This window comes from Aquibacillus sediminis (assembly GCF_005870085.1).
In the GTDB taxonomy this organism is placed as follows: Bacteria; Bacillota; Bacilli; order Bacillales; family Amphibacillaceae; genus Aquibacillus_E; species Aquibacillus_E sediminis.
The window spans coordinates 1-115343 of the sequence record NZ_SZNM01000002.1; the positions used below are offsets into that span (position 1 = coordinate 1).

Sequence of the window (115343 nt, forward strand, 5' to 3'; positions counted from 1 at the left end):
TTGGTTTCCAACGTTATGATCGTCTAAAGTCACGTGTATTATTACATCATCAATTTAAATCACTAGAAATTCAAGTAGGTTAAGGAGTAGGAGCAAGTACTCCTACCCCAACATTTGACGTAGAACCCTTTTTTTATGTATTAATTGCCTTTTTTTAACAATTGTATTATTTTTGTGTTAATGAAGTGCATTAAGTAAACCACAACGATGCAATAAAAAGGAAGGTGTAACATGAATCTATTAAAAAGGACGGTACCTTATGATCTAGAGTTTTATCGTTGTCTATCCAAAAGATTGGAATTAACAGAACAGGATGAGCTATACTATACAAATCTTGAACAAGGATTTCAAGGGGAGTGTTTATTTGATCAATGGCTAGAAAGGCTAAATGGACAATGCATTGTTTTAAATGATTTACTTCTAGAGCAAAATAATACCTTGTTTCAAATTGATTCATTATTAATTACGCAACATAAAATTTACACATTTGAGATCAAAAATTATCAAGGTGATTTTTACATTGAAGGGGAACGATGGTACAGGATGTTTGGTAAAGAAATTAAGTCCCCGTTAATCCAATTGAAACGAAGTGAATCACTTCTCCGTCAGTACCTACAACAATATGACAGCAACGTTCCAATTGAATCCTACTTATGTTTTATTAATCCTCATTTTTTTCTTTATCATGCTAAACCAGAACAACCGATTATTTATTATCCGCAGTTTAAAAATTTTTTTAATAAACTTGAAAAGTCTTTAATGAAACTAGATTCTAAACAAAGAAATTTAGCTAAATTATTGATGGCTCATCGTATAGAAAGGTCACCATTTTCTCGACTACCAGCGATTGATTATGATCAAGTTAAGAAAGGGATATTGTGTAACGAGTGTGGATATCCTTTGTTGAACTATTCAAAAAGTTACCTAGCTTGTGAAAATTGCGGTTATCAAGAAAAAGTAGACGAAGGGGTACTGTGTAGTTTGAAAGAATATAAGGTTTTGTTCCCAAATAAAAAGTTAACTTCAAATGTTCTATATCAATGGTGTAACATAGTCGCAAGAAAAACTATTAGACGCGTATTACTAGATTATTATGACCCCGTAGGAACGGGGAAAGCCACATACTATGTAGAAAAAAGTTGAGAGTGACCCGTAACTCAGATTTACTGTCCCGAAAAAGAGTGAGAGAAGAGAATACGGTACAATAAACGAATTTACTGTCCCGAAAAAGAGTGAGAGAAGGAAATACGGTACAATAAACAGATTTACTGTCCCGAAAAAGAGCGAGAGAAGGAAATACGGTACAATAAACGAATTTACTGTCCCGAAAAAGAGTGAGAGAAGAGAATACGGTACAATAAACGAATTTACTGTCCCGAAAAAGAGCGAGAGAAGGAAATACGGTATAATAAACAAATATACTGACCCATAAAAGAATCAGGAAGAAGAATAACTGTCTAAATAGAACGCAAAACAAGAATATACCAAAAACAAAAACACCAAAGCCACATAGCTTTGGTGTTTTAATATTAACACTAACTTATTAACGAGAGTAGAATTCAACGATAAGCGCTTCGTTGATTTCTGCTGGTAATTCAGAACGCTCTGGGAAGCGGCTGTAAGTACCTTCTAGTTTATCTTCATCAAAAGTAAGGTATTCAGGAACAAAGTTATTTGCTTCAACAGCTTCTTTGATGATGTCTAGGTTTTGTGATTTTTCACGTACACCAATAACTTGACCTGGTTTTACACGGTAAGATGCGATATCTACACGACCACCATCAACAGTGATGTGTCCGTGACCTACTAATTGACGAGCTTGTCTACGAGTACGAGCAAGACCTAAACGGTAAACAAGGTTATCAAGACGAGATTCAAGAAGAATCATGAAGTTCTCACCATGAACACCTTTCATTTTACCAGCTTGTTCGAACATGTTACGGAATTGACGTTCGTTAATTCCATACATAAAACGAAGCTTTTGCTTCTCTTGTAGTTGTAAACCATATTCTGAAAGCTTTTTACGTTGGTTTGGACCATGTTGTCCAGGTGCGTAAGGGCGCTTGTCTAACTCCTTACCAGTACCAGTTAATGAAATTCCAAGACGACGAGACTTTTTCCATACAGGACCTGTATAGCGAGACATTGTACATCTTCTCCTTTTATATATAAGATTTGCATAATAAAAGACAGTGTGTTCCCTAATCGCTGCACATTTTGTTTTCATGTACCATCGCTCCAGCAGCAGAGAGTTACACGATACACCTCACAGTGGAGGAACAAAATGCCACAGTCGGAGGTTCACATAGGCTACCTTTTTTACACAAAGATCATTATAGTTTTTTTAGACACCATTGTCAACATGCAAAAGAATAGTTCGTCACAAAGGGGATGATTTTATCGAAAAAAACATAGGAATTTTAGACTAGATCCTTTATACTTAAAAAGTAATGCTAATTTTAGTGATAGGGTGATAGATGTATGGATCGTCAAAGATTAATTCAGTCAGAGTTACGGAATGTTTTTATCGATCGATTTACTGATCACAACTCAGAAATTACAGAAAGTTTTCTTCATATTTTATCAAATGATATTAAAACGATTATACAAGCTGAACTAGTTGCTTTTTATCTATATAATAACCATGATGATTATGAATTAGTTACTAGCGTGTCACCGTACCAAGTGAAGCGCAGTTTAATACAAGAGAATGTCCTCGTACTAGATGATACAAATCCATTAACAATAATGGCATTAAACTCCAATGATATTTTTTTACAGGCTAATAATATGTCGTCCTACTTACTCTCCTTGGAAACGAAAGAAGCAACAGTTAGACAAGGGTATATGTTAATAGCTTTCCGAGATCAAATAAGGAGAGCAGATTACCAACCAATATTTCATACCATAATGAAAGAGATATCCTTCCTTTTCCAATATTTTGGAAACTATGATAAAACAAAACAAAAAGCACAAAAATATGAATTGTTATTTCATTTAAGTAAGCGAATTTATGCTTCGATAGACATACGAGATGTTTTAACGCAAACAATCCACACACTTACGGAGATTTTCCCACATTATGATTATCAATTGTTACTATCCATTGACTATCAAGAGCAATGGCCATTGCCAATAAAACCGTTAAATTATAGTAAACATTATAGAAACGAACCTAGTACGCAAGCCTATTTAACAGGGAATGTCCAAACAGAAGAACAGACAAGCAGAACGAAACTAAATGTGCCGTTAAAGGGAAAACAGGGAGTATATGGTGTATTACAAATAAATGCAATGGTACCGAATTGTTTGTTGGAACGCGATGTGAAGTTTATTACTTCATTAGTCGATATAACGGGAAAAGCACTAGAAAATGCTAAATTGTTCCAACAATCAAGACAATTAATAACAGATTTACAACTGATTAATGAAACAGCACATGCGTTAAATTCAAATTTAAGATTATCTGAGATGGTAAGCTTAATGAAGCAACAAATTAAAGATTCTTTTGCTGCTGAAGAAGTTGGATTTTTGTTATTTGATCAAGAACCGTATCATGTACTTGATGGTAGCACAGATTATTTTCTATCGAAACATGCAGTAGATTTTATAAACTTCACTATTGATAAGTTAAATGAAGAAAGAGATTCCTTGTTTATTAGTGATTATGCAGCAACCATAACAGATGTTAACATCCCCTACCAATCTGTGATGGCATTTCCAATTATGCAAGTAGATCAAGTGAATGGGGCAATTATTGTCCTCCATCATCAAAGCAATTATTTTACATTTGAGTCATTTAAGTTGATTCAATCTATGGTTCACCATTCTAGCTTGGCAATTGCGAATTCACTTTTAAGAGAACAACTTGAGCAATTAGTTATAACTGATTATTTAACTAAATTATATTCAAGGGAATATCTAGATCATAGACTTCAAAATCATTTTCAAACCGATCAACAAGGTGTATTCATACTTATTGACATTGATGATTTCAAATATGTTAATGATAGGTATGGGCACGATGTAGGAGATCAGTTACTTATTCAAGTTGCAACGATTATAACAAACCATGTGCAAACAAGTGGTTTTGCTGCGCGTTGGGGTGGAGAAGAGCTAGCGATTTATTTACCGCAAGCAACAGTTGAACAGGGGAAAGCATTGGCAAGACAGCTTGTACATCAAGTTGCAACTGCTACCAATCCGCATGTGACCATTTCAGTTGGTATAGCGTATTGGAATGATTGTCAGAAGGTGAATTCTAATCAATTATTTAATCGAGCAGATCAAGCTTTATATAAAGCCAAACGTCTTGGAAAAAACTGTGTCATGGAAGCGGAGTAAAAAAGCTCCTCCATCAGGTTGACCGCAATCTGATGGAGGAGCTTTTATGCTATATTAAACAAACATTGTGCACTGGTGCTTTGAGCTCTTCTAAAATTATATATACTTTTGCAATGTCTGTGCAAATTGTTCTAGGTAGTGTTGGTCTGCTTCATCAAAACGACTTTTGATTGGGCTATCAATATCCAACACACCAAATAGTTCACCATCTTCCTTATACATTGGGATAACAATTTCTGATTGACTTGCTGCATCACAGGCAATATGGCCAGGGAATTGATGAACATCTGCCACTCGTTGTGTTTTCTTTTCTTGAATCGCAGTGCCGCAAACTCCTTTTCCATATTGAATTCTTACACAAGCAGGTAAACCTTGAAATGGACCTAACACAAGTTGATCTTGTTTCCATATATAGAAGCCAATCCAATTAATGTCTGTTAAAAATTGATTTAATAGTGCAGAAGCATTTGCTAAATTTGCTAGTTGGTCTGTTTCATCTTCTAACAGCGCTTCTAATTGCTTTATTACTAATTGATAGTCTTTTGATTTTTCACCTTGATAATTTTCTACTTGAAACAATATGATTCCTCCTTTAAATACATATAATGACATGTAACTGCTGATTCGACAACTAAAAACGCGATATTTGACGATAGAAAATTGCAGGACTAAGGACATTTTATGTCGTAAAAGGTATGTGAAGGGGTGAAATCCGTGAAAAAAAATAAAACGAAACAGAAAGTGATGGATGCTGCCTGTCGTTTGTTTTATGCAAAAGGATATAATGGTACTTCTGTTAGAGATATTGCCAAAAAGGCTTCCGTAAACGGCTCCTTAATTAGTTATTATTTTTCTAGTAAACAAGGACTGTTAGAAGGTGTTGTAATCGATTATTATGAAGCCTATTTAGACCAATTAGAAATCATGATAAGTGAAACAGAAGACATGCCTCCAATTGATCGTTTAAAAGAATTAGTGAAAATCATTATACAATATAAATACAAACACCACGAATTTAGCTGTTTTATTCAACGAGAGTTATCGATGGATTCAGTCTTTGTAAGAGAAATGATGGTTACTTATTTAGCTAAAGAAGACCATATCATTAGTAAAATATTTGATCGTGCCCTAAGTGATACTTCTCACCAAATAATTGATCGGAATTTTTTGTTATTACAGTTAAAAGGATTGCTAGGGACTCCATTTACCGTATCCAATGAATGGAAAAGTAAACTAGTAACATGGGATGAAGATTTATTTGTGAGAAAATACGTGAAATCCATTCATCAGTGGATCGATTATGTAACACAAAAAGAAGTGAATTCAACAAATCGTCATCCAATTGCTTGATAAGATGATAGCCATAACATTTAATGTAAGTGAACTAATAAAATTCCTCAAAAATTGCTACTGTACCAATGTCGAATTTAAATAATGATAAAAAATATGTCATAATACGATTAAATTTGAAAAACTTTAGCAAAAAATGGCTTAGGCATGATATCATAAATATATTCATTGAATTAGTAAATAATAGATCACTTAAAATAGATGGGGAATGATTAGGGGGATTGTTATGGCATATGTCATTGGTAGTATTCTCGTGGTTATCGTATTAATCATAATGGGTTTAATCCTAAGGAAAAGAATATATGATGAAGTGGATCGGCTTGAGAGTTGGAAGATGGACATAATGAATCGAAATGTGACAACGGAACTCTCCAAAGTTAAAAGTTTGAACTTATCTGGTGAAACACAGGAAAACTTCGAAGGTTGGAAGGAACAATGGGACTATATTTTAACTACGGAGTTGCCAGACATTGAGGAGTATTTGTTAGACGCTGAAGAGGCCGCTGATCGCTTTCGGATATCGACCGCTAAAAAAAATCTTCAAACAGTAGAAAAAACGTTACAATCGATTGAAAAGTCTATTGATCAAATGTTTACAGAATTAGATAATCTATTGGACTCAGAACAAAATAGTAGGCAACAAATGGAAGAATTACAACCGCAAATAAAGGAACTACGTAAGAACCTGCTGCAAAACCGTCATCAATTTGGCAAAGCAGAGATACGCTTTGAGGTAGAATTAGATGAATTGGAGAAACAGTTAGGGACTTATTTTGAATTAACAGATGAAGGTAATTATTTTGAAGCGCAACGATTAGTTGAAAAGTTAAAAGATGAATTAGCGTTAGTAGAAGAACAAATAAATGATTTCCCTGTAACTTATAAAAAATGTAGACAAGACCTACCAATGCAGATTGATGATTTGATAAAAGGGATCAAAACCATGAAAGAAGATGGGTATCGTGTAGAACATCTCGGTTTTGAAAAAGAACTACAACAATTTCATGAAAAAGTAGTACATAGTGTAACATTGTTAGAAGAAGCAAAATTAACTGAAGTACATGAAATCATTCAACCAATTGAGGATAGAATAGCTGAAATGTATCAGCTATTGGAGAGAGAAGCATTTGCTAAATCTTACAATGAAAAACAATTACCAGCTTATCGAAAATTATTACATGATGTTGCAATTGATTTTCGCGATACGAAAGATGAAGTGGAACAACTTCAGGAGACGTATTATCTAGATAATAGTGATGTGGAAACACAAGCAGATTTAGAAAAGAAAATTATTGAGCTAAATCAGCGACTAGAACAGATGGAAACTGATCTAGAACAAGAACAAGTGACGAATATAACGATTAGTGAAAATTTAGAATCTTGCAATCAATCCCTAATAGAATTGCAAGAAGCACATCAAAACTTCAAACAACGACTTCAAACAATAAGGAAAGATGAGATTGATGCGAAGGAAAAAGTTCATGAAATTCGAAAACGGTTGTTTGATACTAATCGTAGGTTGCAAAAAAGCAATATTCCAGGTGTGCCTTCTTATATATGGGACATGTTGCAACAAGCATCTGCTAAAATTAGGTTAGTTGTAGAGCAATTGGAAACACATCCATTAGATATGAATGAAGTACAAAAATCTTTAAAAACTGCAGACGAAGCAGTTGAAAACATGATTGAACAAACAGAGCTAGTACTCGAGAATGCTCGGTTAGTGGAATTAGTCATTCAATATGCGAACAGATATCGAAGTCAAGATGCTATACTTGCAGCAAGGTTAGCAGAAGCCGAGAATTTGTTTAGAAATTTTGAATATGAACAAGCATTAGAGGAAGCGGCACAAGCGTTAGAAAGCGTTGAACCAGGAGCGTTAAAGCGGCTAGAGGATTTAAATTTAGTACCGAGTTAGGGAGATAGTTTAGTGAAAAAATGGATTATAATAGCATTAGGTGTATGTAATCTTCTAATTTGGTTGACTGTGATGTGGTTTTACATAGCACAACAAAACAATACTATTCATTATGTGCACAACCACCAGTTATCGGAGAGAAGTATGATTGAAAAAGATTCCCTTTCTGAGAGAAAACTATATACACAAAAAACACAACAAGACAAAGATGATCAAAAAGAACTAAAGAAACAAGATTCGATATCGATCGATACACTGTTATCAGAATTGAACATTGCGTATTAGCAAAAATGGAATGATTCTGAGACTGATACCTTATTGATAAAAATCCGAACTAGGCTTCAAATTTCTAGGATTAGAATTTGAATAGTTCGGATTTTTCTTTTAGGGTGGTTTTGAAAAGAAAATGTACTGACTGACAAAATATAGAAATCAGCGCACTTCTTGTGGGAGCCATGTAAAGCAAAGTGTTATACCGAAATGGTTGTACAGCACTTATTCAAGTAGTGGGGCGGTTACTGCGAGTACAAGGACTATCTCAGCCAAGCTGTTACTTTATTTTCACTTAGATATATGGTACTATGTTTCAATGCAAATGTTTGGGAGTGTTTCCAATGATTTATTTAGATAATAGTGCGACAACGAAACCTTATACAGAAGTACTAACTAGTTTTGAACAAGTTTCACAAAAGTTTTACGGGAACCCATCTTCTATTCATGATCTAGGAATAGAAGCAGAAAAGTTATTCCTCAAAGCAAGAAAGCAGGCAGCACAACTTCTAGGGATAACTTCTAATGAGATTGTGTTCAACTCAGGTGGAACAGAAGGGAATAATACAGCAATTAAAGGAATTGCCCTGGCCCATCAAAATAGAGGTAACCATATTATTACCTCACAAATTGAACACCCGTCCGTGTTAGAGGCGTGTCGATCATTAGAATCATTAGGATTTGATATTACGTATTTACCAGTGAATAAGAATGGGGTTGTTTCCGTAAGTGATGTCGAAAAGGCAATAACGGACAAAACCATTTTACTATCTATCATGCATGTCAACAATGAACTTGGTACGATTCAACCTATAGAAGAAATTGGGAAGGTAGCGAAGCGCTATCCAAAACTATTCTTTCATGTCGATCATGTTCAAGGATTCGGAAAAGTCGATCTTCAACTAAAGGATAGTGGAATTGACCTTTGCACAATTTCAGGACATAAAATCCATGGATTAAAAGGAACAGGGTTGTTATATATTAAGAGAGGAACGAAAATCTTTCCATTGCTTCATGGTGGAGACCAAGAAATGGGCTATCGGTCAGGGACAGAGAACCTTGCGGGTGTTGTTTCATTGGTCAAAGCACTTAGATTAACAATTGAGAGACAGCAAGCGGACCTCAAGAGATTAGAAGTACGGATGGAAAAATTACGTCAACAACTTACTACAATCGATGGTGTCGTGATCAACACTCCGCCACAACATGCACCACATATTTTAAATATTTCAGTTCCAGGATTTAAACCAGAAGTTATCATCCATGCATTAGGAGAGAAAAATATTTTTATTTCTACCAAATCAGCATGTTCATCGAAGACACCTGATGAAAGTGCTGTGTTAAACGCATGCGCAATAAAACCAGAATTGAGTAAATCAGCACTACGAATTAGCCTGTCTTATGACACCACTGAACATGATATCGCGGTGTTTTGCCAGGCACTTAAAGAAGTAAAAGACCAATTGAGTAAAGTAATGGGGTAGATAAAATGCAGTATGATCATATCATTATTCGATATGGCGAAATCGCCTTAAAGGGTAAAAATCGAAAAGAATTCACAAACAAATTACATGAAAATGTGGCTCGGAAATTAAAGCCTTTTTCGCAAATTAAAATTAAAAAGACAAGGGATCGGATGTATGTCCATCTTAATGGGGAAGACCCTTCTATAATTATGGAGCAATGTACAGATATTTTTGGTATTCAAAGTATGAGTGCAGCAATTAAAGTACCAAATGAAGAAGATATAATTAAAGAGGCTGCATTATATGCGTTAAATAAAACTGAGAACGCACAGACGTTTAAAGTAACAGTAAAGCGTGTTAATAAAGAGTTTCCAATTGGTTCGCAACAATTTAATCAAGTTTTAGGTGGTCATCTATTGGCAAATACCGACGGATATACAGTAGATGTTCATCAACCAGATATCGAAATTCATGTAGAAATCCGCCAAGATGCCACATTTATAACATCGAAAAAAGTAATGGGAGCAGGTGGACTTCCAGTTGGAACTGCAGGCAAAACACTACTACTTTTATCAGGTGGCATTGATAGTCCTGTCGCCGGATACCTAACAATGAAACGTGGTGTTCAAGTGGAAGCAATCCACTTCCATTCCCCACCATATACGAGTGAGCGAGCGAAACAAAAGGTGATTGATCTAGCGCAACAATTAACAGCTTTTGGTAACAAAGTGAAAATTCATGTTGTGCCATTTACAAAGCTACAACAAACGATTCACCGTGAAATACCGAATGGGTACTCGATGACTGTCATGCGTCGTATGATGATGCGAATTAGTGAACGAGTTGCTGAAAAGGAAAATATCTTGTCATTAACTACTGGTGAAAATCTTGGACAAGTAGCGAGTCAGACAATGGAAAGTATGAACGCAATTAATCAAGTAACCAATTATCCAATTCTTCGTCCGTTATTAACAATGGATAAAGATGAAATCATCGATATTTCTAAAAAAATAAATACGTATGATATTTCGATTCGCCCTTTTGAAGATTGTTGTACCGTATTTGTACCAACCGCACCTAAAACAAAGCCAAAAAGAGATAAAGTGGCGTACTATGAAAGCCTAGTCGATTTTTCGGCTGAATTAGAAGAAACGATCGAAGGAATTGAGACGATTGAGGTAACACAAAAAAGTAGCAATGATGAATTAGATGATTTGCTATAATTTGGTTCCAGTTGCAACAACTACCAGCTTGAATGATGAATGAATGCACCTCCTCCTACACATTCTAGAAATGTAACAAAGAGGAGGTGAAAAAACATGGCAAACAACAACAGTAACAACAGTAACCAACTACTAGTACCTGGCGTTGATCAAGCACTAAACCAAATGAAAGTGGAAATTGCACAAGAATTTGGTGTGAATCTTGGTGCTGATACAACTTCTCGCGCTAACGGTTCTGTTGGTGGAGAAATTACGAAGCGCCTTGTACAAACTGCTCAACAACAAATGAGCGGCCAAACTGGTCAACAATAATATATTTGATGGCATAAATGAGGGTAGTGTTCAGACACTACCCTTTTCTTTTTGGATAGGATTTGATATCGTATTGTAATATGACTAGACATGCAGGAGGGAACGAGAAATGGGTACACTATGGCATGGTGGTAAAATTTATACAATGGTTAAAGAACATCATTCAGTGGAAGCGATTTATACAGAAAATGGCCTGATTGTTGATTGTGGCAATGCAAATGATATGAGAGCCGCCTATCAAAAAAGTATAGAAATAGAGCATGACTTACAAGGAAATGTGATGTACCCAGGCTTTGTTGATAGTCACTTACATATAATTGGACATGGTGAAAAACTGTTACACCTAGACTTATCTAAAATGACTTCACCAGAACAAGTAATCGAATCCTTACAAAAACACGCAAATCATTTAAAGCATGGGGAATGGTTGGTTGGTGAAGGATGGAATGAGAACCAATGGGAAGATCCTAGAATTATACATAAATCTGAACTCGACCACATTTGCCCCAATAACCCAATGATCTTAACAAGAGTATGTCGTCATGCTGTATTAGCTAATTCAGAAGCAATGAATATGGCAAATATAACAGAGAATACGTGTGACCCACAAGGAGGAAAAATTGTCAGAGATGACAAAGGGGAAACAACTGGTTATTTTCTAGATAATGCACAAGATTTAATAAAACAAGCTGTTCCAGATATTTCAGAAGAGCAGTTAACAAAGATGGTTGAAACCTCGATCGATGACCTATTGAGCCATGGCTTAGTTGGAGGCCATACAGAAGATCTAAACTATTATGGTGGATTTCATAAAACATTAAACGCTTTTAAAAATGGGATTGACGGAAAAACGCGACGATTCCGGGCGCATCTATTAGTCCATCATGAAGTAGTAGATGACATGACAGAATCTGGACTAAGCTATGGGGATGGTACAGAGTATATTGATTTAGGTGCTGTGAAAATATTTTCTGATGGTGCCCTTGGCGGGAGAACTGCCTGGTTAACAAAGCCATATCAAGATGATAAAACGAATACTGGTCTACCCATTCATAGTGTAGAAGGATTGGAAAACCTTGTGAAAAAGGCAAGGGAGAATGGGATGCCAGTTGCTGTCCATGCTATCGGTGATCAAGCAGTTTGGACGGTAGCGAGTATTTTACAAAATTATCCATTAACAAACGGTAGACGTGATCGAATTATCCATGCTCAAATAGTAAATAAAGATTTGCTTCAGTTGTTAAAGCAATTAGATGTTGTGCTTGATATACAACCGACTTTTGTGGCATCTGACTTTCCATGGGTAATCGATCGGCTTGGCCAAGAAAGACTGGAATTATCTTATCCGTGGAAGACGTTTTTAGAACATGGGATTAATTGTGCTGGTGGCTCGGATGCACCGATTGAAGAGGTTAATCCATTACTTGGTATCGAAGCATCAGTATTGAGACAGTCATCGATTGATCAGAAAAGCTATGGTGAAAAAGAACGTTTATCTGTATATGAGGCAATTAGTCTTTATACAAAGGGAAGTGCTTATGTAATTGGACACGAAAATGACCGAGGACAAATCGCACCTGGATATGTAGCTGATTTTACCGTGCTTGATCAAGATTTATTTGGTATTGCACCTGATGAGATTTCTAATTCAAAGGTACAAATGACTGTTGTTGATGAACAAATTGTCTATCAAAAATAAATCATAAGGTTGGCTTTTACTTTCGAAGTCGATAGAAACTCCGACGTAACTTTGGAGTGTTCTTTCTAATTGTCCGCTTAGTGAAGGGAAGCGGACAATTATTCCGTTAAATAGTCAAAAAAGGGAGACAATGCACATAGAGCGGACATGTGTTCCGTTAATATGTTGGAATAAGATAAAAATAGCTAAAAATGAACAACCCTACACATTTCAATAGTTATGGATTCTCCCTTCCTCTATCTCACTAAAAATACAATTTGAGGTAGAAAGTGATTACGCATACCACTATCTCCTTTTACAAATTAAGTCGGAGTCTATAGTTTTTGTGCTAAAAATAATTTATATTAGAACATAACCAAAAAACATCCTAAGCACTAATAAGCTGCTTAGGATGTTTTTCGGTGTTTATAGGAATGTTCTTTTTACGCGATCCCAGTAGGAATTATTTTTCAACTTAACCGTTTTTACTACTTTATCACTTAATGTAATCGTTAAATCTTTTATATTTCTAATTGAATATGCTTCATTATCAAGCCCAACAATCGGGTAGTCGTTTCCATCTTGAACCACTTCTAATCGAAGTGTTCTCTCTTTATCTAAAATAAATGAGGAACCTAATGATCGATACAAGTTATTGTTTAAAGAAGCTAATTCAGAAACTTGAAAGCAAGGTGTTAATGGATCAACCACTGCGCCATGGGTTGATTTGTTATATCCAGTACTGCCAGTTGGAGTAGCTACAATTAATCCGTCACCTCTAAAACGCTCAAATTGATTATCATCAATGAAAACATCAATCACAATTGTTTTAATGATAGATGACCGAATACTAGCCTCGTTTAAACATTGAAATTTAGACTCGCCATTTATTAGTACATCAATGACAGGAAAACGACGAACCTCTAACTCTTCATTCATAATTGAATGAACCATTTCATCATAATGATCTAAATTGAAGTCACAATAAAGTCCTGCTTCATTTTCACGGGCAATGCCAGTATATAAACAATCTTGTCTAAAACCGGTATTGCGTACGGTTTGAAGGAATGCTCCATCCCCGCCAACACTTACAATAATATTAGCATCTTTAGGTTCTTCGACGATGGTGAATCCGTTCTCATTTGCAAGTTTAAATAGTGGCTGTAATTTGTTCTCTAATTCTTCGTCATTTGGATAGAAAAAATAAATATTACGGCGATTATCCATATGTTACGGGACCTCCTATTAAAATTAAATTCCATTCTATCGTATCACTAATCTGTTTTGTTTCCCAATCTTTAGGGTTAATTACTGCCTATTAAGAAAATACTAAGAGTATTGGAGGTTGGCATAATGTTGTGGTTATCCATTAGTTTAGTAATTCTGTTCTTGTTTATACTAAGTTTATTCGCCCGAATCTATACAAAAATCTTCTTTGTATATAATTCAGACCATAGTTTTATAAGACTGGAGATTCGGCTCTTCGCCATAAAAATTGTACGAAAAGACATTCCAATTGTCCTTACAGAAGGTGATGATACTAGCTCTCCATTAGAGCAAACGGTGGATCAAACACCAAATGGAATACAGGATTACATAGATGGGGTCAAAAATTTTAAAAAAGGACTAGGAAAGCTACTTAATGCAAAACCTGTTTTATATAAGGTACTTGCTAAAGTTCATGTTCATGAATTTTACTGGCTTACAAGGTATGGGACAGGAGATGCAAGCACTACGGGGATGCTAGGAGGTGTCCTTTGGAGTGTGAAAGGTTTCTTTTCTGGTTTTGTAAAAAATCATATGAATCTAATAAACCCACCACGGATTCAAGTTGTTCCACTCTTTCAACAACAAGCTGCATTTGTAGAGTTACAATGTATGTTTTCTATGCGTGTGGGACAAACTATTTACGCAATCATTCAAATACTTAAAGTGGTTAGAGGTAACTAGCTGAATTATAAGGAGGTTCTTTTGTGAGCGAACAGCATCCAATTGAAGGATTAATGACGACGGCAATGGAGAATTTAAAAGATATGGTTGATGTAAACACAATCATCGGGGATCCTGTTGAATCACCAGATGGTAGTGTCATTATAACTGTATCAAAAGTAGGATTTGGATTTGCTGCTGGTGGTAGTGAATTTTATGGTGGTGGACAGGACAGTAGCGGGAGTAGTCAGGATAGCAATCAAGATAGTCAATCAGAAACGCTACCGTTTGGTGGAGGTAGTGGTGGTGGTGTCTCTATTACACCGATTGCATTTCTAATTGTAAATAATAAAGATGTTCAAATGATCCATCTTAATGATCAAACACATTTATATGAAAAGCTGATTGATCTAGCACCACAAGCTGTTGAAAAAATACAAGAGATTATTAAAAGCAGCGGACAACAACTGAGTCAAGATCAGCAAAAAAAACAACCAGAAGATGAAGAGGAAAAATAAAGTGAAACTTCTGTCCATGGAAGTCCCACCTTCCCTACTGATGGATAGCTTAAACGAATGGCAATGGCGCATGAAAGGAAGTTGCCCTTTTTCGCTTGGTCTTTAAACTTCAAGGTGAGGGGCAGACTGTCCGATAAGTAAACAGTACATTAGACATTATGAAATGCTGCCTTCATAATATGAAATGTAAGGTAGTTTTTTCTGTACAATCTTTAGGAATGGAGTGGATATAGTGGCAGATGTAACATTTAAAGGGAACCCAATCACATTAGTTGGCGATGAAGTGAAAGTAGGGGATCAAGCGCCTAACTTTAAAGTATTAGATCAAGACTTAAATGAGGTTACCTTGGATAAATTTAAAGGGCAGGTAAAAATTATAAGTGTTGTACCATCCGTCGATACAGGTGTATGTGCTGCACAAACAAAACGTTTTAATGATGAAGCAGAAAAAATCCAAAATGTTAGCGTGTTAACAATAAGTATGGATTTACCTTTTGCTCAAAAACGTTGGAGTACTGAAAACGGTATTGAACATGTAGATATATATTCTGATCACCGCGATGCAAGCTTTGGAGAAAATTATGGTGTGCTAATGAAAGAACTACGTCTCCTAGCTCGTTCGGTTTTCATTATTGATGAACATGACAAAGTAACATATACAGAGTATGTAAGTGAAGGAACAAATCATCCCGATTATGATTCAGCAATTGAAGCAGTTAAAAAATTACAATAGATAATCATAAATCAAAATGAGACTGTCCTCAAGTGACAAAGGTTTCCCAAATTATCAACCCAGTTTTGACTGGAAAACATTACCTAAGTAGTGTAGTATGATGAGGGATTTATTAAACCTACTAGGACAGTCTCTTTTTGTGTTTATCCCACATATACTGTCTGTAGGACATCCACTTACTTTATATTTACATAATGCAGAAAAAAGTAATACGTAACAAAGGTGAATGGAGGAAGAAACTTGGAACAAACTAATATTGAAAGCTTATTTCAAAAAATTGATGATAGCACTGAAATGATTCAAAATAAATTGAATATCCCTTATCTAGAAGGCTTAGTACAATGCTTGGAGTATGTGTTTACCAAAGAACAAACCGAAGAAATGGATGATTTATTAAAACAACAATTAGATAATCATCTCCAGGACATTGATGTGGAAAAGTTAGAAAAAGAAGAAATAAGAAAAGCCATTCAATTAGCCATTCTTAAGGGAATGAAAAGTGCTACCCAACAGCAACACTTAATTACGCCTGATACTGTTGCTTTGTTTACTGGGTATATGGCACAGAAATTTGTTGGTGATCAAGAAACGATTCGCATATTTGATCCAGCGTGTGGAACAGCTAACTTATTGACCGCAGTAAAAAATCAGTTGAAACAAACCGTACATGCATACGGAAGTGATGTAGATCCAACGCTTATTCAACTTGCATTGATGAATGCAAATTTACAGCAAGCAGAGGTAGAATTCTTTCATCAAGATAGCCTTCGCTCATTTTTACTCGAGCCTGTAGATATGGTTGTATCAGATTTACCTGTTGGTTATTATCCTGATGATGTACAAGCAAGCAACTACGAATTAAAAGCTGACGAAGGTCATTCGTATTCCCATCACTTGTTTATCGAGCAGAGCTTGAATTATACGAAAAAGGCTGGATACTTGATGTTTGTTATACCAAACTTCTTATTTGAAAGTGATCAAGCTCAAAGGTTAAATGCATTTCTTCATAATCATGCACATATCGTTGGTTTGCTTCAATTACCAATGACCATGTTTAAGTCTGAAAATAATGCGAAAAGTATTCTAATCTTACAAAAAAAGGGCGAAAACACAAAAGCACCAAAACAAGCATTAATGGCACAACTTCCATCATTTAAAAATGCTCAAGCAATGAATGATATGTTAGGAAAAATTAATCAATGGTTTAAAAACGAAGGATTCAAAATTGAATGAAAATAACAAATTATTGACGAAAACGGTACCATTTATTGCTAACCATTGCAAACCTTGTCGAATGATGGTTAAAATAACAGTAGTGTCCTAATATCTAACCTATTTTGGAAAGGGTTGAATTGTTTTGAGTAATGTTTTAGCAATTAATGCTGGTAGTTCATCTTTGAAATTTCAACTAATTGAAATGCCAGAGGAAATAGTAAAAGCAAAAGGTTTAATTGAAAGAATTGGTATAAATGATTCTGTTTTCACCTTTGAAGTAGAGGATAAGGATAAAACAGTTACAGACATACCAGATCATGAAGTAGCAGTAAAACTATTGTTAGACAAACTTACGTCATCAGGTGTTATTAAATCGTTAGATGAAATTGATGGTATTGGTCACCGTGTCGTTCATGGTGGAGAACGTTTTAGTGATTCTGTACGTATTACAGATGAAGTTATACAGGAAATCGAGGAAGTATCTGAATTAGCACCATTGCATAATCCAGCCAATTTAACTGGTATCCGTGCATTCCGTGATATTTTACCAAATGTTCCTGCTGTAGCCGTGTTTGATACAGCATTCCACCAATCCATGCCAGAGGAGTCTTATCTATATAGTTTGCCATATGAATACTATGAAAAATATGGCATAAGAAAATACGGATTCCACGGTACTTCACACAAATATGTATCAGAACGTGCATCTGAATTAATGGGAATCCCGTTAAACCAATTACGCATACTTTCCTGTCACCTTGGTAATGGTGCAAGTATTGCAGCGATTGAAGGCGGGAAGTCGATTGATACTTCTATGGGCTTTACGCCATTAGCGGGTGTAACAATGGGAACACGTTCAGGTAACATTGATCCTGCATTGATTCCATATATTATGGAAAAAACGGGAAAAACTGCTGATGAAGTAATGACAGTGCTTAATAAAGAGAGTGGAATGTTAGCTCTTTCTGGTTTCTCCAGTGACTTAAGAGATATTCAGGAAAAAGCTGAACAAGGTGACCATCGTGCTGAACTTGCTCTAGAAGTGTTTGCAGAAAGAATTCATAAATATATTGGTTCTTATGCAGCGCGTATGCATGGTGTAGATGCAATTGTTTTCACTGCTGGTGTTGGTGAAAATAGTGCGATTGTACGTGAACGCGTTCTAAAAGGTCTAGAATTTATGGGTGTCTATTGGGACCCAGCATTAAATAATTCTAGAGGTGAGGCATTCATCAATTATCCTCACTCTCCAGTTAAAGTTATTGTGATCCCAACCAATGAAGAAGTAATGATTGCTCGCGATGCTGTTCGATTAACACAGATGGAAATGAGCAAATAATTACGATAAAAAGATACGCCTAGCTATTTAATAGCTAGGCGTTTTTTTGGGTGTTTTAGGCCACGACTTTGTTTGCATGTCCATGCGTGTTTTAGTCTAATAAGTCAATAAGTCTACATCGATTCACTCCATACAATTTTTTTAATGTCCTATACATAAATCAGTTCTTGCTAGAAAAGAAAATTTGCTTTAATTAGTTCAAAGCAAAGAAAAAATACGCATCTTTGTAAGTGCTAACAAATTGATTATACAAACTTCTTAAGGGAGGTTATTATAAAACTGTAAAATAAATACAGGCCAATGAATGTTGTGAGAGAGTGCATGGAATTTTGCCGCCGAAGGAGCAAGTTTCAAAAAGAACCCTTGGAACTAAACTCTCAGGTTGAGGAATCACATCAGGGCGCAACTCTGGAGAGATCGTTTACATTAGTGCGCTCCCAAAGGGGAATACTCTAAGAATAATAGAGGTAATCTCTCAGATAATAAGGACAGAGAAGGGTATAGATACTACTGCTATCCTTTTCTGACCTTATTTTTGTGCAAATAAGCATTGAGTCCTACTGTAAATAGTTTTCAATGAAAAGTAGTTCACTAACTGGAAATTTTGACATTGATAAGAAGACAGGATCCTGAACTACAGTTCTAAGAGGAAAAAGTACTTGCTTCACCTTTTGTGTATTCTTCCTCATCAACACGAGTTAACGACTCTTCAGATTTAATTGGATAATTTTTAAATATAAATGAATTAATAAATCCAATTATGATTCCAGTGGCTGCAACTATTATGCCGACAAGAATAACTTGCATAGGTGGGTTCCAAGCAAATGTCGATGCAATTCCTGGAACAACCGCCGCTGTACCTGGTGAGTTGTTTACCAATCCTGATAAAGCTACTAGAATACCAGCTATTCCACCATAAATAAAATTGGTACTGTATATTGGGATTGGATTGGCAGAAATAACATGTGCTTTTGTTAAAGCCTCAATCCCTACTGAAATTGTTTCTTTCGGTGTCGTTAATCCCATTCTACGGAAGAAGGTGTAATTTAAAAATCCGGAACCAAAGATGGCCATTGCCGCAATCGCCATTGGTTGACCAGTAAGCCCCATAATAGCAGTTAGAGCCATTGAGCTAAGCGGTGCTGTAGAAATAACAGTTAGTACTCCACCTAAGATAATCCCCATTACAATAGGTGATTGAGCCTGGGCACTTTCTAAAATACTACCTACACTCAATAGCAATCCATCAACTGATGGAGTAATCAGAGCTGCAATAAAATATGTTAATGGTGTTGCAATAAAAATAGTAGCTAGTAAATTAATTCCATTAGGGATTTTTTCTTGAAACCATTTGACAAGGAATGAAACAAGGTATCCAGCAATAAAACCTGGTAGAATTCCCATATTTGCTAGTGGAAGTGCGATCATGATCGCATAACTTGGTTGAACTTTTAATGCTATAGCAACCAGCGCGCCTGCTGCGATACCTGATAAACTTCCTGCCAAATCACCAATTTCTTGAAAAACAGCGATGCCTAACATATCTCCTAAAACAGAACCGATTAAAGCTTCAATTAAGAAACTAGCTACCGCAGCACTTGCCATAGCAGTCATAGCTTTAAATCCATACGGGGCTTTATATGTAAATAAAGAGAATAATGCTAGAATCACGAAAAGAGCGATAATACCTACTAATACATCCATAACCAATTTCCCCCTATAAATAACTTTTTGATGACTTTAAAAAGGAAGTATGAAATAACGAAAGGGCAGCAAAGGCATTATGCCTTTGCTGTCCTTTACCTTGAGAGTTTAGCACAATGGAGCTCTTCCCTTCTGATGATATATTGTACCCTCTCTCCAGAGACCTGTCCAATTGTAGTTTCAAAGAAGTGATTCATATAATTGGATAGAAGCTTCCCTTAAATAAACACACATTGACGAATGTTTAGTTGTCTATAGTAAAAGTATACAGTTGTTGGCAGTGCTTTCTCAGTGGTGTTCACGAAACGTTCACAGAAAATATTTATTAGATTAACAATTTATTTAAAAGACTTTGAGGGGATAATTCGGAATATTAAGTAAATGAAATTCGGCAGATTGTAATCGTAAGAAGGTATTGAATGAGCAAAAACGTGACAGCGTTTTTATATATGGTGTTAGGAACCATAAAAAGGAAGATTTAGCTCATTTATAAGGAATAAACACGGATCTCTTTTTGAGTTTCATGTGTTTCATTTTATGTTAAGATGGGATATGACGACTGTTGCCTTAGAAAGGGAGTGGAGAGTATATGAGTGAGAAACTTATTCGTAAGGAGATCAATGCTTGGGAAAAAGATATATCTTATTACCAACCAAATGACTTCGAAATGGTGTATGATGGTTGGGTCAACCAAACTTTTCAACGCCTCGATCCAGAAATTCAATCTAAATTTTTTAGTAAATTAGATGACTTTTTATTTCATACCCATGCATATTTACAAGGCTCCCCCCTGCAAATGGATACAAGAGCAGCAATCATAAATAACGGTAGAGTATTCAAGTCTTCGCTAGAAGAAATTCAAGACTTAAAAGCCTGTTCCATAGATGAATTAACATATTTAGCGCAACAACATATTTCAAAAGGGAAATTATATTCTTTCTTACAGGGCGGATTCACTGGTGCAGGGGGTCCGTTACTGCTCGGTTTTGATTTTCCTTTAATGGTCATTATGAATCTTCGAGTTGTCCAACAAATTGGATTAGCTTTTGGCCATGAAATGAATCATCCATATGAAATGATGTTGTCCTTAAAAGTCTTCCATGCTGCTACATTACCAAAACGGTTTCAATATCAAGCATGGACCCAGTTGATGCACGAAATAAAATCTGACAATGTTTATTTATATGAAGGAAATGATAACGTAACAGATCCATCTTGGATGGATCAACCATTGAAACAAACCTTTAAAGCATTATTGATATTAATGTGGAAAAGAAAATTGGTTCAAGGCATACCAGTTTTGAGCATTGGTGTCGGGGCTTATTTTAATTATCACTTAACACGTCAAGTTTCCCAATATGCGCTAAGGTTCTATCAAAAACGTTACTTGATCGACAAACAAAAGGAGGAGTAACATTGTCTGTTACCTTACATAAAAAAGAAAATAACAAAGTGCACTGCAAAGTAATTACCATCAGTGATACAAGAACAGAAGAAACGGATAAGAGTGGGCAATTAATGATGGATAAATTAGCAAAAGATGGACATGAAGTTGTGTCCTATCAACTAGTTGCGGATGATCAAGAACAAATAACAGAGGCGATTCTAGCAGGGTGTTCAGATCCACAAGTTCAAGCAATTCTTCTTAATGGTGGTACTGGAATATCGAAACGTGACATAACGATTGAAACAATAAAACCGATGTTAGACAAAGAGTTAGTCGGTTTTGGGGAAATATTTCGTTCCCTAAGTTATTATGAAGATATCGGTTCAGCAGCTATTCTTTCTAGAGCTATAGCAGGAGTGATGAAAGGTAGGGCTGTTTTTGCTACTCCGGGGTCCAGTGGTGCAGTAAAACTTGCTCTTGAGAGGTTAATTCTACCAGAACTATCTCATGTTATAACAGAGGTTAATAAATAGCTGATTTAACCTGGTGTAACCGTCTATAAGCCTCCCAACTCAAAACATCAAATGAGACGGAGATGTTTAAGTGGGAGTTAAGCTTTCGCTTTCTCCTCGAATGGTTCAAGGGACTGCGGGTCTCACTTAAGATACTAACACTTAGTGGGGATCAAAGCCCTCCACTGGTTGAATATTCCTAGAGTCAAAATTTGGTTCAGTTCAGTATATCGAACAAAAAAGGATGCTAATCGCTCTGCGATTAGCATCTTTTTTATTTTTATTCAATACAACCGTTCGTAAGACTCCCACTTCAAAATATGAAATGAAACGGTGTGTAATCGGGAGTATAGTTTTGCTTTTTATAATTAAATCAATGATTTCGAACTACTAGTACATCACATGAGGCATACCGAGTAATGCTTTCCGACACACTTCCAATAATAAAACGTTCAACAGCATTAATACCAGTTGCGCCACAAATAATTAAATCAGCATTAAATTCTTTTGCAATATCTCTAGGAATTTTAACTTTAGGAGAGCCGAATTCGATATGGATTTCGATATTCGTGAGGCCAGCATTGTTTGCTTCTTGTTTATACGCATCCATAAATTGATTGGCATTCATTTCTGAACGATCAGCCAATGTACGATCATAAGCTTCAACGGAAGCAAAAGTCCTTGTATCGATCACATGGGCAAGAATTAAACGAGCATCATTTCTCTTTGCAATTTCAATTGCTTTATCAAACGCTCGCTTTGAAGCATCAGAACCATCAACGGCAACAACAATATTGTTATACGCTAGTACCATGCAAATCTCTCCCTTCTATGGTTACTTCCATTATATCATGAAAAAATAGCGCCTCTACATATATTGGAAGATATTTTTATGACAATTTTAAGGTTTAAATGCACACACTAATCGTGGAGGTGGACTAAGTTGGAACATAATCGTTACTCAAACCAAGATGTTAAAACAGGGGAACAGGTAATCAATGAACAAATTATGGAGAGTTATCATAGTGGTGTCATCGATCAAGACGTTAAAAACAGTCAAGCAAAAAGAAAGTAAGTTTTGAAGGGTTAGGATAAGAAGATCCTAACCCTTTTTTTAAAAATTAGAAAGCACAAATTTTACTATATATGTTTGCTACAGTGCAAAAAATGTAGCAAAAACTGTTGATAAATGTAATAATAAAATCGAGAAATTCTAGTTGAAATTGTGTTATCCTTCATATAGAGAATTGTAATGATACATAACAGCGTTATTGAAAGGAGGACTACCTTTGGGACATGCGCTAATTACTGCGGGGACGAAAGGACTTGGGTTAAAAGTGATGGAGGCATTTCTAGCTGATGGCTATCAAGTAACCGTAACCTATCATAAAGATCGTAATCGTGCGAAGGAGTTGCAAGAAAAGTATTCTAATTTGCATGTTGTGCAGGCTGATGTACTTCGCAAAGGAGATCTAACGGAACTAGTGGAACAAGCTTTAAATCGATTTGGACCTATAGACTATTTAATTAATAATGCTGGACCATTTGTATTCGAACGGAAAAAATTAATGGATTATTCTCATGAGGAATGGGATGCCATGATCAGGGGAAATCTAGACGCCGTTTTTCATTTATTAAAACTTGTTGTTCCACATATGAGAAAACAAAAGTTTGGCAGAATTGTTAATTATGGTTTTCAAGGTGCGAATAGTTCTTCGGGATGGATTTATAGATCTGCTTTTGCAGCCGCTAAGGTAGGTTTAACATCATTAACGAAAACAATTGCTTTTGAGGAAGCTGAGAATGGTATCACTTCCAATATGGTCTGTCCAGGTAATATTGTTGGAGACATGAAAGAGGGTAGTATTGAACAAAGTCGAAAAATAAAAGATATCCATACACCAGTTGGGCGACCAGGAACAGGGGAAGATATTGCACGTATGGTTTTATTTCTTTGTGACCATCATTCAGATATGATTACAGGTGGTGTTTTTGATGTAACTGGTGGGATTGATGTCATTCATAGATACCGATAAGAAGAAGTTTGCATACAGGAGGATCTTAAGTGAGAATTGGTGTACCTAGAGAGATTAAAAATAATGAAAATCGAGTGGCCATGACACCAGCAGGCGTGATGAGTTTAACTAACACAGGGCATGAGGTTTTTGTGGAAACCCATGCTGGATTGGGGTCAGGCTTTACAGATCAGCAATTTGAACAAGCTGGTGCGACTATTGTTCCAAAGGCCGAGCAAGCATGGCAACAAGATATGGTCATGAAGGTAAAGGAACCACTAAAAGAGGAATATAACTATTTTTATGAAGGACTAATCTTATTTACATATTTACATTTAGCAGCAGAACCAGAACTAACGAAAAAGTTAATTGAGAAAAAAGTAGTTAGTATCGCTTATGAAACGGTACAGCATACAAATGGATCATTACCGTTATTAACTCCAATGAGTGAAGTTGCGGGAAGAATGGCATCGCAAATAGGGGCACAGTTCTTGGAAAAGACAAAAGGTGGTCGTGGTATTCTGCTATCAGGAATTCCTGGTGTAACAAGAGGGAAAGTCACGATTATTGGTGGAGGTGTAGTAGGCACTAATGCTGCAAAACTAGCAATTGGACTTGGGGCAGACGTGACGATTATTGATTTGGACCCAAATCGTTTGCGTCAACTTGATGATCTGTTCGGTTCAGATATAAACACGTTAATGTCAAACCCACTAAACATTACCCAAGCGTTAGCAGAGACTGATTTAGTAATTGGTGCTGTATTAATTCCTGGAGCGAAAGCACCAAAGTTGGTAACAAAAGAAATGGTAGAGCAAATGCCTGAAGGTTCTGTTATTGTCGATGTTGCAATCGATCAAGGCGGGATTTTTGAAACAACAGACCGAATCACCACGCATGATCAACCTACATATACAAAACATGGGGTTGTTCACTATGCTGTTGCCAATATGCCTGGGGCGGTTCCGAGAACATCAACGATCGGGTTAACCAATGTCACGGTTCCTTATGCATTGCAATTAGCTAACAAAGGCTATAAACAAGCATGCCTAGATAATCGCGCGCTATTAAAGGGAATCAACACTCTGAATGGATTTGTAACTTATCAAGCAGTTGCCAATGCACATCGATTGGACTACGCCCCAATCGAGTCACTATTAGATTTGGAAAAAAATTAGAAAAAGTGAAACCTTTCTATTTTTCAAAACGTATGCAAATTATAGCATTAAAAAAGAGGTGCCATAAATGGGGTTATTTTCTAAGCTATTTTCTAAAAAGGAATCCCGTCCAACTGTAAAAGAACGCTCCCCACTATCGATCGAGGTGGGAGATATTGTTGTCTACGATTTAGTGGATTATGAAGTCGTTGGAAAAATTACGTACAGACAGGATTCCTATGAATGGTTTGGCTATCAATTGTTAGAAGGAAATAATACGATTTGGTTGGCTGCAGAAATGGATGATCAATTAGAATTAGGTATATACAAGAAAATTAACCTCTCTGTATCCCAACCATTTCCGAATCACCTAACATATGATGGCCGTAAGTATACATTGGAAGAGGAAGGTGAAGCACGAGTAGTAGGAGAGGGAAGAAGTAAAAATATAAACGGTAGAATTGCCCCGTTTGCGGATTATAGTGATGAAAATGAAGAGCACTTTTTAAGTGTAGAGGGTTGGGGAAGTGAGTTTGAAGTGAGTGTCGGCTACCCAATCGAAGCATATGAATTAAAAATTATTGCAGGAACTTATTAAAGGAGGATATATGTATGTTTAAAATGTTTAAGCGTGTAAAAACTGTCGTGAGTTCAGAATTAAATTCGATGCTTGATAAAGCGGAGGATCCAGTGAAAATGCTTGATCAGTTCATGAGAGATATGGAGTCTGACATAAGAGAAGTTGAAAGTTCAGTAGCAAAACAAATTGCAAATGAAAAAATGTTAAAACGTAAATATGATGATGCACAGGCACTTGTTGACAAGCGCCAATCACAAGCAGAACAAGCGATTGAAGCAGGAAATGAAGATTTAGCTCGCCGTGCTCTTCAAGATAAAAAAGATCAAGAAACGCAAGCAAACACACTAAAAGAATCATGGGAAAGAGCAAAGAGCGATTCAGATACATTAAGAACAAAATTGGATGAAATGAAAAAAGAATATCAAGACATGAAATTGAAGAAAGACTCCTTAAAGGCTAGAGCAGAGTCAGCTAAAACTCGTACAAAAATGAATCGGACGATGTCATCGATTGGCAATGATGAATCGAAGCGTGGTTTTGAACGTATGGAAGAAAAAGTATTGCGTTATGAAGCAGAAGCTGATACAAGTGAAGATTTATCAGCGGAGAGCAAGTCCTTAGATGATGAATTTGCTGATTTGGAAAAGGATGACGTCGATGATGAATTAGCTGCACTAAAAAAGAAAATGGGTAAAGAATAAATTTCAATCATTGTTTGGCTTTTTCAACGTATGGATAGACAAGAGGGTAAAGTATGATGTGAAATCCTTGTGACTGCATAAGTTGCAAGGGTTTCGTTCATCTTGAAACAGTATATCGAATCTTTTGCTAAGGCAAATATCTATGCGCGTGTTTTTTTGTCGTAAGGAATTCTACGTAGTAGTTAAGGTGAAGATGGAATAAAGGCCCAGTCCAACCTCAAATGGGGGTATTATGCTAAATAACGGATAGAGGTTTCGCATCGTAGAATGAACCGGTTCGTAATTCCGCTATTAGGCTCAAAAGTGGTGAAAATCGTTAAGGAAACGGCATATAGCGGAATAAGAAATCGTTTCCCATCCCAAAATGTGGGTGTTTAACGAAATAGCAAAATGAGGATCCGCTTCCATCCTAATCGAGAAGTGTTAAGTTGGAATTTCTATCGACTGCGACGTTTTATGTATATTAAACTTACAAAATAAACGGTTTGGAAAGGAGGGATCGTGATGTGGAAAAAGTATCTCTTCGCATTTACTATTTTACTTATATTACTTCTATTGTCTGCTTGTGGTACAGAGCAACCTAGTGTATCTGTAGATGATATTCCTGATGAACCGTCTAAACAAGAACTAATGGAGCAAATTGAACAAACGAACGCAACAAGTATAAAATCAATTATAGCAGATAACTTTTTCTTATTAGATACTGTAGAGGGTTCAAATAATGATAAGGCGGATGTTTATGCAACAAGAGCCTTTTCTGTTTCTGAACTAGTAGATTTGGTTGCAAATAAACGTACACCAGAAGAAAAAAGTGATTTAAAAGATAATCAACAGATTTTAATCTATCCAAATCACTTCGTTACGTTTAAACAAAGTGAGGAAGATGCAACTGTCACTTTAATAGAAGTTGCAAGCAATTCTTTTGTCCGCAATAATTATTCGCCTAACTTTTTAAGTACTTATTTTGCGATTCGATTATTAGACAACGTGCTTGGTGTTAATAATTGGGCAAATAAGCGCAGGAATAGTTGTCAGAGTGGCGACTGTTATGGTGGTTATACAGTGCCAAAAAGTAATAATAGTGGGTCTAGCTTAAAACGTGGACTATCAACATTTCGTGGTGGTGGCCCAAGTGTTGGAAAATAATAAAGGAGGTTAAGGAATAAAATGGAAGCATTTATCGCTACGTTTATTTATTTTCTTATTGCAATTATTGTTGTATTAATAGGGTTAGTAATTTTCGAATATATAACTAAGTATAAAGATTGGGATGAAATTGAAAACGGAAATCAAGCAGTTGCTCTATCTATTGCAGGAAAAATAATTGGAATTTGTATTATTCTATCTTTTGCAATCTACCATAGTATTTCTGTATGGGAAACAGTCATATGGGGTGGTTATGGTGTTATTTTACAGGTGATTGCCTATTTATTATTTGAAGGTTTGACAAGAAAGTTTTCTGTTGAGCAGAAGTTAAAAGAGAATAATATTGCAGTTGGTATTATAACATTGGCTGTTTCCATTGGTTTAGCATTTGTTATCGGTGCATCCATTACATAAACATATTGTAAATTTATTAGGTCTGGTCCTATTGCAAGGACCAGGCCTTACCTTTTACAAACACCAGTTTTTACTCAAGAATATTGTCTACAACGTATTTGCTGTATTATACGACATAACTAGGCTCTATTTACTTTCTTACATTCTGATTGAAATAAGTGCGAATATACCGTTCCGGTAGAATACTACGCTTTCCATGGGCACGGCCTCAGCTAACTTGGTAAAGATAACCCCTTTACCAAGTGGATCTTCGACTCGTGCTGTTCCCAAAGGACAAGGAACGCTTCAGCAGCGATACATCGCACGAAGAAAATTGGTTTGTATTTTCGAGGAGTCTTCGTATTCTGCCTCCACTTGGACTAGTTTTCTGATTGAGATAAGTGATTGCACCATATAAAGACATTCATTTGATACACTATTCTTAATCCAACAGTTTCTAATATATAAAATTTTTTAGGCCAATTTCTACAAAAATTCAGAGCCGCGAATTAGCGGAGGCAATACACGGAGACTCCTGTGGGACTAGTGGCATCGGTGAGACCCCGCAGTGAGGCACGAACGAGGAGGCTCACCAGCCCCCCACGGAAAGCGTAGTGTATTGCCGTAGCGAATTTTTAGCACTCATCTTTTAGAGGAAGTGGCGAGTTATGTCGTATAATACAGCTTATGTGTAGCATCAATAATAAATTAGAAAAGAATTTTCATAAGGTAGAACTTTAGATATAGATTATACGGAGTGATCGTGTTGAATGAAAAAGCAGTGAAACAAAGCCATTTTATTTATTGGGCATCAGGAATTGTATCTATTTGTGGTATTATATTTGAAGTATTATTTGGTGCGCTAGGATCCTATATTTTAGGTGATGGCGTGAAGCAATATACGCTAACGATTTCATTATTTTTAACAGGGATGGGAATTGGAGCAAGCCTTAGTGAAAAGGTATTAAAACATTTAGTAATTGCATTTGTTTATATCGAATTTATGGTTGCTTTAATTGGTGGATTTTCAAGCTTTATCATGTTTGGGATCACCGCTTTTTCACCGGCAGGATCAGATGCCTTGGTATTATATTTGATTACACTTATTGTTGGTGCGTTAACAGGCGTGGAATTACCTATTTTAATACGCAAAGCAAATGAAATTGGTGTTTCCCTTAATAGAAGTACGGCACGTGTCTTATTTTCTGATTATGCTGGTGGATTAATCGGGGGATTGCTATTTGCGTTTTTATTACGCCCGCAATTGGGGATGGTAAAAACAGCCTTTTTAGTTGGTTTAATTAATCTAACTGTGGCAATGATTGTTTTGTGGTTATTTAGAAAGGAAATTGCGAAAGTGACGGTCCATTTTGTGGTTGGGGGAGTTATTGCCGTATTACTTCTGTTAGGGTTACTGTTTGGACAAGCAATGGCATTGACATTTGAACAAAAGTTATATCAAGATCCGATTATACATATGGAAGATAGTAACTATCAAAAAATTGTTGTGACCAAAGATAAGCAAGATGTGCGCCTTTATTTAAATGGAGGTTTACAATTTAGTTCAATCGATGAATACCGCTATCATGAAGTGTTGGTTCATCCAACGATGGCTCAAGCGGAGAAACATAATCAAGTTTTGGTGCTTGGTGGTGGTGATGGTGTAGCAGTAAAAGAATTACTGAAATATGATGATATCCAACAAATAACAGTAGTTGATTTAGATCCGGCGGTAGTCGAGTTAGCTAATAATAATTCACATTTATTAGAACTGAATAATGGAGCATTGCAACATGACAAGGTAAAAGTTATGAATCAAGATGCTTTTAATTTTTTAGAGGAAGCAGATACTTGGTATGATGTCATCATCGTAGATTTACCAGATCCTAATGATGAAAGTTTAAATAAATTATATACAAAGGAATTTTATTCGTTAGCTCGAAATCACTTAGTACCTGGTGGTGCAATGATGGTACAAGCAACGAGCCCTGTATTTGCAACCGAAGTGTATTGGACAATTTCGGAAACGATCGCCTCTACTGGATTTCATACTGAAAACCTACATGTTGATGTGCCAAGTTTTGGTAATTGGGGGTTTGTATTAGCTAGCCGTGATCCAGTTGAGCTATCCGATTTAGAATTTTCCGTTTCAACTAGATTTTTAACAACTGAGGTTTTACAAGGGCTAACATTGTTTGGCAAAGATGAAGATAAACACATTGAGAAGGATAATGGTCGAATAAAAGAAATCAAACCAAATACATTAATCGATCCACGATTAATTCAAATCTATGAAAAGGAATGGGAGTACTATTAAAAGTTTATCCCCACATGTAATTGGTAGTAAGACATCATTTCAATCTATGAGTTAAAACAAAGAAGATAAGGAAAAAGTTTTTTTTAGCTAATAATTAGACAGGAGCCACCTTTACGTTTTATCCTTAACATAGGTGATTTATGGGTATAGGTGTTAAAGGGTTATACTATACTTAATTAGTAAAATGAAGAAAGGGAGAGATCTACTAATGAAAGTTTCGTTTCACGGTCAATCAGTTGTTCAAGTTCAAACGGAAACACATCAAATCATTATCGACCCGTTTATTTCTGGAAATGGAACATGTGATTTAGATGCAAATGAAGTACAACCAGATGTCATTTTACTTACACATGGTCATAATGATCATGTTGGAGACACCATAGATATAGCCAAGAGAACAAATGCATTAGTTGTAGCACCTAATGAATTGGCAAACTATTTAGGGGAAAGAGGATTAAATACTCATCCTATGCATATTGGCGGGGCACATCAATTTGATTTTGGAAAGGTTAAACTGACACAGGCATTCCATGGTTCGGCATTTGTCGATGAAAACGGAAAGAGTATCTATACGGGAATGCCTGCAGGGATTCTACTAACAGTCGAAGGGAAAACAATTTATCATGCAGGTGACACCGCGTTATTCTCTGACTTGAAATTAATAGGTGAGTTGAATGACATTGAACTAGCATTCTTACCAATAGGTGATAACTTTACGATGGGACCTGAGGATGCTTTAATTGCAGCGGAGTGGGTGAATGCCAAACAAGTAGTCCCGATCCATTACAATACATTTCCGTTAATTGAGCAAGATGGAGATGCTTTTGCAAGCAAGGTTAAACCTGGTAAAGGTGTTGCACTAAAACCTGGTGAAGGAATGGAACTATAATGAAACAAGGTAAAAAAGCACTCAGATGCAAAATGCATCTGAGTGCTTTTTTGTGAAACTAAATCTGCTATGTCAAGTTGTAAATGTGTATAGATGGTGGATAGTACCTAAACAATTGCAACAATAATTCAAGTCATGAAACTGTACAAGTATTCATATTCATCAACCATAGGTGACTTTTAATTTAAATACAACAGGAGGTGAGGTTAGAAGTGAAACAGTATGCTTTATTACGCATTTTGTTAGCCTGTTTATGTTTATACATTGCATGGCCCAATATACATGGTGAACCGTCACAGTTAGCATCGATGTTTTGGGCAGGTTGGCTAGCATTTTTCCTGTTGGTTGTAGGGGCAAACTTTGCTACATTGCTAAAAATGACTCGACCACCTGTCATGGAACAAGAATCAAAAAAGCAATATCAAACTGGAAAAAATTGATACAATCTCTTTTCATCTGTATAATAACAAGTAAGTACAATCAAGTAGTACAGATGGAAAGAATGGTGAAACAGGTTGGCAACCAAACATGAACAGATTCTCTTATTTATTGAATCACTTAAAGTAGGAAATAAAATATCAGTTAGACAAATCGCAAAAGAACTGAATGTTAGTGAAGGTACAGCATATCGAGCAATCAAAGAAGCTGAAAACCAAGGGTTAGTAAGTACGATCGAACGAGTTGGTACAATCCGAATTGAACGAAAGAAAAAAGAAAACTTTGAGAACCTAACTTTTGCAGAAATTATTAGTATTGTTGATGGTCAAGTGTTGGGTGGACGTGAAGGCTTATATAAGACATTAAATAAATTTGTCATTGGTGCAATGAAACTAGAAGCGATGATGCGTTATACAGAAAGAGATTCATTGCTTATTGTAGGGAATAGAGTTGAGGCACATGAGCTTGCATTAGAAGAAGGTGCCGCTGTTTTAATTACTGGTGGATTTGATACCGACGATCATGTTAAAACATTGGCAGATCAAAAGAAACTTCCAATTATTTCTACTAGTTATGATACGTTTACAGTTGCTGCAATGATCAATCGCGCTATTTATGATCAGTTAATTAAAAAGGAAATTGTCTTAATTGGAGATATATACACTCCTTTTTCAGAAACAAATTATTTAACCAATCACGACCGAATTGAACAATGGTTTGAGTTAAATGAAGCGACAACACATAGTAGGTATCCAGTTGTAGATGAAAACCTTCGTGTTACAGGTATGGTAACGTCAAAAGATGTGATTGGTCGTGATAAGGCGCTTTCGATTACGAAAGTGATGACAAAAAATCCAATGACAGTGATAAAAGAAACGTCATTAGCATATGCGGCACATATGATGGTTTGGGAAGGAATTGAAATTATGCCTGTCGTTGATTCTAATCATAAATTAGAAGGCTTAATTTCTAGACAAGATGTATTAAAAGCGTTACAACATATTCAGCGCCAACCACACGTTGGAGATACGATTGATGATCTCGTAACTCGTGAATTAAAAGATATTTCAGCAGATACAAATCAAGCTGTTTATCAGTCACTCGTAACCCCACAAATGACAAACCAGTTAGGTACATTATCGTACGGTGTGTTTATTTCAATTGTAACGGAAGCGGGAAGTCGTTTGCTACGTCAACTAAAAAAAGGTGACTTAGTTGTTGAAAATCTTTCTGTCTATTTTATCAAGCCTGTGCAATTAGAAAGCATCTTAGAAATAAAACCTCGGATCCTTGAAATGGGGAGAAAGACGGCAAAAGTTGATGTGGAAGTATTTACAGATAAAGAGTTAGTTGGTAAAACAATGTTAATGGCCCAATTAATTGACAGATAAATGTGAAGTTTTACTTTTATGTTTTTCCTCAACAAAAAAAGAACCCTTGTGACTAATCAAGGGTTCTATTAAGAGCTGGCTATAGATTTGCGATTATTTAATTGCTGGCGGTAGTGGCTTGCGCGTTTGATTCCACTATATATTTGGATAATACCGAGTAGCAAAAAGATCAGTGTGACATAGAGAGCAATATTTGTTTGGTAATACATATATTGATTAATACCAAAGAACGCGATAAAAATACCTAAGAAAATACGGGCTTTAGAGTTCGTGTAAACTTGCGTAAGTTGATCCTTACTTCTTAGAATAGTTACTTTATAATAAATATAAAGCATTAAAGATACTATAATAACAATAGGGAAAATGATCATAAATCCTATCTACTCCTTCCAACATTTGAACTTTTACCATTGTAGCTTGTTTTAAGAAATATTGCTAGAAAATTGAATAAATAAAGGAGCCATGTAAATGAATGAACAACTACATATTATTAATAAAATTAAAGAGTATCAAACGATTATAATTCATCGACATGTTCGACCAGATCCAGATGCTTATGGGGCACAAGGAGCATTAGCTGAGCTTATTCGTTATTCTTTTCCAACCAAACAAGTATATATTGTTGGGGATGAAGATCCATCATTAGCGTTTTTGTTAACGATGGATGAGATACCAGATGATACTTATCAAGATGCCCTTGTTATTGTTTGTGACACAGCTAATCAAGCGCGAATCGCTGACCAAAGATATGCGATGGGGAAAGAGTTAATAAAAATTGATCACCATCCGATTGTTGATGATTATGGAGACTGTTCATGGGTAGATACCAATTCAAGTTCGACAAGTGAAATGATTTATGAATTATTGGTTATTGGGCAGGAACAAGGATTGAAGTGTAACCAAAGAGCTGCAGAACTTATGTATAGTGGTATTGTAGGAGATACTGGTCGTTTCTTATTTCCAAGTACAACAGATAGGACATTTCGAGTTGCATCAGAACTAGTGTCATATGGGTTTGATCGTACGAAACTGTATGATCAACTGTATAATACGAAATTACATATTGCTCGGTTTAAAGGATATATTTTACAAAATATAGAGATTTCTGAATCAGGTGTTAGCACGATTACCATTACAAAAGATACATTGAGTGAATTTGGAATGACACCACTGGAAACAAGTCAGTTGGTGGGAGTTTTAGGAGATATTGAAGGTGTACGTGTTTGGGCATTCTTCGTTGAAGAAGAGGATATGATTAGGGTTCGCATGCGTTCAAATGGACCAGTGATTAATAAGGTTGCGGAAAAATATAATGGCGGAGGGCACCCAATGGCTTCAGGTGCAACAATTTATCGCTGGGAAGAAAAACAATCGGTGATTGACGACTTGGAAGCTGTCTGTCGTTGATAATTAAAAAAGGGGACTACCCACGGTATTTATTACGGGGAAGTCCTCTTTTATTACTGATTCTGTTCAGGAAAAAACCAACAGCCGTTGTCTGTTACTTCACAAATAACAGGCATTTGTTGATCCTCTATTTCACGATTGAGGCGTTGAACGAGATCATCAGATTCTGCAAAGGCATTATAACCATTGTTTAGTCTATCTATTTTTTCTTTAACCATAAGGCGACGGCTTAAAACAAACATTACAAACCACTCCCTTACGTTTTTTAATTTTTCCTATTTATAGTATATACAAATTCGAGTGTGTTTTGCATGTCTGTTGTAAAAATTCAAAAAATATTCATATCTAGCGATTAGTTTGCTAACGTTAATTCTACTTTAACATTTAAGCTTTCTGATATTAATAATAGTTGTCTCACGGAGGCATTATAAGTAAAGTCGTCAACTTTATAAGTTTTATTTTGAATAGTGGATAGTACTAATTCGGAGTTTTGGGCAATTGTTTCAATATCCTCTCCGATAATACTTTTAATTTGTTCTTTAATCATTTCTTCTAGTTGGTGCACAATCAAACTGTCCAACTTTAGATCTTTTTCGTTGTTAATAGATACTTCAATTTCATTAATGGTAATTTTCTGTTGGGATTGTTGGTCTAATTTTTTTTTATCTTCTTCTAAAATTTCATAGTTATTTCGTAATGTATTTAGTTCAGAACGTAAGGTTAAGTTTTCTTCCACCCATCTTTCATAAAAATGTCCATACATATAAACAAAAATAATAAAAGCTAAAATTGCGCCGATAAAAGTACCTGCAAAGAACCGCTGCCAGCTTTCTTTTTTGTAGTAGGGAGGAATGTGCATTATTCAATATCCTCCTGTGTAAACCATTCAATAAGGAGAAGTGCGGTCTGAACACCACCCATTGCGATTACAATCAACAATACTTGTTTAACAATATCAATGGTTGATCCTTCAAAGATACCTTTCTCAAAATTTGAGATTGCATCAAATGTACCACCAATAGCAGCGACTACTGCCCATATTCTTAAGCTTTTAGCGATTCTTCCCATCAGTGTTAAGGGAGGTTCACCAGTTGCAAAGGCACCAATACTACCAATAATGGAACCACCCATAATCACACCTAATGCAATAAAATAACATTGAATCATTGAGGAAATGAAACGTTCTTCCATGATGCCCGCTCCCTTTGGTCTCTATATCATATAGCGTTATGCTTCTGTTTAATACTATGATGATCATAGACAAGTTATGTTTAATGATTTCATAGAAGCGGGTGATTCAGCTATAATAAAAGAAAGAAGGTGGGGAGAACAATGGGCTTTACACATTTACAAGTGCGAAGTGGATATAGCTTAATGACCAGTACAATTAAAATTAATAAATTAGTAAGTAAAGCCAAGGAAAGTGGCTTTACTTCTTTAGCATTGACTGATGAAGGTGTCATGTATGGGGCTGTTTCGTTTTATCAAGCATGTCAACAAGCGGGAATTAAGCCTATCATTGGCATGACAGTACCAGTGAATGATGAGGACATGGAAGAAAGTGCGAATTGTATTATTTTGGCTAAAAATAAACAAGGCTATCAAAACCTCCTGAAGCTTAGTTCTCATCTCCAATTGCAAGATAAAAAAGGTATTACTAAGACGGATATAGCCAATTATCTTGAAGAAGTATTTGTCATATTACCTGTATTTCAATCACCAATTGCTCGATTATTGCATCAACAAAATGAAGAAGGTGTTAGTTCTTATTTAAAAGAGTGGAAAACTTGTGTTAACAGTGAGGATTTATATCTAGGTATTTCTCCAGTATCAGAATCACAACAAAAACAAGTTGTCCAATCCATTAAACACTTACATAAACAGTGGGATATACCTGTAACAGCTGTTGGTGATGTCCGCTACTTATCCTATACAGACGAAGCAGCATATCGATGTTTACTAGCGATGAAACATGGGCAGTCATGGTCTTATGATCAAAACGAACCACTAACCAATAGCCGCCATTTAAGAACAAATGAAGAAATACAACAAGAATTTGAACACCTTTGGCCTGAGATAGTATCTGAGACGGAATTGATCGCTGATAAATGCAACGTAGTTCTCAGTTTTGATCAACGAATGATACCTTCGTATCCAGTTCCGCAAGGGGAATCGGCGGAGAATTATTTAGAACAGCTATGTACCAAACAATTTGCAGTTAAATATGGTTCGGCGAACGAAAAAGTGAAACGACGTTTACAATACGAATTGCAAATTATTCAATCAATGCAGTTTAGTGATTATTTTTTAATCGTGTGGGATTTTATCCGTTTTGCTAAAAAGGAAGGAATCATGGTTGGACCTGGTAGAGGGTCTGCTGCTGGATCACTTGTTGCGTACCTGTTGGGGATAACAGATATTGATCCAATCAAATACGATTTGTTATTTGAACGATTTCTTAACCCAGAACGAGTGACAATGCCCGATATTGATGTGGATTTTTCAGATCATCGTAGGGATGAAGTGATTCGTTATGTGCGTGATAAGTATGGTGCAGAACACGTTGCGCAGATTGTTACATTCGGTACGTTTGCAGCACGTTCTTTATTACGTGAATTAATTAAAACAATGGAGATTGCAGAGCAAGATGCAACCTTTATCTTAAAGGAAGTACCTGCTCAAGGTTCAAAATCAATCGTCGAAAGTGTTCAAGCATCAAAAGCATTGATTGATTATGTGAAACAATCTAAAACGTTACAAGTTCTTTTTAAGATCGCGTCAAAGTTAGAAGGGTTACCAAGGCATATTTCTACTCATGCTGCAGGTGTTGTAATTAGTAAAGAACCGTTAACTGAACACGTACCAGTAACTGCATCACAGGGAGAGATGATGCTTACCCAATATGCAATGAAAGAGCTAGAAGCAATTGGATTATTGAAAATGGACTTTCTTGGGTTGCGCAATTTAACAATAATGGAAAAAATTGTTACTTCAATACGCAAACATACAGGAAAGGTTGTTAAGTTAAATGAAATTCCTTTAGATGATCAAAAAACATATGCTTTGCTACAACAAGGAAAAACGAATGGGATTTTCCAATTGGAATCACAAGGGATGCAACAAGTCTTAACCACTATGAAACCAACTCGGTTTGAAGATGTGGTTGCTGTTAATGCGCTCTATCGACCGGGGCCAATGGAGTTTATTCCAACATATATTAAGCGGAAGAAGCAACAAGAAAAAGTTAGATACCCACATCAAGATCTAGAACCAATTTTAAACTATACATTTGGTGTTCTAATTTACCAAGAACAGATCATGCAAATAGCAAACAAAATGGCAGGTTTCTCACTAGGACAAGCAGATTTATTGAGGAGGGCAGTTAGTAAGAAACAAAAAGACGTGCTGATCGAACAACAACAGCTATTTGTGCAAGGGTGTCTTAAAAATGGTTATAGTACCAAGGTTGCTGAAGAAGTGTATCAGTGGATTGTTCGGTTTGCCAACTATGGGTTTAACCGAAGTCATGCTGTTGCATACAGTGCAATTTCATACCAGTTAGCTTATTTAAAAGCGCATTACGCCCCATTCTTTTTATCTGAATTAATTAGTTCTATCACTGGTAATCATGATAAAATTCGCCTATATTTACGTGAGATGAAGGAACATCATATTTCGTTGTTACCTCCTTCCATCAATAAAAGCTTTGGCAAATTTACAGTTGAGAATGGTCAAATTAGAATGGGATTGGCTTCCATTAAAGGTATCGGCCACCAAGTAATAAGAGAAATTATTACTATTCGAAAAGATCGTCCATTCAAGCATTTGTACGACTTTTGTTTACGGATTCCACTACATATTGTAAATCGTCAAGCAATTGAGTCTTTGATATTAGCGGGGGCTTTTGATGAAACACATGCCAATCGTGCCAGTTTGTTAGCCTCGCTTGACCAAGCAATGGAACAAGGGGAATTGTTTAAGGAGTTTGAAGACCAACCTTCTTTCTTTCAATCGGATATTGAATTGGATGCAACTTATATAGATATGGAACCTTTTTCACAAATGAAAAAATTAGCTTTTGAAAAGGAACTCATGGGTGTTTATGTTTCAAGTCATCCGTTACTTCAATATCGAAAAGACTTACGCGCAAATGGATATTTAAGTATCGCTGAATTAAAGACGTTTACAGCAAAAAATAATATGAAATTGAGTGCTGTGATTCAATCAATCAAGTCCATTCGGACAAAACGTGGTGATCCAATGGCATTTTTGACATTAGGTGATGAAACAGAGGAGATTGATGCTGTTCTGTTTCCAGATCTCTATCGCAATATCAATCGCTGGCTTCAGGAAGAAATGATCATTGTGGCAAAAGGAAAAATAGAAGAAAGAAATAATCGAATTCAATTTGTAGTTGCCGAAATGGAGCCCTTTTCAGACGAGTCTCTAATTAACAAACAAGAGAACAAAAAGTTGTTTATTAAAGTCGAAGAGGAACACGAACAAGAGACACTTGACAAGCTAAGAAGTATTGCTAACCGTTATCCAGGAGAGTCACCAGTACTTATCTATCACCAGCAAACAAGGAAAACCTATCAACTTGGTGTTGACTATAACTTAAATTTAAATGGAGCATGTGTTAGGGATCTGTATCAATACTTTACTAAGGAACAAATCGCTATTACACAGCCTAAATAGGAACAGTCACGCTATTGATAAATGTTTTTGTATGATCGAACAATCGTCGTGATTTGTAATTGCTGTTGCGCAGTAACTGTAAAAATTTAATTCTGATTGCAGCGAGTGTTTATACCATCGCTAAGGCAGAATACTATGCTTTCCATGGGCACGGCCTCGGGCCAACAGGATGTTGGTCACGCAGGCGTTGTCACAGGACGTGACGATCTTAGCCTAGGTTCCTTTACCAAGTGGATCTTCGGCTCGCGCTGTTCCCATAGGACAAGGAAGGCTTCGGCAGCGATACTTCGCACGAAGAAAATTGTACTTTATTTTCGAGGAGTCTCCGTATTCTGCCTTCGCTGGTATAAGTTTTCTGATTTATAAGATTGTAGATCGGTAAAGGCAATATTGTATACAACGTTATGCTCTAAGCGCATCATTAGCATTAAAGCAATTAAGCCACTTTCTATAAAAATTCATAGCTCACCAACAGCGGAGGCAATACACGGAGACTCCCGAGGCCCGACGAGGGTCATGCAGGCGTTGTCCGACAAGGACGGTTTTAGCCTGTGGTCCTTAATTCATCATAGGTGAGACCCCGCAGCGAGGGACGAGCGAGGAGCTCATCAGCCGCCCGTGGAAAGCGTAGTGTATTGCCGCAGCGCCGTTCAGCACTAATCTTATTAAGAATGGACGGAAGTCATGTGGAGAAATGTCGTATAATACAGCTTATGTTTCACCAAAACGCTTCTTTTGAACAGTTTTTTATCCCGGTGCAACCGTCCGTAATACTCCCTCTTCATAAACATGAAAGTAAACTGAAAATGTTTAAAAGGGAGTAAACGGACGCTAACACCCCGATTCGTTCAACTAACAATCAGTGGGGGAAGGGCAAAAACCCCCACTGATTGAAGCTTCACTTTATGAGATACAGATAGGTGTATGTATCGATTACGAAAGTGCACACCGTCCATGTGAACAAAATCTCAAACAATAGGAGATGTTGCCGAAAATTGGTAGATTTATTTACGCTACTTTACATGGAATGAGCATCTGATATAATGTAATAGCTAGGTGGTCTGACCAATTAGGAAGATTATTGATTGGTTAACGAGCGTTAAGAATATCTTTATTTATTTTGATTATAATGGAAGCTAAACATTGCTAATTCATTAAAGAAACAACTCCGCATGAAGGGTGATCGTTACATAAATGTCCACAAAAGTGAAGGTTTATGAAGAGGTCTTAAAACAAATACAAACTTTAATTTATAATAAAAAACTATCACCTGGTGATCGCTTACCATCAGAGCGGGAACTTGCAGAACAACTAAATGCAGGTAGATCTTCTGTTCGTGAAGCTTTACGTGCGATTGAATTATTAGGGTTAATTGAAACACGTAGAGGAGAAGGAACTTTTTTACGGACTTACCGCACTTATCATTTAGTTGAATTGTTAGCATCATTTATTTTGCAGGAGCCGAAATCAAAACAGGAGATATTGCTATCAAAACGAATACTTGAAAAAGAGGCTGTTAAATTAGCAATTCAAAGTATGGATCAGAAAAACATAGAGGGATTACAAACTGTGTTGCATCAAGAACAAAATCAACAACAAAAGCACTACGCATTCTTTTCGATTATTTTTAGTCTAGCAGATAACTATTTATTACAAAAGATTTGGGAAGTAATGGAACAGTTCTCCCATACCATTAATGAGTATGACTATAATGATGAATTTTATCATAAGTTGCTCATCATCTATAAAAACCAACAGTTGGAGAACATAGAAGATTTATTTAATAACCTTAGTCTAAATTGATTTAAGAATAGAGGTTTGCGTAAAAGGAGGACTATCTCTTGTTGAAAGATTTCTTTAAGAAAAAAAGGTATGCATCAATCCCAAGAGAGGAAGCTAAACAAGACGTTCCTGAAGGGTTAATGAAAAAATGTCATGGTTGCAAAAAAATATATTACAGAAAAGAAATGAAGAAAAACTTAAATGTATGTCCTAATTGTGGGTACCATCATCAGCTGACAGCATTTGAGCGTATTGATAGTTTGATTGATGAAGGGACTTTCCAACAATGGGATCAAGAATTACTATCCAAAAACCCGCTTCAATTTCCAGATTATGAACAAAAGTTGGAAAAGGATAGAAAGAAAACGAGCTTAAATGAAGCTGTTGTGACAGGAAAAGGCAAAATTGATGGTTATGAAACAGCGATTGCGGTCATGGATAAACGGTTTAGAATGGGGAGCATGGGTTCGGTTGTTGGTGAAAAAATAGCACGAGCTATCGAAAATGCTCGAGAACAATCCCTTCCATTTATTATTTTCACAGCATCGGGCGGAGCTAGAATGCAGGAAGGTGTACTTAGTTTGATGCAAATGGGAAAAACGTCTGTTGCAGTACAAAGGTTTAGCCGGTCAGGTGGATTAATGATTTCTGTTATGACAAATCCAACTACTGGTGGTGTATCTGCAAGTTTTGCCTCCTTAGGTGACTATAATTTTGCTGAACCAGGAGCATTAATTGGATTTGCAGGTCGACGTATTATTGAACAAACTATTAGAGAAAAGTTACCAGATGATTTTCAAACGGCTGAATTTCAGTTGAAACATGGACAAGTGGATAAAGTAGTACCGAGAGATGAAATGAAAGATTTATTTACGACATTACTTGACCTTCATCAGCCACAGGGGGGTAAATCGTGAAACAAGTGTTAGAATTTGAGAAGCCTGTACTAGAATTACGTGACAAAATACAAGATTTAAAAGAGATGACAAAAGCTAGTGACATCGATTTATCCAAAGAGATTACGACATTAGAAAGTCGTTTAGAGAAGCTTGAAGAGGATATATATGGTAATTTGAGTCCGTGGAACAGGGTGCAAATCGCCAGACATTCTGATCGTCCCACAACACTTGATTATGTTGACTATCTCTTTACAGATTTTATTGAATTCCATGGGGATCGCTTATTTGGTGATGATGAAGCGATTGTTACAGGAATTGGGAAATATAAAGGAGAGCCTGTTACCATTATAGGTCATCAGCGTGGAAAAGATACGAAAGAGAACCTTAATCGAAACTTTGGTATGCCACATCCTGAAGGGTATCGGAAGGCATTGCGCCATATGCACCAAGCTGATAAATTTAACCGACCAATTGTGACTTTTATTGATACGAAAGGTGCGTATCCTGGTAAAGCAGCCGAAGAGCGTGGTCAAAGTGAAGCAATTGCCCGGAATCTGATGGAAATGTCTGGTTTACATGTACCCATCATTTGTATTGTTATTGGTGAAGGTGGAAGTGGTGGAGCACTAGGCCTAGGTATTGGTGATCATGTTCACATGCTTGAAAACTCTACTTATTCTGTCATTTCACCAGAAGGCGCGGCGACGATTTTATGGAAGGATGCTGCTCTTGCGCAACGTGCAGCAGAGTCATTAAAAATCACATCCTATGATTTACAAGAACTTGGCGTGATTGATGAAGTGATTGCTGAACCTAGAGGTGGAGCACATCGAAGTGTGCAACAACAATCAGAATTAATCGATGCTGTCTTACAAGATTCTTTAGCAAAATTAAAAAACTTAAATACGGAAGAATTACTTGAGCATAGATGGGAAAAATATAAACAAATAGGTGAGCTAAGTAACTAATTTATCCGCATGTGATCGGCATTAGGACCCACACTTTAAGCTTACGAGGTAAAACCAATGAGGTAATGTGGGATAACTGCGAGTAAATGTCTGAATCTGTTCAAGGGGCCTGCGGATCTCTCCTTGTGTTGTAATCAATCAGTGGGGACGACAGTCTTTCTCACTGATCGAGTTTCAGTATAGAGTCCATTTCAAGTAATTTGTATATGACTTACCCTTGTCAAAGCTTTGACAAGGGTAAATTGTGTAAAGAAGAAAAGTTTGAACTAAAATTGTAAGATTTTAGGATGTGTTTTTTTAGGCATTGATGTATAATCTAATTTGGTGGTAAAATTTGTTTGAATTTGTCAATTTATGGGGAGAAAGATAATAGGGGTAATCTTTAAAATAGAGGTGAAAACATATATGAAGAAGATTGGTATCTTAACTAGTGGTGGCGATGCTCCAGGCATGAATGCAGCGATACGTGCTGTTGTGCGAAAAGCTCTTTTCCATGAAATCGAGGTATATGGAATCTATAATGGGTTTCAAGGATTAATGGAAGGTAATATAAAAAAGATGGAGCTAGGATCTGTTGGTGATATTATCCAACGTGGTGGTACGATGCTATATACTGCTCGTTCGGAAAAATTCAAAACAGAAGAGGGTCAACAAATTGCGATTGAGCAATTGAATGAAGTTGGTATTGAAGGACTTATTGTTATTGGTGGAGATGGTTCTTTTCAAGGAGCAAAGAAATTAACAGAAAAAGGGTATCCGTGTATAGGTGTTCCAGGAACAATCGATAATGATATCCCAGGAACTGATTTTACAATCGGTTTTGATACGGCATTAAATACAGTTATTGAAGCAATTGACAAAATTCGTGATACAGCAACGTCACATGAACGTACATATGTAGTGGAAGTAATGGGACGAGATGCTGGTGATCTAGCACTATGGGCAGGTTTAGCGGATGGTGCAGAAAGTATATTGATTCCAGAACAAGTGGAAGATTTAGAAAATGTTGTCCAAAAATTAAAAAGAGGTCAAGAGCGAGGGAAGAAACATAGTATTATTCTCTTAGCTGAAGGTGTTGGCAGTGGTGTTGAGTATGGAAAGGCGATTGAAGAAGCGACGAACATGGATACAAGAGTTACCATTTTAGGGCATATTCAACGTGGTGGATCACCAACTGGTTTTGATCGTGTGTTAGGAAGTCGCTTAGGTGCTAGTGCAGTAGATTTATTGCTTGCTGGGAAGGCAGGGAGAGTGGTTGGCATTCAAAAAAATGAGCTAGTCGATCATGATATAACCGAAGCATTGTCACAAAAGCACACCCTTAACTTAGATATGTATAAGCTTGCTAATGAATTATCAATATAGTTAAGTTACACAAGTGGATGTAGAGAAATAAGGAGGAAATTTTTAATGAGACGAACTAAGATTGTATGTACAATAGGACCAGCATCAGAATCAGTAGACAAATTGGTTCAATTAATTGATGCGGGAATGAATGTTGCAAGACTAAACTTTTCCCATGGTGATTTTGATGAACATGGTGAACGTATTAAAAATATACGTCAAGCAGCACAACAAACAGGTAAAACTGTTGCGATTCTTTTAGATACAAAAGGTCCAGAGATTAGAACAGGAACGTTAAAAGATGGGGAAGCATATTTAAATAAAGGCGACACGGTATATGTTTCTATGGAAGATATCGAGGGAACAGCAGAACGTATCTCTGTAACATATCCGCAGTTGATTGAGGATGTACATGAAGGTTCAAAACTTTTATTAGATGATGGTTTAATTGAGCTAGAAGTTCAAGAGATTTTGAAAGATAAAAATGAACTAAAAACGGTCGCATTAAACTCTGGACTGTTGAAAAATAAAAAAGGTGTTAACGTACCAAATGTAAGTGTGAACCTACCGGGTATCACAGAGAAGGACGCCGCTGATATTAAGTTTGGTATTGAGCAAGATGTTGACTTTATAGCTGCATCATTTGTACGTCGTTCATCTGACGTATTAGAAATTAGAGAATTACTTGAGGAAAATAATGCGACATCAATTAATATTATTCCTAAGATTGAAAACCAAGAGGGTGTCGACAATATTGAGTCCATCTTACAAGTAAGTGACGGGCTAATGGTTGCTCGAGGTGACCTAGGGGTAGAAATCCCACCTGAGGATGTACCACTAGTGCAAAAAGACTTAATTGAGCAATGTAACATTGCAGGTAAGCCAGTTATTACTGCAACACAAATGTTAGATTCAATGCAACGAAATCCAAGACCAACAAGAGCAGAAGCATCTGACGTAGCAAATGCTATATTCGATGGAACGGATGCCATTATGCTTTCAGGGGAAACAGCAGCAGGGGATTATCCTGTTGAAGCGGTTCAAACGATGAGCAATATTGCAACAAAAGCTGAAACTGGTATTGATCATAAAGCAATTCTTGACATTCGCTCCAAAACGAGTGATATGACCATTACAGATGCGATTAGCCAATCTGTTAATCATTCAGCAATGAACCTTGATGTGAATGCGTTATTAACACCAACTGTAAGTGGTCATACAGCGCGTATGATTTCAAAATATCGTCCTAAAGCACCAATTATTGCAGTTACGTATGATGAACGAGTAAGTCGTCGCCTGTCATTAGTATGGGGCGTGCAAACGATTCTGGGGCAATTAGCACATTCTACTGATGATGTGTTAGATGTAGCCATTGACCGTGGTCTTTCAACAGGATACTTCAAGCGAGGCGATCGTGTGATTATTACTGCAGGTGTTCCTGTTGGAGAAAGTGGTACAACCAACTTAATGAAAGTTCATATCATTGGTGATGTACTTGCAAAAGGACAAGGTGTTGGTAAAGGTAGTAGCTATGGCAAAGCTGTAGTTGTAAAAAATGCAGAAGAAGCTAAAACAAAAGTACAAGAAGATGACATTATTGTAACCTATGGTACGGACAAAGATATGATGCCTGCCATTGAAAAAGCAAGTGGAATTGTTACGGAAGCTGGTGGACTAACATCTCACGCAGCTGTAGTTGGGTTAAGTCTTGGTATCCCAGTAATCGTAGGGGTTGAAAAAGCAGTCGATACGATTAAAGATGGAACAGATATAACGATTGATGCAAGCAAAGGTGATATCTATAATGGACATGCAGGTGTGCTATAATTAATGTGATTCGAAAAAAAGAAGGGGAGACAACCCCTTCTTTTTTCGTTTCCGGTTGTATACAATATAGATAGGCTATATAGAGTAGAAAGGGGGAGTACTAGTATTATGTTTCGCTGGATTTTACTTCTCGTATTAATTGTTCCTGCCTTAGAAATTGGCGTTTTGGTCTGGGCTGGTGGGAAAATAGGACCATGGTGGGTAGTGTTGCTCATTATTTCAACCGGTGTATTAGGTGCATGGCTTGCTAAATATCAAGGACTTGAAACAATTCGAAGAGCTCAAGATTCTGTTGCCTATGGCCAATTGCCACATGAAGAAATATTCGATGGTATTTGTATCTTAATTGGTGCAGCAGTACTGTTAACACCAGGGTTTATAACCGATGCACTTGGTTTTGCTTTGCTATTACCGACTACAAGAAGACCAATTAAAAGTTGGTTACAAGCAATCCTTAGACAAATGATGGATCGTGGTACGATTACGATATATAAAAGGTAACCTTAAATGGAAACAAAAACTGATATTATACATATCAGTTTTTTTTATTGCAGTATCGCACATAAGCTGTATTATGCGACATAACCTTCGTAATTGTGCTCTCTACTATTCTGATAGAAATAAGTGATATACCATCGCTGCGGCAGAATACTACGCTTTCCATGGGCACGGCCTCGGGCCAACAGGATGTTGGCCACGCAGGCGTTGCCACAGGACGTGGCGAACTTAGCCTACGTTCCTTAATCCAAGTGGATCTTCGGCTCGCGCTGTTCGCATAGGACAAGGAAGGCTTCGACAGTGATACATCGCACGAAGAAAATTGGACTTTATTTTCGAGGAGTCTACGTATTCTGCCTTCGCTGGTATAAGTTTTATGATTAGTGATAGATGTAATACTTTATAGATCCAAAAATAAAGAATTTGGTGCAAGGTTATATTACAACATGCTAATAAACATAAAAAGAAATAGCATATGATTTTATTAAGCAAAGCACTATAAAACTTCAGAGTACTGAAAAAAGCGGAGTGTATTTCCGCAGCGCCGTTTTAGCACTAACTTGAGTAAGAATGGGCGAAAGTCATGTGCAGTTATGTCGCATAATACAGCAAATATGCATTAATGAGTTGCAAATATTTTGCTAAGAATGCTTTATTCTTCCCCTTTTATATAGCCCCATAACTGTGCAAACACACCTGTTTGATAAAAAGTGTTGATAACCACAACGAGGACCGGTCCAATGATTAGTCCAGCTAAACCCCAAAGTTGAAACCCGGCAAATAATGCAATTAAAGTAGCTAAAGGATTTAAACCAATATTAGTAGATAACACTTTTGGTTCCATTAACTGACGTTGAACAACGATGGTAATGTACAAAATGGATAGACCTATCGTTAAGTAAAAGTTACCAGAAAAAAACATATACAATATCCATGGAATAAATACAAGACCAGTTCCCAAATAAGGGAGTAGGTCGATGAATCCAGCAATGATCGCGATCGTTATCGCATAATCAACCCGTAAGATTATTAGTCCAATCCACACAATGACTGCAGTAATCGTAATTAGGGTTATTTGTGCTTTCACAAATCCGAATAGTGCTTTTTTGAGGCCGTTTAATACATCCTTACTTGAATTCGTCACGGGAGCTGGCGCTAATCTAGTGAATAAATTTGTAAACTTGTACCAATCTTTGCTAATAAAAAATGTTCCTAATAATGAAAAAACTAGCACCGTTACATAACTAGGTAAATTCCCTAATAGGCTATGGATCGTTTGTAAAGTATTACGTATTACAATGGCCCCGGTTGAAGCAATTTCCTCACCAATATTTTGGATATTCGTTAATATGGCATCTTGTTGGGATGGTTCAAGTGTGTTTAATAGGGTTGCTAGATTTTGATAGATTGGGATCACATGCTGGGTAATAAAATCTTGAAAAAAAATGATTAGTAATTTGAAATGTGCTGGAATATGTTCTGCTAAATACGTGGTACCATTAATCAACTCCACGATTAGAATTGTAATCGTACTTATGATGAGTGCTAATACTAAACAAATAGCTATTAATACGGCAAACGCTCTGTTTAAATGAAGCTTACGTTCAATAAAGTTAACTATTGGATTAATCATAAAAGCAAGGATAAGCGCGATCATAAATGGATAGGTATATTGCGTAATATAAAACAATGTAAAGCAAGTGAAAATTATCACGGTTAATACAATCATTAAACGTAACAATCGATATAATGTCGTTTGGGTCATCATATTCATCCTCTCATAACTAATATATTTTTCATTAGCTACTTTTATGTGGTACTATTAATTGAAGAGACATCAAAGAAAGGCGCTTATGTATGGAGGAACAAGTATGTTTAATCAATCTACGATATTTTTACTTATTTTATTCCTACTAGGATATATAGGAAAAAACCAATCAATTATGATTGCTGTTTATGTGTTAATAGGCTTACAATTATTTAAATTAGATGATAAAGTTTTTCCATATTTTCAAGAAAAAGGTATAGGATGGGGAGTAACCATCATAACCATTGCTGTGCTTGTGCCAATTGCAACAGGAGAAATCGGTTTTAAACAATTAATGGATAGTGTGAAATCATATTATGCTTGGATTGCGTTAGGCGCAGGCATGTTTGTCGCATTAATAGCTAAAAATGGATTAACCTTACTAGCTGATGACCCACATCTAACAACTGCATTAGTATTAGGGACCATATTAGCGGTTGTATTTTTTCAAGGAGTTGCGGTTGGGCCATTAATTGGGGCGGGGATTGCCTATATGTGTATGAGAATGGTTGATTTTTTTGTCGGTTAAATCAGTCTTTTCAACTTCCTCAAAAATTTCTCTACTATATTTAACAAGTTTTGAATAGTAATAGTTAGTAGTGACATCGACACCATTGCTACAACCTTTATGTAACAATCTGTGGTACTATGTAGTTGAGAGAAGAGCGAAGGGGGATCAAGTGCCCCCTGATGCCACAACCATCCTTTTAGAAATCATGTCTTATTGAATTGTGATTCCGCCGATTCTACATAAGTAAATAAAGTTTTTTAGTGGATAAAGCATAATCTATCGAAGTTTATCTAAAGTCAGAAATGAATCTCGAATGACAACTATTTTAAATCGTTTTCAATAATTTAATCGGTTTCATTTCACAAACAATTCGAAATAATTTATAATTGGTAATGGGGATGATCAAAAGTAAATAGAAATGATTGAGTTACTTTTGACCTAAATAAATAATGCCGATTTCTTTATGTTAATTTTCACTTTCTTAATTAGCGTATAGGAAAAGGTAAGAAGAAAAGGAGAGGGATATGATGGCGATTACCAAAGGTCTAGAAGGGGTTATTGCAACGCAATCATCAATTAGTTCCATTATTGACGACCAATTAACGTATGTCGGTTACAACATTGATGACCTTGCTGAGAATTCTAGTTTTGAGGAAGTTATTTTTCTATTATGGAACAAGAGACTTCCAAATAAAGAGGAATTGGCAAAACTTAAAGAAGAACTGATGTCTGCAATGGAACTTCCAAAAGAAGTTATTGAACATCTTAAATCATATGATCTCACGACCGTTCATCCGATGGCAGCATTGAGGACAGCTGTCTCTTTATTAGGGTTGTTTGACCCTGAAGCAGATGAAATGGATCAAGACGCAAATTACCGCAAAGCAATTCGACTACAAGCAAAGATTTCCACAATTGTTGCAGCATTTGCACGTATACGAGATAATAAGGAACCTGTATCTCCAAAAAGTGATTTAAGCTATGCAGCCAACTTTTTATACATGCTAAATGGTAGACTGCCTAAAGATGTAGAAGAGGAAGCGATTAACAAAGCGTTGATTCTTCATGCTGACCATGAATTAAATGCCTCTACCTTTACATCGCGTGTATGTGTTGCTACTCTTTCAGATGTTTATTCTGGAATTACGGCTGCAATTGGAGCGCTTAAAGGACCGCTTCACGGAGGCGCAAATGAACGTGTTATGAAAATGCTAACAGAAATCGGTGAGGTGGAAAACGCAATTCCATATATCCGAGAAAAAATGGCCAATAAAGAAAAAATCATGGGAATGGGGCATCGTGTTTATCGAACAGGTGATCCACGTGCGAAACATTTAAAAAAGATGTCAAAAGAATTGACAGAATTAACAGGACAACCAAAATGGTATAACATGTCTGTTGAAATTGAAGAATATATAAAAGCTGAAAAGGGCTTGCCTGCAAATGTAGACTTTTATTCTGCATCCGTATACCACAGCTTAGGTATAGATCACGACTTATTCACACCTATATTTGCGATTAGTCGTTTTTCAGGGTGGTTAGCGCATATTTTAGAACAATATGATAATAATCGTTTAATTCGTCCACGCGCAGAATATGTTGGACCACAAAAACAGCAATATATTTCAATTGAAAATCGATAAAATGATAAACTAATAATGGTATTCATGATTTTATTATGAATAAATTTATATACTACTAGATTATTAAGTAAAAATTAGGAGGATTTTAAATGACACAAGGGGAAAAAATTACTGTAAACAATGGAGAAATTAATGTACCAGATGTTCCTGTTATTCCATTCATTGAAGGGGACGGAACAGGACCAGATATTTGGGCAGCAGCAAAACGTGTAATTGAAGCTGCAGTAGAAAAAGCATACAAAGGTACGAAAGCAATTGAATGGAAAGAGGTCTATGCAGGTCAAAAAGCGTATGATCGTACAGGTGAATGGTTACCATCCGAAACATTAGATACGATTCGCGATTATAAGATTGCAATTAAGGGGCCATTGACAACTCCAATTGGTGGTGGAATCCGTTCTTTAAACGTTGCACTACGTCAAGAACTTGACCTATTTACTTGTCTACGTCCAGTTCGTTATTTTGATGGTGTCCCTTCACCAGTTAAACGTCCAGAAGATACGGATATGGTTATTTTCCGTGAAAATACGGAAGATATTTATGCTGGGATTGAATGGCAACAAGGCTCACCTGAAGTGAAGAAAGTAATTGATTTCTTACAAAATGAGATGGGTGTAACTAATATCCGTTTCCCAGAGACATCTGGTATTGGTGTGAAACCTGTATCAGAAGAAGGTACAACCCGCCTTGTACGAGCCGCGATTGATTATGCGATTAATGAGGGACGTAAAAGCGTTACGCTTGTACATAAAGGGAATATTATGAAATTTACAGAAGGCTCATTTAAAAACTGGGGCTATGAAGTGGCTGAAAAAGAGTATGGCGATAAGGTGTTTACTTGGGCTGAATGGGAGCGTATTGTAGAAAAAGATGGAAAAGATGCTGCAAATAAAGCACAAGATGAGGCGGAAAAAGCAGGAAAAATCATTGTAAAAGATTCGATTGCTGATATTTTCCTTCAACAAATCCTTACCCGTCCGCGTGAATTTGATGTAGTTGCTACAATGAATTTAAATGGGGACTATGTTTCAGATGCACTAGCTGCACAAGTTGGTGGTATAGGAATTGCACCAGGTGCAAACATTAACTATGAAACAGGTCACGCAATTTTTGAAGCGACACATGGTACAGCACCTAAATATGCAGGGTTAGATAAAGTAAACCCATCTTCTGTTATTCTATCCGGTGTGCTTATGCTTGAACACCTAGGATGGAGAGAAGCTGGAGAACTTATCCTAAAATCAATGGACAAAACAATAGGTTCAAAAGTTGTAACTTATGATTTTGCTCGTATGATGGAAGGTGCTACAGAGGTTAAAACTTCTGGATTTGGTGATGAATTAATTAAGAACATGGACTAAGGGGATGAAATCAGAACTTATGCCTGTTAAAAGAAAGAAAGTTTCCGTAATTGGTGCAGGATTTACTGGTGCAACGACGGCGCTAATGGTTGCGCAACAAGAATTAGCGGATATCGTTTTAGTTGATGTTCCAAATATGGAAGATCCAACGATAGGAAAAGCACTTGATATGTTAGAAGCAAGTCCCGTCCAAGGATTTGATGCTAACATTATAGGTACGTCAAATTACGAAGACACGAAAGGTTCTGATCTTGTCATTATTACGGCTGGAATCGCTCGTAAACCAGGAATGAGTCGTGATGATTTAGTAAATACCAATGCTAAAATTATGAAGGCAATTACTAAGGATATTGTTAAGTATTCTCCAGATACAACCATTATTGTGTTAACGAATCCAGTCGACGCTATGACTTATGCGGTCTTTAAAGAATCTGGTTTTCCGAAACATAGAGTAATTGGACAATCTGGAATACTAGATACGGCTAGATTCCGCACATTCGTTGCCCAAGAGTTAAATCTATCAGTAAAAGATATTACTGGATTTGTTTTAGGTGGGCATGGTGATGATATGGTTCCATTAATCCGTTATTCCTATGCAGGCGGAATACCTCTAGAAAAATTGATCTCAAAAGAAAGGCTAAATGCTATTATAGAACGAACGAGAAAAGGTGGAGGAGAAATCGTAGGATTATTAGGTAATGGTAGTGCCTACTATGCTCCTGCCGCCTCATTAACTGTAATGGCTGAAGCAATTTTAAAAGATCAAAGACGTGTTCTACCTAGTATCGCTTATTTAGAAGGCGAGTATGGGTACTCTGATATTTATTTAGGAGTTCCTACCATCATTGGTGGAAATGGTTTAGAGGAAATTATCGAGTTAGACTTAACAACCGAAGAAAAAGTAGCGTTAGATAAATCTGCTGAATCCGTGAAAGATGTTATAAAGATCTTAAAATAATAAAAAACCCTTGTCACTAATAGGTGACAAGGGTTTTTTATTGTTTATTAGTAAATTTGATTGAGTATAATCTTCACAAGTTTCGTTGGTTGTAGTGACTCTAATCTTTACTTTTGTTCTGAATGAATCAAGTGTTATAACCTCGCTTCGGTAGAATACTCCGCTTTCCATGGGCACGGCCTCGGGCCAACAGGATGTTGGTCACGCAGGCGTTGCCACACGACGTGGCGATCTTAGCCTGTGTTCCTTAACCACTTTACCAAGTGGATCTTCGGCTCGCGCTGTTCCCATAGGACAAGGAAGGCTTCGGCAGCAATACACCGCACGAAGAAAATTGGTCTTTATTTTCGAGGAGCCTTCGTATTCTGCCTTCGCTGGGATAAGTTCTCTGATTAGTGAAAGATGTAATACTCTATAAATTAAAAAATAATGAATTTACTGCAAGGTTATGTTACAACATGCTAACTAACATAAAAAAGATATAGTATATGATTTCATTAAGCAAGCACTAAAAACTTCAGAGTACTAGAATAAGCGGAGGCAATACACGGAGACTCCCGAGGCCTGACGAGGGTCATGCAGGCGTTGTCCGACAAGGACGGTTTTTGCCTGTGGTCCTTAACTTGGTATCGGTGAGACCCCGCAGTGAGGTACGAACGAGGCTCACCAGCCCCCCACAGGAAAGCGTAGTGTATTTCCGCAGCGCCATTCAGCGCTAACCCTATTAAGAATGGACAAAAGTCATGTGCAGTTATGTCGCATAATATAGCAAATGCGAAATAAATAATTATGCTTGCAAAAAAGGCATTGTTTTAAGGTAATCTTAAATGTAAAGAAAAATTTACATAAATTCTGATTCATTTATATTCAATCCTTGTTTTATTCATTGTAAGATGAGAAGAGAATACTAAATGGGGTGAAATAGATGAGTAACAAAGTATTAATTGTTGATGATGAAGAATCGATTGCAACTTTATTAAAGTATAATGTTGAACAAGCTGGATTTGAAACAGAGGTCGCATATGATGGACGAGTAGCTTTAGAAAAAGCAACAAATGAATCGTATCAATTAATACTATTAGATATCATGCTGCCGGGAATTGAAGGGTATGAAGTCTGTAAACAACTACGTCAAAGAAAAATAGATACACCAATACTAATGATTACTGCTAAGGATGATGAATTTGATAAAGTTTTAGGGTTGGAACTAGGTGCAGACGATTATATAACAAAGCCTTTTAGCCCAAAAGAAGTCGTTGCTAGAATTAAAGCCATATTAAGAAGATCTAATCAACATGTTGTTGAGGCAGACACATCTTCGGTTACAATAGCTGATCTTACACTTTATCCAGAACAATATGAAGCAACGATAAATGATAAGCAGTTATTTTTTACTCGAAAAGAATTCGAACTGCTATATTATTTTGCTAAACATAAAGGCAAAGTTCTTTCGCGAGATCACTTGTTAAGTGCGGTTTGGAACTTTGATTTTGTAGGAGATACTAGAATTGTTGATGTCCATGTTAGTCATTTGCGAGAAAAAATTGAACCTAATACTAAGAAACCAAGCTATATAAAAACTGTTCGCGGGCTTGGTTATAAATTGGAGGAACCTCATGAATGAGTGAAACTAATTCCAAATTATTTTATGTTTATATTTTTATCGTAACTATCGCAATGGTTTGTATGGGGGCGATCATTCTTCCCTTAACAACTGGAAATGAAACGATAATTGCTGGTCTTGCCTTACTTGGAGGCTTAATTGTATTTTTTATTTTAATTTATACCATTTTCCAAAGATACATTAAGCCAATCCGACCTGCAGCAGAAGTCGCGGATCAGTTAGCAAAGGGAAACTATCACGCTAGAACATATGTGAGTGAACATGGCGAAATTGGAAGGCTCAGTCATTCTGTTAATCAATTAGCAAGAAGTCTTCAAGAAATGATGATACAGGATAAAATTCATAGCAGCCAATTGAAAACGGTAATTGATAATATGGAAAGTGGATTAATGCTAGTTGACGAAAAAGGTTATGTCCATCTTGTTAACCGTAAATTTTTATCGATATTTGGAAAAGATCAACAACACTATATTGGTTACTTGTATTATGAAGTATTAAAGGAAGAGCAAGTTCATCAATCTGTTCAACAAGCCTTTTTGTATGAAGAAACTGTAAAAGATTCGTTTACAGTGACGATGAAGGTGGAAACAAAAGTGATTGAAGTGGTAGGGGCTCCTATTATTAATGATAAACAAGACTTAGAAGGGGTTGTGCTTGTATTTCATGACATAACAGAGTTAAAACGCCTTGAACAAACAAGAAAGGATTTTGTCGCAAATGTTTCTCACGAGTTAAAAACCCCGATTACTTCAATCAAAGGGTTTGCTGAGACACTTCTTGATGGGGCAATGCATGATCAAGCATTACGCTCTCAGTTTTTAACGATCATTTTAACGGAAAGTGATCGATTACAATCGTTAGTCCATGATCTATTGGAATTATCTAAACTTGAAAAAGAGAATCTGCGCATTCAACATAGGATGGTATCATTTATTCATTTAGTAGATGAACTACTACCTATTTTGTCTCAACAAGCAGAACAAAAGCATATCCAACTTACGACAGATATTGATCCTTCCGTTTCGATCGAAGGTGATCCAGATTTATTAAAACAACTCCTCATTAACTTGTTAAATAATGCGATCAATTACACACCATCAGAAGGAAAAGTTAAGTTATTGATTGAAGCGAATGAGGAAATGGCAATTATAACCATTAGTGACACGGGAATTGGAATCCCTAAAACAGAGCAAACAAGAATATTTGAGCGCTTTTATCGAATTGATAAAGCGAGAAGTCGAAACACTGGTGGTACTGGACTAGGCTTAGCAATCGTTAAACATATTGTTGAAGTACATGATGGAACTATTCAAGTGGAAAGTGAAATAGACCGAGGAACCACATTTGAAATACAATTACCCTTAAGACAATAGGTCATTCTTTTATGGATGGCTTTTTCTTTTTAGTTAAGGCTCTTTTCTAAAAGTTTTCTGTCAGCTGTAGAGTAGCTATATAATGCGCCATAACTTTATAGGAGGTACTAAAAAATCCCTTTTGAAATACATTACGCGCGTCCTAAGGTGGCCAACGAGCTTCCTTGAAAAATAAAGAGCCATTTTCTGCGTGCGATGAATCGCTGTCGAATCTTTCCTTATCCTCATTCTCACTGTAGGTATCATCTAAGATTTTCCACCCTTTCTTTAAATTTACCAATTACAAAAATATCAAACTATGAAACCATTTTAATGTTACAATCGTATTAAGAGTATGTTACAAAGAGGAGGAGAAAACAAAAACATGACATTAAAACAAATTTACGTCGGGATTGCTTCGGTGGTCGGGATTGCCATACTTGCCCTTGTCGGATTTACAAGTTGGTATACTGTAGATGAGTCCGAACAAGCAGTCATACTAACATTTGGTAATGCTGAAGAAGGGATTACCGAACCAGGATTACACTTTAAAATGCCGTGGCCAGTGCAAGAAGTTGAGACATTATCAAAAGAGACATTTAGTTTAGATTTTGGTTTTGATCGAGAAGATGAACAAGCTGCTAACCAAATCCGAATGATTACCGGTGATGAAAACATTGTGCAAGCAGATTTAGTTGTTCAATGGAAAATTACAGAACCGTCAAAATACTTATATAATGCCGAAGACCCTGAACAAGTATTATACAATGCAACCTTCTGCCTCACTAAGAGGTATCATCGGCTCATCTAAGATCGATGATGCCTTAACATCAGGGAAAGCGGAAATAGAGAATTCTGTTTTTGAACTATTAGTTACTATGATGGAAGATTATGATATTGGTATTTCTATATCTGATGTGAAACTGCAAGAGGTAGATTTACCGAATGAGGATGTTCGTCAAGCATTTATGAAAGTTACAGATGCTAGAGAAACCATGAATACAAAAATGAATGAGGCCCGTAAATACGAAAATCAGCAAGTTGAAGAAGCTTTAGGGGAAAAAGATGCGATTATTACTAGAGCTGAAGGGGATAAAATCGAGCGAATTGAAAAAGCTCGCGGAGATGTTGCTGGTTTTAACGCCCTTTATGAGGCATACCAAGAAAACGCATCAGTAACGAGACAACGACTTATAATGGAAACGTTAGAGCAAGTACTACCTGAAGCGAACATTTATGTGATGAATGATGATGGGAACACATTGAAATATTTACCTTTAACACAAAATAATAATGAGTCAAACAGACCAGTTCCAGCGCCTGATAGCAATAATGATAATTCGGCAGAGGAGGAACAAAATAATGACAGATGATAATGTATATGAAATGAATCAAAGATCACCAAAAGAAGTGAAAAAATATATCAAAATTGGTGTGTCCATATTAGGTTTACTTGCCATTATTGTGTTAGCACTAAGTAGTATGTTTGTAGTGAAAGAAGGCGAATATAAAGTAGTCCGTCAGTTTGGTGAAGTTATTCGCTATGAAAGTGACCCAGGTTTGAAATTTAGGGTGCCGATCTTACATTCTGTCACCACACTACCAAATAAAAAACTGGTATATGACGTTACAGAAAAAGAGATTAATACATTAGACAAAAAAAGAATGATAATTGACAACTTTTCGGTTTGGAGAATAACAAACCCCGCACTAATGATTTCAAATGCAAGAACCCAAATGAATGCTGAATCACGTATGGGAGAGTTTATAATTTCTGTGATTCGTTCCGAGCTTGGAACGATGAACTATGATGAAATTATTAATGATGAAGGGTCAACAAGAGGAAGTTTAAATGACCGAGTCACCGATAGAGTAAACCAATTACTTGCTAGGGATGAATATGGAATAGAAGTGATTGATGTCCAAATTAAACGAACAGATTTGCCTGACGAAAATGAGCAATCTGTTTATAATCGTATGATTTCAGAACGTGAATCAAAAGCACAAGAATATCTATCCCAAGGGGAAGCGGAAAAGAATCGTATACAGGCGCAAACGGACCGTGATGTTCAAGAAATGTTATCGGTAGCGGATGCACAAGCTGCAGAAATTCGAGCAGAAGGAGAACGAGAAGCTGCTTCGATGTATAATGAAACATTCCAACAAGATGAGGAATTTTATCAACTATATCGTACGTTAGAGTCATATAAAACAACGATTGATGGAGAGACAACGATTATTTTACCAAGTAATTCACCATATGCGGAATTACTTACAGGGTATGTTGAATAATAAATAGACAAAAAGCTGACACCATATAGTGTATCCATGGGTCAGCTTTTTTTGTTCTCACAGATAATCATGGTAAAATAAAGAGAAAATGTCCATAGTGGGAATTCCCGCCTGTTAAGGTGGATGAACAAAGTTCATGTGAAAGATAGAAGGAGTGCAATTATGACGAATAAATTAGTGTTAATCGATGGAAATAGTATCGCATACCGAGCGTTTTTTGCGTTACCTTTACTAAATAATGATAAAGGTGTCTACACCAATGCTGTCTATGGTTTTACAACGATGCTTTTAAAAATTTTAGAAGAGCAAAAACCAACCCATATGCTTGTTGCATTTGACGCTGGAAAAACAACATTTCGCCATAAAACCTATCAAGAATATAAAGGTGGAAGACAAAAAACACCTCCAGAATTGTCAGAACAGTTCCCGTTGTTAAGGGAACTACTGGATGCATTCGGCATAAAGCATTATCAGCTAGAACAATTTGAAGCCGATGATATTATTGGAACTTTAGCGACCCAAGGAAAAGAGGAAGATTGGGATGTTAATGTAATATCCGGCGATAAAGATTTATTACAGCTAGTTTCAGACCAAGTTAAGGTAAGTCTTACTAGAAAAGGAATCACAGATGTCGATACATACACACCTTCTTTCATGGAAGAAAAGATGGAAATTAGACCTGATCAAGTCATTGATATGAAGGCATTAATGGGGGATAGCTCCGATAATATTCCAGGTGTTCCTGGCGTTGGGCAAAAAACGGCAGTGAAGTTATTAAAACAATTTGATACGTTAGAAAATATGTATGAAAATATTGATGATGTCAGTGGGAAGAAATTAAAAGAAAAGCTAATTACTCATAAAGACGAAGCATTTATGAGTAAACAGTTGGTGACGATTCAGCTAAATTCTCCTATAGAAATCAAACTTGATGATATTTCGTATCCTGGTTATAACACAACGTCAGTAAGTACCATTTTTAAAGATCTCGGTTTTCAATCTCTATTAACTCGGATTGATGGTGCTGAAGTTGAAGAGGAGGAACAAGAGGCGTTAGACGCTATTGAGGTACAAGTAGTGGATGAGGTAACAAGTGATATGTTTATTGGCAAGGAAGCTTTAGAAGTGGAGATGTTAGAGGAGAATTATCACCTAGGCACGATTGTAGGCTTTGGATTAGTAAATGAACATAGACATTATTTTATTCCTGTTGACGTAGCGATTAAATCAGACGCCTTTAAACAGTGGGCAGAAGATCCAGCTTATAAAAAGGCTGTATTTGATGCTAAAAAAGTAATTGTAGCCTTGCTAAGAAAAGGTATTCATATAAAAGGGATTGAGTTTGACTTACTGCTGGCATCTTATTTGATTGATCCATCGGAAAACCATCATGACATTCCAGCAATCAGTCATCGAATGGGACAGAAACAAGTGCTGTTTGATGAGGAAGTGTACGGAAAAGGCGCGAAAATGAAGCTGCCTGAACAAGAACAATTACAAGAACATATTACACGAAAAGCGATGATGCTTTACAACCTCAAAGATGACGTTATTCAAAAATTAGAGGAAAATGAACAGCTTGAACTACTACAACAATTAGAATTGCCACTGGCATTAATTCTCGGGGAAATGGAACATACAGGTGTAAAGATTGATAAAAGCCGCCTAATGGAAATGGGGGAAGAACTCCAACAGCGTTTAAAAACGATCGAAGCGGATGTATATGAATTGGCTGGTGAAACGTTTAATTTAAATTCACCAAAACAATTAGGGCCGATATTGTTTGAGAAACTAGAACTTCCCGTCATCAAGAAGACGAAAACGGGTTATTCCACCTCTGCTGATGTGTTAGAGCAATTAAAAGACAAACATGAAATTATACCAAAGTTATTATTATATCGTCAGTTAGGTAAATTACAATCCACCTATATCGAGGGATTATTAAAGGTTGTCCACGATGAGGACAAAATCCACACACGATTTAATCAGGCTTTAACGCAAACAGGACGGTTAAGTTCGATCGAACCGAATTTGCAAAATATCCCGATCCGTTTAGAGGAAGGAAAAAAGATTAGGGAGGCATTCATCCCATCTGAAGAAGGTTGGGTCATCTTTGCTGCGGATTATTCTCAAATTGAATTAAGAGTGCTTGCCCATATTGCCAAGGATGAAAAACTAATCGCAGCATTTAACGAAGACAAAGACATTCATACAAGGACAGCAATGGATATTTTTCATGTAGCAGAAGATGAGATCACTGCAAATATGCGTAGACAAGCGAAGGCAGTAAACTTTGGTATTGTTTATGGTATAAGTGACTATGGACTATCACAAAGCCTTGCTATTACGAGGAAAGAAGCGAAAAAGTTTATTGATCGCTACCTCGAAAGTTATCCAGGTGTGAAGGACTATATGGATGAAATAGTCCAAGATGCAAAACAAAAAGGCTATGTAAGTACATTGATGAAACGAAGAAGATATTTGCCAGACATTACCAACCGCAATTTTAATCGTAGAAGTTTTGCTGAGCGTACCGCGATGAATACACCAATTCAAGGTAGCGCAGCAGATATTATAAAATTAGCGATGATTCGATTAGATGAAAAATTAAAACAAGAAAACTTACAAGCGCGTATGTTACTACAAGTACACGATGAGTTAATCATAGAAGCTCCGATAGATGAATTAGAGCAATTAAAGCAAATGGTACCAGAGATGATGGAGACTGCAATCAACTTAGATGTTCCACTAAAAGTTGATTATGCTTACGGCCAAACATGGTATGATGCTAAGTAAGGAGTAATAAACATGCCAGAACTACCAGAAGTTGAAACAATACGGAAGACATTAAAGCATTTAGTGTTAAATAAAACAATTGAAACTGTTTCTGTCTTTTGGCCAAAGATGATCAAGCATCCAGATGATGTCGACCATTTTACGCAGTTATTGCAAGGAGAAACAATTTTTGATATCAAACGAAAGGGAAAGTTTCTACTTTTTCAATTAAACGATTATGTGTTAGTTTCCCATTTACGTATGGAAGGAAAATACGGGGTGTTCCAAAAAGGGGATCCCGTTCTTAAGCACACCCATGTGATTTTTCATTTTAATAATGGAGAAGAGCTTCGATATAATGATGTTCGAAAATTTGGGACGATGCACTTATTTGAAAAAGGAACAGAGTTTAACAGCAAGCCTTTGAATCAGTTAGGTCCCGATCCATTTGAGGATCCATTTGAATTTGATGAGTTTTATAAAAAAGTTCATAAAAGTGAACGGTCGATAAAAAATATTTTATTGGATCAATCAGTTATGACCGGATTAGGGAATATTTATGTAGATGAAACTTTATTTAAGGCATCGATCCACCCGCTACGTAAAGGAAGCAGTTTAAGTAAACAAGAAGTCGCAACAATTCAATCAAAAGCAATTGAAACATTAAGAGAAGCCGTTGCTCAAGGCGGAACAACTATCCGTTCCTATGTGAATAGTCAGGGGCAAATTGGGATGTTTCAACAGCAATTATATGTCTATGGACAAGAAGAACAGCCATGCAGAAATTGTGATGAACGCATAACTAAAATGAAGGTTAGTGGAAGAGGGACACATATTTGTCCCAATTGCCAACAATAATCTCTTTTAGGATAATCGCACATGGGAATAGCTCCATCCATATACTATAGCAGTAAGAAGTATAGTTTAAAGGAGCTATCACCATGGCTGAATTCACCACATTTATACTCTTAGCTTTTGCTGTTAGTTTGGATAGTTTTATGGTTGCATTTACCTATGGATTACGAAAAATGATTTTACCTACACGGTCAATTTTAATTATTTCACTGATTGCCGGCGTTACGTTCTTCGTAGCAATGGCGATTGGTACGTATATATCCTCTTTTTTATCTGTAAAAGTCGCAGAACAAATTGGTGGTTCGGTATTAATTTTTATTGGTGTGTGGGTGATTTATCAATTTTTTAAAACAGATAACTCTAGAAACGAAAGTGATCCGACTATTTTAAAACTTGAAATTAAAGCTTTTGGTATTGTTATTCAAATATTAAAAAAGCCGATGGTTGCGGACATTGACCAATCGGGGAAAATAACGGGAATTGAAGCATTTTTATTAGGCTTAGCTTTATCGTTAGATTCATTTGGTGCTGGGATTGGTGCAGCGATGCTCGGTTTTTCACCATTTTACGCAGCAATTGGCATTGGTTTAACCACTGGGTTATTTCTGTCAATCGGTTTAAAGAGTGGTTATTTATTTTCTTATTGGCATTGGTTGCAACGATTGACTTTTATTCCAGGTATCATCTTAATATTAATTGGAATTCTAAAAATGACATAAAATGTGTGTTTTAAAAAGAAGGATAAACAGGAGCGAGAATACGGAATGGAGAGCTGATCTATTTAGCTACTCGAGAACTTAGAAAAACTAGAAACACCACCGTTTTCGTTTTTACCGGACTTTTAGAACAACATCTAAAAGGTGTGGTAATTGTGACAGTAACGATAGGACTAACTGGAAGTATTGCAACAGGTAAAAGTACGGTAGCGTCTATGTTCAAAGATCTAGATATACCTGTTATTGATGCAGATGTCATTTCTAGGCAGGTTGTTCAAATCGGAGAGGAGGCTTATCAAGAGATCGTCGCTACCTTTGGGGAAAATATCCTACAAGAAGATCAAAGCCTTGATCGAAAAAAATTAGGATCGATTGTTTTTGCGGATGAGAAGAAAAGACAGCAGTTAAACCAAATTGTTCATCCAGCTGTTCGTGGACGAATGCTGGAGTTAAAGGAAAGCTATCTGAATAAAGGTGAACCTATTGTTGTTTTAGATATACCTTTATTATTTGAAAGTAAGCTGACTTATTTAGTTGATTGTACAATCGTTGTTTATGTGGATGAGGAAACACAGTTGAAGCGGTTAATTGAACGTGACCAATCGTCGAGAAAAGAAGCATTACAACGTATTCAATCACAGCTTTCAGTGAAGGAAAAAGCTGCTTTAGCTGATTTTGTTATTGATAACAGTGCTTCATTACAGCAAACAAAAGAGCAACTACAAACGATTCTCGATCAGATTAAGTAAATGGTTGTCGGCAATCAAAAACATAATGGATAATCCATGTATACCTGTCCTATACTAATAACAGAGACTCCTTAGGTTGATAAGGAAGTTTCTGTTTCTTTATAATGAATTGAATGGCCATAACGGGGTAAAGCCATTATATTTTTTGCAAGACTAGATTTTTATTTCTTCTGAAGCCCACGTTTCTAGTCCTTAATGCGTTAGAACATTGGACAAACTTTCCCCCGTGGTAGGTTGACCTAGATGATCACAAGGCATAGAAGGGGGAGTTATATGGACACAATGGGTAGACATGTTTTAGCGGAGATGTGGGATTGTAATATTGAAAAGTTAAATGATATGGACTTGATTGAGAAAGTTTTTGTGAATGCTGCACTAAAAGCAGGAGCTGAAATTCGAGAGGTCACGTTTCATAAATTCGCACCATTTGGGGTAAGTGGTGTCGTTATTATTTCGGAGTCACACTTAACGATACACAGTTTTCCTGAACATGGGTATGCTAGTATTGATGTGTACACGTGTGGAGATATCATTGATCCCCATATAGCTGCGGATTTTATTGCACAATCGCTTGAATCAAAATCATGTGAAAAGGTTGAAATACCTCGAGGAATGGGAAAAGTTCAAATTGATAAACCGAAAGCTTTATAATGGAAAACGAACCAAGCCCTTGCTACCATAGATGCAAGGGCTTTATTTAGGTTGTATGTACTCAGGGTCAAATCAGAAAATGGAAAACTCATAGAAAGTTACGTCGGAATTTGTACCAATTACGATGATTAGGCAACCGAAGACATGTACTAAAAATATAGTGATATCGTTTTAATTAAAAACATGTTAAAATAACTATATGTATATGCGTTTTCATAACCAATAATGTTAAAGAGGTGCTTCGATGTCTATTAAACATACATTTAATAAATATTTTAATACACATTCTGAATCTAGTGAAAATCATTGGGATCCTAATCTGCAAACTCGTTATTTTAAGACAACAAAAGAAAAGGGATTTAAAACAATCGAGCAATTATTTAAAAATTCATCTTCATACAAAATTGTTGCAACATCTGAAGAACATGGAGAAATTAGTGTAACAACAAAAAAAGGAAGAAAAGCATTCATTGTTGCTACAGTTATTATGGTGCGCCCTTTTCGAACAGCGGTTGATTTTTCGGTGACAACTGAATCGATGTTCCCAATTGATTTAGGCTATAGTCATAATCTTATTCCGAAGTTATACGAGCAATTGAAAAAAGATTTAACTTTAATTGAAACCAATAATTAAAAACAAGGCTGGATGATGCATATGAAATGCCCAAATTGCCAATTTAAGAATACAAAAGTTTTAGACTCACGGCCAATTGAAGAGGCTCAGTCAATTAGACGACGCAGGGAATGTGAATCCTGTTCTTTTCGTTTTACGACTTTTGAACGTATTGAAGAGGTTCCTTTAATTGTCGTAAAAAAAGAAGGAACAAGAGAAGAATATAGTCGAAAAAAATTAATGCGTGGACTGATCAGGGCTTGTGAAAAAAGGCCGGTCGCTTTAGAACAATTGGAAAATATAGCAATTGAAATAGAAAAAGAATTAAGGAATCGCGGTACGTCAGAAACGCAGAGTAAAGAAATTGGAGAAATGGTAATGGATCGACTTTCGACCATTGACGAAGTGGCCTATGTTCGATTTGCGTCTGTTTACCGCCAGTTCAAGGATATAAGTGTATTTTTAGATGAATTAAAAGATTTAATTCGAACAGATAAATCATAAATGTTTACTCTGAGCCAATTTTGGCTCTTTTTTGCACATTAGGAAAGTATAAATTTTAGCAAAGAGGCTTATTTCGTCGTAATAAAAATTCTTAGGTGCTAAGTATAAGTGTAATTACGCCTCTGTCTTTGCCTTAAGGCTTGCCGGTCGGCAAGTTTTTTTCTTATCAGTACTTCTTTATTCATGATATAATAAACGATTGGTAGAAAGGCCTAATTGCATTACTAGTGATCGATAAATATCTTAATGTACGATTTGACTAACAGTACGATATAGAAAGGATAAAAATAATGCGACATCATATTGGAAAAATCCTCCCTATTGATGGGTATGCCGTCATCTGTCACTATGAATTATCCTCAGTATACTTTCAATCGTTAACGCATCTGTACCAACCGTTAATTGGGGCCAAAGCTCTTGCCCTTTATCAAACGTTGCATAGTGAATCCTTGTTAAGTGGCGATACTTCTTTTCCACAGACACATCATACATTAATGAATTATATATCGCTTCCTTTAGATGAAATTTATCAAGAGCGTTTAAAATTAGAAGCTATTGGCTTGTTAAAAACGTTTAAACGGGATACAGAAGAAAATACCATTTACACGTATCAACTGCTTGAGCCCTTTACCCCAATGGAGTTTCTGCAGGATGGTATGTTGTCTCAACTGCTGTATCATCACTTAGGGGATAAACAATATCGGTTATTACGCTCGTGCTTTGAACAAACACACTTAAAACAGGTTGCGGAAGGTACGGATGTAACGAAGAACTTTAACGATGTGTTTGATATGACGTCAACATTAACGACAATAAATCTTGGTCAAGAAATAAACAGTGAACAAGAACCTCAAGCAACAAATGGTCCGCCTACTTCTGACATTGATTTTGACTGGCTGGAGCAAATGTTGAAACAACGAATGTTACCAACAGCCTCTATTTTAACAGAGCAAAATAAGAAGTTAATGAATCAAATGATCCACCTATATAACTTGGCGAACCATGAGATTGAAAAAGCTTTGTTATGGGCAATCAATGATGAAAATTCATTGAACCAAGAAGAATTTAAATCGGCTTGTTTAGACCTTTTTCAGACAAAGCAAACAAAGTCATCAACTAAGGTTATTAATACTAAAGATAAATTAAAAACAAATGAATCGGACCAAGCTCAACCAGTTGGAAAAGAGGAGCAATTCATTCAATTACTTGAGCAAATCTCACCAAGACAGTTGTTGGAAGATTTATCTGGTGGAAATCAAGCTTCCACACAAGACTTAAAAGTGATCAGTGATGTAATGAGTAAACAAGGGTTGACACCGGGGGTAATGAATGTTCTTGTGCATTACGTTTTATTAAAGACGGATATGAAATTGACTAAATCTTATATGGAAAAGATTGCAAGCCATTGGGCTAGGAAAAATGTCAAAACTGTTAGACAAGCAATGACAATGGCTAAAGCTGAACACAAAAAGTATCAACAGTGGGGGAATAATAAGCAAAACTATAATTATTATAAAAAGCCAACAAAAAAAGAGGTTATTCCAGACTGGTTTCATGACCGCAATAATCAAAAGGCTGAGCAGCAGCATGTAAACCAACAGGATTCAAACCAACAACAAGAAACAAATGGTGAATCAGAAAATGCTGCAGACTTATTAAAAAATTATCTAAAAGATAAAAAATCTAACCAAGGATGATTTTAAATGGAATCAATACAAGAATCATTAAAAAAATGGATGAAAGATAATCGAAACTTTCAAGAAAACTTCCATAAAATTAGAACAGCGTTATTGCAAGATCCTGAGATACAAGGGATTTTATCACAACATCCTGAGCTGACTTCAAAAGACATTGATAAAAATTTAATGAAGATGTACGAATACAAATCACAGCAAAGTACGTGTGATAATTGTCCTTCCTTAGCGCAATGTGTCAATATCCTACCAGGATATACGCCAAGGCTGCATGTGGAGAATAAACAATTTCAATTGACCTATGAAAAATGTGCCAAAAAAATACAAGCAGATGAGCAACAAAAGAAGAAATCCTTAATCGAAAGCCTTTATATGCCTAGGGATATTTTAGAAGCATCTTTTGAACAACTTGATGCAAACGATCAAGATAGAACCAAGGCTGTACAACAATCTCTTGCTTTTGTTCAATCTTATGGAACCAAGCAAGCCGAAAAAGGGTTGTATTTTTATGGTCCATTTGGTGTCGGAAAGACTTACTTCCTTGGGGCGATTGCAAATGAGTTATCCGAACGTAAAATATCATCGATGCTTATATATATGCCGGAATTTGTAAGAGAGATGAAATCTTCGTTAAAGGATGACTCGATCAATAGAAAAATTGATCATTTTAAAAATACAGATGTATTGATGATCGATGATATTGGTGCTGAGTCACTCTCTGCATGGTTTCGAGATGAAATATTAGGCTCCATTCTACAATACCGAATGATGGAGCGTCTTCCAGTATTTTTCACATCGAACTATAGCATGGAACAATTAGAGCAGCATTTAGCAACGTCTAATCGCGGTGATACAGATAAAGTAAAAGCTGGACGAATAATGGAAAGGATTAAGCAAGTGAGCAAGGAAGTGCCACTATTTGGAGCGAATCGCCGAACATAGATTGGCGTGAAAAATTCGTTCTATTAGCTTTCTTTTTACTAGATCATACATGTTTTTGCGATCTCACCCATATAATGTAACAGTTTGATCGTGGTGAGGGTGATATGTAGTGCTAGACGTGTATTTTGAATCGAACAAGGAAGCTATTACTTTTTGTCAACGCTTGTTTCAATATGATCACAATGCCGAATTTCATTGTAAAAAAAATGATGAAGGGCGAAGTAAAATTAAAATAGATGATTCAGCTACGGGGGATCATCTATCGGGAATGATAGCTAAAGCGTTGACAGATGTGTTTATTTGTCACAGAGAAATACGATGGGTTAAGCACATTGTGCAAACTTGTTACTATTACAAAGATTTGGAGGAGATACAACGAATTGTTGATCTAACACAATCAATAGTTACAGAAGATCAAGAGGAATTTGAACAAATCATAAAGGATAATAAGCCGAGAGTTACTTTGCAAAAACTTTTTGCACAGCATGCAAATGATAAAGTAATTTATTTTGATTCGATTGTTAATTTCCGATTTCATAGGTATCGTGAAGAGTTAATCGAAGTTGTTGGACTAGCTATTGATGAGTTTAAACGGGAAGAGGAATATCAATCGTTTGTACAATCATTGCGAGAATATGTAGATAAAAAAAAGTCAAAGTTTTCAACCATCCATGTTTTACAAGGGAAAGACTTCACTTTTTACAATGCAGATGGAAAGCCATTCACCAGTTTGGAGTTGAAAATGTTGATTAATAAGGAGCCGCTTTACATAGTTGGTTTAGATCAAGAAGAATTAAATTTAACTCCACTACTTGCAATGGCGCCAGAGGAAATAATTATTTATGGGGATTTTCCATCTGAGGCAAAGACATTAACGATTATTAACGTGTTTCAAGAACGAGTGAAGTTTGAGACAAGTGATCATTTTCCATTTGTGCATTATTTAAAAAGTTAACCGATGTGCTTGATTTTTATCGATTCAACCGCTATAATACTTTCATATAAATGATAATGATCAATAAGCGTACATCGGTATTGATGAGGACAAGGTCTTATGTAAGGATCTACATTAGAGAGGGAAATCGAGGCTGAAAATTTCCTGTAGCATTCACCTAGGATCACCACCTCTGAACCCTGCTATTCGAAAATAGTTATTAGTAGAATGCAGCGTTTCATCTACGTTACAGATGAATGAGCCGTCATCATTTGATGCGGAAATTAGGGTGGAACCACGAGCCAACGCTCGTCCCTTTGCTATTTAAGCAAGGGGATGGGCGTTTTTTTGTCGTTTAAAAAGGTTATCGTTTTAAAAGGATTATCTCATAATTTGTGTTTACATCGACAACACATTTTACGAGGGAATAGCCACCTGAATACGATCTAATAAATGAAGGAGTGAACATCGTGTCAAATCAATTAGAAATTATTTTTCCAGATGGTAACAAGAAGGAGTTTCCACAAGGAACAACAGGTGAAGATATTGCAGCATCGATCTCGCCAGGGCTTAAAAAGCAAGCATTGGCTGTGAAAGTGGCCGGTAACTTGTATGATTTACGCAGAGAGTTACCAGAGGGTGGAGAAATTGAAATTATTACCAATAAGAATGATGAAGGCATTGAAATCATGCGCCACTCAACTGCTCACTTAATGGCACAAGCAATCAAGCGTATTTATGGAAACGTGAAATTAGGGGTAGGACCAACAATTGAAAATGGTTTTTACTATGATATTGATATGGAAGAATCGATTACACCTGAGGACCTACCAAAGATTGAAAAAGAGATGCAAAAAATTATTGATGAAAACTTAGAAATTGTCCGTAAAGAAGTTACAAGAAACGAAGCAAAACAAATGTATGAAGAGATTGGTGACAATCTCAAATTAGAGTTGCTTGAAGATATCCCGGAAGATGAAACAGTTACGATTTATGAACAAGGGGAGTTTTTTGACCTTTGTCGAGGTGTCCATGTTCCATCAACAAGTAAGATAAAAGTATTCAAGCTATTAAGTATTTCTGGTGCTTATTGGCGTGGTGATAGTAAGAATAAAATGCTTCAACGTATTTATGGTACGGTATTTGAGAAAAAAGGCCAATTGGATGAATACCTTCGTCTACGTGAAGAAGCAAAAGAAAGAGATCACCGTAAGCTTGGAAAGGAATTAGGCATTTTTACTGTTTCTCAAAAAGTTGGACAAGGGTTACCATTATGGCTTCCTAATGGTGCAACAATTCGTCGTACAATTGAACGTTATATTGTTGATTTAGAAGAACGTCTTGGTTACAACCATGTGTATACACCAGTACTAGGAAGTGTTGATTTATATAAAACAAGTGGACACTGGGACCATTATCAAGACGACATGTTCCCAACTATGGAAATGGATAACGAAGATTTAGTATTACGTCCAATGAACTGTCCACACCATATGATGGTATTTAAAAATGAGTTGCATAGTTACCGTAATCTTCCAGTACGTATAGCTGAGTTAGGTACGATGCACCGTCATGAAATGTCTGGAGCACTAGCAGGGCTTCAACGTGTACGTGCGATGACACTTAATGATGCGCACATCTTCGCTCGACCGGATCAATTAAAAGATGAATTCAAGCGTGTAGTAGAATTGGTTCAAAATGTATATAAAGACTTTGGGCTTAATGATTATTACTTCCGTTTATCTTACCGTGATCCAGAAGATAAAGAAAAATATGTGGATAATGATGAGATGTGGGAAAAAGCACAGGCAATGTTAAAAGAAACAATGGAAGATATGGAGCTAGACTATGTAGAAGCAGAAGGGGAAGCGGCCTTCTATGGTCCAAAACTTGATGTGCAAGTGAAAACAGCACTAGGAAAAGACGAAACCCTATCAACGGTTCAATTAGACTTCCACTTACCAGAACGTTTTGATCTTACTTACATTGGTGAAGATGGAAAAGAACATCGTCCAGTTGTTATTCATCGCGGGGTAGTGTCCACGATGGAACGTTTTGTTGCCTTCTTAATTGAAGAATACAAAGGGGCATTCCCAACATGGTTAGCACCAGTACAAGCTAAAATTATTCCTGTATCAGCAGATGTTCACTTGGATTATGCTAAGAAAGTGGAAGAACAACTACGTTTCCAAGGTGTTCGTGTTGAGGTTGATGAACGAGATGAGAAAATTGGTTATAAAATCCGTGAAGCACAAGTTCAAAAAGTCCCATTTGCATTAGTTGTTGGGGATAAAGAAGTTGAGGCAGAAGCAGTTAATGTTCGTCGTTATGGTGAAAAAGATTCGGAAACAAAAGCCTTAAAAGACTTTACTGCAGAAATCAAATCTGAGATCGAAGAACGTAAATTACGTAACTAAGGATGGATGTTTTCCTAAATAGAAAGGGATAGATTACTAAATGAAGTAGCATGAAAAAACGCTCAGAATAATTCTGAGCGTTTTTTTACTTTACCACCTCTGTTAGCCTTTTTGTATTAATGCTCCCTTTAATGGAGGCGTATTTTACTACTATTCGTATATTCCGTTTTTAAAATGGAATACATTTGTGTATCTCGAAATTCTCCTTTTATGTATTCATTTTTTCTTAACGTTCCTTCGTATTTCATCCCCATTTTTTGCATTATCTTCTGGGAAGCAAAATTGTCGGTATCACATCTTCCCTCAATTCTATTTGGTGATAGAACATCAAATCCATAATGCAAAATTTTATTAAGCGCCTCAGTAACAATTCCTTTACCCCAAAAATCTTCGGAAAGAAAATAACCTATTTCTAAACAACTATGCTCATTATTCCAATCTATAAACGCTGCAACGCCTATTACTTTTCCTGTATCTTTTAATTCAATTGCCCACTCACCAGACTCACCATTTTCATAACCACTAATTACAGCTTTTAGAAAATCATTCGTTACTTCTATTGTTTTGTTTACTTCCCATGTCATTGGATTAGCCACTTTTGGATTAGAACAAAAATAATGAACATCGTTTAAATCTGAAAAAGTTAATTTTCTTAGTTTTAACCTTTTAGTTTCTAAATCAGGCATTTCTTTTAAATAGTTTTCAAAATTCATTCTCTAACTCCCTCGTATAAACTTATTATTTTTTTATTCAACCTTTTGTAAGACATAACTTTTAACATAATATACCATTTAATCTTTTGTAATTAGAAGGAAAAAGCCCCCAATCGATGAACCTTTTGTTTGAACTCTTTCACGTTCAGATTAGGCAACAGCACAGGCATTGCAGCATCAGATTTCTCTCAGCTTCTGTGGGAGCTTTCGTTGTTTCCTCCGTAAAATACTTTACAATCGATTAACATTAAAAGAATACGAGGATAGTAATACCTGAACAAGGGTGACCGCTTATTACCAAAATTTGTTTGGAATATTTTTTTGAAATTCCTTGTAATTATGATAAAAGTTCGTTATTATGTAAAAGTCTCATTGTTAAAAACAGCCGAGCAGTTGACATGGATTGGACATTATGCTATTCTTTTATAAGTGAAATTAAATATGAACTAAGGCAAGTAGAAGCACCCGCTTCTCACCTGATTGACGCAAGATTGCAGTTGACAGGTTATTCTGATGATAACAGATGACGTGTGGGTGCAGTGTGTGTACCGACACTTTTTTTATGTTAACAACAATACTTGTCTAAGGGCTCATTGTCTCAAAAATTTATGGAGGTGGCTGATTATTAGCAAAGATATGAACGTCAATGAGAAAATTCGTGCTCGTGAAGTTCGTCTCATTGATTCAAATGGGGACCAATTAGGTGTTAAACCACGTCAAGAAGCGCTGGATATTGCTGCAACAAGAAATCTAGATTTAGTATTAGTTGCACCGAATGCAAAACCGCCGGTATGTCGTATTATGGACTACGGTAAATATCGCTTTGAACAACAGAAGAAAGAAAAAGAAGCGCGTAAGAAACAAAAAATAATTAATGTAAAAGAAGTCCGTCTTAGTCCTGGAATTGAAGAACACGACTTCAATACAAAATTACGTAATGCAAGAAAGTTTCTTACAAAAGGCGATAAAGTAAAAGTTTCGATTCGTTTCCGCGGACGTGCGATTACCCATAAAGAATTAGGTCAAAAAGTACTTGAACGTATGGCTGAAGAATGTAAAGATCTATCCACGGTTGAACAAAAACCAAAAATGGAAGGTCGAAGTATGTTCTTAATGCTAGCACCAGTCAATGAAAAATAATCAATCTAATGGTTGTTTAAAAAAGTTATAGCTTACAAGGAGGAACTACTCATGCCAAAAATGAAGACCCATAAAGGTTCTCAAAAACGTTTCCAAAAAACAGGTTCTGGGAAGCTGAAGCGTTCCCACGCATATACTAGTCACTTATTTGCTAACAAATCACAAAAACAGAAGCGTAAACTTCGTAAGAGTGCTACTGTTTCTGCTGGTGACTACAAACGAATTAAACAAATGCTACAAAACAAATAAGGTAAAGCTTACAGTAGGAATATTCCACTGATGAGGATTTACACTAACTAAACATTCACGAACGAATCGTTGATATATACTAGGAGGGAATTACTATGGCACGTGTTAAAGGTGGAACAGTTACACGTAAACGTCGTAAACGTATTTTAAAGTTAGCTAAAGGTTATTATGGTTCAAAACATGCACTATTCAAAACAGCTAAGCAACAAGTAATTAAGTCAGGTCAATATGCATACCGTGACCGCAGAAACAAAAAACGTGAATTCCGTAAATTATGGATTGCGCGTATTAACGCTGCAGCACGCCTAAACGACTTATCTTATAGCCGTCTTATGCACGGGTTAAAGCAAGCTGGTATCGAAGTAAACCGTAAAATGCTTGCAGACCTTGCAGTAAATGACGAAAAAGCATTTGCTCAATTAGCTGAAAAAGCAAAAGCGGCAATTAAATAATAATAGTTTATAATAAAGAGGCTGTCCCGCAAAGGGTTAGCCTCTTTTTAAATTAGGCCGATTTTGAAATGGTTGTTATTGGATATAAGCTGTATTATACGACATAACCATCATAATTTTGCTCTCTACTTTTCTGAATAAATTAAGTGATATACCATCGCTATGGCAGAATACTCCGCTTTCCGCGGGCACGGCCTCAGGCCAACAGGATGTTGGTCACGCAGGCGTTGTCACAGGACGTGACGATCTTAGCCTACGTTCCTTAATTCAGTGGGGCTTCGGACACATGCTGTTCCTGCAGGACAAGGAAAGCTTCGACAGCAATACATCGCACGAAGAAAATTGGTTTGTATTTTCAAGGAGGCTCACCAGCCCCCCACAGGAAAGCGTAGTGTATTTCCGCAGCGACTTTTAGCACTCTCTTTTTAGAGGAGGTTGCAAGTGTTATGTAGTATAATACAGCATATGTGCATCAGCACAGGTAATCAGTCTTTTAATTTAATTAGTAGGTAGGGAATGCGATGGATTTAAGTTTAATTGCTATAGGTTATTTGATTATTGTGAACGTTTTGTCGTACAGCGTGATGGGTATAGATAAACAACGTGCAAGAAAAGGAGAATGGAGAATACCAGAAAATACGATATGGATGCTATCAATTATAGGTGGATCAATCGGAAGTGTTTTAGGGATGAATGTATTTAGACATAAAACAAAGAAATTACGATTTAAGTTTGGATTACCATTCATACTAATCGTTCACCTTTTTTTACTGGCATTCAATTTGTAGATTAAGATACCGCGACTTTCTCGCTCGATGATCCAATCTATTGGTAACCATTACTTATGTAGTAAGAAAGAGTGATATGAGATAAGTTAATTATGTTTTTGTCATATAGGCTCGTCTTATGTCATAAGTATGGAGTAAGAAGCGATAAAGGGAGGCTCTCCTTATGGAATATGTGGGTACGTATGTGTTGGCCGTTATTGAAACTGGAGGGTTATTTGCTCCACTGCTATTTATCGGAATTCACTTGTTAAGACCGATATTTTTTCTTCCTGTTGTTTTTATTTGTGTATCTGGTGGGATCTTATTTGGAACAGTAGCAGGTACTCTATATTCCGTTATTGGTATTACGCTTTCCAGTCTATTTTTCTATCGAATGGTGCAATGGATGCCAAACACGGCGAACAGGTTTGTGAAAATGAAGCAAAAAATTATTGGTGATAACGCTAGCCTAACGACATCACAAATTGCATTATTAAGGTTAGTCCCGTTTATACATTTTCATCTTTTATCTTTATGTATTCTTGAGATCTCCCAAAGTTTCAAGGACTACATGAGGTCTTCTCTGTATTCAAACATACCATTAGCGGTTGTTTATACATCGATTGGGCAGTGGCTCTCAAGCTTATCGCCCGTGATGATGGCTAGTTTCTTGATCTTATTATTACCTTTTATTTATTTGTTGCGAAGAAAAGAAATTATTATTAAATGGGAAGATTTTTTCACTGCAAACGCATCAAAACCTGGCATTTAAAGATGCCAGGTTTTGCTTATTTAATATAAAGCTTATTCATTGGATATTTCCAATCTACCTTTGCATAAGGATAACGAATTAAAATCTCCTCTTCTAGAAAATATAAATCAGCTCTTTCCAATCCTTTGAGTTGCCCGGGATGTTTGGCATGAACACTTATATTTACCACATCAAAAGCGTCTTCAGTCGTTCCTAAGTATTTTTCCCCTTCAAATAAAAAGCCTTTGTAGGTCATTAAAAAATTCTTCTTCACATTATCTGGATCGTCGTGAAAGTAAAAAGCTTTCTTTTCTCTTGCTACCTCTAACTTCCTTTTCGGATTCATCAAGTATTTATAAGCACTGTAAAATAAAAAGATAATGGCAATCAAGAGTAGTAATCTGAATAATAATACAATCATGTTTATCGTCTCCCTATCAAATGGTCCTCTTATATACGAATGGTAGTAACAAAAGGTTTCAAAAAAATTTTGCATGATCATGTCAAAAAAAGTAAAATAACAAATAGATGCAACTTATTTTATCTTGGTAAGATTCCCACTTCAAAACATGATAGGAAACGGAGATGTTTAAGTGGGAGTTAACTTTCGCTTTGACCCTGAATGGTTCTAGGTCTGAGGGTCATACCCTTGTGGTGCTAACACTAATTGGGGGAGAGCCCCCCCTAATTAGTGAAGTTTCACTTTATCTAAAAAGGAGAATAAAGATGAATTGGGATCAGTTATTTACGATGCAAGAAAAATTAGATACATATATTGAAACAAATCATAACCTACAAGCAAGTGATTTAGTAAATAAAAAAATACTGGCATTACTTGTTGAAGTTGGTGAACTTGCTAACGAAACACGTTGTTTTAAATTTTGGAGTCACAAGGATGCAAGCGAACGACAAGTGATATTGGAAGAGTATGTAGATGGTTTACATTTTATTTTATCACTAGGTCTTGAAAGTAATTTTCGTTATGACGCTGGGCCAATCCCTTCATCTACGGAAGATGTGACGACTCTATTTAATCATGTGTTTGAGCAAATCATAGCATTTAAACAAACCATAAGTAAAGAAACCTATCACCAAATGTTTACCGCATACCTTGCATTAGGAAATAGTTTAGGCTTTGATGAGACGAGTGTTAAACAAGCATATTATGAGAAGAATAAGGTTAATCACGAGAGGCAAGATAAAGGATATTAGGTGTACCCATAAATAGGTATTTTTTGTTAAATGTTGCAAAAAGAGCTATAATTTAACTGGTAGGGAAGTATCTGAAGGAGGATTACATATGGCAAAAACAGATGAAACATTAACCATGCTGAAGGAATTAACAGATGCACGCGCAATTCCTGGTAATGAGAGAGAAGCTAGAGATGTAATGAGCAAATATATCTCTCCTTATGCAGATAAGGTGTATACAGATAATCTTGGTAGTTTAATTGCTGAGAAAGTTGGTAAAGAAAATGGACCAAAAATTATGGTGGCGGGTCACCTTGATGAAGTGGGTTTCATGGTAACTCGAATTGATGATAAAGGTTTCGTTTACTTCCAAACTGTTGGTGGTTGGTGGAGCCAAGTCATGCTTGCACAACGCGTTACCCTTCTAACGAGAAAAGGCGATGTAACAGGTGTGATAGGTTCGAAACCACCTCATATTTTACCAGCAGAAGCTCGCAAAAAACCAATTGAGATTAAAGATATGTTTATTGATATTGGTGCAACTAGTAAAGAAGAAGCAGAGGAATTCGGCGTTCGCCCTGGTGATTCAGTTGTACCATACTTTGAATTCACACAAATGAAAAATGAAAAATTACTTCTTGCTAAAGCATGGGATAATCGTATTGGTTGTGCGATTGCAATTGAGGTATTGAAGCAATTACAAAATGAAGACCATCCGAACCAAGTTTATGGGGTCGGAACCGTACAGGAAGAAGTAGGGTTGCGTGGTGCAAAAACGTCAACCAACACCATTCAACCAGATATAGGATTTGCTGTGGACGTAGGTATTGCTGGTGACACACCAGGAATTTCTGATAAAGATGCCGATAGTAAACTTGGAGAAGGACCACAAATTATTCTTTATGATGCGTCTGCCATTTCTCACAAAGGGTTACGTGACTTTGTTCTTGATACGGCTGATGAGAAGAAAATCCCATATCAATACGCTTCCCTAGCTGGTGGTGGTACTGATACTGGTTCCATTCATTTAACAGCGAATGGTGTACCGGCACTATCGATTACTATTGCAACTCGCTACATTCATACACATGCAGCAATTCTTCATCGTGACGACTTTGAAAATGCTGTGAAATTAATCGTTGAAGTAATTAAAAACTTGGATGATGATAAAGTAAAAGAAATTACTTTTGGTTAATGAAAAAAACGAGGATACCATTGAATGGTATCCTCGTTTTTTTCATTAATAATGCAACCAAGAACCGTTTCGATAGTTCTTCTGGATTCTGCTAATCACGCAACTTGATGATTTAGTGAGAAAGTACATGTTAAACGGTATAACTGCTCAACACATTTTGTACATAATTTTGCGTTTCCTTGAATGGTGGGATTCCATTATATTTATCCACATTTCCTGGACCAGCATTATAGGCAGCAAGAGCCAATGTCGAGTCACCGTTGTAGCGGTCAAGCATTTGTTTTAAATATTTCGTACCACCAAAAATGTTCTGTTTTGGATCAAAAGCATTATGAACTCCAAGTCCATTAGCTGTTTGGGGCATCAATTGCATTAATCCTTGTGCACCAGCATGGCTAACAGCATTGGGGTTGTAGTTGGATTCGTGTTGGATCACGGATCGAATAAGTTTTTCATCAACTCCGAACGTAGTCGCTGCATCTTGGATGATGGATTGAAAACTAGTATTTGATGTTGTGGTACTTGGATTCATTTTAATATTAGGAAAGTAATTTTCTATCGCATGCTGATTATTAGTAGGGCGTTGTTGGGTTGGATAACTAGCCGTGTCTTGCTGTAATGACAATTGCTGCTGCATGTATTGTTTAAAAGTGTGTGTAAGTAGGGAAGCGTCGGATGTGGCATTATTATTATTCGTTAAAGTTGCCATTGCTTGCAATTGTATCAAATGTTGAAGATTCTTAATTTCCATGATCGTCATTCCTATTCTACAATAAGATGATGTAATTTTACCTTATCAACTGGAACTAGGCAATAGCTAGTTAGTAATTGGGAAAATAAAGTAATGGTGTTATGCAAGCAAAAAGGTTGTTCCAAAATAGAACAACCTTTTCTAATTCTAAGTAAACTTATGAGCCAGCTTGATTAACACCTTTTTCTAGTGCCGACAGCATTTCTTGTTTGTCGTTCTCATCTGCTTGTTGCCAAATTAATTCAAATAAAACGCCTAGTCCTGGAAGCATTTTTTCCTCACCACTTTGGATGGCATCCACAATCGTTGCTTCTAATTCTTCTGTATTATTGTTGGAAACATTAGATAGAATAGCTTTTCTTAAATTTAAATCCATCCGATCACCTCATTCGCTTAATTATGGTCTATTTCTGCATTAGATGGTAATTTTTTCGCAGAATAGTTACTACTAGTTTGACCGCTTGTCACACAATTATGTATGATAGAGAAGAAATTCATCTAGAGGATGTGGATCATGATCACTTCGGTTCAAAACAATAAAGTAAAACAATGGAATAAATTAAAGAAGCGAAAAGATCGCAATAATACCAAAACTTTTTTAGTGGAAGGCTATCACCTTATACAAGAAGCAATAAATAGCAACTGGCACTTGCAAGAGGTTATCATTCAAGAAGGGGCAACCGTTCCGGATTGGTTAGCGGATTATGAGTTAACCTACGTTTCCGATCATGTATTAAAAGCAATTACTGACACGAAAACACCACAAGGAATTGCGGCAGTAGTGGAAATGAAGCAGCCCGAGTGGGCGGACTTTAATCAACTTTTGTTAGTTGATGCAGTTCAAGATCCCGGTAATTTAGGAACGATGATTCGAACAGCTGATGCTGCAGGATTTGATGGGGTAGTTTTAGGAGAAGGAACCGTTGACCTGTTTAATGATAAAGTTGTTCGAGCTACACAGGGTTCGTTATTCCACTTACCAATTTTCCAAGCTTCATTGGAAGAAAAGATGGTGACATTACAAGATCAAGGATTCGAGATATGGGCTGCAACATTGGAAGGTGCAAAACCTTATCCATCCCTTCATGTTCCTGATAAAGTGGCATTAATTGTTGGCAATGAAGGTGCGGGCATAGCTTCGTCTATAGTGCAAAGCGCGGATCAAAAAGTACATATACCAATATACGGAGCTGCGGAATCTTTAAATGTAAGTGTAGCAACAGGAATATTGTTGTATCACCTAGCAAGTAGCAGAAATTAGCTTGATTCTTTAGTTATTTCCTAGTTCCGTTCGTCTTGGTGAGAATTTGCTGTATGACGCGCAATAAATCATTAACAAATTGACTAATTAGTATAGAGATTTATCGAAATATACATGATTGAACATAAAATCGCTGGGATCATGTGTGAAAAGGGCCTAAATATACGTTATCGAGCGAAAAAGAGTTGAGAACATGTAAGAAAAAGTCCCAAATATACGTTATCAAGTGCATAAGCGCTCGGTTAATGTAAGTAAGCACCATAAATCTTAAGCTATTATTGAAGTAAAGGCACATTATACAGTAAACACCATGATCAGAAACGAAGCTAGTTAAAGAAACTGTCGACATTTGCAAGAAAATAATGGGCTTTGACTTGCATCTTTTGCTTCGTTTTTCTATAATAAGTAAATAATGTGAATATCGACAGGCAACGAAAGAGCCAGTAAACAATACGTTCGTCGATCAATGACGTACTTGCAATAAGCATATACGTTTAAGGGAAGAAGTGTCTTAGACTGGAAGCACTTCGATCGATGTGTTGTTGAAGTTTCACTCTGGAGCCGGCACTTGGACCTTGCGTTAAGTAAGTAATTGTGTCCCGGAATTTTTTCCGTTATCAAGCTCAAGGTGGACATGGATGAACTGTGTCAACAAGGGTGGTACCGCGATTATACAAACAAGTCTCGTCCCTTTTAGAGGGAGAGGCTTTTTTATTTTGTTCTAACATAATTTCGATATTCTAGTTCAAATTTGAATCAAACTACATAAGGAGGTCAAAAGGGATGAAAGAGCGTTTATTAGAGCTACAAACAGAAGCATTAGCGAAAGTGGAAGAAGCATCTACACTTAAAGATTTGCAAGATATTCGTGTGGCATATTTAGGTAAAAAAGGTCCTATTACAGAAGTGCTACGAGGTATGGGGAAATTATCGAAAGAAGAACGTCCAGTTATTGGTGAATTAGCAAACAAAGTAAGAGAAGCGATTGCCAGTGAATTAGACAATAAAAAAGAACACCTAGAAGCAATTGAGTTAGAGAAAAAGTTGGAAGCTGAAACAATTGATGTGACATTACCAGGTAGACCAGTACAAGTTGGTGGCCCACATCTATTAACAAGTATTGTAGAAGAAATTGAAGATTTATTTATTGGAATGGGATTTGAAGTTCGAGAAGGTCCAGAAGTTGAAACAGATTATTATAACTTTGAGGCATTGAACTTACCAAAAGATCACCCAGCTCGTGATATGCAAGATTCATTCTATATCACGGAAGAGCTACTAATGCGTACTCATACATCTCCAGTTCAAGCAAGAACAATGGGAGAGTATCAAGGGAGCCAGCCAGTAAAAATGATTTGTCCTGGTAAGGTGTACCGTCGTGATACAGATGATGCGACACACTCCCACCAATTCACACAGGTTGAAGGCCTATATGTTGACAAAGATGTCCGCATGAGTGACTTGAAAGGTGTATTAAACCGTTTTGCAAAACAATTATTTGGGGAAGAAAGAGAAATTCGTCTTCGTCCAAGCTTTTTCCCTTTTACAGAACCATCTGTGGAAATGGATATTTCTTGTAAAGTTTGTCATGGTCATGGTTGTTCTGTTTGTAAAGGAACCGGTTGGATTGAAATTCTAGGTGGAGGTATGGTTCATCCACGTGTACTAGAAATGGCAGGGTATGATTCAAATGAATACAGTGGATTTGCATTTGGAATGGGACCAGAACGAATTGCAATGCTGAAATATGGCGTTGATGATATTCGTCACTTCTATACCAATGATGTCAGATTTTTAACACAATATCATAAGGCGAAATAAGGAGGGGAAACGAATGTTTGTATCTTTAAATTGGTTGAAAAATTATATTGATATTGAAAATATTTCAACAGAAGACCTAGCAGAACGTATTACGAAAACTGGTATTGAAGTAGAAGGCATTGAGTATATTGCCGAGCAAAGTACAAATGTTGTGGTTGGTTATGTGAAGAAATGTGAACAACATCCAAATGCCGATAAATTAAATCTATGTCAAGTAGATGTAGGTGATGAAGAATTACAAATCATCTGTGGTGCACCGAACATTGCACAAGGACAAAAAGTAGCAGTGGCAAAACCTGGAGCTGTTTTACCTGGTAATTTTAAAATTAAAAAAGCCAAGCTTCGTGGGGTTGAATCAAATGGGATGATATGTTCCTTACAAGAGCTTGGAATTGAAGAGAAGTTTGTACCAAAAGACGTAGCAGAAGGAATTTTTGTTTTTCCTAACGATGCAGAGGTTGGTGCAGACGCCTTACAATTACTTAATTTAGATGACGCGATAATTGAACTTGGTTTAACACCAAATCGTTCAGACGCATTAAGTATGTTAGGGGTGGCCTATGAAGTTGCCGCTATTTTGGATGTACCAATCCGCTTTCCAGAAGAAAATGTTAAAACGGCAGAGGAACAAGCAGTTGACTATGTTTCTGTTAAAGTAGAGGATTCTGACGCTAATCCATACTATGGGGCATTTGTCGTGAAAGATATCGAAATTGGCCCATCACCACTTTGGATGCGAAACTATTTGATTGCTGCTGGTATTCGTCCAATTAATAATGTAGTTGATATTACCAACTATGTATTATTGGAATACGGTCAGCCACTTCATGCATTTGATTTTGACAAATTTGGTTCAAAAGAAATTGTGGTAAGACGTGCGCAGCAAGATGAGAAAATTCAAACATTGGATGACCAAGAGCGTACCCTGTCATCCGAACATTTAGTGATTACCAATGGACAAGAACCAACGGCAATTGCTGGTGTTATGGGTGGAGCAGAATCCGAGGTTTCTGAGCAAACAACTACCGTATTACTTGAGGCAGCTTATTTCGATCCTAAGGTAGTTCGAATTGGGTCCAAAGACCATGGTTTACGTAGTGAATCCAGTATCCGCTTTGAAAAAGGTGTCGATCCAAACCGTGTCAAAAGTGCTGGTATGCGTGCTTGTCAGTTATTAAGTCAGTATGCAAATGGTACCGTTCTGAGTGGTGTAGCAGAGTTTGATGAATTAGATAAAGAGGAAAAGACTGTTGAATTTTCATCTAGCAGGATTAATGCTCGTTTAGGAACTGCTATCTCTAATGATGAAATGGCAGATATTTTACGAAAATTGAACATCAACTACAAACTAAATGGTGATACGTTTACAGTACATGTACCAACGCGACGTCAAGATATTACCATCTTTGAAGATATGCTAGAAGAAATCGCGCGTATTTACGGCTATGATAACCTTCCATATACGTTGCCACAAGGTGCATCACAAGCAGGTGGATTAACAGACTTGCAGCAGTTAAAACGAGATATCAAACAATATTTCGAGAGTGCTGGTTTAATGGAATCCATCACCTATTCGTTAACAAGTCAAGCTAGATCACAATTACTTGTTAGCCCAGAGGTAAAAGAAAAAGCGGTAACACCAGTAGCGCTTTCCATGCCAATGAGTGAAGAACATAGCACGTTAAGACTAAGTATGCTACCAGAATTGTTGGATTCACTTGCATACAACACGGCTAGAAAACAATCCAATCTTGCCTATTATGAACTAGGAACTATTTTCCTGTCAGAGCAAGAACAAGTAACCAAACAACCGGAAGAAAAACTACGTGCAGCAGGTGCGCTGACAGGTGACTGGATTACACATCCATGGCAACAAGAGAAACGACAAGTAGATTTCTATTTAGTAAAAGGAATCCTGCAAGGGTTGTTTGAAACATTAAATGTAACGGCAGAATACAAACAAACGAAAATCGATGGCATGCATCCTGGGCGTACGGCGCAAATATTGGTGGGTGGAACCTCGATTGGTTTCTTAGGTCAAGTCCATCCGAAACTACAAAAAGACTTTGATCTAAAAGATACGTATGTGTTTGATCTAGATCTAGACTATTTATTTGAGATACACAAAAATGAACCAAGCTTTGCGAAAATTCCTCGTTATCCATCTGTATCAAGAGACATCGCACTTGTCGTTGAAGAAGCTGTACATGCTGGTGACGTACAAGCTACGATCCAACAAGCAGGTGGAGAACTTGTAAAGGATGTACAAGTATTTGATGTGTATCAAGGAGAGCATTTAGAGGATGGTAAGAAGTCGATTGCGTTTAACTTACTATACCTTGATCCAGAACGTACATTAAAAGATGAAGAAGTGGAAGAGTCTTATCAAGCGATTCTCTATGCAGTGAAAGATGCTCACGATGCAGAATTACGAGGATAATCCATTAAGGAATAACATAGGTATTGGAGATAGGATGAAGAATGACGATGTGACAAATGATGAGTTATTTAATCGAGAAGTAGGAGAATATATTCAATCTCTCAGAAAGAAACAAGGGATGACTTTAGAACGGTTAGCTGAGCAAGCGAATATAAGTATAGATTATTTAAAAAGGATAGAAATGGGAGAAGGGGATATTTATTTCTTTGATGTAATGTGTATAGCTAGATCCCTCGATATATATTCATTTGCTAATGACGTAAAAAAGATTGCAGAAAAGTATTTTAGTTAGTAAATAATTTTAAAATAGAAAAAGCCGACGTGCATGTTTATGTGTCGGCTTTTTCTACTTTTCGTAAAAATGTAAGGCGAGTCCAAATCAATTCTAAATTACTCTACTGAGTTGATCGAACGAACAATTAAAATTTAGTAGTTATATGTACTTCTCTGCCTTTTGTGTATTAGCAAAGTGTATTTTTGCCAATGTATTTAATTGACTCTTCCCTTTACTACGTATAATTTTACCTGCTACTTGATCCACCTTTTGTGAGGCGCCTTTAGGCAATGTCACTCCTGCTATCTGTGAAAGTTTATCCATCTCTCTTACAAAACTTGCTCTAGCAATAATCGAGCCGGCAGCAACACTAATGGAGTAACTTTCTGCTTTGGTCATAAAATAGACGTTTTCTTGAAGTCTGACTTTTTCTGATTTCAAATGTTTTTGGTATACATTTGGTTGAGAGAATTGGTCAATCAGTATCCCTTCAGGTTTTGTGGGTTCGATTTTTTTTAATAACTTCGTGATCGCATGGTGGTGCAACATTGTTTTCATCTTGCCTTGTGTCCATCCTTTTTGTTGAAGCTTGTTATACTTCTCATTATGCAACACAACTAGTGAATATGGGGTTTTCATTTGAACGATTTTTTTGGCAATTGATTGAATCATATCATCTGTTAGGTTTTTGGAATCTTTCACACCAATTTCTTTAAGAAGTGGTATTTGTTCAGCAGTAACATAGGCTGCAGCAACGGTAATTGGACCGAAATAGTCTCCAGTTCCTGCTTCATCTGAACCAATATGGTTGCTAGTAAACAGAGAAGAAGGTGGAGCAAAGCCGTGTGCAGAGGAAGAACTTGTTTTCTTTTTCGTTTCGTTGTTTTGTTCAGCTGTTCCCCATTTGTTAGCTTCTACTTCTGGTGCTTTCCCTTGAAATAATACTTTTCCAGAATTATATGCGGTAATCGCACAATTCCCCGTTTTAGCAGCAAAAATCGCTCCAGGAGGCGTCCCCTTTAATGAATCACGATAGTGCTTGTGAAGTTCCGAAATCTCTTGTTTTGATAGTTTTAATACTACTTGTGGCATCGAATCTCTCCTAAAATAAATTTATGTAAATGTCATTTGAATATTTGACCAATCTCTAAAAGTTAATGGTTATTGCGCAAAAGCTATATTATGTGCAGTAACTTTTATAATAGTTTTTTTATTTGAGTACTTTTTCTTTAGATAATGAGTATTTAGTACTTTTCATACATCATCTAGCGCTTTTTCCAAAGATCCTGCGTGATTACGGTTTTTTCATACATCATCCAGCGTTTTTTCTCAAGATCCTGCGTATTTACGACTTTTTCATACATCATCCAGCGCTTTTTCTCAAGATCCTGCGTATTTACGACTTTTCATACATCATCCAGCGCTTTTTCCAAAGATCCTGCGTGATTACGACTTTTTCATACATCATCTAGCGTTTTTTCTCAAGATCCTGCGTGATTACGACTTTTTCATACATCATCTAGCGCTTTTTCTCAAGATCCTGCGTATTTACATTATTTTCATACATCATCCAGTGCTTTTTACGTTGATTGCCACGTAATTTGAAAATCACTGTACTTCACTAGTTAAATTTGTTGCGCATAATATAGCTAATGTGCAATAAAAGAAAATCACCAACCATTTTCATGTACAATAAATTCAGTATAGCAATAATAACATGTAAGAGAATAGTTTCCTAAACGACCGACTTCATGTTAATATTAATTCTAGGATTCGAAGAAATGAGGGGGAAAGACCGTGTCCCAATCTAATAAAACACGTGCAACAGTTGATATATATGGGAAATCATATACGATTGTAGGAGAAGAACAACCTCATCATGTGCGAATGGTTGCAAGTTTAGTGGATCAAAGAATGAGAGAAATTCATGAATCAAATAGAAGTTTAGATACGGCCAAGTTAGCTGTACTTACTGCTGTGAATACGATGAATGATTATTTAAAATTGAAAGAAGATTATGCGGAACTGGAAGCATCACTAAAGAAGAAAGAGGAACAGGAAAAAAATGATTGATTTAATTTTATTGGTAATATTAATACTAGGAATCGGTATTGGTTTAAAACGAGGCTTTATTTTACAGTTATTTCATTTAATAGGTTTTGTTGTAGCGTTTATTGTAGCATCCATTTATTATGACAATTTGGCTATGAAGTTAGATTTATGGATCCCGTATCCTGAATTACCCGAAGGAGAAACATGGGCGGTTTTTCTTGACACGCTTCCATTAGAAACAGCTTTTTATAATGGAGTATCTTTTGCTGTATTATTCTTTGGCACTAAAATCGTATTGCAAATTGTTGCCACGATGTTGGATTTTGTAACAAATCTACCTGTGCTACGTTCGTTAAATGGTATGTTAGGAGCAGTTCTTGGATTTATCGAAATTTATCTTATATTATTTGTACTTCTTTATATTATGGCACTAGCTCCGTTGGAATTTGTACAGGATTTAATTAAACAATCTTCTATTGCAGGATTTATTATTGATCATACACCGTATATTTCAAATCAAATTAAGTCATTATGGTTTTAATACATAGAAACAGCACCTCTAATACATATTTAGGGGCTTATAGTACGAGTTCAAAAAGGTCCAAGAAGTTCGAGGTGGCTCAGATTTGAGACGGGAACGTATTCTTTTAAATACGTGAGGACCGGAAAAACAAGCCAGCGAGCTCTTATAGCTACGTAATAAGAACCCTTGCAAATTTATTGGCAAGGGTTCTCTTATCAACTAATGGAATAGTCGTTAAGGATGTGAAAAGATGAATATCGACAAAAAAGATGTGATCAAATTATTAGAAACAATCGCCGTTTATTTAGAATTGAAAGGAGAAAACCCTTTTAAAATATCTGCTTATCGTAAAGCGGCACAAGCGTTAGAAAGTGATGATCGCTCATTAGCTGAAATCGATGATTTTACGAAACTTAATGGTATTGGGAAAGGAACTGCGACCGTTATTCGGGAGTATGTAAACAATGGTGTTTCCGATACTTTAGAACAATTACAAAAGGAAATACCACAAGGCTTAGTTCCATTACTGAACTTACCTGGATTAGGTGGTAAGAAATTATCAAAATTATACCAGCAATTAGGGGTTCAAGATGCGGCATCATTGAAGGAGGCCTGTGAAACGGGACAAGTCGAACAATTAAGTGGTTTTGGAAAGAAATCAGCAGAAAAAATCCTACAATCATTAGAAGAAAGCTCAAGTCGGCCTGAACGACTACCGATTGCTTTCGTGTTACCAATTGTTGAAAAAATTGAAGCCTATTTACAAACGGTTGATGAAATCGAACGGTTTTCTCGTGCTGGAAGTGTCCGAAGAATGAGAGAAACTGTAAAAGACTTAGATTTTATTATTGCGACGAAACAACCTAGTAAAGTAAAAAAAACGTTGCTAGCAATTGACGATCTCAAGGATGTTGTCGCAGCAGGTGATACAAAGGTTTCCGTAGTGTTGGAGGCGGGGTACGATATTGGCGTGGATTTTCGCCTTGTTACAGATGAGGAATTTGTTACCACACTCCATCATTTTACTGGCTCAAAGGAACATAATGTTGCGATGCGTCAACTGGCTAAATCGAATCAAGAAAAAATAAGTGAATATGGAATAGAGGATACGGAAACAGGGGAAGTAACAACTTTTTCTGATGAAGAATCATTCTTTAACCATTTTGGACTTGCATATATTCCACCTGAATTACGCGAAAATAATGGAGAGATCGAAGCTTTTCAATCGGAAGTTTCTTTATTAAAGTCTGAAGATATTCGTGGTGATTTGCATATGCATACGACATGGAGTGATGGAGCGCAATCAATAGAGGAAATGGTTCAGAAAGCGGAAGAGTTCGGCTATGAGTATATTGCGATCACGGATCACTCCAAATATTTACGCGTTGCTAATGGATTAGATGAGTCCAAATTACGAAAGCAGCGAGAAGAAATTGAACGACTGAAACAAAAGTATAATATTCATATATTTGCTGGGGTTGAAATGGATATTTTACCTGATGGACGATTAGATTTTTCACCTGATTTCTTACAGGAACTGGATTATGCAATTGGAGCAATCCATTCAAGCTTTAATCAGTCAGAGGAACAAATTATGAAACGATTATTTGCTGCTCTCGAAAATCCTTATGTTAACGTGATTGCTCATCCAACTGGTCGATTAATTGGTCGTCGGTCAGGATATCAAGCAAATGTGGAGCAATTAATTGAAGGTGCAAAAGATAGCGGTACAGTACTTGAATTGAATGCAAATCCTAATCGATTTGATTTATCAAGTGAATGGCTTGAACGTGCACAAGAACAAGGTGTCAACATTGCGATTAATACAGATGCACATAGTTACAAAACATTAAGTTTTATGGAATTAGGTGTCCACGTAGCACGAAAAGGATGGCTACGAAAAGAAAATGTCATTAATACTTGGACGAAAGAACAATTAGAAGTGCTATTTCGTAGAAAGGGATAAAGGAGTTTACAAATGAATCAACGAATCTTACATGTATTAGAATTTGATAAGATAAAAGAAATGGTGAAGAGTCAAGCTGCATCTTCGTTAGGACAAGAAAAAGCAGCAGCCCTTCACCCTTCAACAGATTTAGCCGAAGTGATTACGTGGCAAAATGAGACGGATGAAGCAATGTCTGTTCTTCGTTTAAAAGGTAATGTACCATTAGGTGGTATTTTCAATATTAAACCACATATCAAGCGAACGGTTATTGGTGGTATGTTACATCCACAGGAATGTTTGGATGTAGCAAGTACAATTAGTGGCGGAAAACAATTCAAACATTTTATTGAGGCAATGGAAGAACCAACATTGCCGATTTTGCGTGAATTAATAGCTGACATTGTACCATTGAATGAACTGGAGCGTAGTATAAAGAGTTGTATTGATGATCATGGTCATGTGATGGATGGGGCCTCGGAAAAGCTTCGAGGTATCCGTAGTAACATTAGAACCAATGAAAGTCGCGTTCGCGATAAATTAGATTCCTATACAAAATCAAAAGCAAAGATGCTCTCCGATGCAATTGTTACGATTCGAAATGATCGTTATGTGTTACCAGTCAAGCAAGAATATCGTGGTGCTATTGGTGGTATTGTTCATGACCAATCTGCTTCAGGTGCAACATTATTTATGGAACCACAGGCAGTCGTTGAACTAAATAACCAATTACAGGAAGCACGGGTACAAGAGAAAAATGAAGTGGAACGAATTTTATACGAATTATCAGCGAAAATTGCAGAAGATGAAGATTTCTTATACCAGAATGTTGAAGTTTTAACTCAAATAGATTTTATGTTTGCGCGTGCTAGACTAGGACAATCGATGCGAGCTGCGATGCCAAAGATGAATGATCAAGGAATCATAAAAATGAAACAAGCTCGTCATCCGTTAATTCCGGAAGATGAAGTGGTGGCAAATGATATTGAAATTGGGGAATCATTTACATCAATTGTGATAACAGGTCCGAATACTGGTGGTAAAACTGTAACATTGAAGATGGTCGGTCTTTGTACATTGATGGCCCAATCTGGACTACAAGTTCCTGCATTAGACGGTTGTGAATTAGCAGTGTTTTCAAATGTATTTGCTGATATTGGCGATGAACAATCGATTGAGCAAAGTTTAAGTACGTTTTCATCACACATGACGAATATTGTAGATATTTTGAAACAAGTGGATGATCGTGCATTGGTGTTATTTGATGAACTTGGTGCAGGGACAGATCCACAAGAAGGGGCGGCACTTGCCATGTCAATTTTGGATGAGGTTGTGCATCGTGGTGCTCGCATTATTGCAACGACACACTATCCAGAGCTTAAAGCGTATGGTTTTAACCGTAAAGGTGTAGTAAATGCTTCAGTTGAATTTGATGTTCAAACATTGCGTCCAACCTATCGCCTATTACTAGGTGTTCCAGGGCGTAGTAATGCCTTCGAAATTTCAAGAAGATTAGGGTTAGAAGAGCGCGTGATCGAAACCGCCAAAGAGCAAATTGGAACAGATTCAAAAAGTGTTGAAAATATGATTGCTTCTCTTGAAGATTCGCGAAGAGGTGCGGAGAAGGATTATGAACAGGCACATCAAATCCTGCTTGAGGCAGAAAACTTAAAACGTGAGATTGAATCGCAATGGGAACAATTTGAACAAAAACGAGATCAATTGTATCAAAAAGCGGAACAAAAAGCAGAAAAAGCTGTTCAAAAAGCTAAAGAAGAAGCCGAAGTAGTTGTGTCAGAGTTAAGAAAAATGAAACATGACGCAAGCCTAAAAGAACACGAGTGGATTGAGGCAAGAAAAATGTTAGATGAAGCCCAACCACAATTGAAAAATACTAAAGGAAAACAAAAAACGAAACAAGCAGATACAACGAAAACATTACAAGCTGGGGATGAAGTTACCTTACTTACATTAAATCAAAATGGAACGGTTCTTAAACAGATTAGTGATAAAGAATATGAAATTCAAGTTGGTATTATGAAAGTAAAAGCGAAGCGTAAAGATTTGCAATTTGTTAAACGAAAAGAGCCACTTGTGGAAAAACCTATGGCCACGGTTAAAGGCTCCACTTATCATGTTAAAACAGAACTAGACTTGAGAGGCGAACGTTACGAGGATGCATTGATGCAATTAGAGAAATACGTAGACGATGCTTTATTAGCTGGCTACCCCCGTGTGTCGATTATTCACGGAAAAGGAACAGGAGCACTGCGAACAGGGGTACAGAATTTTGCCAAAAAACATTCACATATTAAGTCTTACAGAGCTGGCGGTATGAATGAAGGCGGTAGTGGTGTAACTGTGTTAGAATTTAAATAAAGAACTCTGTTTATTGGTTCATTACGTAATGTTTTAAGGGGTCTTGTTACTGTATATAAGCTGTATTACGTGCAACAAATCATTAACTAATTTAACTACTGAAGTACAGTGATTTTCCAAAATACACGACGGAAACAAAGGGAAAAGCTGTGATAATGCGTGAAAAAGCCGTAAATACGCAGGATCTAGAAAAAAAGCTTTGGATCATGTAAGAAAAATCTAAATAAACGTCATCATGACAAAACAACAATTAAAAAACTATAATAAATGTTACTGCACATAATACAGCTAATGCGCACAAAAGGTTGTAAAAGCCATAAACTGGAAGCATTTTACATGGTTCGTGGGATGTGGATAGAGTAATCGAGGTGAAACCATGAGTGGATTTTGGGAAAATGTATTTGTTGAAACAGCCGCGAGGTATAGTGTTGCGATTTTATGCTTGATCGTATTTTTAGCTATATTCGAGCTTGTGACAACTTATAAAAACTGGGAAGAGATCCGGAAAGGAAATTTTTCTGTTGCAATGGCTACAGGTGGTAAGATCTTTGGTATAGCCACTATTTTTAGATACTCAATTGAACATAATGATACCATTATTGAAAGCATTACATGGGGGGCTTTTGGTTATTTATTGTTACTAACAGGATATTTCATTTTTGAATTTTTGACCCCAACGTTTAAAATTGACCAAGAAATCAAACAAGATAATCGTGCAGTCGGCTTCATTTCCATGATGATTTCCATAGGGTTAGCGTTCGTCATTGGAGCGAGTATAAGGTAATAGGGAGCGATCGGTATGAAAACACTAGCATGGGTGTTAATGGTTGTAGCCGTTATATTTTTAGTTATCGGCATCGTATATGTTATATAAGGAAAAAGGGTCAAATGAGGCTCTTTTTCTTCTATTTTTTTTAATCCATTATGGGAGTGTATACGAGATTGTATTTATACAAATTTTTTCAAAAAAATATTTTAAAAAGTCTGAAAAGTCTGTATAATGAAAGAGAGAATTTTTTAAGGAGGCAACCGGATGAACAATGCGTATGACCGTATATGGCTGTCCCAGTATCCCGATGGTTTACCGCAAACGATCCCATATGATGAAAAAGCCTTGCAATACTTTTTAAAAGATAGTGCAGAACGTTACCCTAATTTGAAAGCGCTTCACTTTATAGGTAAAGAACTTACTTATCAGGAGGTATATCATCAATCAGAAAAGCTTGCCACCTACTTACAATCGATTGGTCTAAGACAAGGAGACCGTGTCGCAGTCATGTTACCCAATTCCCCGCAAGCCGTTATTTGTTATTATGGAATCCTTCTTGCAGGTGGTGTTGTTGTACAAACCAATCCGTTATATAAAGAAAGAGAGCTTGAATTTCAACTGAAGGACTCTGATGCAAACATGATTGTTTGTCTTGATCTTCTCTTTCCATTAGTATCCAATGTGAAACCGAACACTTCGATCGAGCATATTATTGTGACGAGTATTAAAGATTATCTACCCTTTCCTAAAAATTTATTATACCCATTACTTCAAAAGAAACAAGGTCAACCACTACCAAAAGTTGAACAAACAGAGACAACGCATAATTGGTCTACAATATTGAAGCAAGAACAGATTGATTATAAAACCTATCCAATAGATCCGAAAGAAGATATTGCCTTATTACAATATACAGGCGGAACGACAGGATTTCCAAAAGGAGTAATGCTTACCCATTATAATTTAGTGGTGAATGCACAGATGTGTACGCACTGGATTCGTGACGCTGAACGAAATAATGAGGTGGTGATGGGGGTATTACCTTTTTTTCATGTGTATGGGATGACTACCGTAATGAATTATTCTGTTTTAACTGCTTCAAAAATGGTATTAGTTCCAAAGTTTGAAGTGGAAGATGTTTTAAAGACGATAGAAAAGCAAAAACCAACTGTTTTTCCTGGTGCCCCTACGATCTATATCGCATTATTAAACCATCGCAATTTAAGTGATTATGATTTGTCATCTATCAACTCTTGTATAAGTGGTTCAGCGCCATTACCTTCAGAAATACAAGAAAAATTTCAACAAGTTACAAATGGTCGACTAATTGAAGGGTATGGATTAACTGAAACTTCACCTGTGACACATGCAAATTTTTTAAATCCCGATACTGTTCAAGGTGGGATTGGAGTTCCATGGCCTGATACAGATGCCAAGATTATTGATGCTGAAACAATGGAAGAATTGCCTCAAGGTGAACTTGGGGAGATTATTGTGAAAGGGCCACAAGTGATGAAAGGATACTGGAATAACCCTGAAGAAACTGAACAAGTACTGATCGATGGTTGGCTAAGGACGGGCGATATTGGTTATATGGATGAGAATGGTTGTTTCTATGTAATGGATCGTAAAAAAGATATGATCATTGCTGGTGGGTATAATATTTATCCACGTGAAGTAGAAGAAGTATTATATGAACATGAAGCCGTACAAGAAGCAGTAGTAGTTGGGATTCCAGATCGGTATCGTGGTGAAACGGTAAAGGCTTTTATTGTAAGCAAGGAGGGCGAACGCTTAAACGAAGAGGCAATGGATCGTTTTTGTCGCAAACGGATTGCTGCATATAAGGTGCCAAAAGTATATGAATTCCGAGATGAACTACCTAAAACAGCTGTTGGGAAGATATTAAGAAGGCAATTAGTAGAGGAGGAGAAACAAAATCAATCGATAAACCAAGAGGCTGACCAATCAAGTTAGTCTGTCTGATAAAAAATTGACAAAACCAAAAAAAGGAAGTAAAATTAAATTATGAATGAATGGTCATTCATAATTTAATTTAGGAGAAATTATCATGAAAACAACAAAACCAAAATTCCAACAAATTATAGATGCAGCAGTTATAGTTATTGCCGAGAATGGTTATCATGCTTCAAAAGTTTCCAAAATCGCTAAACAAGCAGGGGTTGCCGATGGAACCATTTATTTATACTTCAAAAATAAAGAAGATATTCTCGTTTCTTTATTTCAAGAAAAAATGGGCGAATTCATTCAAAAAATACAGGAAAAAATCGACGTTGATTCATCAGTGGATCAAAAATTGAAAACATTGATAACGATGCACTTTAGTCAATTAGCTGAAGATCACCATTTAGCGATTGTGACCCAATTAGAACTAAGACAATCGAATAAACAACTACGTCTGAAAATAAACGATGTATTAAAGCCGTATCTTGAGGTTGTCGATCAAATCGTTGAACAAGGGATAAAACAGGAGATCTATCATTCCACCATTGATCCTAGACTTATCAGGCAGATGATCTTCGGCACACTAGATGAGACCGTTACAAATTGGGTGATGAACGAACAGAGATATGACTTAGTAAGCCAAGTTGACCAAGTTCATTATTTAATATCCAATGGACTAAAAAAACGGGGATAACCCCCACTGAGTGAAGTTTCACTTTATAAAGAACGAGCGTACGTCGAAGTTTCCATCAACTATATCATTTAAAAAAGCCTTAATTTTAGGAAAGGGGAGATATCGGTTGAATATCTTTGTTTTAATGAAATCGACATTTGATACAGAAGAAAAAATTAATGTCCGTAATAATAAGATTGATGAGGACGGGGCTGAATTCATTATTAATCCGTATGATGAATATGCGATTGAGGAGGCAATTCAACAACGTGATCAACATGGTGGGGAAATAACAGTGGTCAATGTGGGTAGTTCAGACAATGAGAAACAATTGCGTACTGCTCTAGCAATGGGGGCAGACAAAGCAGTATTAATCAACACAGAGGATGATGTAGAAGCAGGGGATGCATTTACCACGGTTAAAATATTAGAGGCATTTTTCGAAGAGAAAGATGTAGACTTAATTTTAGCTGGAAATGTGGCAATCGATGAAGCAACAGGGCAAGTTGGGCCTCGTTTAGCACAATGTTTGGACATTGATTATGTTACAACCATTACGGAATTACGAATTGATGGAAAGCAAGTAACAGTGGAAAAAGACGTGGAAGGCGATATCGAGGTGATCGAAACATCATTACCTGTTTTAGTAACCTGTCAACAAGGGCTTAACGAACCAAGGTACCCATCACTACCGGGGATTATGAAAGCAAAGAAAAAACCATTAGAAGAACTAGAAATTGATGATTTAAATATAGAGGAAGAGGATGTGCAGCCTATGACCAAAACGATTGAAATATTTCTCCCCCCTGAGCGTCAAGCCGGAAAAGTATTACAAGGGGAATCTCAAGAACAGGTAGCAGAGCTAGTTCAGTTGTTACAAAAAGAAGCGAAGGTATTCTAATGCATGTTGCTATCTAGGTACTTATAACCAATTTACTAATAGTGTAAGAAGGGAGCGAGTTTATGAATAAAAGCCTTGTTATTGGTGAATTAAGGGAAGGAGAATTACGAAACGTCACTTTTGAATCCATTGCAGCCGCCAAAAAAATAGGTGACCAGGGAGAAATTGTTGGTGTGCTATGTGGGGCGCAAGATCTTAGTTCTGCAGCCAAAGTGATGATCTCATATGGAGCAGACCGTGTTGTGAAGATTGAACACCCAAAATTGAAAACGTATACACAAGAAGGATACGGTCAAGCAATTTCTCACGTAATTGAGCAAGAGTCACCAGATGGAATCATAATGGGACATACATCGGTAGGGAAAGATTTAGCCCCAAAGCTTGCGAGCAAGTGGAATTCAGGTTTGGTTTCAGATGCAATTGATTTAGAAGTAGTTGGTGATCAGATTGTTTTCACACGCCCTATTTATTCGGGAAAAGCATTTGAGAAAAAAATTATTACAGAGGGATTAACATTTGCTACGATTCGACCAAATAATATTCCTTCATTAACAAAAGATGATGCTAGAACAGGTGAAGTGACTTCTTTAGATGTAGAAATTACGGATTTACGCTCTGTTATGAAGGACGTTATGAAAAATGCATCAGAAGGTGTTGATTTGACAGAAGCAAACGTTATTGTTGCGGGCGGACGAGGAGTAAAGAGCAAGGAAGGGTTTGAACCGTTACAACAACTAGCTGATGTCTTAGGTGGAGCGGTTGGTGCTTCACGCGGTGCTTGTGATGCTAATTATTGTGATTACTCCCTGCAAATTGGGCAAACCGGAAAGGTGGTAACCCCTGATTTATATATTGCATGTGGTATTTCTGGAGCGATCCAACATTTGGCAGGGATGTCTAACTCGAAAATTATAGTTGCCATTAATAAAGACCCGGAGGCAAATATATTTAATGTAGCAGACTATGGGATTGTCGGTGATTTATTTGAAATCGTGCCATTGCTTATTGAAGAAGTAAAGCAATTAAAAGTGAACACATAATAATCCTGCTACAACAGTAAAAGAAGCTGTTGTAGCATTTTTTTAGAGATCAGTATGGATGATGGCATAAAGGGAAAAGTAGATAGAAAGCAAAGTATTAGCAATTAATTGTATTGGAATGCTATACTCATGGTGAACGTATAGTATTTGTATATAATGAGGAGGAATTATAAATGGCAATTGTAAAAGCAACTGATGAAAATTTCAATAAAGAAACTAGTGAAGGTGTCGTATTAGCAGACTTTTGGGCACCATGGTGTGGACCTTGTAAAATGATCGCTCCTGTTCTAGAAGAAATTGATGGAGAAATGAGCGATAAAGTTAAAATTGTAAAGCTTGATGTCGACGAAAATCAAGAAACTGCTGGTAAGTTCGGTGTCATGAGTATCCCAACCCTTCTTTTATTTAAAGATGGAGAAGTTGTTGAGCAGGTAGTAGGTTTTCAACCGAAAGAAGCGCTAGAAGAATTAATTAACAAACATGCATAAAATTTTTCTGAATTAAGAAATTAAATCATTTCTTATATCCCTTGTTACTTTTGTGACAAGGGATTGTTATTTACTATTAGATAATACATGTACTTATAAGGTAAATTGTAGCGAAAGACTTGGAGTGAGAATGTTGAATGATCGAATCAGTGAAAAATTAGCTGTACTCCCCGCTCAACCAGGCTGTTACTTAATGAAAGATAAGCATAACACCATTATTTATGTAGGGAAATCCAAACTTTTAAAAAATAGAGTTCGTTCTTATTTTACAGGGGCAAATGATCAAAAAACACAGCGATTGGTGCAAGAGATTGTTGATTTTGAATATATTGTTACTTCTTCTGAAATTGAAGCACTTATTTTAGAAATGAATTTAATTAAAAAATATGATCCAAAGTATAACGTGTTATTAAAGGATGACAAATCCTATCCTTATTTAAAAATTACCAATGAACGACACCCGCGTTTGTTAATCACACGAAAAGTAAAAAAAGATAAAGGAAAATATTTTGGTCCATACCCTAATGTGATCGCTGCTCGAGAAACAAAAAAATTATTAGACCGTCTGTATCCACTAAGAAAATGTAATAATCCACCAGGTCGAGTCTGTTTGTATTACCATATGGACCAATGTTATGCATGCTCAGAAAACCCACCCACCGAACAGGAATATAAGGAAATTGTTCAAAGTATTACCTCTTTTTTGAACGGTGGTCATAAACAAATTAAACAAAGCCTCAAACAAAAGATGTTGGATGCAAGTGAAGAAATGAATTTTGAACGAGCAAAAGAATTACGGGATCAAATCCAACATATCGAGTCTGTTATGGAGAAGCAGAAAATGACCCTTAATGACCAAGTCAATCGGGATGTATTTGGGTATGCGTATGATAAAGGTTGGATGTGTGTTCAAGTTTTCTTTATTCGTCAAGGGAAATTAATTGAAAGGGACATATCAATTTTTCCTTTTTATGATGATGCCGAAGAAACATTTTTAAGTTATATCGGACGTTTTTACCTGCAACATAACCACCCAAAACCAAAACAAATCTTAGTCCCAGCTCCGACAGATAATGAACTTTTAAAAGAACTGTTAGAGGTTGATGTACACATTCCATATCGAGGAAGAAAAAAGGAGCTAGTCCATTTGGCTGCTAAGAATGCACAGATTGCTTTAGAAGAAAAGTTTCGATTAATCGAAAGAGATGAAGAACGAACCATTAAGGCAGTTGAAAATTTAGGAGAAAAAATGCATATCGCAACACCGCATCGAATTGAAGCGTTCGATAATTCTAATATTCAAGGGACAGATCCCGTTTCGGCGATGGTTGTTTTTATAGATGGAAAACCGTCCAAAAAAGATTATCGAAAATATAAAATCAAAGATGTTAAAGGACCTGATGATTACGATACAATGCGGGAAGTGGTTAGACGTCGTTATACAAGGGTATTAAAGGAGGATTTGCCTTTACCAGATTTGATTATTGTGGATGGTGGAAAGGGACAAATGAGCGCAGCGCTTGATGTGTTAGAAAATGAATTAGGTCTTGATATTCCATTGTGTGGTTTGGCGAAAGATGATAAGCACCGAACAAGTGAATTGTTATATGGCAATCCGCCAGAGATCATTCATATTGAACGTCAGTCACAAGAATTTTATTTAATTCAGCGCATTCAAGATGAAGTTCACCGATTTGCCATTTCATTTCACCGACAGTTACGTGGAAAAAGTGCTTTCCGTTCGGAATTAGATAATATACCAGGGGTAGGAGAAAAACGAAGAAGATTATTACTAACCCATTTTAAATCGATCGCTGAGATCAAGGGTGCAAAGCTTGATGAAATAAAAAAATTAGGAATACCAGAACCAACAGCAAAAACGATATTGGAGCATTTGCATAATAAGAATAGCCAAGAGAATGGAAATAATCCTACTTCTGAATGAGGATTATTTCCTTTATTTTTATTTTGATACGCTAGACCATTTGATTTATCCTGTATGTAATTGGCGCTGAGATCCACTTTGTTGAAGTTTCACTTTACAGGTTTTTAAGAAAAATAGACAGTGAATTGAACAAATTTCTTTTTAGTGTTTACCTCTTCAATACATTCGCAATATTTTTCCTTAACCTGTTCGACGGCTTGGGCAAGAAAACCTGCCTCTAATCGATAGTCCACATCAAACTCCTGGTCTATTCGATTCGTTATGGTTTCACCAGTTAGTTCAAATATCAATTCCTTTCTTTTCTCCTTTTTCAGTGTCAAATATCCCCAACCAACATCATTAAAGAATTGAATGATGTCATCAACACTCATTTGGCTTGTTTCTCTTGCTATATTTTTCCCCATTACATAAATCACTCGTTTCGTGTCTTTGCCGAGTAAATCGGGTAAGCAATAATATCTAAGAAGATCATAACCAGATCCAGTACTTACAATATCGGTCACCATTTTTTGAACGGAGACATTATCTTTTGGCATATTTAACAATCCTTTCTACTATTATAAATAGTAAAGCTCACTCATTTCTAATTGTACTTCGTTCGAAGGACACTATTTATTATTACTTGTAATCTACTTGTGTGCAAGGTTATCTTGTATCCTTTTAGATGTTTAATCACGAGAAAGTGCTTTTCTTGACGGTTAAAGTCGATCGAAGTACAATAGATATGAATTTAAAATTATACATTTTTCTAATAATTTGCATTCTATTGAAAAATAAAAATTAAAGCGTTTTATTATTAGGAAATGTATAGAAAGTAGATTGAATCGAACTAGTTGAGGGGGGTACATATGACGGAAAATAGGGAGTTTTTTTATCGTAGGTTACATTCACTGTTAGGGGTTATACCAATTGGTATATTTTTAGTACAGCATTTGGTTGTGAACCATTTTGCTGTCTATGGAGAGGAAAGTTTTAACAATGCAGCTGGATTTATGCATGATTTACCATTCCGGCTTATGTTAGAAATTTTCATTATCTTCATCCCAATTTTGTTTCATGCTATTTTAGGGGTTTATATTGCTTTTGTTGCGAAAAATAATGTACAAAGATATGGATTTTTTCGCAATTGGATGTTCTATTTACAAAGATTAACAGGAATCATTACATTGGTGTTCATTGTTTGGCATGTTTGGGAAACAAGAGTTGCCATTGGAATGGGAAATGCAGAGCTAGACTATAGCTTAATGGAAAATATCTTAAGCCAACCATTCTTTTTCTGGTTCTACATTGTAGGGGTTGTTTCTACGACATTCCACTTTGCTAATGGTTTATGGAGTTTCTTGGTATCATGGGGGATTACAGTTTCACCTCGTTCTCAAAAAATAGCAACCTATGGTACACTAATTGTTTTTCTAGCGATTACTTATATAGGGATTAGATCATTAATCAAATTTGCATATGGAGTTTAATAGTTTGATAGTTTTTATACTAGAGGAGTGAGCTTAAACGATGAGTAATCATAAAATTGTTATAGTTGGAGGCGGTTTAGCAGGTTTAATGGCAACCATTAAGGCTGCAGAAGCTGGTGTCCATGTCGATTTACTTTCTATAGTACCTGTTAAACGTTCTCACTCAGTATGTGCACAAGGTGGAATCAACGGAGCCGTTAATACAAAAGGTGAAGGAGATTCTCCATTGGTGCACTTTGATGATACTGTTTATGGTGGCGATTTCTTGGCAAATCAACCACCTGTTAAAGCGATGTGTGAAGCGGCACCAGGAATTATTCATATGTTAGATCGCATGGGGGTTATGTTTAACCGTACACCAGAAGGTTTGTTAGACTTTAGACGTTTTGGTGGAACCCAACACCATCGAACTGCATATGCTGGTGCGACTACAGGTCAGCAACTGCTATATGCATTAGATGAACAAGTACGACGTTTTGAAGTGGAAGGCTTAGTTACAAAATATGAAGGTTGGGAATTTATCTCTGCCATTATCGATGATGAAGGAACTGGTCGAGGTGTCATTGCACAAAGTATCCAGTCCCACGAAATTAAAGCGTTTAAAGCGGATGCAGTTATTCTAGCATCAGGTGGACCAGGTATTATATTTGGTAAGTCAACAAACTCTGTGATCAATACCGGATCTGCGGCAGCAGCGCTTTATCAGCAAGGTGGAATATATGCAAATGGTGAATTCATCCAAATTCACCCAACGGCAATCCCAGGTGACGATAAACTTCGTCTAATGAGTGAATCTGCTCGCGGTGAAGGTGGACGAGTTTGGACATATAAAGATGGGGAACCATGGTATTTCTTAGAGGAGAAATACCCAGCATATGGTAACTTAGTTCCTCGTGATATTGCGACGAGAGAAATATTTGATGTGTGTGTCAATCAAAAGCTAGGTATTAATGGGGAAAATATGGTGTACCTAGATCTTTCTCACAAAGATCCTAAAGAATTGGATGTTAAATTAGGTGGAATTATTGAAATCTATGAAAAATTCGTGGGGGAAGATCCTAGAAAAGTACCAATGAAAATTTTCCCTGCTGTTCACTATTCCATGGGTGGGCTTTGGGTTGATTATGAACAAATGACCAACATTCCAGGAGTTTTCGCAGCTGGTGAATGTGATTATACACAACATGGTGCGAACCGACTAGGAGCAAATTCATTATTGTCTTCTATTTATGGTGGTATGGTAGCTGGTCCAAATGCAATTAAATATATACAAGGACTAGAGAAAACAACAGAGGATATATCATCAAGTTTATTTGATAACAAATTGAAAGAAGAGCAAGATTATTTTGAACAGTTAATGGCAATGGATGGAGAAGAAAATGCTTATCAAATTCATAAAGAACTAGGACAATGGATGACGGATAATGTTACGGTTGTTCGTGAAAATGCTAAACTATTAAAAACAGATGAAAAAATACAAGAACTACTAGAAAGATGGGAAAACATTAACATTAATGACACGTCACGTTGGAGTAACCAAGGGGTAATGTTTACAAGACAGCTAAAAAACATGCTACACCTTGCCCGTGTTATTACACAGGGAGCATATAATCGTAATGAGAGTCGCGGTGCGCATTATAAACCAGCATTCCCAGATCGTAATGATGAGGAATGGTTAAAAACAACCAAGGCTCATTTTGATCCAGAGAAACAAGATCCAGTATTTGATTACGAAGATGTTGATATTTCTCACATCAAGCCAAGAAAACGTGACTATACGAAGAAAAAGTAGGGGGGATGACACGTTATGGCTGAAAAAACGATTACTTTGATCATAACCCGTCAAGATAATCCAGAGTCAAAACCATATGAGGAAACATTTGAAATTCCGTATAGAGAGAATATGAATATCATTTCTGCTTTAATGGAAACACAGCAGAATCCGGTCAATGCAAAAGGGGAAAAAACAAGTCCGGTGAACTGGGAATCAAATTGTTTGGAAGAGGTATGTGGTGCTTGTTCTATGGTAATAAATGGAACACCGCAACAAGCGTGTTCAACATTGGTAGATCAATTGGAACAACCAATTCGTTTAGAACCAATGGCAACCTTCCCGGTAATGAGAGACTTAGTTGTTGATCGTAGTCGTATGTTTGATTCATTGAAAAAAGTGAAAGCGTGGATTCCGATTGATGGAACACATGACCTTGGTCCAGGACCACGTATGCCTGAGAAGAAACGTCAGTGGGCTTATGAATTATCAAAATGTATGACTTGTGGGGTTTGTCTTGAGGCTTGTCCGAATGTAAATAGTAACTCTGAATTCATTGGACCAGCTCCACTTTCTCAAGTTCGTTTATTTAATGCGCATCCAACTGGTGAAATGAACAAAGGAGAACGTTTAGATGCCTTGATGGAAGATGGTGGGCTTTCAGGATGTGGAAATTCACAAAACTGTGTTCAAGTTTGTCCGAAAGGTATCCCGCTAACAACTTCCATTGCAGCATTAAACAGAGATACGAATATTCAATCGTTTAAAAACTTCTTCGGAAGTGATTATGCACACTAATACTAGTAGCATATAGATAAAAGCCTTTACCCAATCGGTGAAGGCTTTTTTTCTATTGATATTATTACAATAACTCTGACATAAATTTTGGGTGAGAGGAGCATTTAGAAGATTGGAATGATTAGTGGTAATTCGAAATAATTTAGGAATATACTCAATTTTAAATATGTCTAGATGAGGTGTTTTGCATTGAAAAAAGTTAACTATGTTATAAACCAAGATAGATGGTTACAAGGGTTTACGTTTTATTCGTGCATTAATCCGAGGTTTTCGGAGACAGATATGTTTGGCCATGTAAACAATACGGTCATGTTCGTTTATTTTGAACAAGCACGTATTGAATTTTTACAGCATTTAGGCCTATTTACTAGTGCAACTAAAGACAAGGGTGTGGTTCCGGTAGTAGCCGATTTGCAATGCGATTATCACAAGCCACTATTTTTTAATGATCAGTTAAACTTATATGTAAAAGTGAATGAAATAGGCAAAACATCGTTTGATTTACATTATTTAGGAATTACTAACAAGGAAGAAATTTGTGTCACTGGTAGAGGGAGAATGGTTCAAGTTGATTCGACTTCAGGAAAACCCGTTCCCTTTACAGACACCATGTTGAAACAATTGCATAACGTATAACTATAGTAGAAGGCTTGTTAATTAAAAATAACGTCGCATAAGCTGAATTATGTGCAACAAACATTTACTAATTTAACTACTGAAGTACAGTGATTTTCCAAAATACACGACGGGATCAAAGGGAAAAGCTGTGATAATGCGTGAAAAAGCCGTAAATACGCAGGATTTAGAGAAAAAGCGCAGGATGATGTAAGAAAAGCCGTAAATTCGCAGGATCTAGAGGAAAAACACTGGATGATGTAAGAAAAAGCCGTAAATACGCAGGATCTAGAGAAAAAGCGCAGGATGATGTAAGAAAAAGCCGTAAATACGCAGGATCTAGAGAAAAAAATCGTGGATATTTAAGAAAAATCCCTAAATACACGTTATCATGACAAAACAACAATTAAAAAACTATTACAAATGTTACTGCAGATAATATAGCTTATGTGACAAAGCACAGTCGAATACGTACGAATCATAACTATTAAACTAATAAGAACAAGAAATGATAGTAGAGACCAGCTTTAAATACAGTTTCTAAAAACTTTAGGACATAAGCTTAAAATGTTGTTGTCATGCATTCTTTAAGCACAGATGAAGAAAAAGTGTCATACAATACAGTGACTAAATAAATACCCTTCAAAATGCGGCTCTGATGACAGCAAGGAGGGGTTAAGACTTGAAGGATCATGACTATAAGCCGAAGCAACTGTTAACAAAACGTGAAAAAGAGGTATTTGAACTTTTAGTACAAGATAAAACAACAAAAGAGATAGCCCAGGAATTATTCATTTCACAAAAGACTGTTCGAAACCATATTTCTAATGCTATGCAAAAATTAGGTGTAAAGGGGCGTTCACAGGCTGTAGTAGAGCTTCTTCGCATGGGGGAGCTTAAGCTTTAATAAAAACCGACTTTCTTTTTGAAAGTCGGTTTTTAAGTAGGGAATATAAATTTTGGAATAACCTTTTTCAAATATAGTGAAAATTAAATACAGTGAGTGTAGAAGATGCCATGAAATATAATGTAACCTAAATTTAATATTCTTATTAGCCCCCTTCATGACTAGAATTAACTGTTAGGAAAAGGGATTTTGATACAACAATATTGAAATAAAAATGCTATAATACGAAAAGAGTTATATATAAAGAATGAATAAACATCAAGAAAAAGAGGGGATTTAAGTGGACCAGCCGATTGGGGTTATTGATTCGGGAGTTGGTGGATTAACGGTAGCCAGTGAGCTAATGCGTCAACTTCCAAAAGAGCAACTTATATACATTGGAGATACATTTCGATGTCCATATGGCCCTAGATCAAAAGAAGAAGTTGTGACTTATACATGGGAAATGGTTAATTTTTTACTAGCTAAAGATATAAAAATGTTAGTTGTAGCGTGTAACACTGCAACAGCTTTTGCGTTAGATCAATTGCACTCGCAATTGGATATCCCTGTCATTGGAGTGATTGAACCAGGGGCGAGAGCAGCGATAAAAGTTTCGCAAAACCAAAGAATTGGTGTGATTGGGACGGAAGGAACGATTGAAAGTAAAGCATATCCCAAAGCATTAAAAACGATACATTCTACTATTCAAGTGAATGATCTAGCATGTCCCCGGTTTGTGCCAATGGTCGAGGAAGGTATTCTATCCGGACCAGAGGCCAATCGTGTTGTTGCTGAATCTTTGATGCCTTTGAAAATGAAAAATCATATAGATACATTAATACTTGGATGTACCCATTACCCTTTGATTCGAGACAGGATTCAAGAGGTTATTGGTGATCATGTATCTATTATTTCGTCAGGTGAAGAAACGGCACGAGAAGTAAGTGCCATTCTTGGTTATAAAGAAAAACTATTTAATGGTGACCGAACTCCCGATCATCAATTTTACACAACGGGCCGATTAGATGTGTTTAAGCGGATAGCTTCCAATTGGTTAGAACAACCAATAGTAGTTGAAAATGCTGTTCTAAATAAATAGATGAATAGATATAATAACAAACGAGTAGAATCTGTTTCTGCTCGTTTGTTATTATTTTAGGACTTAAGGGTTCGAGGCGGATCCTCATTCCTTTATTTAGCAAAATACCTCCATATTTAGAGTCTAGACGGTTTCTTATTCCGCTATTTGCTATTTTTCTGGCTATTTTCCCATCTTTTGCTCCCAATAGCGGATTCACGAACCGATTGCATTTACTTTTTTCTCTTTTTCTTTGGAATAACGGAATCAGGGCCGTTTTCACCTATTGATACGATTCATCATTCCGTTTAATTCACGCCGTTGTGTCGGAGTCTATAGTAATGACGACACTACAGAATTCTGGTGAAAAAATTCAGTCTATAAAATTCTTTTGAGAAATTTCTTATAGCTAGGTCTAATTTTTGTTTGGGCTCGTATACATAGTAGTACAAACCATCGTAGGAGGGAAAAGCATGAGGAAACGTACGCTATTAAAGAATACTGGTGCAGTAAGCCTGACCTTAATATTATTATCTGGCTGTGGCATTTTTCAAGGGGAACAAACATTAGAAGAGATGGATGCGCCACCAGAAGAAGCAAGTTTAGTTGATGAGCTAGATAACGCAACAGAAGAGATTACAGAAGATGACTTAACCGGTGAAGACCAATCCGAAGAGTCTGAAACAACCGAAGGAAATGAAGAGTCCGAAGAGTCTGATGAGGAACAAGCGACAGACACTGTACAAAGACAATTATACTTACTTGATGAAAACGGAATGGTAGCGCCACAAACTCTCGATTTACCAAAGACAGATTCGGTCGCCCAACAATCAGTAGAGTACTTAATTAAAGGTGGTCCTGTTACAGAGTATTTACCAAATGGGTTTGAGGCAGTACTACCGTCTGGAACAGAAGTTTTAGGGGCAGACATGGAAGAAGAAGGAACATTAATCGTTGATGTTTCTAAGGAGTTTGCAGAATATCGTCCTGAAGATGAACAAAAAATTATAGAAGCAATGACTTACACATTAACGCAATTTGATAATGTCGAGCGTGTCAAATTGTGGATCAATGGATATGAACAAACAGAAATGCCTGTTAACGGCACACCAATTTCTAACGGGTATTCTCGAGCAAATGGTATTAACATTGTTAATGACGAGCCTGTTGATTTAATGGATAGTAAAGCGGTAACGCTTTACTATCCTTCCCAACAAGATGAAAACTTTTATCATGTTCCAGTCACAAAACATATAGAGATGGAAGATGATGCTGATAGCTATCAAAAGATTGTACAAGCATTAGTTGATGGCCCTGCACTCGACCTTGACTTGTTGAATGTCTTTAACAGTGACGTTACATTGATGGAAGAACCAACATATGAAGATGGAGTATTATCACTTACGTTCAATGAAAATATTTTAAATAATGTTGAGGAAGGGTCCGTTTCTGATGAAGTGATGGAAACGCTTGTGTTAACATTGACGGAACAATCAGGAGTTGATGCGATTGAAGTCAATGTTGACGGTGTTGAACAAGTTGTTAATGAATCTGGTGAGCCATATAGTGAACCTGTAACACGATCTACCTTTGTTCCAACTAAAAGCTTATAATGAAAGCGAAAAAGAGCTGGTGCCTATACCAGCTCTTTTTACGTGTTAGGAGTAAAAAATTAGCAAAGTTTTAACGTATTTAAGCGCTAATTGTTGCATGAACTTAATCAAATTGGTAAAAATATGTTACGATTATCTGAGAAGTTCAAGTGGGAGGAAAAAGAATGATGAGACCAAATGACCGTAAAATTGATGAGTTAAGACTAATACATATAGAAACAGACTACACGAAACATCCTGAAGGTTCAGTGCTTATAACTGTTGGGGGTACGAAGGTGATTTGTAATGCGAGTATTGAAGACCGAGTGCCACCATTCATGCGAGGGCAAGGCAAGGGTTGGATTACTGCTGAATATGCCATGTTACCAAGAGCGACAGAGCAGCGGAATATTCGCGAATCTTCCAAAGGTAAAGTGTCTGGACGTACAATGGAAATTCAACGATTAATTGGTCGAGCACTTAGATCCGTTGTTGACTTGGATAAAATCGGAGAAAGAACTATTTGGGTTGATTGTGATGTTATCCAAGCAGATGGTGGAACACGTACCGCATCTATTACAGGTGCTTTCGTTGCGGTAGTGCTTGCATTTGGAACATTAATCGATAAAAAAGTATTAAAAGAAATGCCGATTACAGATTTTTTATGTGCAACTTCTGTTGGGGTTTTGCCAGATGGAACGGAAATTTTAGACTTACAATATGAAGAGGATGCACAAGCGCATGTCGATATGAATATTGTGATGACTGGTGCTGGTGAGTTCGTCGAAATTCAAGGGACGGGAGAAGAAGCAACATTTTCTCATCAGCAATTACTTAAAATGTTGGATCTTGCTAATCATGGGTTAAAGGAAATTGTAAAGTTGCAGAAAGAAGCGATTGGAAAATGGGCAGATTCTTTTAAATAGTATCGATAGAACGGAGACATTGAAGTGAAAAAATTAATTATAGCTACGAAAAACAAAGGAAAAATGACAGATTTTAATCAGTTGTTGTCAAAATATGGAATCGAAACAATGTCCTTATTAGATTTTGATCAACCGATCGCAGATATTGAGGAGACTGGGACAACTTTTTCGGAAAATGCAGCGATTAAGGCAGAAACGATTGCAAACCAGTTTAATCTTCCTGTGTTGGCAGATGATTCTGGTCTTGTAGTGGATTATTTAGATGGACGACCTGGGGTTTATTCTGCTCGTTATGCAGGGGAAGATAAAAATGATCAAGCAAATTATCAAAAGGTATTACAAGAATTAGAAGACATTCCGCAAGAAGATCGGACTGCCCGATTTGTTTGTGTATTAGCATTAGCTAGACCGAATGAGTCAACTGTATTTAAAGAAGGGACTTGTGAAGGAACGATCGCAGATGAACCAAAAGGTGAAAATGGATTTGGTTATGATCCGATTTTTTATCCGATCAATGTTGATCGAACGCTTGCAGAAATGACAACAGAAGAGAAAAATAGTATAAGTCATCGTAAAAATGCCATGGTTCAACTGGAACAATGGATAAATCAACAACAGTAGAGGGAGGAGAATCGTATGCCAAAAGTATTGCTGTTAAGCGATAGCCACGGACTTACAGAAGAAGTAACGACGATTAAGTATCGACATATGGATGAAGTGGACAAACTGATCCACTGCGGGGATTCTGAGCTATCCGAAGATTCACAAGAATTAAGCCAGTATATAAAAGTTGCTGGTAATTGTGATCTGGATGGAAGGTATCCAGATGAACAACAAATTACCGTAGATGATTTATCTTTTTTTGCTACACATGGTCATTTATTTCAAGTGAAGTCGAGTTTGATGCCACTTTCCTATCGTGCAGATGAATTAGGGGCAAAAGTGGTTTGTTTCGGTCATACACATATAGCCGGTGCAGAACGAGTGGGTGATAAGTTATTTATCAATCCAGGAAGTATTCGCTTACCACGTGTACGAAAAGAAGGTACCTATGCGATTGTAACTTGGAAGGATCATGACATCGTTGTGGAATTTTTCGATGTGAACGGGAAACGCGTTGATGATCTAACCTATGAAACAACGCTTGAATAATTGGAAACAACCTATGTATTTAATGTATATAGGTTGTTTTTTTAATCGTTCTTTTTGCAAGTAATGATTTGTAGTTACTGCACATAAGTCGTATTATACGACATAACCTTCGTAATTGTGCTCTCTACTATTCTGATTGAAATAAGTGATATCCAATCGCTGCGGCAGAATACTACGCTTTCCATGGGCACGGCCTCAGCTAACTTGGTAAAGAAAGCCCTTTACCTCGTGCTGTTCCCATAGGACAAGGAAGGCTTCGGCAGCGATACGTCGCACGAAGAAAATCGGTTGTATTTTCGAGGAGTCTCCGTATTCTGCCTCCGCTAGGATGAGTTCTCTGATTAGTGATAAATGTAATACGATATAAATTCAAAATAGCGAGTTTACTGTAATGTTGTGTGAACGTGCCTTTAACAATAAAAAGGTATATTTGATATTTATTAAGCAATTCTCTATAAAACTTCAGTTCACTGAAATAAGCGGAGGAAATACACGGAGACTCCCGAGGCCCAACGAGGGTCATGCTGGCGTTGTCCGACAAGGACGTTTTTAGCCTGTGGTCCCTAATTTATCATCGGTGAGACCCCGCAGTGATTGGTAAGGAGCGAAGGCTAAGATCGCCACGTCCTGTGGCAACGCCTACGTGACCAACATCGTGTTGGCCCGAGCTCACCAGCCCCCCCCACAGGAAAGCGTAGTGTATTTCCGCAGCGATCTATTAGCACTCACCATTATAGGAAGTTGCTTATTATGTCGTATAATACAGCTTATATACAGCTAACAACCATCTGTTTTAAAAAAATTCCATTTAAATCCAAGTGGATGTTGACATATTGTTAACAATCACATATAATTAATTTTGTCTTAGTTAATGAAACGAAAGACTTGTTTGATAGTGAACTGAATAAAAATATAAAAAATTCTTATGCGGGTGTAGTTTAGTGGTAAAACCTCAGCCTTCCAAGCTGATGTCGAGGGTTCGATTCCCTTCACCCGCTCCATTTTATGTTTGAATTGAATATGTCCTAGTAGCTCAGCTACGAGCAAAGCACCGATGAATAAACGTCGAGTTGTCCCGAAGCATTTATCCTCCATGAATAATCTAGAAGATGCAGGGGCAGGATGTATATCATGTCAATGTGAACGATAGACTAATTTAATAATTTCACTATGTCCTAGTAGCTCAGCTGGATAGAGCAACAGCCTTCTAAGCTGTAGGTCGCAGGTTCGAATCCTGCCTGGGACGTTGTTTGAAGGATTCAACTTAGTAACCTAAGTTGAATCCTTTTGTATATGTTCGTAACGGTGATTTTAATGTATCATGGCAATTGAAGATAATAGAACCTTGGAAGTTAGGAATGATTAGGAGTGGAAAAAAACAATCAACATGACAATGTCGTCATGTTTCCGAAGTGGAAATCGAGCTTAGAAAAACAGGCAATGGATGCAATGCAAGAAAAAAAATTCGAGAGAGCGCTTGATCAATTAGAACAGTTGATTAGTTACGATGTACATACACATGATGTAATGGTAGGGAAATTGTTATGTTTAATGGAATTAGGAAAACAAGAAGAAGCGGAAGATTTATGTAAAATATTACTGGATCGACAAGACAAGCATTATGAGGAATATTTGCATTTGTATATTACATTACTGTTTCAAATGGGACATTATCAAGAACTAATCGATCAGCTGGACCAAGTGAACATTGAAGCTGTTGGAACACCTCTTAAAAACCAATTTAACCAACTATATGAAATTAGTCAGAAATTGCAGGAGGACAGGATTGCATCAGACGGTGCGCATTATATCAAGGAGTTAAAAAAAGCTGTAGAGCAACAGGATGCCAAAACACAATGGGTATTGATACAAAGGTGTAAACACGTATCAATCACACCAACTAGCTTGAATTATATCGAATCGTTGCTAATAGACACTTCAATCGATTCTGTGGTAAAAACGGGTTTAATAGAATGGTTACAAGAACAAAAGGTTGATAAAGCGATCCTCATTCAAAAACAAGAGCAAACCGTTACCGTCAATCCAAGCGAATTGGGAACTATCGTTAATTCGTATAAACAAAATATTTTGGATCTGTTACACCATGTTGAACAAGAAAATCCAACTTTATTTGAATTGATTGAGCAATTATTGTATCGTTACATATATGTTCGTTATCCCTTTATAGTAGACCAAGAAAGTCAACCTGAAGTTGCGGCGGCGTTAACGTTGTTAGGTTATCAATTACTCCAATTACCACTTGAAGAGGATTGGATTAATCAATTGCCAAAATATCAAGTTGAATACTATATTCGTGATATTTTAGAATGCGAAACAAATTATTTGTCTATAATAGAAGACTAATATTATCCATTGTTTTGAAAAATAGAGTTAGTAAAGATAGTTTTTAATCCTATTGTTATTGTTGAAAGCATGATGGATTATGTTATAATGAGGTGGTTGAAATTTGCGTTCCGCCTAAAAGATAGATACATTGTACATCGAATGAACGTCAAAACGACATAATATTGGAATTTATAGATTTTGGAGGGAAAAATAGTATGACAGCAAAATGGGAAAAACAAGAAGGCAATACAGGTCTTCTAACCGTTGAAGTGGAAGCAGAAAAATTCGACAAAGCATTGGACAAAGCATTCAAAAAAGTTGTAAAACAAGTTCAAATCCCTGGTTTCCGTAAAGGAAAAGTACCTCGTGGATTATTTGAGCAACGTTTTGGTGTGGAATCACTTTATCAAGATGCAGTTGATCTTATTCTACCAGAAGAGTATACAAACGCTGTTGAAGAAACAGGCATTGAACCTATTGATCAACCTGAAGTAGATATCACTCAAATTGAAAAAGGCCAACCTTTAATCTTCACTGCACAAGTTGAGGTTAAACCTGAAGTTACATTAGGTGACTATAAAGGACTTGAAGTAGAAGAGATCGATACAGAAGTAACAGACGAAGATGTTGACCATGAACTTAAGCATCAACAAGAACACCAAGCTGAATTAGTAGTGAAAGAAGAAGGTACTGTTGAAAATGGCGATACAGTAACGATTGATTTCGAAGGGTTTGTTGATGGGGAAGCATTTGAAGGCGGACAAGCAGATAACCATCAGCTAGAAATCGGTTCTGGTTCTTTCATTCCAGGTTTTGAAGAACAACTAGTTGGAAAATCGGCTGGAGAAGAAACTGAAGTGGAAGTAACGTTCCCTGAAGAATACCATGCTGAAAATCTAGCAGGAAAAAATGCTACATTCAAAGTGAAAATTCATGAAGTAAAAGCAAAAGAATTGCCAGAACTTGACGATGAATTTGCAAAAGATGTCGACGAAGAAGTCGAGACACTTGATGAGCTAAAGAAAAAGACTAGAGAGCGTCTAGAGGAACAAAAAGCACAAGATGCAGATACTCAAAAACGTGAATCTTTAATCGAACAAGCATCTGAAAATGCAGAAGTTGACATTCCAGAAGCAATGGTTAACAATGAATTAGATCGTATGTTAAGAGAGTTCGAACAAAGACTACAAATGCAAGGTATGACAATGGACATGTACTATCAATTCTCAGGACAAGATGAGGACGCACTTAAAGAGCAAATGAAAGAAGATGCTGGTAAACGTGTGAAAACAAATCTAGTTCTTGAAGCAATTGGTCAAGCAGAAAATGTCGAAGTTTCTGATGAAGATGTAACGAAAGAATTAGAATCAATGGCTTCTATGTACCAAACAGATGTGGATCAATTAACACAAATGCTTGGTGGCAATACAGATGCAATTAAAGAAGACCTTAAATTCAAGAAAGCAATTGACTTACTAGTAGAACATAGCAAAACAAAATAATTGAAAAATAGATATAAATAGAATTAAATAGTAAACAAGGTACGATTTTTTTCGTACCTTGTTTCTCTAATTACATAAAAGAAAAAAAGTTAGGTATTTTTTATTGGTAGGTAAGCATACACTATACATACATAACATTTGACAATCTTGAATCTAATTACATAATGAGGGATACGAAGTTTTTTAAATTAAATCTGATTGTTTATTGCTCCCATCTGTTGGGCACACTTTTCAACATGGAGTTATTTACGGGTCTACTTAAGGTTTATTACTTTTTAAACCGTTCCTAATCTGATATTATGACTAAAAGAAGATTAGAGATTACCGTTGTATGATTGTTACTATCATATAGATCACTTAAATCGAGAGGTGAAATGAATGTACAAATTTAACGAAGAAAAGGGACAACTTAAATGTTCATTTTGTGGAAAAAGCCAGGATCAAGTTCGTAAATTAGTTGCCGGCCCAGGTGTTTATATATGTGATGAATGTATTGAACTATGTACGGAAATTGTGGAGGAAGAATTGGGTAATGAGGAAGAAGTTGAGTTTAAAGATGTTCCTAAACCCCAAGAAATTTGTGAAATCCTAAATGATTATGTTATTGGGCAAGATAAAGCGAAGAAAAATTTATCTGTTGCTGTATATAACCATTACAAACGGATTAATTCTTCTCAAGCTTCCGATGATGTAGAACTCGCAAAAAGTAATATTGCTATGATTGGACCAACTGGTAGTGGTAAAACATTACTAGCGCAAACACTAGCGAGAATTTTGAATGTCCCATTTGCAATTGCAGATGCTACTTCACTTACAGAAGCTGGTTATGTTGGTGAAGACGTAGAGAACATTCTATTGAAGCTAATCCAGTCTGCTGATTATGATGTAGAAAAGGCAGAGAAAGGGATTATATATATCGATGAGATTGATAAAGTAGCGCGTAAGTCTGAGAATCCATCGATTACTCGTGATGTGTCTGGTGAAGGGGTGCAACAAGCACTACTTAAAATCCTTGAAGGAACAACAGCAAGTGTTCCTCCACAGGGTGGACGTAAGCATCCACATCAAGAATTTATCCAAATTGATACAACAAATATTTTATTTATTTGTGGTGGTGCCTTTGACGGAATTGAACAAATTGTCAAACGTCGCTTGGGTAAAAAAGTGATTGGTTTTGGTGCCGATGATTCCAATCAAGACATGACGAAAGGTGAATTGTTGTCTAAAGTATTACCAGAGGACATGTTACGTTTTGGATTAATTCCAGAATTTATTGGGCGTTTACCAGTTATCGGTGCATTAGAACCATTAGATGAAGAAGCACTGATCGATATTTTAACGCGTCCTAAAAATGCGCTCGTAAAACAATATCAAAAGCTATTTGAAATTGATGATGTGGAACTTGAATTTGAGGAAGAAGGGCTACGTGAAATTGCCAAACTTGCAATTGAAAGAAAAACGGGTGCCCGTGGTCTTCGTTCGATCATTGAAAGTATTATGCTTGATGTCATGTTTGAATTACCTTCACGTGACGACATTGCCAAATGTATTATTACAAGCGAGACCGTTACACGTGAAAATAGTCGACCAAAGCTTGTCTTAACAGATGGTACCGTAAAAGATGAAAATAGTGAGTCACCAAGAGAAAGTGCTTAATCATTCAGCATAGGATTTAACATAGTTAAAATGAATTATAAAATCCCTTGTTACATGCTAACAAGGGATTTCTTTATGTGTGAAATAATTTCTGCTTAGGATCCTGTTTAGTATAAAAGTTTGCGGTAATACTAACGTATATCAAGCAATTTGGAGGTACGTTATGGATCTCGTTAGTATTGTCGTAATTGTACAACTGTTTTTCGGTGTTGTCGTTGGTCTTTACTTTTGGAATTTATTAAAAAATCAACGAACCAATAAGAATACAATTGAAAAAGATTCACAAAAAGAATTAGAGGACTTAAGGAAGATGCGTTCGATACAGTTAACCATGCCACTATCGGAACGAATTCGTCCAAAAAATTTAGCTGATATTATTGGGCAAGAAGATGGGATACAAGCACTCCGAGCTGCTTTATGTGGTGCAAACCCACAACATGTGATTGTGTATGGTCCACCTGGAATTGGTAAAACAGCTGCAGCGCGTTTGGTATTAGAAGAAGCAAAGCGCCATGCCGACTCTCCTTTTAGAACAAGTTCTCCGTTTGTAGAATTAGATGCGACCACAGCACGTTTTGATGAACGAGGAGTAGCCGATCCTTTAATTGGTTCTGTTCATGATCCGATTTATCAAGGTGCAGGTGCAATGGGACAAGCAGGTATTCCACAACCGAAACGGGGTGCTGTATCCAATGCACATGGTGGTGTGTTGTTTATCGATGAAATTGGTGAATTACACCCTATCCAGATGAATAAACTATTAAAGGTATTAGAAGACCGAAAAGTATTTTATGAAAGTGCTTATTATAGTCCAGAAAATAAAAATATCCCAACACATATTCATCAAATATTTTCGGAAGGTTTACCAGCTGACTTTCGTTTGATTGGGGCAACGACTCGTTCACCAGAGGAAATACCACCTGCGATTCGCTCAAGGTGTTTAGAGGTGTTCTTCCGAGAATTAGAACCAGAAGAAATTATCGATGTAGCGCAAAGAGCAGGGAAAAAAGTAAATAGTACGATTGAGCAACCAGCGTTGGATGTCTTAGCACACTATGCTCGTAACGGTAGAGAAACTGTCAATATGATTCAAATTGCATCAAGCATTGCAAAAAAAG

The 115343-nt window shown here is 36.6% G+C and carries 105 protein-coding genes, 2 tRNA genes, 1 pseudogene, 1 riboswitch and 1 other annotated feature (1 of these 110 running past the window's edge); of the genes and pseudogenes, 92 read left to right on the forward strand and 16 right to left on the reverse strand.

Annotated elements, in window-relative coordinates:
* Positions 1-231 precede the first annotated feature (231 nt).
* Positions 232-1143, forward strand: a complete 912-nt coding sequence (locus tag FCI53_RS01835; protein ID WP_138415266.1) for a nuclease-related domain-containing protein — start codon at positions 232-234, stop codon at positions 1141-1143.
* 400 nt (positions 1144-1543) lie between these two features.
* Here the strand turns inward: FCI53_RS01835 and rpsD are convergent, their stop codons facing one another.
* A complete protein-coding gene (gene rpsD, locus FCI53_RS01840; RefSeq protein WP_138415268.1) occupies positions 1544-2146 on the reverse strand; it encodes a 30S ribosomal protein S4 in 603 nt (200 codons plus the stop codon).
* Between the two features lie 335 nt (positions 2147-2481).
* Here rpsD and FCI53_RS01845 point away from each other — a divergent pair, with 335 nt between their 5' ends.
* Positions 2482-4344 (forward strand): sensor domain-containing diguanylate cyclase, encoded by a 1863-nt coding sequence (locus tag FCI53_RS01845; RefSeq protein WP_138415270.1) that lies wholly within the window; start codon positions 2482-2484, stop codon positions 4342-4344.
* A 96-nt stretch (positions 4345-4440) separates the two neighbouring features.
* Here the strand turns inward: FCI53_RS01845 and FCI53_RS01850 are convergent, their stop codons facing one another.
* Positions 4441-4923 carry a GAF domain-containing protein gene (locus FCI53_RS01850; protein WP_138415272.1) on the reverse strand — a complete coding sequence of 161 codons (483 nt, stop codon included), beginning with the start codon at positions 4921-4923 and terminating at the stop codon, positions 4441-4443.
* Between the two features lie 135 nt (positions 4924-5058).
* On the opposite strand from FCI53_RS01850, the gene refZ reads away from it, so the two are divergent.
* The 7 genes from refZ (at position 5059) to FCI53_RS01885 (ending at position 12582) form a co-directional block, all read left to right on the forward strand.
* Positions 5059-5694: a forespore capture DNA-binding protein RefZ gene (gene refZ, locus FCI53_RS01855; RefSeq protein ID WP_138415273.1), complete on the forward strand. Its 636-nt coding sequence runs from the start codon at positions 5059-5061 to the stop codon at positions 5692-5694.
* A gap of 226 nt (positions 5695-5920) precedes the next feature.
* Positions 5921-7612 carry a septation ring formation regulator EzrA gene (gene ezrA / locus FCI53_RS01860; protein WP_138415275.1) on the forward strand — a complete coding sequence of 564 codons (1692 nt, stop codon included), beginning with the start codon at positions 5921-5923 and terminating at the stop codon, positions 7610-7612.
* A 12-nt stretch (positions 7613-7624) separates the two neighbouring features.
* Complete coding sequence (locus FCI53_RS01865) at positions 7625-7897, forward strand: hypothetical protein (RefSeq protein ID WP_138415277.1); 273 nt, start codon at positions 7625-7627, stop codon at positions 7895-7897.
* Positions 7898-8226: 329 nt separating this feature from the next.
* Entirely contained in the window at positions 8227-9366 is a 1140-nt protein-coding gene (locus FCI53_RS01870) for a cysteine desulfurase family protein (RefSeq protein ID WP_138415279.1), read from the forward strand.
* Positions 9367-9371: 5 nt separating this feature from the next.
* Positions 9372-10571 carry a tRNA uracil 4-sulfurtransferase ThiI gene (thiI, locus tag FCI53_RS01875; RefSeq protein WP_138415281.1) on the forward strand — a complete coding sequence of 400 codons (1200 nt, stop codon included), beginning with the start codon at positions 9372-9374 and terminating at the stop codon, positions 10569-10571.
* A 96-nt stretch (positions 10572-10667) separates the two neighbouring features.
* Entirely contained in the window at positions 10668-10883 is a 216-nt protein-coding gene (locus FCI53_RS01880) for an alpha/beta-type small acid-soluble spore protein (RefSeq protein ID WP_138415283.1), read from the forward strand.
* Between the two features lie 109 nt (positions 10884-10992).
* A complete protein-coding gene (locus tag FCI53_RS01885; RefSeq protein WP_138415285.1) occupies positions 10993-12582 on the forward strand; it encodes an amidohydrolase in 1590 nt (529 codons plus the stop codon).
* 405 nt (positions 12583-12987) lie between these two features.
* On the opposite strand, the gene FCI53_RS01890 is transcribed toward FCI53_RS01885, so the two are convergent.
* Positions 12988-13788, reverse strand: coding sequence for an NAD kinase (locus FCI53_RS01890; RefSeq protein WP_138415287.1), 801 nt, complete (start codon positions 13786-13788; stop codon positions 12988-12990).
* Positions 13789-13914: 126 nt separating this feature from the next.
* Here FCI53_RS01890 and FCI53_RS01895 point away from each other — a divergent pair, with 126 nt between their 5' ends.
* The 5 genes from FCI53_RS01895 to FCI53_RS01915 all read left to right on the forward strand — a co-directional run bounded on the left by FCI53_RS01895 (position 13915) and on the right by FCI53_RS01915 (position 18295).
* On the forward strand, positions 13915-14511 hold the full coding sequence (locus FCI53_RS01895) for a DUF2953 domain-containing protein (RefSeq protein WP_138415289.1): 597 nt from the start codon (positions 13915-13917) through the stop codon (positions 14509-14511).
* Between the two features lie 23 nt (positions 14512-14534).
* Positions 14535-15008: a GerW family sporulation protein gene (ytfJ, locus tag FCI53_RS01900; protein ID WP_138415291.1), complete on the forward strand. Its 474-nt coding sequence runs from the start codon at positions 14535-14537 to the stop codon at positions 15006-15008.
* A 232-nt stretch (positions 15009-15240) separates the two neighbouring features.
* Positions 15241-15741: a thiol peroxidase gene (tpx, locus tag FCI53_RS01905; protein ID WP_138415292.1), complete on the forward strand. Its 501-nt coding sequence runs from the start codon at positions 15241-15243 to the stop codon at positions 15739-15741.
* Between the two features lie 240 nt (positions 15742-15981).
* Complete coding sequence (locus FCI53_RS01910) at positions 15982-16974, forward strand: class I SAM-dependent methyltransferase (RefSeq protein ID WP_138415294.1); 993 nt, start codon at positions 15982-15984, stop codon at positions 16972-16974.
* A 124-nt stretch (positions 16975-17098) separates the two neighbouring features.
* The gene (locus FCI53_RS01915) at positions 17099-18295 is read left to right on the forward strand and encodes an acetate kinase (protein WP_138415296.1); all 1197 of its coding nucleotides are present in this window, start codon (positions 17099-17101) and stop codon (positions 18293-18295) included.
* A gap of 300 nt (positions 18296-18595) precedes the next feature.
* Positions 18596-18698, forward strand: a riboswitch (glycine riboswitch).
* A 239-nt stretch (positions 18699-18937) separates the two neighbouring features.
* Here the strand turns inward: FCI53_RS01915 and FCI53_RS01920 are convergent.
* A complete protein-coding gene (locus FCI53_RS01920; protein ID WP_138415297.1) occupies positions 18938-19999 on the reverse strand; it encodes a PTS sugar transporter subunit IIC in 1062 nt (353 codons plus the stop codon).
* A gap of 589 nt (positions 20000-20588) precedes the next feature.
* Here FCI53_RS01920 and FCI53_RS01925 point away from each other — a divergent pair.
* Both FCI53_RS01925 and FCI53_RS01930 read left to right on the forward strand, forming a co-directional pair.
* Positions 20589-21413, forward strand: a complete 825-nt coding sequence (locus FCI53_RS01925) for an EcsC family protein (RefSeq protein WP_138415298.1) — start codon at positions 20589-20591, stop codon at positions 21411-21413.
* A 2-nt stretch (positions 21414-21415) separates the two neighbouring features.
* Positions 21416-21919, forward strand: coding sequence for a MogA/MoaB family molybdenum cofactor biosynthesis protein (locus FCI53_RS01930; RefSeq protein WP_138415300.1), 504 nt, complete (start codon positions 21416-21418; stop codon positions 21917-21919).
* Positions 21920-22271: 352 nt separating this feature from the next.
* Here the strand turns inward: FCI53_RS01930 and FCI53_RS01935 are convergent, their stop codons facing one another.
* Positions 22272-22712: a universal stress protein gene (locus FCI53_RS01935; protein ID WP_138415308.1), complete on the reverse strand. Its 441-nt coding sequence runs from the start codon at positions 22710-22712 to the stop codon at positions 22272-22274.
* 129 nt (positions 22713-22841) lie between these two features.
* Here FCI53_RS01935 and FCI53_RS22000 point away from each other — a divergent pair, with 129 nt between their 5' ends.
* From FCI53_RS22000 to FCI53_RS01985, 11 genes are all read left to right on the forward strand, one after another.
* Entirely contained in the window at positions 22842-22973 is a 132-nt protein-coding gene (locus FCI53_RS22000) for a hypothetical protein (protein WP_281279488.1), read from the forward strand.
* Positions 22974-23157: 184 nt separating this feature from the next.
* The gene (locus tag FCI53_RS01940; protein WP_342774159.1) at positions 23158-23934 is read left to right on the forward strand and encodes an SDR family oxidoreductase; all 777 of its coding nucleotides are present in this window, start codon (positions 23158-23160) and stop codon (positions 23932-23934) included.
* Between the two features lie 29 nt (positions 23935-23963).
* Complete coding sequence (gene ald / locus FCI53_RS01945; RefSeq protein WP_138415310.1) at positions 23964-25091, forward strand: alanine dehydrogenase; 1128 nt, start codon at positions 23964-23966, stop codon at positions 25089-25091.
* Positions 25092-25158: 67 nt separating this feature from the next.
* The gene (locus tag FCI53_RS01950) at positions 25159-25668 is read left to right on the forward strand and encodes a DUF4178 domain-containing protein (RefSeq protein WP_138415312.1); all 510 of its coding nucleotides are present in this window, start codon (positions 25159-25161) and stop codon (positions 25666-25668) included.
* A gap of 14 nt (positions 25669-25682) precedes the next feature.
* Positions 25683-26351: a PspA/IM30 family protein gene (locus tag FCI53_RS01955; protein ID WP_138415314.1), complete on the forward strand. Its 669-nt coding sequence runs from the start codon at positions 25683-25685 to the stop codon at positions 26349-26351.
* A 504-nt stretch (positions 26352-26855) separates the two neighbouring features.
* Positions 26856-27497 carry a DUF4247 domain-containing protein gene (locus FCI53_RS01960; RefSeq protein ID WP_138415318.1) on the forward strand — a complete coding sequence of 214 codons (642 nt, stop codon included), beginning with the start codon at positions 26856-26858 and terminating at the stop codon, positions 27495-27497.
* 21 nt (positions 27498-27518) lie between these two features.
* Positions 27519-27911, forward strand: coding sequence for a DUF350 domain-containing protein (locus FCI53_RS01965; protein ID WP_138415320.1), 393 nt, complete (start codon positions 27519-27521; stop codon positions 27909-27911).
* 742 nt (positions 27912-28653) lie between these two features.
* Positions 28654-30207 carry a polyamine aminopropyltransferase gene (locus FCI53_RS01970; RefSeq protein ID WP_138415916.1) on the forward strand — a complete coding sequence of 518 codons (1554 nt, stop codon included), beginning with the start codon at positions 28654-28656 and terminating at the stop codon, positions 30205-30207.
* A gap of 208 nt (positions 30208-30415) precedes the next feature.
* Positions 30416-31096 carry a metal-dependent hydrolase gene (locus FCI53_RS01975; protein ID WP_138415322.1) on the forward strand — a complete coding sequence of 227 codons (681 nt, stop codon included), beginning with the start codon at positions 30416-30418 and terminating at the stop codon, positions 31094-31096.
* A gap of 212 nt (positions 31097-31308) precedes the next feature.
* The gene (locus tag FCI53_RS01980; protein ID WP_138415325.1) at positions 31309-31536 is read left to right on the forward strand and encodes a hypothetical protein; all 228 of its coding nucleotides are present in this window, start codon (positions 31309-31311) and stop codon (positions 31534-31536) included.
* A gap of 75 nt (positions 31537-31611) precedes the next feature.
* A complete protein-coding gene (locus FCI53_RS01985) occupies positions 31612-32925 on the forward strand; it encodes a DRTGG domain-containing protein (RefSeq protein WP_138415327.1) in 1314 nt (437 codons plus the stop codon).
* Between the two features lie 68 nt (positions 32926-32993).
* Here FCI53_RS01985 and FCI53_RS01990 read toward each other — a convergent pair whose 3' ends face one another.
* Positions 32994-33296, reverse strand: coding sequence for a YtpI family protein (locus tag FCI53_RS01990; RefSeq protein WP_138415329.1), 303 nt, complete (start codon positions 33294-33296; stop codon positions 32994-32996).
* Positions 33297-33393: 97 nt separating this feature from the next.
* Between FCI53_RS01990 and FCI53_RS01995 the strand changes: the two genes are divergently transcribed.
* Positions 33394-34332 (forward strand): DHH family phosphoesterase, encoded by a 939-nt coding sequence (locus tag FCI53_RS01995; RefSeq protein ID WP_138415331.1) that lies wholly within the window; start codon positions 33394-33396, stop codon positions 34330-34332.
* Positions 34333-34385: 53 nt separating this feature from the next.
* Here FCI53_RS01995 and FCI53_RS02000 read toward each other — a convergent pair whose 3' ends face one another.
* From FCI53_RS02000 to ytrH, 3 genes are all read right to left on the reverse strand, one after another.
* The gene (locus FCI53_RS02000; protein WP_138415333.1) at positions 34386-34574 is read right to left on the reverse strand and encodes a YtzJ family protein; all 189 of its coding nucleotides are present in this window, start codon (positions 34572-34574) and stop codon (positions 34386-34388) included.
* A gap of 110 nt (positions 34575-34684) precedes the next feature.
* A complete protein-coding gene (gene ytrI / locus FCI53_RS02005) occupies positions 34685-35191 on the reverse strand; it encodes a sporulation membrane protein YtrI (protein WP_138415335.1) in 507 nt (168 codons plus the stop codon).
* Positions 35191-35523: a sporulation membrane protein YtrH gene (gene ytrH / locus FCI53_RS02010; RefSeq protein ID WP_138415337.1), complete on the reverse strand. Its 333-nt coding sequence runs from the start codon at positions 35521-35523 to the stop codon at positions 35191-35193. Before ytrH ends, ytrI begins: the two co-directional genes overlap by 1 nt.
* A gap of 141 nt (positions 35524-35664) precedes the next feature.
* Here ytrH and dnaE point away from each other — a divergent pair, with 141 nt between their 5' ends.
* The 7 genes from dnaE (at position 35665) to FCI53_RS02045 (ending at position 46351) form a co-directional block, all read left to right on the forward strand.
* Complete coding sequence (gene dnaE, locus FCI53_RS02015; RefSeq protein WP_138415339.1) at positions 35665-39030, forward strand: DNA polymerase III subunit alpha; 3366 nt, start codon at positions 35665-35667, stop codon at positions 39028-39030.
* Positions 39031-40224: 1194 nt separating this feature from the next.
* A complete protein-coding gene (locus tag FCI53_RS02020; RefSeq protein WP_138415341.1) occupies positions 40225-40833 on the forward strand; it encodes a FadR/GntR family transcriptional regulator in 609 nt (202 codons plus the stop codon).
* Between the two features lie 38 nt (positions 40834-40871).
* Complete coding sequence (accD, locus tag FCI53_RS02025) at positions 40872-41729, forward strand: acetyl-CoA carboxylase, carboxyltransferase subunit beta (protein ID WP_138415343.1); 858 nt, start codon at positions 40872-40874, stop codon at positions 41727-41729.
* The gene (gene accA, locus FCI53_RS02030) at positions 41726-42679 is read left to right on the forward strand and encodes an acetyl-CoA carboxylase carboxyl transferase subunit alpha (RefSeq protein ID WP_138415345.1); all 954 of its coding nucleotides are present in this window, start codon (positions 41726-41728) and stop codon (positions 42677-42679) included. Before accD ends, accA begins: the two co-directional genes overlap by 4 nt.
* A 405-nt stretch (positions 42680-43084) precedes the next feature.
* Positions 43085-44044 (forward strand): 6-phosphofructokinase, encoded by a 960-nt coding sequence (pfkA, locus tag FCI53_RS02035; protein WP_138415347.1) that lies wholly within the window; start codon positions 43085-43087, stop codon positions 44042-44044.
* A 45-nt stretch (positions 44045-44089) separates the two neighbouring features.
* Complete coding sequence (gene pyk, locus FCI53_RS02040) at positions 44090-45850, forward strand: pyruvate kinase (protein ID WP_138415349.1); 1761 nt, start codon at positions 44090-44092, stop codon at positions 45848-45850.
* Between the two features lie 108 nt (positions 45851-45958).
* Positions 45959-46351 carry an FxsA family protein gene (locus tag FCI53_RS02045; protein WP_138415351.1) on the forward strand — a complete coding sequence of 131 codons (393 nt, stop codon included), beginning with the start codon at positions 45959-45961 and terminating at the stop codon, positions 46349-46351.
* Positions 46352-47000: 649 nt separating this feature from the next.
* Here the strand turns inward: FCI53_RS02045 and ytvI are convergent.
* Positions 47001-48116, reverse strand: coding sequence for a sporulation integral membrane protein YtvI (gene ytvI / locus FCI53_RS02050; protein WP_342774156.1), 1116 nt, complete (start codon positions 48114-48116; stop codon positions 47001-47003).
* A gap of 103 nt (positions 48117-48219) precedes the next feature.
* Here ytvI and FCI53_RS02055 point away from each other — a divergent pair, with 103 nt between their 5' ends.
* From FCI53_RS02055 to thrS, 19 genes and pseudogenes are all read left to right on the forward strand, one after another.
* On the forward strand, positions 48220-48684 hold the full coding sequence (locus FCI53_RS02055) for a DUF441 domain-containing protein (RefSeq protein ID WP_138415353.1): 465 nt from the start codon (positions 48220-48222) through the stop codon (positions 48682-48684).
* Between the two features lie 509 nt (positions 48685-49193).
* Positions 49194-50309 (forward strand): citrate synthase, encoded by a 1116-nt coding sequence (gene citZ / locus FCI53_RS02060; RefSeq protein ID WP_138415355.1) that lies wholly within the window; start codon positions 49194-49196, stop codon positions 50307-50309.
* 89 nt (positions 50310-50398) lie between these two features.
* A complete protein-coding gene (icd, locus tag FCI53_RS02065) occupies positions 50399-51670 on the forward strand; it encodes an NADP-dependent isocitrate dehydrogenase (RefSeq protein WP_138415357.1) in 1272 nt (423 codons plus the stop codon).
* Positions 51671-51689: 19 nt separating this feature from the next.
* Positions 51690-52628 carry a malate dehydrogenase gene (mdh, locus tag FCI53_RS02070; RefSeq protein ID WP_138415920.1) on the forward strand — a complete coding sequence of 313 codons (939 nt, stop codon included), beginning with the start codon at positions 51690-51692 and terminating at the stop codon, positions 52626-52628.
* 925 nt (positions 52629-53553) lie between these two features.
* Positions 53554-54252 (forward strand): response regulator transcription factor, encoded by a 699-nt coding sequence (locus FCI53_RS02075; RefSeq protein ID WP_138415359.1) that lies wholly within the window; start codon positions 53554-53556, stop codon positions 54250-54252.
* Entirely contained in the window at positions 54249-55625 is a 1377-nt protein-coding gene (pnpS, locus tag FCI53_RS02080) for a two-component system histidine kinase PnpS (protein ID WP_138415361.1), read from the forward strand. Before FCI53_RS02075 ends, pnpS begins: the two co-directional genes overlap by 4 nt.
* Before the next feature lie 364 nt (positions 55626-55989).
* Positions 55990-56977 (forward strand): annotated as a pseudogene (gene hflK / locus FCI53_RS02085) (FtsH protease activity modulator HflK).
* Entirely contained in the window at positions 56967-57896 is a 930-nt protein-coding gene (hflC, locus tag FCI53_RS02090) for a protease modulator HflC (protein ID WP_138415363.1), read from the forward strand. The pseudogene hflK and the gene hflC overlap by 11 nt, the downstream one beginning before the upstream one ends.
* A 162-nt stretch (positions 57897-58058) precedes the next feature.
* Complete coding sequence (gene polA, locus FCI53_RS02095; RefSeq protein WP_138415365.1) at positions 58059-60692, forward strand: DNA polymerase I; 2634 nt, start codon at positions 58059-58061, stop codon at positions 60690-60692.
* Between the two features lie 12 nt (positions 60693-60704).
* Positions 60705-61529, forward strand: coding sequence for a DNA-formamidopyrimidine glycosylase (gene mutM / locus FCI53_RS02100; RefSeq protein ID WP_138415367.1), 825 nt, complete (start codon positions 60705-60707; stop codon positions 61527-61529).
* An 83-nt stretch (positions 61530-61612) separates the two neighbouring features.
* Positions 61613-62245 carry a sporulation membrane protein YtaF gene (ytaF, locus tag FCI53_RS02105; RefSeq protein ID WP_138415369.1) on the forward strand — a complete coding sequence of 211 codons (633 nt, stop codon included), beginning with the start codon at positions 61613-61615 and terminating at the stop codon, positions 62243-62245.
* Between the two features lie 152 nt (positions 62246-62397).
* A complete protein-coding gene (gene coaE, locus FCI53_RS02110; RefSeq protein ID WP_138415371.1) occupies positions 62398-62991 on the forward strand; it encodes a dephospho-CoA kinase in 594 nt (197 codons plus the stop codon).
* A gap of 273 nt (positions 62992-63264) precedes the next feature.
* A complete protein-coding gene (speD, locus tag FCI53_RS02115; RefSeq protein WP_138415373.1) occupies positions 63265-63642 on the forward strand; it encodes an adenosylmethionine decarboxylase in 378 nt (125 codons plus the stop codon).
* Between the two features lie 244 nt (positions 63643-63886).
* Positions 63887-64276, forward strand: coding sequence for a cytosolic protein (locus FCI53_RS02120; protein ID WP_138415375.1), 390 nt, complete (start codon positions 63887-63889; stop codon positions 64274-64276).
* 21 nt (positions 64277-64297) lie between these two features.
* Complete coding sequence (gene nrdR / locus FCI53_RS02125) at positions 64298-64759, forward strand: transcriptional regulator NrdR (RefSeq protein WP_138415377.1); 462 nt, start codon at positions 64298-64300, stop codon at positions 64757-64759.
* Between the two features lie 290 nt (positions 64760-65049).
* Positions 65050-66456, forward strand: coding sequence for a replication initiation and membrane attachment family protein (locus tag FCI53_RS02130; RefSeq protein WP_138415379.1), 1407 nt, complete (start codon positions 65050-65052; stop codon positions 66454-66456).
* 6 nt (positions 66457-66462) lie between these two features.
* A complete protein-coding gene (dnaI, locus tag FCI53_RS02135) occupies positions 66463-67395 on the forward strand; it encodes a primosomal protein DnaI (RefSeq protein ID WP_138415381.1) in 933 nt (310 codons plus the stop codon).
* A 109-nt stretch (positions 67396-67504) separates the two neighbouring features.
* The gene (gene ytxC, locus FCI53_RS02140; RefSeq protein WP_138415383.1) at positions 67505-68350 is read left to right on the forward strand and encodes a sporulation protein YtxC; all 846 of its coding nucleotides are present in this window, start codon (positions 67505-67507) and stop codon (positions 68348-68350) included.
* Positions 68351-68799: 449 nt separating this feature from the next.
* Positions 68800-70746 carry a threonine--tRNA ligase gene (gene thrS, locus FCI53_RS02145; RefSeq protein ID WP_138415385.1) on the forward strand — a complete coding sequence of 649 codons (1947 nt, stop codon included), beginning with the start codon at positions 68800-68802 and terminating at the stop codon, positions 70744-70746.
* 128 nt (positions 70747-70874) lie between these two features.
* Here the strand turns inward: thrS and FCI53_RS02150 are convergent, their stop codons facing one another.
* The gene (locus FCI53_RS02150; RefSeq protein ID WP_138415387.1) at positions 70875-71459 is read right to left on the reverse strand and encodes a GNAT family N-acetyltransferase; all 585 of its coding nucleotides are present in this window, start codon (positions 71457-71459) and stop codon (positions 70875-70877) included.
* Between the two features lie 447 nt (positions 71460-71906).
* Positions 71907-72026 (forward strand) — a sequence feature (ribosomal protein L20 leader region).
* Positions 72027-72095: 69 nt separating this feature from the next.
* Between FCI53_RS02150 and infC the strand changes: the two genes are divergently transcribed.
* The 5 genes from infC (at position 72096) to FCI53_RS02180 (ending at position 74839) form a co-directional block, all read left to right on the forward strand.
* Positions 72096-72599: a translation initiation factor IF-3 gene (infC, locus tag FCI53_RS02155; RefSeq protein ID WP_138415390.1), complete on the forward strand. Its 504-nt coding sequence runs from the start codon at positions 72096-72098 to the stop codon at positions 72597-72599.
* A 51-nt stretch (positions 72600-72650) separates the two neighbouring features.
* Entirely contained in the window at positions 72651-72848 is a 198-nt protein-coding gene (rpmI, locus tag FCI53_RS02160; RefSeq protein ID WP_138415391.1) for a 50S ribosomal protein L35, read from the forward strand.
* Positions 72849-72943: 95 nt separating this feature from the next.
* Positions 72944-73300 (forward strand): 50S ribosomal protein L20, encoded by a 357-nt coding sequence (rplT, locus tag FCI53_RS02165; RefSeq protein ID WP_138415394.1) that lies wholly within the window; start codon positions 72944-72946, stop codon positions 73298-73300.
* Between the two features lie 521 nt (positions 73301-73821).
* Positions 73822-74088, forward strand: coding sequence for a DUF1294 domain-containing protein (locus FCI53_RS02175; RefSeq protein WP_138415398.1), 267 nt, complete (start codon positions 73822-73824; stop codon positions 74086-74088).
* A gap of 163 nt (positions 74089-74251) precedes the next feature.
* A complete protein-coding gene (locus tag FCI53_RS02180) occupies positions 74252-74839 on the forward strand; it encodes a TVP38/TMEM64 family protein (protein ID WP_138415400.1) in 588 nt (195 codons plus the stop codon).
* Positions 74840-74855: 16 nt separating this feature from the next.
* Here the strand turns inward: FCI53_RS02180 and FCI53_RS02185 are convergent, their stop codons facing one another.
* Positions 74856-75239 carry a sigma-w pathway protein ysdB gene (locus FCI53_RS02185; RefSeq protein WP_138415402.1) on the reverse strand — a complete coding sequence of 128 codons (384 nt, stop codon included), beginning with the start codon at positions 75237-75239 and terminating at the stop codon, positions 74856-74858.
* A 305-nt stretch (positions 75240-75544) separates the two neighbouring features.
* Between FCI53_RS02185 and FCI53_RS02190 the strand changes: the two genes are divergently transcribed.
* Both FCI53_RS02190 and FCI53_RS02195 read left to right on the forward strand, forming a co-directional pair.
* On the forward strand, positions 75545-76030 hold the full coding sequence (locus tag FCI53_RS02190; RefSeq protein WP_138415404.1) for a dUTP diphosphatase: 486 nt from the start codon (positions 75545-75547) through the stop codon (positions 76028-76030).
* An 88-nt stretch (positions 76031-76118) separates the two neighbouring features.
* Complete coding sequence (locus FCI53_RS02195; RefSeq protein WP_138415406.1) at positions 76119-77204, forward strand: M42 family metallopeptidase; 1086 nt, start codon at positions 76119-76121, stop codon at positions 77202-77204.
* Between the two features lie 130 nt (positions 77205-77334).
* On the opposite strand, the gene FCI53_RS02200 is transcribed toward FCI53_RS02195, so the two are convergent.
* Both FCI53_RS02200 and sspI read right to left on the reverse strand, forming a co-directional pair.
* Positions 77335-77955, reverse strand: coding sequence for a lytic transglycosylase domain-containing protein (locus FCI53_RS02200; protein ID WP_138415408.1), 621 nt, complete (start codon positions 77953-77955; stop codon positions 77335-77337).
* 157 nt (positions 77956-78112) lie between these two features.
* Positions 78113-78331 (reverse strand): small acid-soluble spore protein SspI, encoded by a 219-nt coding sequence (sspI, locus tag FCI53_RS02205; protein WP_138415410.1) that lies wholly within the window; start codon positions 78329-78331, stop codon positions 78113-78115.
* Positions 78332-78469: 138 nt separating this feature from the next.
* Here sspI and FCI53_RS02210 point away from each other — a divergent pair, with 138 nt between their 5' ends.
* The 4 genes from FCI53_RS02210 (at position 78470) to FCI53_RS02225 (ending at position 83769) form a co-directional block, all read left to right on the forward strand.
* On the forward strand, positions 78470-79216 hold the full coding sequence (locus FCI53_RS02210) for a TrmH family RNA methyltransferase (RefSeq protein ID WP_138415412.1): 747 nt from the start codon (positions 78470-78472) through the stop codon (positions 79214-79216).
* Positions 79217-79999: 783 nt separating this feature from the next.
* Positions 80000-81037 (forward strand): phenylalanine--tRNA ligase subunit alpha, encoded by a 1038-nt coding sequence (pheS, locus tag FCI53_RS02215; RefSeq protein ID WP_138415414.1) that lies wholly within the window; start codon positions 80000-80002, stop codon positions 81035-81037.
* Between the two features lie 13 nt (positions 81038-81050).
* A complete protein-coding gene (gene pheT / locus FCI53_RS02220) occupies positions 81051-83477 on the forward strand; it encodes a phenylalanine--tRNA ligase subunit beta (RefSeq protein WP_138415416.1) in 2427 nt (808 codons plus the stop codon).
* Positions 83458-83769, forward strand: coding sequence for a helix-turn-helix domain-containing protein (locus FCI53_RS02225; protein WP_171038029.1), 312 nt, complete (start codon positions 83458-83460; stop codon positions 83767-83769). Before pheT ends, FCI53_RS02225 begins: the two co-directional genes overlap by 20 nt.
* A gap of 141 nt (positions 83770-83910) precedes the next feature.
* Here the strand turns inward: FCI53_RS02225 and rnhC are convergent, their stop codons facing one another.
* Complete coding sequence (gene rnhC / locus FCI53_RS02230; RefSeq protein WP_138415420.1) at positions 83911-84843, reverse strand: ribonuclease HIII; 933 nt, start codon at positions 84841-84843, stop codon at positions 83911-83913.
* Positions 84844-85548: 705 nt separating this feature from the next.
* Here rnhC and zapA point away from each other — a divergent pair.
* The 11 genes from zapA to uvrC all read left to right on the forward strand — a co-directional run bounded on the left by zapA (position 85549) and on the right by uvrC (position 98431).
* Positions 85549-85824, forward strand: a complete 276-nt coding sequence (zapA, locus tag FCI53_RS02235) for a cell division protein ZapA (protein WP_138415422.1) — start codon at positions 85549-85551, stop codon at positions 85822-85824.
* On the forward strand, positions 85817-86344 hold the full coding sequence (locus tag FCI53_RS02240; RefSeq protein ID WP_138415424.1) for a CvpA family protein: 528 nt from the start codon (positions 85817-85819) through the stop codon (positions 86342-86344). The genes zapA and FCI53_RS02240 overlap by 8 nt, the downstream gene beginning before the upstream one ends.
* 232 nt (positions 86345-86576) lie before the next feature.
* Positions 86577-88292 (forward strand): DNA polymerase/3'-5' exonuclease PolX, encoded by a 1716-nt coding sequence (gene polX / locus FCI53_RS02245; RefSeq protein ID WP_138415426.1) that lies wholly within the window; start codon positions 86577-86579, stop codon positions 88290-88292.
* Between the two features lie 12 nt (positions 88293-88304).
* Positions 88305-90650 (forward strand): endonuclease MutS2, encoded by a 2346-nt coding sequence (locus FCI53_RS02250; RefSeq protein ID WP_138415428.1) that lies wholly within the window; start codon positions 88305-88307, stop codon positions 90648-90650.
* A gap of 376 nt (positions 90651-91026) precedes the next feature.
* Positions 91027-91434 (forward strand): DUF350 domain-containing protein, encoded by a 408-nt coding sequence (locus FCI53_RS02255; RefSeq protein WP_138415430.1) that lies wholly within the window; start codon positions 91027-91029, stop codon positions 91432-91434.
* Between the two features lie 249 nt (positions 91435-91683).
* Positions 91684-93396, forward strand: coding sequence for a long-chain-fatty-acid--CoA ligase (locus FCI53_RS02260; RefSeq protein WP_138415432.1), 1713 nt, complete (start codon positions 91684-91686; stop codon positions 93394-93396).
* 94 nt (positions 93397-93490) lie between these two features.
* On the forward strand, positions 93491-94078 hold the full coding sequence (locus FCI53_RS02265) for a fatty acid metabolism transcriptional regulator FadR (protein WP_138415434.1): 588 nt from the start codon (positions 93491-93493) through the stop codon (positions 94076-94078).
* Positions 94079-94184: 106 nt separating this feature from the next.
* Positions 94185-94958, forward strand: coding sequence for an electron transfer flavoprotein subunit beta/FixA family protein (locus FCI53_RS02270; protein ID WP_138415436.1), 774 nt, complete (start codon positions 94185-94187; stop codon positions 94956-94958).
* A gap of 62 nt (positions 94959-95020) precedes the next feature.
* Entirely contained in the window at positions 95021-95998 is a 978-nt protein-coding gene (locus FCI53_RS02275; RefSeq protein ID WP_138415438.1) for an electron transfer flavoprotein subunit alpha/FixB family protein, read from the forward strand.
* 173 nt (positions 95999-96171) lie between these two features.
* On the forward strand, positions 96172-96486 hold the full coding sequence (gene trxA / locus FCI53_RS02280) for a thioredoxin (RefSeq protein WP_138415440.1): 315 nt from the start codon (positions 96172-96174) through the stop codon (positions 96484-96486).
* A 133-nt stretch (positions 96487-96619) separates the two neighbouring features.
* Complete coding sequence (gene uvrC, locus FCI53_RS02285; RefSeq protein ID WP_138415442.1) at positions 96620-98431, forward strand: excinuclease ABC subunit UvrC; 1812 nt, start codon at positions 96620-96622, stop codon at positions 98429-98431.
* Positions 98432-98535: 104 nt separating this feature from the next.
* Here the strand turns inward: uvrC and FCI53_RS02290 are convergent, their stop codons facing one another.
* Positions 98536-98967 carry a YslB family protein gene (locus FCI53_RS02290; protein WP_138415444.1) on the reverse strand — a complete coding sequence of 144 codons (432 nt, stop codon included), beginning with the start codon at positions 98965-98967 and terminating at the stop codon, positions 98536-98538.
* 312 nt (positions 98968-99279) lie between these two features.
* Between FCI53_RS02290 and FCI53_RS02295 the strand changes: the two genes are divergently transcribed.
* The 16 genes from FCI53_RS02295 to lonB all read left to right on the forward strand — a co-directional run.
* Positions 99280-99900, forward strand: a complete 621-nt coding sequence (locus FCI53_RS02295) for a succinate dehydrogenase cytochrome b558 subunit (RefSeq protein WP_138415446.1) — start codon at positions 99280-99282, stop codon at positions 99898-99900.
* A 40-nt stretch (positions 99901-99940) separates the two neighbouring features.
* Entirely contained in the window at positions 99941-101692 is a 1752-nt protein-coding gene (gene sdhA / locus FCI53_RS02300) for a succinate dehydrogenase flavoprotein subunit (RefSeq protein WP_138415448.1), read from the forward strand.
* 15 nt (positions 101693-101707) lie between these two features.
* Positions 101708-102469, forward strand: a complete 762-nt coding sequence (gene sdhB / locus FCI53_RS02305) for a succinate dehydrogenase iron-sulfur subunit (protein WP_138415450.1) — start codon at positions 101708-101710, stop codon at positions 102467-102469.
* Between the two features lie 189 nt (positions 102470-102658).
* Complete coding sequence (locus tag FCI53_RS02310) at positions 102659-103105, forward strand: acyl-CoA thioesterase (protein ID WP_246049987.1); 447 nt, start codon at positions 102659-102661, stop codon at positions 103103-103105.
* A 661-nt stretch (positions 103106-103766) separates the two neighbouring features.
* Entirely contained in the window at positions 103767-103991 is a 225-nt protein-coding gene (locus FCI53_RS02315) for a helix-turn-helix domain-containing protein (RefSeq protein WP_138415454.1), read from the forward strand.
* 280 nt (positions 103992-104271) lie between these two features.
* Complete coding sequence (gene racE / locus FCI53_RS02320) at positions 104272-105072, forward strand: glutamate racemase (RefSeq protein ID WP_138415456.1); 801 nt, start codon at positions 104272-104274, stop codon at positions 105070-105072.
* 452 nt (positions 105073-105524) lie between these two features.
* Positions 105525-106664 carry a GerMN domain-containing protein gene (locus tag FCI53_RS02325; protein WP_138415458.1) on the forward strand — a complete coding sequence of 380 codons (1140 nt, stop codon included), beginning with the start codon at positions 105525-105527 and terminating at the stop codon, positions 106662-106664.
* A 167-nt stretch (positions 106665-106831) separates the two neighbouring features.
* Positions 106832-107569, forward strand: a complete 738-nt coding sequence (gene rph / locus FCI53_RS02330) for a ribonuclease PH (protein ID WP_138415922.1) — start codon at positions 106832-106834, stop codon at positions 107567-107569.
* Positions 107570-107593: 24 nt separating this feature from the next.
* Positions 107594-108190: an XTP/dITP diphosphatase gene (locus tag FCI53_RS02335; RefSeq protein WP_138415460.1), complete on the forward strand. Its 597-nt coding sequence runs from the start codon at positions 107594-107596 to the stop codon at positions 108188-108190.
* Positions 108191-108205: 15 nt separating this feature from the next.
* A complete protein-coding gene (locus FCI53_RS02340) occupies positions 108206-108721 on the forward strand; it encodes a metallophosphoesterase family protein (protein ID WP_138415462.1) in 516 nt (171 codons plus the stop codon).
* Between the two features lie 927 nt (positions 108722-109648).
* Positions 109649-109722, forward strand: a tRNA-Gly gene (locus tag FCI53_RS02345).
* Positions 109723-109893: 171 nt separating this feature from the next.
* Positions 109894-109967 (forward strand) — tRNA-Arg (locus FCI53_RS02350).
* 122 nt (positions 109968-110089) lie between these two features.
* Positions 110090-111085: a tetratricopeptide repeat protein gene (locus FCI53_RS02355; protein ID WP_138415463.1), complete on the forward strand. Its 996-nt coding sequence runs from the start codon at positions 110090-110092 to the stop codon at positions 111083-111085.
* 197 nt (positions 111086-111282) lie between these two features.
* Positions 111283-112569: a trigger factor gene (gene tig, locus FCI53_RS02360; RefSeq protein ID WP_138415465.1), complete on the forward strand. Its 1287-nt coding sequence runs from the start codon at positions 111283-111285 to the stop codon at positions 112567-112569.
* 378 nt (positions 112570-112947) lie between these two features.
* Complete coding sequence (clpX, locus tag FCI53_RS02365; RefSeq protein WP_138415467.1) at positions 112948-114225, forward strand: ATP-dependent protease ATP-binding subunit ClpX; 1278 nt, start codon at positions 112948-112950, stop codon at positions 114223-114225.
* Between the two features lie 163 nt (positions 114226-114388).
* Positions 114389-115343: the 5' portion of an ATP-dependent protease LonB gene (lonB, locus tag FCI53_RS02370; protein WP_138415469.1), read on the forward strand. 719 nt of this gene lie beyond the right edge of the window; the window shows 955 of its 1674 coding nt (coding positions 1-955); its start codon is at positions 114389-114391; its stop codon lies beyond the right edge, outside the window.

Bases quoted from the DNA above. Each gene is read 5' to 3' on its own strand.
- ezrA (WP_138415275.1), top strand. From the start codon at position 5,921: ATGGCATATGTCATTGGTAGTATTCTCGTGGTTATCGTATTAATCATA.
- FCI53_RS01995 (WP_138415331.1), top strand. From the start codon at position 33,394: ATGAATGAACAACTACATATTATTAATAAAATTAAAGAGTATCAAACG.
- FCI53_RS02295 (WP_138415446.1), top strand. From the start codon at position 99,280: ATGACGGAAAATAGGGAGTTTTTTTATCGTAGGTTACATTCACTGTTA.
- FCI53_RS02250 (WP_138415428.1), top strand. From the start codon at position 88,305: ATGAATCAACGAATCTTACATGTATTAGAATTTGATAAGATAAAAGAA.
- rph (WP_138415922.1), top strand. From the start codon at position 106,832: ATGAGACCAAATGACCGTAAAATTGATGAGTTAAGACTAATACATATA.
- FCI53_RS02045 (WP_138415351.1), top strand. From the start codon at position 45,959: ATGTTTCGCTGGATTTTACTTCTCGTATTAATTGTTCCTGCCTTAGAA.
- FCI53_RS02275 (WP_138415438.1), top strand. From the start codon at position 95,021: ATGAATAAAAGCCTTGTTATTGGTGAATTAAGGGAAGGAGAATTACGA.
- speD (WP_138415373.1), top strand. From the start codon at position 63,265: ATGGACACAATGGGTAGACATGTTTTAGCGGAGATGTGGGATTGTAAT.
- FCI53_RS01975 (WP_138415322.1), top strand. From the start codon at position 30,416: ATGAAAGTTTCGTTTCACGGTCAATCAGTTGTTCAAGTTCAAACGGAA.
- FCI53_RS01960 (WP_138415318.1), top strand. From the start codon at position 26,856: ATGTGGAAAAAGTATCTCTTCGCATTTACTATTTTACTTATATTACTT.
- FCI53_RS01890 (WP_138415287.1), bottom strand. From the start codon at position 13,788: ATGGATAATCGCCGTAATATTTATTTTTTCTATCCAAATGACGAAGAA.
- FCI53_RS01955 (WP_138415314.1), top strand. From the start codon at position 25,683: ATGTTTAAAATGTTTAAGCGTGTAAAAACTGTCGTGAGTTCAGAATTA.
- sdhA (WP_138415448.1), top strand. From the start codon at position 99,941: ATGAGTAATCATAAAATTGTTATAGTTGGAGGCGGTTTAGCAGGTTTA.
- FCI53_RS02055 (WP_138415353.1), top strand. From the start codon at position 48,220: ATGTTTAATCAATCTACGATATTTTTACTTATTTTATTCCTACTAGGA.
- pyk (WP_138415349.1), top strand. From the start codon at position 44,090: ATGAGACGAACTAAGATTGTATGTACAATAGGACCAGCATCAGAATCA.
- pnpS (WP_138415361.1), top strand. From the start codon at position 54,249: ATGAGTGAAACTAATTCCAAATTATTTTATGTTTATATTTTTATCGTA.
- rplT (WP_138415394.1), top strand. From the start codon at position 72,944: ATGGCACGTGTTAAAGGTGGAACAGTTACACGTAAACGTCGTAAACGT.
- trxA (WP_138415440.1), top strand. From the start codon at position 96,172: ATGGCAATTGTAAAAGCAACTGATGAAAATTTCAATAAAGAAACTAGT.
- FCI53_RS02240 (WP_138415424.1), top strand. From the start codon at position 85,817: ATGATTGATTTAATTTTATTGGTAATATTAATACTAGGAATCGGTATT.
- dnaI (WP_138415381.1), top strand. From the start codon at position 66,463: ATGGAATCAATACAAGAATCATTAAAAAAATGGATGAAAGATAATCGA.
- ytrI (WP_138415335.1), bottom strand. From the start codon at position 35,191: ATGCACATTCCTCCCTACTACAAAAAAGAAAGCTGGCAGCGGTTCTTT.
- FCI53_RS02020 (WP_138415341.1), top strand. From the start codon at position 40,225: ATGTCCACAAAAGTGAAGGTTTATGAAGAGGTCTTAAAACAAATACAA.
- pheS (WP_138415414.1), top strand. From the start codon at position 80,000: ATGAAAGAGCGTTTATTAGAGCTACAAACAGAAGCATTAGCGAAAGTG.
- pheT (WP_138415416.1), top strand. From the start codon at position 81,051: ATGTTTGTATCTTTAAATTGGTTGAAAAATTATATTGATATTGAAAAT.
- citZ (WP_138415355.1), top strand. From the start codon at position 49,194: ATGGCGATTACCAAAGGTCTAGAAGGGGTTATTGCAACGCAATCATCA.
- FCI53_RS01870 (WP_138415279.1), top strand. From the start codon at position 8,227: ATGATTTATTTAGATAATAGTGCGACAACGAAACCTTATACAGAAGTA.
- mutM (WP_138415367.1), top strand. From the start codon at position 60,705: ATGCCAGAACTACCAGAAGTTGAAACAATACGGAAGACATTAAAGCAT.
- FCI53_RS02290 (WP_138415444.1), bottom strand. From the start codon at position 98,967: ATGCCAAAAGATAATGTCTCCGTTCAAAAAATGGTGACCGATATTGTA.
- tig (WP_138415465.1), top strand. From the start codon at position 111,283: ATGACAGCAAAATGGGAAAAACAAGAAGGCAATACAGGTCTTCTAACC.
- FCI53_RS02225 (WP_171038029.1), top strand. From the start codon at position 83,458: ATGCAGAATTACGAGGATAATCCATTAAGGAATAACATAGGTATTGGA.
- rnhC (WP_138415420.1), bottom strand. From the start codon at position 84,843: ATGCCACAAGTAGTATTAAAACTATCAAAACAAGAGATTTCGGAACTT.
- FCI53_RS02265 (WP_138415434.1), top strand. From the start codon at position 93,491: ATGAAAACAACAAAACCAAAATTCCAACAAATTATAGATGCAGCAGTT.
- ytaF (WP_138415369.1), top strand. From the start codon at position 61,613: ATGGCTGAATTCACCACATTTATACTCTTAGCTTTTGCTGTTAGTTTG.
- FCI53_RS01885 (WP_138415285.1), top strand. From the start codon at position 10,993: ATGGGTACACTATGGCATGGTGGTAAAATTTATACAATGGTTAAAGAA.
- FCI53_RS01965 (WP_138415320.1), top strand. From the start codon at position 27,519: ATGGAAGCATTTATCGCTACGTTTATTTATTTTCTTATTGCAATTATT.
- FCI53_RS01950 (WP_138415312.1), top strand. From the start codon at position 25,159: ATGGGGTTATTTTCTAAGCTATTTTCTAAAAAGGAATCCCGTCCAACT.
- FCI53_RS02325 (WP_138415458.1), top strand. From the start codon at position 105,525: ATGAGGAAACGTACGCTATTAAAGAATACTGGTGCAGTAAGCCTGACC.
- FCI53_RS02075 (WP_138415359.1), top strand. From the start codon at position 53,554: ATGAGTAACAAAGTATTAATTGTTGATGATGAAGAATCGATTGCAACT.
- FCI53_RS02130 (WP_138415379.1), top strand. From the start codon at position 65,050: ATGCGACATCATATTGGAAAAATCCTCCCTATTGATGGGTATGCCGTC.
- ytrH (WP_138415337.1), bottom strand. From the start codon at position 35,523: ATGGAAGAACGTTTCATTTCCTCAATGATTCAATGTTATTTTATTGCA.
- rpmI (WP_138415391.1), top strand. From the start codon at position 72,651: ATGCCAAAAATGAAGACCCATAAAGGTTCTCAAAAACGTTTCCAAAAA.
- FCI53_RS01990 (WP_138415329.1), bottom strand. From the start codon at position 33,296: ATGATCATTTTCCCTATTGTTATTATAGTATCTTTAATGCTTTATATT.
- FCI53_RS01920 (WP_138415297.1), bottom strand. From the start codon at position 19,999: ATGGATGTATTAGTAGGTATTATCGCTCTTTTCGTGATTCTAGCATTA.
- infC (WP_138415390.1), top strand. From the start codon at position 72,096: ATGAACGTCAATGAGAAAATTCGTGCTCGTGAAGTTCGTCTCATTGAT.
- nrdR (WP_138415377.1), top strand. From the start codon at position 64,298: ATGAAATGCCCAAATTGCCAATTTAAGAATACAAAAGTTTTAGACTCA.
- FCI53_RS02260 (WP_138415432.1), top strand. From the start codon at position 91,684: ATGAACAATGCGTATGACCGTATATGGCTGTCCCAGTATCCCGATGGT.
- rpsD (WP_138415268.1), bottom strand. From the start codon at position 2,146: ATGTCTCGCTATACAGGTCCTGTATGGAAAAAGTCTCGTCGTCTTGGA.
- clpX (WP_138415467.1), top strand. From the start codon at position 112,948: ATGTACAAATTTAACGAAGAAAAGGGACAACTTAAATGTTCATTTTGT.
- sdhB (WP_138415450.1), top strand. From the start codon at position 101,708: ATGGCTGAAAAAACGATTACTTTGATCATAACCCGTCAAGATAATCCA.
- FCI53_RS02190 (WP_138415404.1), top strand. From the start codon at position 75,545: ATGAATTGGGATCAGTTATTTACGATGCAAGAAAAATTAGATACATAT.
- sspI (WP_138415410.1), bottom strand. From the start codon at position 78,331: ATGGATTTAAATTTAAGAAAAGCTATTCTATCTAATGTTTCCAACAAT.
- mdh (WP_138415920.1), top strand. From the start codon at position 51,690: ATGCCTGTTAAAAGAAAGAAAGTTTCCGTAATTGGTGCAGGATTTACT.
- FCI53_RS02120 (WP_138415375.1), top strand. From the start codon at position 63,887: ATGTCTATTAAACATACATTTAATAAATATTTTAATACACATTCTGAA.
- FCI53_RS02340 (WP_138415462.1), top strand. From the start codon at position 108,206: ATGCCAAAAGTATTGCTGTTAAGCGATAGCCACGGACTTACAGAAGAA.
- icd (WP_138415357.1), top strand. From the start codon at position 50,399: ATGACACAAGGGGAAAAAATTACTGTAAACAATGGAGAAATTAATGTA.
- FCI53_RS02185 (WP_138415402.1), bottom strand. From the start codon at position 75,239: ATGATTGTATTATTATTCAGATTACTACTCTTGATTGCCATTATCTTT.
- FCI53_RS02000 (WP_138415333.1), bottom strand. From the start codon at position 34,574: ATGTTTGTTTTAAGCCGTCGCCTTATGGTTAAAGAAAAAATAGATAGA.
- dnaE (WP_138415339.1), top strand. From the start codon at position 35,665: ATGGGCTTTACACATTTACAAGTGCGAAGTGGATATAGCTTAATGACC.
- polA (WP_138415365.1), top strand. From the start codon at position 58,059: ATGACGAATAAATTAGTGTTAATCGATGGAAATAGTATCGCATACCGA.
- thiI (WP_138415281.1), top strand. From the start codon at position 9,372: ATGCAGTATGATCATATCATTATTCGATATGGCGAAATCGCCTTAAAG.
- FCI53_RS02255 (WP_138415430.1), top strand. From the start codon at position 91,027: ATGAGTGGATTTTGGGAAAATGTATTTGTTGAAACAGCCGCGAGGTAT.
- FCI53_RS01880 (WP_138415283.1), top strand. From the start codon at position 10,668: ATGGCAAACAACAACAGTAACAACAGTAACCAACTACTAGTACCTGGC.
- ytvI (WP_342774156.1), bottom strand. From the start codon at position 48,116: ATGATGACCCAAACGACATTATATCGATTGTTACGTTTAATGATTGTA.
- hflC (WP_138415363.1), top strand. From the start codon at position 56,967: ATGACAGATGATAATGTATATGAAATGAATCAAAGATCACCAAAAGAA.
- FCI53_RS01935 (WP_138415308.1), bottom strand. From the start codon at position 22,712: ATGGTACTAGCGTATAACAATATTGTTGTTGCCGTTGATGGTTCTGAT.
- FCI53_RS02195 (WP_138415406.1), top strand. From the start codon at position 76,119: ATGGCAAAAACAGATGAAACATTAACCATGCTGAAGGAATTAACAGAT.
- FCI53_RS01845 (WP_138415270.1), top strand. From the start codon at position 2,482: ATGGATCGTCAAAGATTAATTCAGTCAGAGTTACGGAATGTTTTTATC.
- FCI53_RS02210 (WP_138415412.1), top strand. From the start codon at position 78,470: ATGATCACTTCGGTTCAAAACAATAAAGTAAAACAATGGAATAAATTA.
- FCI53_RS01895 (WP_138415289.1), top strand. From the start codon at position 13,915: ATGTTGTGGTTATCCATTAGTTTAGTAATTCTGTTCTTGTTTATACTA.
- pfkA (WP_138415347.1), top strand. From the start codon at position 43,085: ATGAAGAAGATTGGTATCTTAACTAGTGGTGGCGATGCTCCAGGCATG.
- FCI53_RS02200 (WP_138415408.1), bottom strand. From the start codon at position 77,955: ATGGAAATTAAGAATCTTCAACATTTGATACAATTGCAAGCAATGGCA.
- FCI53_RS02175 (WP_138415398.1), top strand. From the start codon at position 73,822: ATGGATTTAAGTTTAATTGCTATAGGTTATTTGATTATTGTGAACGTT.
- polX (WP_138415426.1), top strand. From the start codon at position 86,577: ATGAATATCGACAAAAAAGATGTGATCAAATTATTAGAAACAATCGCC.
- FCI53_RS01925 (WP_138415298.1), top strand. From the start codon at position 20,589: ATGAGTGAGAAACTTATTCGTAAGGAGATCAATGCTTGGGAAAAAGAT.
- FCI53_RS02180 (WP_138415400.1), top strand. From the start codon at position 74,252: ATGGAATATGTGGGTACGTATGTGTTGGCCGTTATTGAAACTGGAGGG.
- FCI53_RS01835 (WP_138415266.1), top strand. From the start codon at position 232: ATGAATCTATTAAAAAGGACGGTACCTTATGATCTAGAGTTTTATCGT.
- FCI53_RS02150 (WP_138415387.1), bottom strand. From the start codon at position 71,459: ATGAATTTTGAAAACTATTTAAAAGAAATGCCTGATTTAGAAACTAAA.